General features: G+C 61.5%; 93 protein-coding genes, 2 tRNA genes, 1 pseudogene and 1 riboswitch (2 of these 97 only partly in view). Of the genes and pseudogenes, 40 read left to right on the plus strand and 56 right to left on the minus strand.

All coding sequences use genetic code 11. From position 1 onward, the window contains the following. The 3 genes from gyrB to dnaA form a co-directional block, all read right to left on the minus strand. On the minus strand, positions 1–2,417 hold the 5' portion of the coding sequence (gyrB, locus tag V5B59_RS16035; RefSeq protein WP_034919917.1) for a DNA topoisomerase (ATP-hydrolyzing) subunit B. 52 nt of this gene lie to the left of the window's left edge; the window shows 2,417 of its 2,469 coding nt (coding positions 1–2,417); its start codon is at positions 2,415–2,417; its stop codon lies off the left edge, out of view. 70 nt (positions 2,418–2,487) lie between these two features. Then, positions 2,488–3,618 (minus strand): DNA polymerase III subunit beta, encoded by a 1,131-nt coding sequence (dnaN, locus tag V5B59_RS16040; protein ID WP_034919919.1) that lies wholly within the window; start codon positions 3,616–3,618, stop codon positions 2,488–2,490. Positions 3,619–3,829: 211 nt separating this feature from the next. Beyond that, the gene (gene dnaA / locus V5B59_RS16045) at positions 3,830–5,224 is read right to left on the minus strand and encodes a chromosomal replication initiator protein DnaA (RefSeq protein ID WP_034919920.1); all 1,395 of its coding nucleotides are present in this window, start codon (positions 5,222–5,224) and stop codon (positions 3,830–3,832) included. A gap of 308 nt (positions 5,225–5,532) precedes the next feature. Between dnaA and rpmH the strand changes: the two genes are divergently transcribed. The 10 genes from rpmH to V5B59_RS16095 all read left to right on the plus strand — a co-directional run bounded on the left by rpmH (position 5,533) and on the right by V5B59_RS16095 (position 14,867). After that, a complete protein-coding gene (rpmH, locus tag V5B59_RS16050; RefSeq protein ID WP_169070315.1) occupies positions 5,533–5,667 on the plus strand; it encodes a 50S ribosomal protein L34 in 135 nt (44 codons plus the stop codon). Beyond that, positions 5,664–6,062, plus strand: a complete 399-nt coding sequence (gene rnpA, locus V5B59_RS16055) for a ribonuclease P protein component (RefSeq protein WP_034919922.1) — start codon at positions 5,664–5,666, stop codon at positions 6,060–6,062. Before rpmH ends, rnpA begins: the two co-directional genes overlap by 4 nt. A 4-nt stretch (positions 6,063–6,066) precedes the next feature. After that, positions 6,067–6,276: a membrane protein insertion efficiency factor YidD gene (yidD, locus tag V5B59_RS16060; RefSeq protein ID WP_169070314.1), complete on the plus strand. Its 210-nt coding sequence runs from the start codon at positions 6,067–6,069 to the stop codon at positions 6,274–6,276. Between the two features lie 27 nt (positions 6,277–6,303). Continuing rightward, positions 6,304–7,980, plus strand: a complete 1,677-nt coding sequence (gene yidC, locus V5B59_RS16065; RefSeq protein WP_034919925.1) for a membrane protein insertase YidC — start codon at positions 6,304–6,306, stop codon at positions 7,978–7,980. Then, positions 7,946–9,316, plus strand: coding sequence for a tRNA uridine-5-carboxymethylaminomethyl(34) synthesis GTPase MnmE (gene mnmE / locus V5B59_RS16070; RefSeq protein ID WP_169070313.1), 1,371 nt, complete (start codon positions 7,946–7,948; stop codon positions 9,314–9,316). Before yidC ends, mnmE begins: the two co-directional genes overlap by 35 nt. Before the next feature lie 171 nt (positions 9,317–9,487). Beyond that, the gene (locus tag V5B59_RS16075; RefSeq protein WP_169070312.1) at positions 9,488–10,786 is read left to right on the plus strand and encodes a tyrosine-type recombinase/integrase; all 1,299 of its coding nucleotides are present in this window, start codon (positions 9,488–9,490) and stop codon (positions 10,784–10,786) included. A gap of 190 nt (positions 10,787–10,976) precedes the next feature. Continuing rightward, positions 10,977–11,870, plus strand: coding sequence for a DUF4338 domain-containing protein (locus V5B59_RS16080; protein WP_169070311.1), 894 nt, complete (start codon positions 10,977–10,979; stop codon positions 11,868–11,870). Further along, entirely contained in the window at positions 11,867–13,060 is a 1,194-nt protein-coding gene (locus tag V5B59_RS16085; RefSeq protein WP_169070310.1) for a transposase family protein, read from the plus strand. Before V5B59_RS16080 ends, V5B59_RS16085 begins: the two co-directional genes overlap by 4 nt. A 456-nt stretch (positions 13,061–13,516) precedes the next feature. Further along, positions 13,517–14,581, plus strand: coding sequence for a hypothetical protein (locus V5B59_RS16090; protein WP_034917929.1), 1,065 nt, complete (start codon positions 13,517–13,519; stop codon positions 14,579–14,581). Then, a complete protein-coding gene (locus V5B59_RS16095) occupies positions 14,571–14,867 on the plus strand; it encodes a type II toxin-antitoxin system HicA family toxin (protein WP_034917925.1) in 297 nt (98 codons plus the stop codon). The genes V5B59_RS16090 and V5B59_RS16095 overlap by 11 nt, the downstream gene beginning before the upstream one ends. Positions 14,868–14,990: 123 nt before the next feature. Here V5B59_RS16095 and V5B59_RS16100 read toward each other — a convergent pair whose 3' ends face one another. Beyond that, the gene (locus V5B59_RS16100; protein ID WP_332351692.1) at positions 14,991–16,607 is read right to left on the minus strand and encodes an IS1634 family transposase; all 1,617 of its coding nucleotides are present in this window, start codon (positions 16,605–16,607) and stop codon (positions 14,991–14,993) included. Here V5B59_RS16100 and V5B59_RS16105 point away from each other — a divergent pair. From V5B59_RS16105 to V5B59_RS16120, 4 genes are all read left to right on the plus strand, one after another. Beyond that, a complete protein-coding gene (locus tag V5B59_RS16105) occupies positions 16,600–17,475 on the plus strand; it encodes an HAF repeat-containing PEP-CTERM protein (protein WP_169070742.1) in 876 nt (291 codons plus the stop codon). The genes V5B59_RS16100 and V5B59_RS16105 overlap by 8 nt on opposite strands. A 24-nt stretch (positions 17,476–17,499) precedes the next feature. Further along, positions 17,500–17,667 carry a hypothetical protein gene (locus V5B59_RS16110; protein WP_288129359.1) on the plus strand — a complete coding sequence of 56 codons (168 nt, stop codon included), beginning with the start codon at positions 17,500–17,502 and terminating at the stop codon, positions 17,665–17,667. 393 nt (positions 17,668–18,060) lie between these two features. Further along, the gene (locus V5B59_RS16115) at positions 18,061–18,648 is read left to right on the plus strand and encodes a TRAP transporter small permease subunit (RefSeq protein WP_288129357.1); all 588 of its coding nucleotides are present in this window, start codon (positions 18,061–18,063) and stop codon (positions 18,646–18,648) included. After that, entirely contained in the window at positions 18,648–20,150 is a 1,503-nt protein-coding gene (locus V5B59_RS16120) for a TRAP transporter large permease (RefSeq protein ID WP_169070744.1), read from the plus strand. The genes V5B59_RS16115 and V5B59_RS16120 overlap by 1 nt, the downstream gene beginning before the upstream one ends. A gap of 156 nt (positions 20,151–20,306) precedes the next feature. Here V5B59_RS16120 and V5B59_RS16125 read toward each other — a convergent pair whose 3' ends face one another. After that, positions 20,307–21,386, minus strand: coding sequence for a TRAP transporter substrate-binding protein (locus V5B59_RS16125; protein ID WP_034920187.1), 1,080 nt, complete (start codon positions 21,384–21,386; stop codon positions 20,307–20,309). A 223-nt stretch (positions 21,387–21,609) separates the two neighbouring features. Beyond that, positions 21,610–22,983: a metalloprotease PmbA gene (gene pmbA, locus V5B59_RS16130; RefSeq protein ID WP_169070745.1), complete on the minus strand. Its 1,374-nt coding sequence runs from the start codon at positions 22,981–22,983 to the stop codon at positions 21,610–21,612. A gap of 119 nt (positions 22,984–23,102) precedes the next feature. Between pmbA and yjgA the strand changes: the two genes are divergently transcribed. From yjgA to V5B59_RS16150, 4 genes are all read left to right on the plus strand, one after another. Next, positions 23,103–23,642 carry a ribosome biogenesis factor YjgA gene (yjgA, locus tag V5B59_RS16135; protein ID WP_169070746.1) on the plus strand — a complete coding sequence of 180 codons (540 nt, stop codon included), beginning with the start codon at positions 23,103–23,105 and terminating at the stop codon, positions 23,640–23,642. Continuing rightward, positions 23,629–24,228, plus strand: a complete 600-nt coding sequence (gene mog / locus V5B59_RS16140; protein WP_372703686.1) for a molybdopterin adenylyltransferase — start codon at positions 23,629–23,631, stop codon at positions 24,226–24,228. The genes yjgA and mog overlap by 14 nt, the downstream gene beginning before the upstream one ends. Before the next feature lie 142 nt (positions 24,229–24,370). Beyond that, on the plus strand, positions 24,371–24,880 hold the full coding sequence (locus V5B59_RS16145) for a glutaredoxin family protein (RefSeq protein WP_169070748.1): 510 nt from the start codon (positions 24,371–24,373) through the stop codon (positions 24,878–24,880). 72 nt (positions 24,881–24,952) lie between these two features. Continuing rightward, a complete protein-coding gene (locus V5B59_RS16150; RefSeq protein WP_169070749.1) occupies positions 24,953–26,071 on the plus strand; it encodes a VanZ family protein in 1,119 nt (372 codons plus the stop codon). A 6-nt stretch (positions 26,072–26,077) separates the two neighbouring features. On the opposite strand, the gene V5B59_RS16155 is transcribed toward V5B59_RS16150, so the two are convergent. Next, positions 26,078–27,100, minus strand: coding sequence for a DnaJ C-terminal domain-containing protein (locus V5B59_RS16155; protein WP_169070750.1), 1,023 nt, complete (start codon positions 27,098–27,100; stop codon positions 26,078–26,080). Positions 27,101–27,375: 275 nt separating this feature from the next. Between V5B59_RS16155 and V5B59_RS16160 the strand changes: the two genes are divergently transcribed. Together V5B59_RS16160 and V5B59_RS16165 are read left to right on the plus strand one after the other, a co-directional pair. After that, the gene (locus V5B59_RS16160; RefSeq protein WP_169070751.1) at positions 27,376–27,684 is read left to right on the plus strand and encodes a (2Fe-2S) ferredoxin domain-containing protein; all 309 of its coding nucleotides are present in this window, start codon (positions 27,376–27,378) and stop codon (positions 27,682–27,684) included. 34 nt (positions 27,685–27,718) lie between these two features. Beyond that, entirely contained in the window at positions 27,719–28,357 is a 639-nt protein-coding gene (locus V5B59_RS16165; RefSeq protein WP_034910539.1) for an alpha/beta hydrolase, read from the plus strand. Between the two features lie 26 nt (positions 28,358–28,383). Here V5B59_RS16165 and V5B59_RS16170 read toward each other — a convergent pair whose 3' ends face one another. The 12 genes from V5B59_RS16170 to rsmB form a co-directional block, all read right to left on the minus strand. Beyond that, entirely contained in the window at positions 28,384–29,148 is a 765-nt protein-coding gene (locus V5B59_RS16170) for an energy-coupling factor ABC transporter ATP-binding protein (protein ID WP_169070752.1), read from the minus strand. Further along, entirely contained in the window at positions 29,145–29,954 is an 810-nt protein-coding gene (gene cbiQ / locus V5B59_RS16175; protein WP_169070753.1) for a cobalt ECF transporter T component CbiQ, read from the minus strand. Before cbiQ ends, V5B59_RS16170 begins: the two co-directional genes overlap by 4 nt. Before the next feature lie 50 nt (positions 29,955–30,004). Next, the gene (locus V5B59_RS16180) at positions 30,005–31,075 is read right to left on the minus strand and encodes an energy-coupling factor ABC transporter permease (RefSeq protein ID WP_169070754.1); all 1,071 of its coding nucleotides are present in this window, start codon (positions 31,073–31,075) and stop codon (positions 30,005–30,007) included. A gap of 100 nt (positions 31,076–31,175) precedes the next feature. Next, the gene (gene rlmD, locus V5B59_RS16185; RefSeq protein WP_169070755.1) at positions 31,176–32,483 is read right to left on the minus strand and encodes a 23S rRNA (uracil(1939)-C(5))-methyltransferase RlmD; all 1,308 of its coding nucleotides are present in this window, start codon (positions 32,481–32,483) and stop codon (positions 31,176–31,178) included. A 74-nt stretch (positions 32,484–32,557) separates the two neighbouring features. Continuing rightward, complete coding sequence (locus V5B59_RS16190; protein ID WP_169070756.1) at positions 32,558–34,561, minus strand: primosomal protein N'; 2,004 nt, start codon at positions 34,559–34,561, stop codon at positions 32,558–32,560. Positions 34,562–34,845: 284 nt separating this feature from the next. Continuing rightward, complete coding sequence (gene hemE / locus V5B59_RS16195) at positions 34,846–35,922, minus strand: uroporphyrinogen decarboxylase (RefSeq protein ID WP_034915004.1); 1,077 nt, start codon at positions 35,920–35,922, stop codon at positions 34,846–34,848. Between the two features lie 59 nt (positions 35,923–35,981). Next, a complete protein-coding gene (locus V5B59_RS16200; RefSeq protein ID WP_169070757.1) occupies positions 35,982–37,436 on the minus strand; it encodes a TrkH family potassium uptake protein in 1,455 nt (484 codons plus the stop codon). Positions 37,437–37,447: 11 nt separating this feature from the next. Then, the gene (gene trkA / locus V5B59_RS16205) at positions 37,448–38,878 is read right to left on the minus strand and encodes a Trk system potassium transporter TrkA (RefSeq protein ID WP_169070758.1); all 1,431 of its coding nucleotides are present in this window, start codon (positions 38,876–38,878) and stop codon (positions 37,448–37,450) included. Between the two features lie 37 nt (positions 38,879–38,915). Continuing rightward, entirely contained in the window at positions 38,916–40,178 is a 1,263-nt protein-coding gene (locus V5B59_RS16210; protein ID WP_169070759.1) for a sigma-54-dependent transcriptional regulator, read from the minus strand. A gap of 2 nt (positions 40,179–40,180) precedes the next feature. Further along, positions 40,181–42,334: a sensor histidine kinase gene (locus V5B59_RS16215; protein WP_169070760.1), complete on the minus strand. Its 2,154-nt coding sequence runs from the start codon at positions 42,332–42,334 to the stop codon at positions 40,181–40,183. Beyond that, the gene (locus V5B59_RS16220; protein ID WP_169070761.1) at positions 42,331–42,957 is read right to left on the minus strand and encodes a DUF4390 domain-containing protein; all 627 of its coding nucleotides are present in this window, start codon (positions 42,955–42,957) and stop codon (positions 42,331–42,333) included. Before V5B59_RS16220 ends, V5B59_RS16215 begins: the two co-directional genes overlap by 4 nt. Further along, the gene (gene rsmB / locus V5B59_RS16225; protein WP_332352034.1) at positions 42,932–44,296 is read right to left on the minus strand and encodes a 16S rRNA (cytosine(967)-C(5))-methyltransferase RsmB; all 1,365 of its coding nucleotides are present in this window, start codon (positions 44,294–44,296) and stop codon (positions 42,932–42,934) included. The genes V5B59_RS16220 and rsmB overlap by 26 nt, the downstream gene beginning before the upstream one ends. Positions 44,297–44,385: 89 nt before the next feature. On the opposite strand from rsmB, the gene V5B59_RS16230 reads away from it, so the two are divergent. Together V5B59_RS16230 and V5B59_RS16235 are read left to right on the plus strand one after the other, a co-directional pair. Continuing rightward, positions 44,386–45,288 (plus strand): cation diffusion facilitator family transporter, encoded by a 903-nt coding sequence (locus tag V5B59_RS16230; RefSeq protein WP_034915016.1) that lies wholly within the window; start codon positions 44,386–44,388, stop codon positions 45,286–45,288. Next, positions 45,278–46,213, plus strand: a complete 936-nt coding sequence (locus V5B59_RS16235) for a S1/P1 nuclease (RefSeq protein WP_169070762.1) — start codon at positions 45,278–45,280, stop codon at positions 46,211–46,213. Before V5B59_RS16230 ends, V5B59_RS16235 begins: the two co-directional genes overlap by 11 nt. A 58-nt stretch (positions 46,214–46,271) precedes the next feature. Here V5B59_RS16235 and htpX read toward each other — a convergent pair whose 3' ends face one another. The 3 genes from htpX to def all read right to left on the minus strand — a co-directional run bounded on the left by htpX (position 46,272) and on the right by def (position 48,616). Next, the gene (gene htpX, locus V5B59_RS16240) at positions 46,272–47,120 is read right to left on the minus strand and encodes a zinc metalloprotease HtpX (protein ID WP_034915021.1); all 849 of its coding nucleotides are present in this window, start codon (positions 47,118–47,120) and stop codon (positions 46,272–46,274) included. A 69-nt stretch (positions 47,121–47,189) separates the two neighbouring features. Next, positions 47,190–48,116, minus strand: a complete 927-nt coding sequence (gene fmt / locus V5B59_RS16245; protein ID WP_034915023.1) for a methionyl-tRNA formyltransferase — start codon at positions 48,114–48,116, stop codon at positions 47,190–47,192. Next, positions 48,113–48,616 (minus strand): peptide deformylase, encoded by a 504-nt coding sequence (gene def, locus V5B59_RS16250; protein WP_034915026.1) that lies wholly within the window; start codon positions 48,614–48,616, stop codon positions 48,113–48,115. Before def ends, fmt begins: the two co-directional genes overlap by 4 nt. Positions 48,617–48,788: 172 nt before the next feature. On the opposite strand from def, the gene V5B59_RS16255 reads away from it, so the two are divergent. The 3 genes from V5B59_RS16255 (at position 48,789) to V5B59_RS16265 (ending at position 53,588) form a co-directional block, all read left to right on the plus strand. Beyond that, positions 48,789–49,805 (plus strand): LysM peptidoglycan-binding domain-containing protein, encoded by a 1,017-nt coding sequence (locus V5B59_RS16255; RefSeq protein ID WP_034915027.1) that lies wholly within the window; start codon positions 48,789–48,791, stop codon positions 49,803–49,805. Between the two features lie 2 nt (positions 49,806–49,807). Next, positions 49,808–50,923 carry a DNA-processing protein DprA gene (gene dprA, locus V5B59_RS16260; protein ID WP_034915029.1) on the plus strand — a complete coding sequence of 372 codons (1,116 nt, stop codon included), beginning with the start codon at positions 49,808–49,810 and terminating at the stop codon, positions 50,921–50,923. A gap of 67 nt (positions 50,924–50,990) precedes the next feature. Continuing rightward, entirely contained in the window at positions 50,991–53,588 is a 2,598-nt protein-coding gene (locus tag V5B59_RS16265) for a DNA topoisomerase III (protein WP_169070763.1), read from the plus strand. Between the two features lie 87 nt (positions 53,589–53,675). On the opposite strand, the gene V5B59_RS16270 is transcribed toward V5B59_RS16265, so the two are convergent. The 3 genes from V5B59_RS16270 to V5B59_RS16280 form a co-directional block, all read right to left on the minus strand. Beyond that, complete coding sequence (locus V5B59_RS16270) at positions 53,676–54,587, minus strand: LysR substrate-binding domain-containing protein (RefSeq protein ID WP_288131848.1); 912 nt, start codon at positions 54,585–54,587, stop codon at positions 53,676–53,678. A gap of 110 nt (positions 54,588–54,697) precedes the next feature. After that, on the minus strand, positions 54,698–55,669 hold the full coding sequence (locus V5B59_RS16275) for a transposase (protein WP_332351565.1): 972 nt from the start codon (positions 55,667–55,669) through the stop codon (positions 54,698–54,700). A gap of 542 nt (positions 55,670–56,211) precedes the next feature. After that, entirely contained in the window at positions 56,212–56,919 is a 708-nt protein-coding gene (locus tag V5B59_RS16280) for a pseudouridine synthase (RefSeq protein ID WP_332352035.1), read from the minus strand. A 92-nt stretch (positions 56,920–57,011) separates the two neighbouring features. Here V5B59_RS16280 and V5B59_RS16285 point away from each other — a divergent pair, with 92 nt between their 5' ends. Next, positions 57,012–57,341, plus strand: coding sequence for a DUF1840 domain-containing protein (locus V5B59_RS16285; protein ID WP_332352036.1), 330 nt, complete (start codon positions 57,012–57,014; stop codon positions 57,339–57,341). A 94-nt stretch (positions 57,342–57,435) separates the two neighbouring features. Here the strand turns inward: V5B59_RS16285 and thiC are convergent, their stop codons facing one another. The 6 genes from thiC to V5B59_RS16315 form a co-directional block, all read right to left on the minus strand. After that, positions 57,436–59,352, minus strand: a complete 1,917-nt coding sequence (gene thiC / locus V5B59_RS16290) for a phosphomethylpyrimidine synthase ThiC (protein WP_332352037.1) — start codon at positions 59,350–59,352, stop codon at positions 57,436–57,438. A gap of 94 nt (positions 59,353–59,446) precedes the next feature. Further along, positions 59,447–59,546: riboswitch (TPP riboswitch) on the minus strand. A gap of 15 nt (positions 59,547–59,561) precedes the next feature. Continuing rightward, positions 59,562–59,699 carry a hypothetical protein gene (locus V5B59_RS16295; RefSeq protein ID WP_332352038.1) on the minus strand — a complete coding sequence of 46 codons (138 nt, stop codon included), beginning with the start codon at positions 59,697–59,699 and terminating at the stop codon, positions 59,562–59,564. Positions 59,700–59,701: 2 nt separating this feature from the next. Beyond that, positions 59,702–59,777 (minus strand) — tRNA-Glu (locus V5B59_RS16300). 25 nt (positions 59,778–59,802) lie between these two features. Next, positions 59,803–59,878, minus strand: a tRNA-Ala gene (locus tag V5B59_RS16305). Positions 59,879–59,975: 97 nt separating this feature from the next. Continuing rightward, a complete protein-coding gene (locus tag V5B59_RS16310; RefSeq protein WP_332351391.1) occupies positions 59,976–60,899 on the minus strand; it encodes a hypothetical protein in 924 nt (307 codons plus the stop codon). Continuing rightward, on the minus strand, positions 60,896–61,318 hold the full coding sequence (locus V5B59_RS16315) for a hypothetical protein (RefSeq protein WP_034931510.1): 423 nt from the start codon (positions 61,316–61,318) through the stop codon (positions 60,896–60,898). The genes V5B59_RS16310 and V5B59_RS16315 overlap by 4 nt, the downstream gene beginning before the upstream one ends. Positions 61,319–61,550: 232 nt before the next feature. Here V5B59_RS16315 and V5B59_RS16320 point away from each other — a divergent pair, with 232 nt between their 5' ends. Next, entirely contained in the window at positions 61,551–61,994 is a 444-nt protein-coding gene (locus V5B59_RS16320; protein ID WP_332352039.1) for a cache domain-containing protein, read from the plus strand. Between the two features lie 152 nt (positions 61,995–62,146). Here V5B59_RS16320 and urtE read toward each other — a convergent pair whose 3' ends face one another. The 9 genes from urtE to V5B59_RS16365 form a co-directional block, all read right to left on the minus strand. Further along, positions 62,147–62,839: an urea ABC transporter ATP-binding subunit UrtE gene (urtE, locus tag V5B59_RS16325; protein WP_034916614.1), complete on the minus strand. Its 693-nt coding sequence runs from the start codon at positions 62,837–62,839 to the stop codon at positions 62,147–62,149. A 2-nt stretch (positions 62,840–62,841) separates the two neighbouring features. Next, entirely contained in the window at positions 62,842–63,687 is an 846-nt protein-coding gene (gene urtD, locus V5B59_RS16330) for an urea ABC transporter ATP-binding protein UrtD (protein ID WP_332352041.1), read from the minus strand. Further along, on the minus strand, positions 63,684–64,847 hold the full coding sequence (urtC, locus tag V5B59_RS16335) for an urea ABC transporter permease subunit UrtC (RefSeq protein WP_408612937.1): 1,164 nt from the start codon (positions 64,845–64,847) through the stop codon (positions 63,684–63,686). The genes urtD and urtC overlap by 4 nt, the downstream gene beginning before the upstream one ends. Positions 64,848–64,861: 14 nt before the next feature. After that, positions 64,862–66,457 (minus strand): urea ABC transporter permease subunit UrtB, encoded by a 1,596-nt coding sequence (gene urtB, locus V5B59_RS16340; RefSeq protein ID WP_332352042.1) that lies wholly within the window; start codon positions 66,455–66,457, stop codon positions 64,862–64,864. Between the two features lie 51 nt (positions 66,458–66,508). Further along, positions 66,509–67,777: an urea ABC transporter substrate-binding protein gene (urtA, locus tag V5B59_RS16345; RefSeq protein WP_332352043.1), complete on the minus strand. Its 1,269-nt coding sequence runs from the start codon at positions 67,775–67,777 to the stop codon at positions 66,509–66,511. Positions 67,778–68,430: 653 nt separating this feature from the next. After that, positions 68,431–70,350 carry a sensor domain-containing diguanylate cyclase gene (locus V5B59_RS16350; protein WP_288129052.1) on the minus strand — a complete coding sequence of 640 codons (1,920 nt, stop codon included), beginning with the start codon at positions 70,348–70,350 and terminating at the stop codon, positions 68,431–68,433. Positions 70,351–70,544: 194 nt separating this feature from the next. Next, positions 70,545–72,443, minus strand: a complete 1,899-nt coding sequence (locus V5B59_RS16355; protein ID WP_169071562.1) for a propionate--CoA ligase — start codon at positions 72,441–72,443, stop codon at positions 70,545–70,547. Between the two features lie 44 nt (positions 72,444–72,487). Continuing rightward, entirely contained in the window at positions 72,488–73,621 is a 1,134-nt protein-coding gene (locus V5B59_RS16360; protein WP_288129049.1) for a GGDEF domain-containing response regulator, read from the minus strand. A gap of 41 nt (positions 73,622–73,662) precedes the next feature. Next, positions 73,663–74,658, minus strand: coding sequence for an oxidoreductase (locus V5B59_RS16365; RefSeq protein WP_034916083.1), 996 nt, complete (start codon positions 74,656–74,658; stop codon positions 73,663–73,665). Between the two features lie 349 nt (positions 74,659–75,007). On the opposite strand from V5B59_RS16365, the gene V5B59_RS16370 reads away from it, so the two are divergent. Beyond that, positions 75,008–75,517 (plus strand): C40 family peptidase, encoded by a 510-nt coding sequence (locus V5B59_RS16370; protein ID WP_034916086.1) that lies wholly within the window; start codon positions 75,008–75,010, stop codon positions 75,515–75,517. A gap of 102 nt (positions 75,518–75,619) precedes the next feature. On the opposite strand, the gene V5B59_RS16375 is transcribed toward V5B59_RS16370, so the two are convergent. Together V5B59_RS16375 and V5B59_RS16380 are read right to left on the minus strand one after the other, a co-directional pair. Then, complete coding sequence (locus V5B59_RS16375; protein ID WP_169071560.1) at positions 75,620–77,038, minus strand: FkbM family methyltransferase; 1,419 nt, start codon at positions 77,036–77,038, stop codon at positions 75,620–75,622. A 104-nt stretch (positions 77,039–77,142) separates the two neighbouring features. Then, on the minus strand, positions 77,143–77,934 hold the full coding sequence (locus V5B59_RS16380; protein ID WP_169071559.1) for an esterase/lipase family protein: 792 nt from the start codon (positions 77,932–77,934) through the stop codon (positions 77,143–77,145). Between the two features lie 500 nt (positions 77,935–78,434). Between V5B59_RS16380 and V5B59_RS16385 the strand changes: the two genes are divergently transcribed. Next, the gene (locus tag V5B59_RS16385) at positions 78,435–79,877 is read left to right on the plus strand and encodes an SPOR domain-containing protein (RefSeq protein WP_034909081.1); all 1,443 of its coding nucleotides are present in this window, start codon (positions 78,435–78,437) and stop codon (positions 79,875–79,877) included. Between the two features lie 212 nt (positions 79,878–80,089). Here the strand turns inward: V5B59_RS16385 and V5B59_RS16390 are convergent, their stop codons facing one another. Beyond that, positions 80,090–81,115 (minus strand): Fe(3+) ABC transporter substrate-binding protein, encoded by a 1,026-nt coding sequence (locus tag V5B59_RS16390; protein WP_169071558.1) that lies wholly within the window; start codon positions 81,113–81,115, stop codon positions 80,090–80,092. 277 nt (positions 81,116–81,392) lie between these two features. On the opposite strand from V5B59_RS16390, the gene V5B59_RS16395 reads away from it, so the two are divergent. Next, on the plus strand, positions 81,393–82,664 hold the full coding sequence (locus V5B59_RS16395; RefSeq protein WP_169071557.1) for a glycoside hydrolase family protein: 1,272 nt from the start codon (positions 81,393–81,395) through the stop codon (positions 82,662–82,664). 105 nt (positions 82,665–82,769) lie between these two features. On the opposite strand, the gene V5B59_RS16400 is transcribed toward V5B59_RS16395, so the two are convergent. Beyond that, the gene (locus V5B59_RS16400; protein ID WP_169071556.1) at positions 82,770–84,188 is read right to left on the minus strand and encodes a PLP-dependent aminotransferase family protein; all 1,419 of its coding nucleotides are present in this window, start codon (positions 84,186–84,188) and stop codon (positions 82,770–82,772) included. Positions 84,189–84,336: 148 nt separating this feature from the next. Between V5B59_RS16400 and V5B59_RS16405 the strand changes: the two genes are divergently transcribed. Then, positions 84,337–84,696, plus strand: a complete 360-nt coding sequence (locus V5B59_RS16405) for a DUF2917 domain-containing protein (RefSeq protein ID WP_169071555.1) — start codon at positions 84,337–84,339, stop codon at positions 84,694–84,696. 50 nt (positions 84,697–84,746) lie between these two features. Here the strand turns inward: V5B59_RS16405 and V5B59_RS16410 are convergent, their stop codons facing one another. After that, entirely contained in the window at positions 84,747–86,159 is a 1,413-nt protein-coding gene (locus tag V5B59_RS16410; RefSeq protein WP_169071554.1) for a caspase family protein, read from the minus strand. A 267-nt stretch (positions 86,160–86,426) separates the two neighbouring features. Here V5B59_RS16410 and V5B59_RS16415 point away from each other — a divergent pair, with 267 nt between their 5' ends. The 4 genes from V5B59_RS16415 (at position 86,427) to V5B59_RS16430 (ending at position 94,455) form a co-directional block, all read left to right on the plus strand. After that, a complete protein-coding gene (locus V5B59_RS16415; protein WP_034911315.1) occupies positions 86,427–87,596 on the plus strand; it encodes a DUF2934 domain-containing protein in 1,170 nt (389 codons plus the stop codon). Positions 87,597–87,683: 87 nt separating this feature from the next. Next, positions 87,684–90,053 (plus strand): toll/interleukin-1 receptor domain-containing protein, encoded by a 2,370-nt coding sequence (locus V5B59_RS16420; RefSeq protein WP_169071553.1) that lies wholly within the window; start codon positions 87,684–87,686, stop codon positions 90,051–90,053. Further along, positions 90,043–91,038, plus strand: coding sequence for an AAA family ATPase (locus V5B59_RS16425; RefSeq protein WP_169071552.1), 996 nt, complete (start codon positions 90,043–90,045; stop codon positions 91,036–91,038). The genes V5B59_RS16420 and V5B59_RS16425 overlap by 11 nt, the downstream gene beginning before the upstream one ends. Positions 91,039–91,041: 3 nt before the next feature. After that, positions 91,042–94,455 (plus strand): SUMF1/EgtB/PvdO family nonheme iron enzyme, encoded by a 3,414-nt coding sequence (locus V5B59_RS16430; RefSeq protein WP_169071551.1) that lies wholly within the window; start codon positions 91,042–91,044, stop codon positions 94,453–94,455. A 317-nt stretch (positions 94,456–94,772) separates the two neighbouring features. On the opposite strand, the gene V5B59_RS16435 is transcribed toward V5B59_RS16430, so the two are convergent. From V5B59_RS16435 to V5B59_RS16470, 8 genes are all read right to left on the minus strand, one after another. Then, positions 94,773–95,861, minus strand: coding sequence for a formylglycine-generating enzyme family protein (locus tag V5B59_RS16435; protein WP_308240181.1), 1,089 nt, complete (start codon positions 95,859–95,861; stop codon positions 94,773–94,775). Between the two features lie 213 nt (positions 95,862–96,074). Then, a complete protein-coding gene (locus V5B59_RS16440; protein WP_169071550.1) occupies positions 96,075–98,183 on the minus strand; it encodes a TIR domain-containing protein in 2,109 nt (702 codons plus the stop codon). Between the two features lie 19 nt (positions 98,184–98,202). After that, positions 98,203–99,171: a CBASS cGAMP-activated phospholipase gene (locus V5B59_RS16445; protein ID WP_169071549.1), complete on the minus strand. Its 969-nt coding sequence runs from the start codon at positions 99,169–99,171 to the stop codon at positions 98,203–98,205. Between the two features lie 93 nt (positions 99,172–99,264). After that, positions 99,265–101,409 carry a toll/interleukin-1 receptor domain-containing protein gene (locus V5B59_RS16450; RefSeq protein WP_169071548.1) on the minus strand — a complete coding sequence of 715 codons (2,145 nt, stop codon included), beginning with the start codon at positions 101,407–101,409 and terminating at the stop codon, positions 99,265–99,267. Then, the gene (locus V5B59_RS16455) at positions 101,406–102,407 is read right to left on the minus strand and encodes a hypothetical protein (protein WP_169071547.1); all 1,002 of its coding nucleotides are present in this window, start codon (positions 102,405–102,407) and stop codon (positions 101,406–101,408) included. Before V5B59_RS16455 ends, V5B59_RS16450 begins: the two co-directional genes overlap by 4 nt. Then, complete coding sequence (locus V5B59_RS16460; protein WP_169071546.1) at positions 102,373–103,356, minus strand: AAA family ATPase; 984 nt, start codon at positions 103,354–103,356, stop codon at positions 102,373–102,375. Before V5B59_RS16460 ends, V5B59_RS16455 begins: the two co-directional genes overlap by 35 nt. Continuing rightward, complete coding sequence (locus tag V5B59_RS16465) at positions 103,349–104,629, minus strand: toll/interleukin-1 receptor domain-containing protein (protein WP_169071545.1); 1,281 nt, start codon at positions 104,627–104,629, stop codon at positions 103,349–103,351. Before V5B59_RS16465 ends, V5B59_RS16460 begins: the two co-directional genes overlap by 8 nt. A 150-nt stretch (positions 104,630–104,779) precedes the next feature. After that, a complete protein-coding gene (locus tag V5B59_RS16470) occupies positions 104,780–105,307 on the minus strand; it encodes a GNAT family N-acetyltransferase (RefSeq protein ID WP_034911296.1) in 528 nt (175 codons plus the stop codon). A 588-nt stretch (positions 105,308–105,895) separates the two neighbouring features. On the opposite strand from V5B59_RS16470, the gene V5B59_RS16475 reads away from it, so the two are divergent. Beyond that, the gene (locus V5B59_RS16475) at positions 105,896–108,289 is read left to right on the plus strand and encodes a penicillin-binding protein 1A (RefSeq protein ID WP_169071544.1); all 2,394 of its coding nucleotides are present in this window, start codon (positions 105,896–105,898) and stop codon (positions 108,287–108,289) included. A 1,013-nt stretch (positions 108,290–109,302) separates the two neighbouring features. Here the strand turns inward: V5B59_RS16475 and V5B59_RS16485 are convergent. Further along, positions 109,303–110,238 carry a LysR family transcriptional regulator gene (locus V5B59_RS16485; protein ID WP_169071543.1) on the minus strand — a complete coding sequence of 312 codons (936 nt, stop codon included), beginning with the start codon at positions 110,236–110,238 and terminating at the stop codon, positions 109,303–109,305. 143 nt (positions 110,239–110,381) lie between these two features. Here V5B59_RS16485 and V5B59_RS16490 point away from each other — a divergent pair, with 143 nt between their 5' ends. Next, complete coding sequence (locus V5B59_RS16490; RefSeq protein WP_372703804.1) at positions 110,382–111,842, plus strand: MFS transporter; 1,461 nt, start codon at positions 110,382–110,384, stop codon at positions 111,840–111,842. Positions 111,843–112,035: 193 nt separating this feature from the next. Here V5B59_RS16490 and V5B59_RS16495 read toward each other — a convergent pair. Further along, positions 112,036–112,828 (minus strand): annotated as a pseudogene (locus V5B59_RS16495) (NAD(P)H-dependent flavin oxidoreductase); the annotation flags it as partial. 129 nt (positions 112,829–112,957) lie between these two features. Here V5B59_RS16495 and V5B59_RS16500 point away from each other — a divergent pair. From V5B59_RS16500 to V5B59_RS16510, 3 genes are all read left to right on the plus strand, one after another. Next, positions 112,958–113,215: a type II toxin-antitoxin system Phd/YefM family antitoxin gene (locus tag V5B59_RS16500; protein ID WP_169071542.1), complete on the plus strand. Its 258-nt coding sequence runs from the start codon at positions 112,958–112,960 to the stop codon at positions 113,213–113,215. A gap of 4 nt (positions 113,216–113,219) precedes the next feature. Next, positions 113,220–113,624 carry a type II toxin-antitoxin system VapC family toxin gene (locus V5B59_RS16505; protein WP_169071564.1) on the plus strand — a complete coding sequence of 135 codons (405 nt, stop codon included), beginning with the start codon at positions 113,220–113,222 and terminating at the stop codon, positions 113,622–113,624. A gap of 171 nt (positions 113,625–113,795) precedes the next feature. After that, the gene (locus tag V5B59_RS16510; RefSeq protein ID WP_332351424.1) at positions 113,796–115,010 is read left to right on the plus strand and encodes an ISAzo13 family transposase; all 1,215 of its coding nucleotides are present in this window, start codon (positions 113,796–113,798) and stop codon (positions 115,008–115,010) included. 289 nt (positions 115,011–115,299) lie between these two features. Here V5B59_RS16510 and V5B59_RS26275 read toward each other — a convergent pair whose 3' ends face one another. Beyond that, a protein-coding gene (locus V5B59_RS26275; RefSeq protein WP_434735630.1) for a transposase crosses the window boundary here: on the minus strand, positions 115,300–115,343 show its end. The gene runs 517 nt beyond the window's last position; only the last 44 of its 561 coding nucleotides appear in the window; its start codon lies beyond the right edge, outside the window; the stop codon is at positions 115,300–115,302.

Below are 115,343 nucleotides of genomic sequence, written 5' to 3' on the forward strand. Positions count from 1 at the left end.
CGCGGCTCCACCAGCTCGCCCATCAAGGTACTGAAGATCTCATCGGCGCCGATCGCATCTTCAATCTGAACCTTGAGCAGACGGCGTACCTTCGGGTCCATGGTCGTCTCCCAGAGCTGCGCGGGATTCATTTCACCGAGACCCTTGTAACGCTGCTTGGTCACACTGCGTTCGACCTCGTTGAGCAACCACTGCATCGTTTCAGCGAAACTGCTGACCGTCTTCCGCTTTTCACCGCGGGCCACAAAACCACCGGCAGCAAAGAGCCCAGCGAGAATCTCTGCGGTTTTGCGAAGTTGTGCATAGTCACCGCTGACCAGCAGATCCTCGTCAATGACTCCGAGCTTGAGATTGCCGTGCAGTATTTTCTCGAGTCGTAGCTGCCAGCGTTCGTGGACAGTATCGTAACGCGCCACGATATTGATCCCCAACTTGCTGCCGACAGCTTTCATCAAGGCATTGGCGCTGGCCACAGCAGCGCTCTCGTCAGTCAGTTCGATCTTGAGATTGCCGTCGATCAGCGCATGCAGCACTTCCGGGTTGATCAGATGCGAGAGACGGTTGATGACGGCTTCGGCCAAGAGATATTCTCTTGCCAGCAGTTCCAGCGCGGCCCCGGAAATTTCCGGAGCACCCGCCTGTGGCGTCAGCACCGAACCCTCAAGGGCCAGGGTCAGCAGAAACTGCTTCAAGGCCTGATCGTCCTTGATATAGCGCTCGGTCTTGCCGTGCTTGACCTTGTATAGCGGTGGCTGGGCGATATAAATGTGACCACCTTCAACCAGTTCACGCATCTGTCGGTAGAAAAAGGTGAGCAGCAGCGTACGAATGTGCGCACCGTCGACGTCGGCATCGGTCATGATGATCAATCGGTGGTAACGCAATTTCTCCGGTTTGTATTCATCCTTGCCGATACCCGTACCAAGGGCGGTGATCAGGGTAACAATTTCCTGCGAGGAAATCAGCTTGTCGAAACGCGCTTTCTCGACATTCAGAATTTTTCCCTTGAGCGGTAGAATCGCCTGAAACTTGCGGTCCCGACCCTGTTTTGCGGAACCTCCGGCGGAATCCCCCTCGACCAGGTATAGCTCGCAAAGCGCCGGGTCTTTTTCCTGGCAATCCGCAAGCTTGCCAGGCAATCCAACGCCATCGAGCAGGCCCTTGCGGCGAGTCATCTCCCTGGCCCTGCGCGCCGCGTCGCGGGCGCGTGCCGCTTCAACGATCTTGCTGGTGATGACCTTCGCGTCGACCGGCCGCTCCTGCAGAAACTCGGCGAGTTTCGCCGTGACGACCTCTTCAACGGCTGGACGCGCTTCCGAGGAGACCAGCTTCATTTTTGTCTGCGAAGCAAACTTCGGGTCAGGCATTTTCACCGAAAGGACGCAGGCCAGCCCCTCGCGCATGTCATCCCCGCTGATGTCCACCTTGGCTTTCTTGGCGATTTCGTGCTCTTCGATATAACGGTTGATGACCCGCGTCATGGCGGCGCGCAGACCAGTCAAATGAGCGCCACCATCGGCCTGGGGAATGTTGTTGGTAAAGCAAAGCACCTGTTCAACATAGCTGTCGTTCCACTGCATGGCCACTTCGACGCTGATCAGGCCGTTGACGCTGAGCGAGTCGCCGCCAGCATGAAAAATATTCGGGTGCAGAACCGATTTCGTGCGATTGATGTACTCTACGAAGCCTTTGACGCCGCCCAGGAAGGCAAAATTCTCTTCCTTGCCGGTGCGCTGGTCGTTCAGACGAATCTTCACGCCATTATTCAGAAACGAAAGCTCGCGCAAGCGTTTGGCAATGATCTCGTAATGAAATTCGACCTGTCCAAAAATCTCCTCGTCGGCCATGAAGTGCAATTCCGTGCCGCGCTTCTCGGTATTGCCGACCACCTTGAGCGGCGATACCTCGACTCCCTTCTGGACTTCGATCAGACGATCGACGAGCGCTCCCCGATTGAATTCCAAAAAGTACTTCTTGTGCTCACGGCGGATAGTCAGGCGGAGCCATCGGGAAAGCGCGTTGACGCAGGAAACACCGACCCCATGCAGACCGCCGGACACCTTGTAAGAATTCTGGTTGAACTTGCCGCCGGCGTGCAGCACGCACATCACGATTTCGGCTGCTGACCGTTTCGGCTCATGCTTGTCGTCGAACTTGATGCCGGTCGGAATACCGCGGCCATTGTCGCTGACGGATATCGAATTGTCGGCGTGAATGGTGATCACAATATCGTCACAATGACCTGCCAAGGCCTCGTCGATGGCGTTATCGACCACTTCAAACACCATATGGTGCAAACCGGTGCCGTCGGAAGTATCACCGATATACATCCCGGGGCGCTTGCGAACCGCCTCCAGACCTTCGAGTTGCTGAATGCTCGATTCGTCGTAGGCAAACTGCTCGTTCTCTTCAATCATTCTGAATCCAGTATCTCTTTCCTGTTAAACCTTTTAACCCGCGGTGGCTGCCAAGGTGCTCGAATTGCACTCAGATTCGCATGGGCATGACCACATACTTGAAGGACTCGTTGCCGGGGATGGTCAGTAAGGCACTTGAATTGGCGTCGTTGAAACCCCACTCGATGGTCTCGTCCGAACTGTTGTTCAGGACATCGAGGAGATAGGAAACATTGAAACCGACATCGAGCGGCTCACCGTTGTAATCGACTTCGATCTCTTCCTGCGCTTCTTCCTGCTCGGCATTGGCAGCCATGATCTTCAGGCTGCCCTCCGACAGGATGAGGCGAACACCGCGAAATTTTTCGTTGGTCAGAATGGCTGCCCTGATCATCGACTGCAACAGCGCCATGCGATTCACCGCCACGACGTTGCGCTGGGTCGCTGGAATGACCCGCTGATAGTCCGGGAATTTGCCATCAATCAGTTTCGACACCAGATTGATCTGGCCGAACTGGAAGCGAATCTGCGTCGCCATGATATCGATCGATACCGGCTCGTCGGAATCCGCCAGCAGACGACTGAGTTCAATCACCGTCTTGCGTGGCAGGATCAGTTCCTGCCGCGTTGCACCCTCCTCGACCAGAGCGCCCGCCGTGTCTTCGAGAGGCATGCTGGCGTAGGCAAGCCGATGGCCATCGGTAGCCACCGCACGCATTTCACTGGCTTCAACGAGCAGCAGTAGCCCGTTCAGATAGTAGCGGACATCCTGGCTTGCCATCGAATACTGGGTCTGCGCGAGCAAATGGCGAAACTGCTTCTGACTCACGGAAAATTTCTTGATCTCCCCCGCCGACAGAGCCATGCAGGGAAAATCCTCGGCAGGCAGGGTCTGCAGATTGAAACGGCTCTTTCCCGCTCTCACCTGCATCCGCCGGCCCTCAAGAATGAGGCTGACTTCCGCGCTTTCCGGCAAGGAGCGCAGGATCTCCTGCAACTTTCTCGCCGCAACGGTGACTGCCCCATCACCGTCACCACTGAGGTCAGCAGTGGAAGTGGTGATCTGGATCTCGATGTCCGTCGCCAGAAGTGTCAACACCCCTCCCTTTTTTTCGAGCAGTACGTTCGAAAGAATCGGCAACGTGTGACGTCTTTCCACAATCCCGGAAACAGCCTGCAGGGGTGCCAGCAGGACGTCTCGCCGTGTTTTGGTAAGAAGCATATATATAGATCCTATAAAGACTATGGTCCGGACAAGTCTGTTGATACGTACTTATTTTTTATGTAATTCAATATATTAGCTACTAATTAACGGCTGTAGAAAGTCGGTATGTGCTTGTGGGTACAATGGGGTAACTTATCCACAGGCCCGTTTCGGGCATCTTGTCCACTCTTTGTCAGCCACTTTTCCACGGACTTTTCCTGGCGGCCCATCAGCCCTTCAGCACCTGCAGGAGAACATGCACATCATGGTTGAGCTCGTTGTCCTTGGTGCGCAGATCATCGATGGTCCGTACGGCATGCAGGACGGTCGTGTGATCACGGCCACCGAAGGCATCCCCGATGGACGGATAGCTCTGAGAAGTCAGATTCTTGGCCAGCCACATGGCGATCTGACGTGGACGAACGATCACCCGCGTCCTCTTCTTCGAGAACAGGTCGGCCACTTTCAACTTGAAATACTCTGCTACCGTCTTCTGGATGCTGTCGACAGTGATCTGGCGGTTCACCGAACCAATCACATCCTTCAGCGCCTCCTTGGCCAGATCCAGAGTAATTCCCTGCCCGTGAAACGCGGAGTAAGCGAGCACCTTCTTCAGGGCACCCTCAAGTTCCCGAACATTGGAGCGCAAGTGTTTGGCCACATAGAAGGCCACCTCGTCATCCAGCACCACTCCTTCCGCTTCCGCTTTCTTCTTCAGAATGGCCACCCGCATTTCCGTTTCCGGGGGTTCTATCTGGACCGTCAGGCCCCAGTCGAAACGGGTGATCAGCCGATCCTCGAGCCCGGAAATATTCTTCGGGTAGGTATCGGAACTGATCACGATCTGCTTTCTGGCTTCACTCAGGGCATTGAATACGTAGAAAAATTCTTCCTGTGTCCGGTTTTTGCCATTGAAGAAATGGACATCATCGAGCAGCAGGACGTCCAGCGAACGATAGTAGCGTTTGAATACATCGAAGGACTTCTGCTGGTAGGCGCGAACGACATCTGAATAGTAATCCTCGGCATGGACATAACGCACCACCTTTTCCGGATCGAGTTCCACAATCCGATTGCCGATTGCGTGGATGAGGTGTGTCTTGCCCAGACCGGCACCGCCATAGATGAACAGCGGGTTATATGTGGCTTCCCCAGGACTGATGGAGACTTGTCGGGCAGCCGCCCGAGCGAGGTCGTTGGCCTTGCCGACGACCAGGTTGTCAAAGGTGAAGGTGGCGATCAGCCGGGTTTTCTCGTAACCCGATCGGTCCTTTTCCACCGGCGAGGTTTTCCTGGACGTTGTCGTTACCGCAGCCGCAGTTCCCGCCGGCGGTGTCTTGCCTGTCGGTCCGGAACTGTCATTCCCTGTGACTGCAGTACGTTCTCCCAGGTTCAGGGTGATGTTCACTGGCGTGGAATAGTACTCACTTGCCAGTGCTTCGATGCGCGCCAGATAACGCTCCTTGACCCACTTGAGGATGAAACCATTCGGTGCCAGCAGACGCAAGCCACGTGCGATGTCGTCGTCACCTTCAAGACGAAGGGGGCGGATCCAGGTATTGAATTGCTGAGGAGGAAGTTCCTGTTCGAACTGGCTCAGACAGGAAGACCAGAAACTACTCATTGAGGCTCATGCAGCGTAATCCTGAAGTGATGCGGTAGCAGCAACCGCTCCCGATGATTGGCGTCTTTTTAGAATCAACAAGATGGATGGTGTCTCTGCCGGGAAGTTGCGGCAGGGGCGGGCCTGACTGGTGAGACCTGATGCTGCCCGGCCAGACGTGGCAGTTCTTGCCCAACTCGCTGAAGGCTAAATTCTAACCGGTTGGATGGAAGTTATCCACAGCTCCAGTAAAAATATGGTCTTGACAATCCTCTATGGGAAGCTGTCTAATGTTATGTTTTTCTTGCTTTGACTTCAAAGGTTTAACCATGAAACGTACCTATCAACCGTCGGTCGTTCGCCGCAAGCGTACACACGGCTTCCTCGTTCGTATGTCTACCCGTGGTGGTCGTGCCGTAATCAAGGCTCGTCGTGCCAAAGGTCGCCACCGCCTGGCAGTTTGAGCGGCAGGCCCTCTACCGCTGGTAATCCTGCAGTATCCGCCGCCGCTTTTCCGAAGCACTATCGCTTGATCAAAACGGATGAGTATTCATCCGTTTTTGGTTTCAGAAAGGCGCTGAAGAGCCGGCATTTCCTGCTACATTACCGCCCGCGTAGCGCTGAAGAATCCCCCGGAGCGCGGCTTGGCCTGGTCGTCGCCAAGCGCTTCCTGCGCCGCTCGGTGGATCGAAACCTTGTCCGAAGACTGGCCAGAGAGCAGTTCCGCCTGATGCGTTCCCGGCTTCGCTCAAACGATTTCGTGCTTCGCCTGGCGGCCAAACCATCAGCTCTTGACCGGCAAGCCATGGCGCAGGAAATCCAGGGTTTGTTGAGCAAGGCCACTTCATCTCGACCATGATCCGATGAAACCAATGCTGCTTGCGCTGATACGCTTCTACCGATATGCGGTCAGCCCGATGCTCGGCCGCCGTTGCCGCTTTTTTCCAAGCTGTTCCGAGTACGCAACCGAAGCTGTGGAAAGATACGGCGCCAGCCAGGGGGGGCGCCTCGCCCTGCACCGACTCTGCCGCTGTCATCCGTGGAATCCTGGTGGATTTGACCCCGTACCCTGAACAACATTCGAATCGTATAGGGCCTTCATGGATAACCGACGCCTGCTCCTCCTCATCATCTTCTCGTTTTCCTTGGTCATGCTCTGGGATGCCTGGCAGAAGTACAGCCAGCCGAAGGCTGTATCTCCAGCCGCTGTCAGTTCAGCCGAAGCGCCCGCGCCACAGCCTTCGGTGAACCTGCATGCGCCCCTTCCGGCGGCACCCGCCGCCGTGGCAAGCGCTGACAAGTCGGAAACCGTCATGGTCCGAACCGACCTGTTTGTCGCCGAGGTTGCCAAGCAGGGGGGCGATCTCGTTCGCCTCGAGTTCAACGCCTACAAGGACAGCCAGAACAAGACCAAGGACTTCGCCCTTCTTGAGGCCAAGCACCAGTATCTTGCCCAGAGTGGTTTGATCGGCGAGAGCCTGCCGAACCACAAAACGCTCTTCTCGACTGCTTCCGGCAACAGGGAACTCGCCGGTGACGCAAAGACCGTCGAGCTGCGCCTCGAAGCACCGGTGAGCAACGGTGTCAAGGTCACAAAAATCTATACGTTTACACGCGGCAGCTATCTGATCAACGTCACCCATGAGATCGAGAATGGTGGCGAGAAGGAAATCGCCGCGCACGCGTATTACCAGTTGCAGCGTGACATCAATGCACCCGAAGGCGAGAGTTCGATGGTCTCGACTTTTACCGGTCCGGCGGTGTATACCGAGCAGGAAAAATACCAGAAGGTCGCTTTTGCCGACATCGAAAAAGGCAAGGCCAAGTTCATCAGCAAGGCCGACAATGGCTGGATTGCGATGGTTCAGCACTATTTTGTCGCCGCCTGGATTCCTGAAGCAGGTCTGCCGCGCGAATTCTACATGCGCAAGCTCGAAAACAGCATCCATCCGGCGGTGTCGGCAGGGGTCATCGTACCGGCACCGGTCGCTGCGCCTGGCGCCAAGGTCGCCATTTCAGTGCCCATCTATGCCGGACCGCAGATTCAGGTCATACTTGATCAGTTGGCCAAGCCCAAGGACGAAGGCGGCATCGGAGCGCAGGGTCTGCCACTGGTGGTCGATTACGGTTGGTTGACCGTCATTGCTGCACCGATCTTCTGGTGTCTGGAAGCCATCCACAAAGTGGTTGGCAACTGGGGTTGGGCGATCGTCCTGCTGACCGTCGCCATCAAACTCCTGTTTTTTCCGCTCTCGGCGGCCAGTTACAAGTCAATGGCCAAAATGCGAACGGTCACACCGCGCCTGACCGCCCTCAAGGAACGTTATGGGGACGATCGGCAGAAGCTCAACCAGGAGATGATGGCACTCTACAAGCGTGAAAAAATCAATCCTCTGGGAGGATGCCTGCCGATCGCGGTGCAGATTCCCGTGTTCATCGCGCTGTACTGGGCCTTGCTTGGTGCCGTTGAAATCCGGGACGCGCCGTGGATCCTGTGGATCAGTGATTTGTCCGCGGCCGACCCCTACTATGTGCTGCCAGTGATCATGGTGGTCACGATGCTGATCCAGACCAAGCTCAATCCTACACCGCCCGATCCCATCCAGGCCAAGGTGATGATGATGATGCCGTTCATCTTTGGTGCGATGTTCTTCTTCTTTCCGGCAGGTCTGGTGCTTTACTGGGTGGTCAATAACCTCCTGTCTATCGCCCAGCAATGGCAGATCACAAGGATGATCGAGAGTGGCGGAAAAGCCGCCAACGACAGCAAGGTCTGAGTCGGGCAAGGCTCCGATAGCCGCCATCGCGACTGCTGCCGGTCGTGGTGGTATCGGTATCATCCGCGTCTCGGGCGCAAGCCTCATCGATTTCGCCGAAGCATTGAGCGGCAAACGACCAGCCGCCCGGTTTGCCACTCTCGGCGACTTCAAGGCTGCTGATGGCTGCGTCATCGACAGCGGGCTGCTTCTGTATTTTCCTGCACCGCATTCGTTTACCGGCGAGGATGTTCTCGAAGTGCATGCTCATGGTGGTCCGGTGGTCATGCAGATGTTGCTCATGCGCTGCCTGGAACTCGGAGCACGTCTGGCGGAACCAGGCGAGTTCACCCGCCTTGCCTACCTCAACGGCAAACTCGATCTGGCACAGGCCGAGGCGGTCATCGACCTGATCGACGCCGCGACAAGCGCTGCCGCACGCAGCGCCGTACGTTCGCTGCAGGGCGAGTTTTCGAAGGAAGTGAATCAGCTCCTCGGGCAGTTGATCGAACTGCGCTCACTGGTTGAAGCCACCCTCGATTTCCCTGATGAAGAAGTCGACTTTCTCGAAGCAGCCGATGCCTTTGGGCGCCTTGATCGCTTGCAACAGTGCCTCGGCAAGATCTTCGACCGCGCACGACAAGGCTGTCTGTTGCAGGGGGGGTTGCACGTAGTACTCGTTGGCCAGCCGAATGTAGGCAAGTCCAGCCTCCTGAATCGCCTTGTCGGCGACGAGCTGGCGATCGTCACCCCACTTCCCGGTACCACCCGTGACCTGGTCCGCAGCACCCTGCAGCTTGAAGGGATTCCGCTGCATGTGATCGACACAGCAGGCCTGCGCGAGACCGAAGACCAGATCGAGAAGATCGGCATTGAACGTACCTGGCGCGAGATCGAGCGTGCCGATGTCGTCGTCTTGCTGGTGGATGCCCGTACCGGTGCTGGCGAAGCCGAACGATCGATTGTCGCGCAACTCCCTGTTCACCTTGCCCGACTGACCGTGTACAACAAGATCGATCTCGCGTCGCGTGCGGCTGCACGTCATGAAGAAGCCGATGCCGTGGCGATCGCGCTGTGCGCCAAAACCGGCGAGGGCGTCGAGCTGTTACGCCAGGAGTTGTTGCGCATCGTCGGCTGGCACCCTGCCGAAGATGTCTTCATCGCCCGCGAACGCCATTTGCATGCACTCTCCGAAACTTGCTGCCATATGGACGCGGCACGCGAGCAATTGCCAAGGCTGGAACTTTTCGCCGAAGAACTCAGGCTGGCGCAGTTGGCGCTGAGCACGATCACTGGCGAGTTCAGCACCGATGATCTGCTGGGGGAGATCTTCGGGCGCTTCTGTATTGGAAAATAGCGAGACTGCCGGAGCGTTCCGCAACATACCACTAACCAATTGAAAGACCGTGTAAAATCGGGTTTTTTGTTCTGCTATTGGCTTGCCTGTTCCGCACCAATCCGCTTAAAATTGTTCCCATATTTGTGCCCATGGTGGCGCTGCTTCATGGGCACAAAAAGGGGGTGAGACATGGCGCTGACCGATACCAGGCTGAAGAATCTCAAGCCGGGCGACAAGGCGTATCAGGAATCGGACGGCGGCGGGCTGTTCGTCGAAGTCATGCCCGGCGGTTCAAAAGTTTGGCGTATCCGCTACCGCCTTGCCGGGAAGCAGGAGAAGCTGACCCTTGGCGAGTACCCCGCCTATTCGCTGGCCAATACCCGGCAATGGCGCGAGGCTTGTACGACGCTGGCGCAACGTGGGCTATCGTCGATGGCTTTGAAGCGTGGCGATCAGATCCCCGACGACACGCTGCCGGAAGTCACAGCACTGGCAAGCGCCTTCCTCGAGAAATGGTGTTCGCAAACGGTGGCGAGGGTGAAGGCCCAAGAGATCGAAGCCAAGGAAGCCAACACGGTGGAAGCCTTCGCCTGGCGATGGTTCGCCGAAGTTGCCGAACCTGCCAACAGCACCCCACGCAACATCAAGCGCGTCCTGGAAAAGGATGTGCTGCCGGCGATTGGCACGAAGCAGATCGTCGACGTGACCGTCGATGACGTGCTGAAGATTACCGACGCCATCAAGGCGCGCGGCGCTGATCAGATGGCGCTGCAAACCCGCAACGTGCTGAAGCGCCTGTTTGCCTATGCCATCGCAAGGCAGAAGGTGACGTTCAACCCGGCGGCGGTGGAAGCGAAATTCATCGCCAGTGCCAGAAGCCGAGATGTGGCGCTGTCGTCGGATGAAATCGGCCGGCTGCTGCGGTCGATCTACCAATCGTCCATGAAGCGGGCGCTGCACCTTCTCATTCTGTGCATGGTCAGGAAGGGCGAACTGATTGAAGCGCGGTGGGAAGAAATCGACTTCGCCAAGGCGGAATGGTCGATCCCTGGCGAACGGATGAAAAAGGACAAGCCGCACTTGGTGTCGTTGTCTCGCCAAGCCATGGCGATGTTCGAGGAACTGAAGGCGCTGGCAAGCGGTTCAGAGTGGATTTTTCCGAGTCGCGGCGACCTGCATCAACCAATTGCCCACAGTACGCTGAATGTGGCCGTGCGGGCATTGGAAATCGACGTGCGGGACTTCGTGATTCATGACTTCCGCCGGACTGCCTCAACGCACTTGCACGAGGCCGGCTTCAATTCGGACTGGATAGAGAAGGCCCTGGCCCACGAAACCAAGGGCATCCGAGGCGTCTACAACCGGGCGCAGTACGCCGACCAACGGCGGGAAATGCTGCAATGGTGGGCTGACTTCGTGGACAGCCAGATCGAGGAAGGGCGGAAAGTGATCATTGGCCGCTTCGGGAAGGCATACCGGGCGGCATGAAAGCCGGGTGCCGTGCGTGGCGGAATGCAGCCCTGACGCATGACCAGCAAAGCCCAGCCGTAGCAAGGCTTGGCGGCGAGAGGTAAAAATAACTTTCGCAAAGGGGGGCTAGACAGGCACGCGGGTTTCTGGCAGGATAAGTGGAGGACAACAGGTCTGAGCTTGAGCCGGAGGATCCGTGATGGAGGTCATGAGTACGAGGAGTTGGGTGCACTGTGGTCGCGAGTTCAGCGCCGCGGAGATTGCTGATCTGTGTGCGACAGTGGCATGGCTGCCGGGATTGCCGCGGCAGGAGTTGGCGGCAACGCTGTGCGAACATCTGGCTTGGTTCACCCTATCGGGAACACCGAAGATCCACGCCTGCCTGGAGTTCCTGGAGCGCTTGCAGACGGCCGGGTTGCTGGTACTGCCGCCCTTGCGGGCGGCGCGGCCCGTCCGTCCGGCCGCCCTCGCGCCAGCGGTGGAGGCGATTGACGAAGCACCGATTGACGGTCCGTTGCTGGCGCTCGGCCCGGTGCGCCTGGAGATCGTACGCGAGACGACCGGGGTGGCGCAGTGGGATGCGCTGGTGGCGCGCTGGCACCCGCTGGGTTTCCAGGGGGCGTTCGGTTACCGGCTGCGCTACTTCATCACGGCGGGCGACCGGCGGCTGGGCTGCGTCCTGCTGTCGGGCGCTGCCCGGGCGGTGGCCGTGCGCGACCGCTGGATCGGCTGGACGGCGCCGGCCCGCCGCGAGAACGTGGCGCGGGTGGTGAACAACAGCCGCTTCCTGATCTTTCCGCACGTCCGCGTACCGCATCTGGCCAGCCATGTGCTCGGGCAACTCGCGCGCCGCACACGCGCGGACTGGCTCGATCACTGGGGCTTCGAGCCTTGGTTGCTGGAGACCTTCGTCGATCCGCGTCACCATGCCGGCACCTGCTACCGTGCCGCCGGCTGGCAGTGGCTTGGGGAGACCAGCGGGCGCGGGCTGGCCCGCCCCGGCCAGTCGTATCACAGCACACCCCGCCAGGTGTGGGTCAAACCGCTGACCTCGGATTATTGCGACCGACTGTGCGCCGTGCCGGGGAGCACAAGGTCATGAGCAAACCCTGCCGTCGCCCGGCACGCGCCGCCATCCAGGAGCTGCGCTCAGAAAAGAAACGGCAGGAGAAAGCGCTGAACGCGAAACTGCGCGCGACGGGACAAGTTCCCCACTCCGCCGCTTCTTTGCCCAACCGAGGCTCGGCCTTGGCGACCGTCGACGAGGAACAGGAGGCCCGCGAGGACGCCGTGAGCAAACAGATGCGTCTTCTGCGCAAAGAGCTGCCCACCTTGCTCGCCCGACGGGAACCAATTCCCGACCCGAGAGACCCCAGGAAGCGCCGGCACAAGCTGACCTCGCTGCTGCTTTACGGCTTGCTGATGTTCGTCTTTCCGTTCTCCTCCCGGCGCGAGACCCACCGCGAACTATCCCGTCCGCAGTTCATGGCCAACCTCCAACTGCTATTCCCGGAGATTGATACCCTGCCACACACCGACACCCTGTTTCGGCTGCTGCGCGACATCGACCTGGAGCACCTCGAACAGGCCCACATCGATCTGGTCAAGCCGATCCGGCTACTGCTCGACGGACTCTACGCCAACGGGCCGGTGATGCAGTGCTGCCGTGACTACCACTGGCCGTTCATGATCGTGCTCCAGGACCAGGATTTGTCCACCGTCTGGCAGGAGTTCAACGCCCTGCATGCCCTGAAGCCGCAGATCCGCCAGCAACCCTGGGGAAAACGCCGACAGCACTTCACCTGGGTCAACGACATCGACTATGCCTTCGGTTCGAACGGACGTCCGCATCTCAAGCTGCACGTCGTGGTCTGTGAGGAAAGCTGGGCGCGGATCGACGAACAGGCCAGGACAGTCACCGAGACATCGCGCCACGCCTGGCTCTCCCGCCAGCCGCTCAGCCAAGACCATGTCCATGAGCGCTGCAACCTCGGTGCCCGCCATCGCTGGGGCATCGAAGCGGGCTTCCTTGTCGAGAAGCACCAGGGCTACCACTACGAGCATGCTTTTGCCCTCGACTGGAATGCCATGCAGGGCGATCACCTCCTCATGCGCCTGGCGCATGGGTTCAATACCCTGGCACGGTTCACCCGGCAGTTACGCCGCCTGTATCAAGAACTCGGTGTGCGCGGCGCCATTGCCTTCATCCGCAACTCCTGCGCCGCCCCCTGGCTCGATCCTGTGCGGATGCGTGTGCTCCTCGCCGAGCCGTTCCTGCTGCAACTCGAATAACCTTGTCCGGGCCTGCCCAAGACCGCTTCCCAAGCGCGGCGCACACCGCGCCGGGGAAGGCTCGCCTGGTGATCCTACCGGAGATCCCACACCCTCTTGCATCCCACTGACTAAGGTGATTTCCGCAAATTGCCGTACCAAGAGTCATGGTGTTAGGCCGGGCTCATGGCCAGAAAAACAAGCCGCTGCGGTAGTTGTTCGGGATCTTGATTCCCGGAAATAACCTAAACCCCCACCCACTGCGCCGCAAGCGCTCCCTGACCGCTAGCCAACCGCCATCTGACCGCCTCAGCGGCGAAAGCGGGCGTTACCGGCAAACGGGCTCGATTCGGCCGGGTCATGCATCAGGGCTGTTGTTCGGGCGTGATGGTATCGCCAATGTGACATTGTCCCTATAATTTCCCCATACGCGATCCGTTGCTTCAGCGGGTTTCTGCTTCTCGGAACAACTGACCCATGACCAACCCTGATGGAAAAGCCTCGTTTAGCCTGCATATCGAGGGCGGCATCCAGAATGGTGATGCTGTCCCGGCCGCCGTGTTGGCGCAGATTCTCAGTGGTTCTCAGCGCGCGTTCGAGCTTATCGGAACGTACGTCGAGGGGCGAACGATCCGTGAGCGTGCAAGGATTTCTGCTGCGACCCGGAGCCGTTTTCAATTGGTATGCCGCCTACCGGAGCCAGGTTGCTACGCCGTTCCGGTCGAATTAGGCGGCAAAGACCTTCTGGCCGAGCATATCGCGGCGGCCCTTGATGCTTTCCGCAAGATGATCGAGGGGATTACACGACGCGATACGGCGCGAATCAGCGCCGCATTGCCAGACCAAGGGCTACGTCACCGCGTACTGGAAGCGATAAGAGGTATGACCCCCCGCGCTGATGACAAGTGGAGCCTCACGCTATGGGATGCAGCGGGTGTCGAGTTCGGGGATCTGAACATTGAAAGCGAAGCAGTCATTCGAGAGGCGATTGTGCCGATCGAGGAACGAGAAGCTTCGCAGGTCGTAACCGGTCAGCTCACCAATATCAATTTCACCCATCGGATCGTCACGATCATTTACCCCCCGACCAAGCGCGAGATGGAGTGCGTCTACGACGATGCAGTTGAGGAGTTGTTGATCGAAAACCGGCGCGGACTGATTCAGGTCACGGGCCGAGTCGTCTTGGATGATGCAGGCGCACCGAAAAAAATCATCGACGTCAACGATATCCGGGACTTGGACTTGTCGCCGCTGGGAGTCGATACGGTCAGAGTGGGCGATCTGATGCTCAAAGCAACACGGGGCATTACGCTGGAGCCGGCGACCGACGAGACGCAGCAACTCATTTGCGTGTCTAATCGCGAATTGGGTATCGACGCCTTTGCGCGCACCCGCGAGGTGCTGGTCGGCGAACTGAATGAGCAGATCGGCATGCTATGGCAGGAATACGCGCTGGCTGCCGACGATACGCTCGACGGCGAGGCAATCAAGATGAAACAAGCGTTGCTCGCCGCGTTCAGCGAGGTGGCCCATGGCGCGTAAGCCAAACGATGTGGAAAGAAGCCTGGAGAAAAAAGGCTTTCAACGCAAAGAAGGTGATCACCATTATTTCAACTACTACACCAAGGCGGGCAAGAAAACGCAGGTGTTCACCAAGACCAGCCACGGTGTCAAGGAACTCGACGACAGCTTGCTGGGCATGATGTCCCGCCAATGCAAGCTCAGCCGGCAAGACTTTGACCGGCTCATCGACTGCCCGCTGGATCGCGATAGCTACGAGCGCAAGCTGATCGAGGTCGGAGTCGTGGAGGCTCCTCCGGTCGCCTGAGTTGCTCCGCAACCCCCTGATCGTTCTTCCCCGACGGATCTTCCCCCAGCCAGCAAGCGCAGTTATGCTGTAACTATCGGTTTTTGTTAAAAAAATAGCCGATGCCGCAAAAGCGGCGCCTGCCTACGCGGCGAGCTTGTCGGCTTTGGCCTTGAGCGGGAAGGACAGACCGATGGCGCTGAGGATTTTGGCCTGTTGATCGTCCGGGCGTGGCAGATGCGTGTGACGCTGACCGTTGCGGTCGGTGGTGTAGAGATAGGTCAATCGTCCGAGGGCCACCAGGGCGTCGTCCGGGGTGATGGCGGCGGGGTCGTCTTCGGTGCTGCCGAAGGTCTGCCGCAGAGCCGCTTCAAACCGCCGCGTGATTTTTAAGGCCAGCATCGCCACGAAGACATGCGCCTTGGTCCGCTCGGCCTTGCGCAGGAAGATCGGGCGAATTTCCAGAAAGGTGGTTTTCACGGTGCGGAAGTTGCGCTCGACTTTTTGCAGATCGCGATAACGCGCATCGACCGTCTTCGCGTCCATCAAGGTGAGCGGCACATTGGTTTCCAGCAGATAGCAGCCGTCGAGCAGAGCGTCTTGCTCTTTGGCCTCCTCGTCGATGGTACAGACAATGACGCGTTCTTTCAGCGTCAGGGTGACAAACGCGCTGAGCTTGTGGCTCTTGGTCCAGCGCTGCAAGGCGGCCAGGCCTGCTGCCGCGCTGGCGCGCTTGGAGTCCTTGACGAAGGCATTACGTTCGGCGACCTTCGCTTGCAACTGCGCCAGCTTGTCCTCCCGCCGACGCTCCTCGCGCACCCGCACAGTCTCGTTGCGGCGCACGATCAGGCGTTTATCGTTGTGCTCCACCTCGCACAGATGCGCATCGAAGAGATCCGTCTGCAGCACCCCCTCCTTGAGGAAGGTGCGTATCTGCGCGTCCGTCAACGCCGTGATATAACGGAAGCCCTGTACCGACAGCGCGGCTTTCCCCTTGGCCTTGATCATTCCCCGATCGCCGACCATCACCACCTCGGCAATGCCGAATTGTTCCTTCAGGATCGTGATCTGGCTGGCCACCGTCGTCGGGTCCGCGGTATTCCCTTCGAAGACCCGCACGGCCAGAGGCTCCCCGTCCTCCGCGGTCAACAAACCGATGACGATTTGCGGCTTGCCGCGCTTGCCGTCGCGGTTGTAACCATATTGCCCCAGCTCGTTGCATTCCCCTTCAAAGTAGCTCGAAGTGACGTCGTAAAGCACCAGCACGGGCGGTTGGCCCTGCGCCTTGACATAGGCCTGGTAAAGCTCCCGCTCGATGCGTTCCTGCTGGCTCGCCAGCCAGTCCAGCGCGGCATAGAGGTCGTCCTCATCGAACGCCTCCACCGCCAACACATCGGCCACCGTGTGCTGTTTCGCCCAGCGTACCGCCGACAACCGCGAGCCACCATGCGCGATACGCGCGAGAATCAGGAACAGGTTGAGCTTGCTTTCCGCAGCGCTGCCCAGCACCCGCGTGAGGCCCACCTGGTCGGCCAACTGCTTGAGGGCAAACAGCACCCCAAAAATCTCGCCGCTGGTCATCTCTCCCGACCAGTCGTCGAATTCGCCCTTCACCAGACGTTCCATGGCGACGATTCGTTCCGGTGCCCAGTTCGTCAGATTGGCGATGGTTCGTGTGCAGACTTTGCCTCCCTCGCGATAGGACTCGCGAAGCAGGATGGCCGGCCTGGACTTTCGGTTGGGGACGCGGGCGATGTACATGCCGACAATAATAGCCAATAGCACATTGTTTGTAAATAGCTATTATTATATTTACATGCCTACATTTTTGCCGATTTTCTGGTTTCTTGCCATGAATCAACGACTTACCTCAAGGGCTCCGGGAAGGTCCGCCCGATTGTTCAATTCGCTGAACTGTCGTAAAAAGCCAATGTACAAACGCAGATTTCTTCACTGCGCCATCATTGTCGTTGCCTGCGTGCCGGCCCTAGCGGCCGCGGTGCCCACCTACACGGCCATCGATTTGGGCACACTTGGTGGCGCGCACGCTGGCGCCAGCGCCATCAACGATAGCGGGCAAATCGCAGGAGGCTCGACCACGAATAGCGGCAACTATCACGCCTATATATATTCCGGAGGTGTAATGACCGACCTAGGTGCCTTGGGAGGCAATGAGAGCATAGCTCTTGGCATTAACAATGCCGGGGAAGTTACAGGAGGGTCGTTCTACAACACTTCTCGCGGCGACAACCACGACTTCTTGTATTCGATCGGCATAATGACTGACCTGGGTACTTTAGGTGGGACGAATAGTGTCGCGTACGACATCAACGACCTCGGACAAATAACAGGCATGGCAAGTACCCCTGACGATGCCCGGATGAACACCTTCCTGTATTCTGATGGCATCATGACGAGTCTAGGCGACCTCATGTGCTGCAGCGGTAGGCCTAATTTTGGCATAGGCATAAATAACAGCAGCCAGATTGTAGCGGAAACGCACAGCCTCTACCGATCCTATCTCCTTACTCCAGTACCTGATGCGGCTGTTCCTGAGCCTGGCAGCCTACTTCTCCTTGCCACGGCGCTCGGCGGTGTCTTCGGGCTTCGGCGGAAGGAGAATTGCTGACACCAAGATGGAGGGCCGCTGTTGTTGTGTCTTGGCGCATTGCGAGATGTGCCGCGCATCGTCAATCTTGCCGCTGCCGGCGCTTACCTCGCTGACGACCTGAAGAGCTATTGCGGCAGCGAGCACGAAAGCATGTTGCGGAAGCTGCAGGAGATCGAGATTCTTCCGCCAGATCGAAGGCCGATTGATTGAGGCCAGAACCAGACCCGGACGTGCGCCGGGTTTTTCCTTGTTGCAGACCGTCGCCAATCGCAGGGGCCAATCTGGCGCGAGCGCTCAGGATCGGGCTGAATTCCAGCCGTCTGGTGTCGCGCAGGGGGACAACCTCAAAGTTTGTTGGCGATCAAGGCCTGGCGGTGATCTCCGGGCCTTGTTGCTTTTGGGCAAGCATAAAGCTGGCGACTTGCCACTACCTCGTAGACTCAAACAAAGATGTGCCATAATCATGACTTCCGCATGCGGATCAAGCGGATGCGATCTTGCATTCTGCAAAGCGGCCTGATGAATTGCCCGGCAATGAGGCAAAGCGCAAGCGATCAGGTCTTGGAGGAGTGAATAGTTTGCTTGTCAATGGAGGGATATCCCGTGAACAGTCTACTAAAGCTTTCCAGCCTGATCGATGGACTCACCGAACGGATCGGCAAGAGCATCATCTGGCTGGTCCTGGTCGTTACCCTGATCGGCGCCGGCAATGCGGTCATGCGTTACTCCATCAACTACAGTTCGAACGCCTTTCTCGAGATCCAGTGGTACCTGTTTTCGGCGATTTTTCTCTTTGGCGCGGGCTACACGCTGAAGCGCAACGAGCATGTGCGCATTGACCTCATTGCCGGCCGCCTGTCGAGAAGAGGCCAGGCGTGGATCGACATTTTCGGCATCATTTTTTTCCTGCTGCCGATGGCGATTGCCGTCATGTATCTGTCCTGGCCGATCTTTCTGCTCGCGCTGCACAACAACGAACAGTCGAGCAATGCCGGTGGTCTGGCGGTCTGGCCGGTGCGCCTGCTGGTGCCGATCGGCTTCTTCCTGCTGGTGATTCAGGGCCTCTCCGAGTTGATCAAAAGAATCGGCTTTCTGCTGGGAAAGTGCTCCGACCCGACCGCCAAGACGCACCAACCAACGCCTGAAGAAGAACTGGCGCTGGCCATCAAGGCCCAGAAGGGAGAACTGTGATGACCGAGTTCCTGATCGCCAACATGGCGCCGATCATTTTCGCTTCGATGGTCCTTTTCCTGCTCGTCGGTTTTCCGGTGTCCTTCGCGCTGGCGGCCAACGGCATTTTCTTTGGCTTGGTCGGCATCGAACTCGGTCTGCTCGGGCCGCAGCTGTTCCAGGCATTGCCGGATCGCATCTTCGGCATCATGAACAACGATACCTTGCTGGCGATCCCATTCTTCACCTTCATGGGCCTGATCCTCGAGAGATCGGGAATGGCCGAGGATCTTCTCGACACCATCGGCCAGCTTTTTGGACCGCTGCGTGGCGGCCTGGCTCTCGCGGTGATCTTCGTCGGCGCGCTGCTCGCGGCGACGACCGGCGTCGTCGCCGCCTCGGTGATCTCGATGGGTCTGATCTCGCTGCCGATCATGCTGCGCTACGGCTATGACAAGAAACTCGCCTCCGGCGTCATTGCCGCTTCCGGAACGCTGGCGCAGATCATTCCCCCCTCGCTGGTGCTGATCATCATGGCCGACCAGTTGGGCAAGTCGGTGGGCGACATGTACAAGGGCGCTTTCCTGCCGGGCATGACGCTGACCGCCTTCTACGTCGGCTATGTCGTGCTGGTGGCGATCTTCAGACCGCGCTGGATGCCGGCCCTGCCGCTCGAAGCGCGGACCTTGCGCGGCGGCAAGCTGCTGCTGCGCGTGCTGACGACGCTGGTACCGCCGCTGCTGCTGATCTTCCTGGTGCTCGGCACGATCTTTCTGGGTATCGCGACGCCGACCGAGGGCGGTGCGATGGGTGCGACCGGCGCCCTGATCATGGCGCTGGCACGCCGGCGCCTGTCGTGGAAGCTGCTCAGGCAGGCGATGGATACAACCGCCAAACTGACCACCTTCGTGGTCTTCATCCTGGTCGGCGCACGCGTCTTCTCGCTGACCTTCTACGGGGTCGATGGCCACAAATGGGTCGAGCACCTGCTCACCGGCCTGCCAGGTGGCGAAGTCGGTTTCCTGATCATTGTCAACATACTGGTTTTCCTGCTCGCCTTCTTCCTCGACTTCTTTGAACTTTCGTTCATCGTCGTGCCGCTGCTGGGTCCGGTTGCGCAGGCGCTCGGCATCGATCTGATCTGGTTTGGCGTTCTGCTGGCGGTCAACATGCAGACTTCGTTCATGCACCCGCCATTCGGCTTTGCGCTCTTCTACCTGCGCTCGGTGGCGCCGGCGTCGGTCAAGACCACCGATATCTACTGGGGAGCGATACCCTTCGTCTGCATCCAGATCATCATGGTCGGAATCCTCATCTTCTTTCCGCAACTCGTCACTTTCGGTCTCGATCAGGAGGAGAAGGTCGATCTCGATTCGGTACAGATCGAGATGCCAACGTCCGATTACGGCGCGCCCTCTACGCCACCGGGTTTCGAGAGCCCGAAAGAGGCTTCCCCTGCCGCTTCGGAAGATGCCGCCAGCAAGGCCGTGCGCGATGCGATGAAGCAGGATCAGACGAAGTAACTGTTGTCGCCTCTCGGCGAATGCTCGACGGCCGGAGATCGTCGAGCGGCCTCGCGGGTGATGGGCCCATGAAAAAGGAACGGCGGCGTCGGCCTCCGTTCCTTTTACTGCGCAGTAGCGGCAGCAACCGACTGCCGCAGGCTTCGCTCGATACGTCTAGCGCTTGCTGTACATGTAGCTGGAGTATGCACCTTCGGCGATGCGATGCCAGAGGTTCTGGTCGTCCATGAACTTCTTGTAGTCGTCATAGACCTTCTTGAACTGGGCGTTCGTCGCCGAGGTCTCGGCGTACAGTTCCATCGCAGCCTTGTAGCAGGCGTCCATGACTTCTTTCGGGAACTGCTTCAACTGTGTTCCCGAACCCACGAGCTGCTTGAGCGCAGTTGGGTTCTTCGAGTCGTACTTGGCGACCATGTCGACGTGCGCGTCGGCACAGGCGAGTTGTAGAATGGTCTGGTATTCCTTGGGCAGTTCAGCCCACTTCTTGAGGCTGACATAGGCGGACACTTGCGGGCCGCCTTCCCACCAGCCGGGGTAATAATAGAACTTGGCCACCTTGTTGAATCCGAGCTTCTGGTCATCATAGGGGCCGATCCATTCGGCCGCGTCGATGGTGCCCTTTTCGAGTGCCGGATAGATGTCGCCACCGGGGATCTGCTGCGGAACGGCACCCAGCTTGCTGAGCACGGCACCGGCGAAGCCACCGATGCGGATCTTCAGGCCCTTGAGGTCGGCCGCCGTCTTGATCTCCTTGCGATACCAGCCACCCATCTGTGTGGTGGTGTTGCCACAGGGGATGGTCATGATGTTCGACTTGGCAAACACTTCGCCGAGCAGTTTGCTGCCATTACCGTAACGCATCCAGGCGTCCATCTGGCGGTTGGTCATCCCGAAGGGAACGGCCGTCTCCAGGGCGTAGGTCGGATCCTTGCCGAAAAAATAATAGGAAACCGTGTGTCCCATTTCGACGGTACCGTCCTTGACGGCATCGAACACCGCCGGCCCGGGAACGATTTCGCCGCCGGCAAAAACCTGAATCTGGAACTTGCCGCCAGTCGCTTCGGCAACCCGCTTGGCCATGTGCTCGGCACCTCCGTAAATGGTATCGAGGCTCTTCGGGAAGCTTGAAGCCAGGCGCCACTTGACCGTCGGGGCGTTCTGGGCAATCGCCGGCATGGCCATCGTACCGACCGCAAGGCCAGCACCCGCATTCTTCAAAAAGGAACGTCTTTCCACAATTTGTCTCCTATAGGTTCTTGTGTTCTTGTAAACGAGTCGCCCAACGATTATAGCGAAAGCAGTCGTGCATGGAACAAACCTTGCCTGACGGCCAGGACTTTTCCAGGCACATCCGATTCATGAAAGTCAAGACCGTCTCCCTCCCTTGCCGGAATCCCTCGATGGGCACGGAGCATGCTCCGCGAAACCCCGCCTTCGCCTCCGCGAGAGGGGAGATTCGTCAGTCGCCAGCCACCTTCATCTTCTCGATCAGCAGCGAACCCACCTGCTTCGAACCGCGCACCAGAACGTCGTTGCCGACCGCCGCGACGTTTCGGAACATGTCGCGAAGATTGCCGGCAATGGTGATTCCTTCCACTGGATGTACGATCTCGCCACCTTCGATCCAGTAACCGGCTGCGCCGCGCGAATAATCACCGGTCACATAGTTGACACCCTGACCGAGCAACTCGGTGACCAGCAATCCGCGCCCCATTTTCCTGAGCAGGCCCTGCAGACCACGTTTCCCCGGATGGACGATCAGGTTGTGGCAGCCGCCGGCATTGCCGGTGCTCTGCATTCCCAGCTTGCGCGCGCTGTAGGCGCTCAGGAAGTAGCCCTGCAGCCGGCCATCAACCAGCACTTCGCGGTCATGCGTTGCGACCCCGTCGCTATCGAAATAGCTGCTCGCCAGGCCGCGTGGCAGATGCGGTCGCTCGCTGATCTGCATTTTCCTCGAAAAGATGCGCTTGCCGAGACTGTCGACCAGGAAGGAGGTCTTCCGGTACAGGCTGCCACCGCTGACCGCATGCACGAAGCTGCCGATCAGCGAAGATGCGAGGGGCGCTTCGAAAACGACCGGTACCCGGCAGGTTTTGACCTTGCGCGCAGCGAGTCGTGACACGGCTCGCTGCGCGGCGATCTCGCCAATCGACTCGGGAGAGCCAATTGCCGAGGGGTCGCGGGCAGTCGAATACCAGTCGTCACGCTGCATGTTTTCGTTCTTGCCGGCGATCACCGAGCACGAAAGATAATGCCGCGAACTCGGGTAGCCGCCCATGAAACCCAGGCTGTTGGCCGAAATGAACTGCCCTTCCTGGATCGACACGGTAGCACCTTCCGAGTTGCTGATCTGCGGGCTGACCGCAAATGCCGCCTGTTCGCAACGCCGGGCAAGTTCGACGGCAGCCTCGACCGAGAGCAGCCAGGGATGGTAGAGATCGAGATCCGGTAGGCTGCCGGTGTCGATGGCCAGCAACTCCAGGTCGGGCAGGCCTGCACAGGGGTCGGCGGCAGTAAAGCGGGCGATGTTCAGCGCCGCGTCGACAGTCTCGCGCCAGGCCGTTGGAGAAAAGTCGGAAGTGCTCGCCTGCCCTTTCCGCTGACCCAGGTAGACCGAGACTGCAATTCCCTTGTCACGGTTGTATTCGATGGTCTCGACCTCACCGCAGCGCACCGTCACCGACTGACCAAAACCAACCGAGACGTCGACCTCGCAGGCGCTGGCTCCCTGCTTGCCGGCATAAACCAGGACATCTTGTGCCAATTGCTGGAGAACTTCGAGACGGTGACTGAAGCGTGATTCGCTAGGAGCAATGGAACTTGAACGGGGCATGGGGGCGATCGCCAGAGGCAAAAACCGTTATCATAGCAGTTCCCCGAAAGGCGCCGCTTGCCGCATTGCAAGCCTTCCCGGTTTTCCCCCTGCCACAGCGAAAGGCACGTCGTAAGCCGATGAGCACCCCTGAAGAAGTGCCAGCACCGCCATCGAAAACGCAGCGCAAACGGGCCATGGAAGAACTCCAGGCGCTCGGCGAGGAACTCGTCGAACTGGCTGCTGATCGGCTCAAGAAAATCGCGCTCCCGGAGGGTCTGCTCGCCGCCGTCCGTGAAGCCCGGCGCATGTCCCGACACGACGATGCGCGGCGCCGCCAACTGCAGTATATTGGCCGCCTGATGCGCGATGTGGATCCTGCGCCGATCCGCCATGCCTTGGCGGTAGTGCGTGGCGAATCAGCCGAAGAAACCGGCAAACTGCACCGCCTCGAACGTCTGCGCGCCGAGTTGCTGGCGGATGAGAAGGTTATCTACAGCATCGCCAGCACGTCGCCGTCGATCGACCTGCAGCGTCTGCGTTCGCTGCGCCGCGCCGCACTGCTTGAGCAGGCACAGGGCAAGCCACCGCGCAGCTACCGCGCCATCTTTCAACTCCTCAAAGAACTCCAGGAAGGCGATACTACTGTCGACGACAACGATGAACATGAACCCCGATGAAGAACTGCGGATCGGCCTGTTGTCGATCAGTGACCGCGCCTCGCAAGGTGTCTATGAGGACCAGGGCATCCCGGCGTTGCGCGAATGGTTTGCCAACGCCTTGCGCAGCCCCTGGCGAATGGAAACCCGCCTGATTGCCGATGACCAGGCGATGATCGAAAAGACGCTGATCGAACTGGTCGATACGGTCGGCTGCCAGCTGGTGCTGACCACCGGTGGCACCGGCCCGGCTGCGCGCGACGTTACGCCGGAAGCCACCCTGGCCGTCGCCGACAAGGTGATGCCGGGCTTCGGTGAAGAAATGCGGCGCATCAGCCTCAACTTCGTGCCGACCGCCATCCTCTCGCGTCAAGTCGGGGTGATCCGTGGCCAGGCACTGATCCTCAACCTACCGGGGCAGCCGAAATCGATCCGGGAAACCCTGGAAGGGGTCAAGGCTGCCGACGGTACGGTGCTGGCGAACGGCATCTTCGCTGCGGTCCCCTACTGCATCGACCTGATCGGCGGTCCTTATATCGAGACGTTCGACGCGGTGATCAAGGCCTTCCGGCCAAAATCCGCACGCCGGCCGGGACCGGCGGTCTGAGGCTTGGCCCGTTTGCCGTGGCAAGCCCTTTCATTCCTTTGAATCTTGCTGACCGGCTGTGCCGGATCATCCAGGCAGTTCGGTCGTGCATCAAGCGAGTCGTCTGACCCCTGCCCCAACCCCCTCCGCTGTCGCAACCCATATGTACATCACACCCAAGCGCTGTGCGCGCTGCCGATACGAGCGCCTGGCAAGCGATACTGCGCCCGACTGGCAATGCCCTGCCTGTGGCGTTGCCTACAACAAGGCCGAAGACGCCCTCAACGTTCGGCCGGTCGGCGTTCGGGTCGTACCGCCGTCGCGACGCAGCAAGCGCTTCGTGTGCTTCGCGATCGCCCTGATCGTCATCGGCGGTCTCTATGCCGTGCAGCACCGGCAGCATGCCCCTGCCGCCCGCATTGCGACCGCCCAGCCGGAAGTCCTCATGTATGCAACCAGCTGGTGCGGATACTGTGCCAAGGCGCGAGCATTCTTTGCCCAGCACGGTATCTCCTACGTCGAAATCGATGTCGAGCGCGATGCGCGTGCGGAACACCTCAACAGGCTGCTTGGCGGCGGCGGTATCCCGACGATCCTGGTCGGCAAGGACGAGTTGGTGCATGGCTTCGACGAGCAGGCGCTCTCCCGATTGCTCGGTCCCTGGATGCGCTAGCCGCGATTGGCGGACGCGACTTTCACATTAAGGCGCTAGAATTGCCGTTTTGCAACGCTTGGCGGTGATCTCATGGAGCAAACCCCGCTACCGCCACCCCAGCCCTTTCCCGAGGCTGACGAAACCCTAGCGCCACCGCCGCTCGCACGCTCCTTGCGGCTGCCGCTGTATCTGGCGCTGGCCTACCTCGTGCTGATCATCTACGCGAGCCTCTATCCCTTCACCAACTGGCGCGACCTCGGTGTATCGCCGCTGGAGTTTCTTTCCTCAACCTGGCCGCGTTACTGGACGGTATTCGACCTGCTGGTCAATCTCGTCGCCTACCTGCCGCTCGGCTTTTTGCTGGCGCTGGCAATGCGCCGGCTGCCAGGCGGGCGCTGGACCGCAAGCATCGTCGCACTGCTGCTCGGCAGCCTATTGAGCCTGGCCATGGAATGCCTGCAGAACTGGTTGCCGTCGCGCGTGCCGTCGAACCTTGATCTGGGGTGCAACGCCAGCGGCACCGCCATTGGCGCGCTCATTGCGTTCTCCAGGGGTCAGCAAATCTTCCGGCGCATCGGCCAGGTTCAGCAGGCCCTGCTGGCACCGATAGATCACCTCGACCTCGGTCTGGTGCTGCTCGGCACCTGGCTGTTGACGCAACTCTCGCCGGAAACCTTGCTGTTCGCCACCGGTGACCTGCGCAGTGTGTTCGAACTGACGCCGGCGGTTCCCTACGCGGCGCACTCGTTCTTCGTTCTCGAAGCCGGCGTCATCGCTCTCAACAGCATCGTCATCGGCCTATTTGCGCGCACGCTGCTGGCCGATCAGGCAGCACCGCATCTCGCCCTGCTCGCCTTTTTCGTACTTGCCCTGGCGATCAGGACACTCGCCGCCGCGGTCCTGGTCGCTCCGCAGGACGCTTTCGCCTGGCTGACACCAGGCGCCGAACTCGGACTGCTGATCGGGGGCGTGCTGCTCTCGCTGCTGCTGCTGCTGCCAGCGCCAATCCGCATCGTGCTGGCTGGCGTGGCGCTGATGGCCGGCACCGCGCTGGTCAATCTGACGCCGGCCAACCCCTACTCGGAAGCAGCGCTGGCAACCTGGCGACAAGGGCACTTCCTCAACTTCAACGGTCTTACCCGCTGGGTTGCCAGTTTCTGGCCCTTCGTCGCCCTGCCCTATCTGACGATGGTCGTCCGCGACCTGTAGCACCGCTCAGTCGTCGCCCGAATGGCGGCGCGCACGCAACTGCCGTTCCCAGGCAGCGAGTTCCGGAGCGCGTCGATCCAGGTCGGCCGTCAGGCGCGTTTCGAGCTGCTCGAGCAGCGCCAGATCCTCGGAGCTAGCGGCTTGCGGGCAGATGCACTGCAGATGCAGCACCAGATCGCCGACCGCGGCACCCTGCCGGTGCGGAAAACCCAGGCCGGGCAGACGCTGTTCAATCGAGCGCTGCGGCGGCAGTTCGAAGCTGGTCGTGCCGCGCAGGGTCGGCACCTCGACATGGCCACCGCAGAGCAGCCGGAAGATGCTCACCGGTAACTGACAATGCAGGTCATGGCCATCGAGAACGAACAGCGGATGTGCGGCCAGGCTGATCTCGAGGTAGAGGTCGCCGGCAATGGTCTGGCCGGGGGCCAGTGGCGCCTGCCGGGCCAGGCGCAGACGCTCGCCGTCGCGCAGACCCGCCGGCACGCGCACCGCCAGCGTTCGCCATTCCTGGCGCCAGCCACTGCCCGAGCAGTCCGTGCAGACCGTCTCGCGCAGGTAACCGCGCCCGCCGCATCCTTCGCACACACTCGTTCCGCCGCCTTTGCGTGCAACCCGACCGCAGCCGCTGCAACGGGGACAAGGCAGCGAATGCTTGTGCTGCAGCCGGCCACTGCCACGGCAGCTCGCGCAGCGAACGCGGTGCAGCAGTTCGATGTTCTTCTGGCAACCCTCTGCCGCCTCCTCGAGCGTCAGCGTCAGGTATTGCGTCTGATCTTCGGCGACCGGCCCGGCGGCGGTTGTGCTGCGCTCCCTGCTCGTTGCCGCCAGCCGCCACTCGGCCAGGCTTTGCGGGTCGAGCAGCAGTTCGTATGCGGCCTGCACACGCATGAACTCGCTCACCGCAGCTGCCGAGGGGTTGCGATCCGGGTGCCACTGCATGACCAGCCGACGATACGCGCGCTTGACTTCGTCAAGCGATGCGTCACGGCGTACGCCAAGGATGGCGAAAGGGTCCTCGCTGATACTCATCAATGATCAAAGTAAGGCTGGCGCGCCGCGCGCCAGGGAAGGATGTTGGCGACCGCAGGCACCAGGGCTGTGAGCATTCTACGCGATCAGGGATCAAAGCCCGCAGATCTGTGGGCTGTGTGGTATGCGCGTCCGGCAGCGGCAATAGCAGATTCGGGGTTAATATGAAGGTCGCGTCAGCAACTCCCGACTTTCATGATCGGGGGTGTCTGGAAAAGTCATGACCGTTAGAATCGAGCACCGCAGCCAGCAATCCACCCGAAGGAGCCAGTCTTATGAGCTATTTCAAGCATCATGTATTTTTCTGCTGCAACCAGCGCGCCGAGGGCGAGACCTGCTGCAACAATGCCGGCGCCACCACCGCTCAGACCTACGCCAAGGACCGCATCGGCGAACTGCGCCTCAAGGGCGCCGGCAAGATCCGCATCAACAAGGCCGGCTGCATGGACCGCTGCGACCAGGGACCGGTACTGGTCGTCTATCCGGAAGAGGTGTGGTACAGCTACGTCGACTGCGAAGACATCGAGGAGATCATCCAGGAGCATCTGGTACACGGGCGGGTCGTCGACCGTCTGCGCATCTGAACGGAAGCAGCGCGACATCTGTGAAGGAAAAACGATGAGACCGCAGGCAGAACAACTGCTGATCGACGGACCGGTCGGCAAGATCGACATCACCGTCGAGAATCCCGGCGCGCCGCGCGGCATCGCGCTGATCGCCCACCCGCACCCGCTGTTCGGCGGTGGCAATACCAACAAGGTGGTGCAGACGCTGGCGCGCACCTTCATCCACCTCGACTACGTGGCGCTGCGTCCCAATTTCCGTGGCATCGGCCTGAGCGAGGGAAAACACGACGAAGGCAACGGCGAAAGCCAGGATCTGCTGGCCGTGCTCGCGGAAGCCAAATGTCGCTACGGCAATCTGCCGATCGCGCTCGCCGGTTTCTCCTTCGGCGCCTATGTCGCGACCCGCGTCGCCGAAGCGCTGCTCGCCGCCGGCCATCCGGCACAGCGGCTGGTGCTCGTCGGCACCGCCTCGGGTTTCGTCGAAGGCGCTCGCACTTACCACACCAAGGCCGTCCCGAGAGACACCATAGTCATTCATGGTTCCGAAGACACCACCGTGCCGCTGGCCAACGTCATCGCCTGGGCCAAGCCACTCGACCTGCCGGTAATCGTCGTTCCCGGTGCCGACCACTTCTTTCACCGCCGCCTGCACCTGATCCGCGAAATCGTCAGCCACGCATGGCGGCACTGAGCGGCAAGGGTACCCGCCAGGCACCGTCAGGCGATCCGCCGAACGACCCCACAAACCGGACACCCCTGCATCGAAAACGGCTTCTCCAGCCGGCACTGCGCGAGCAGCGCGTCGTCCCGGAAAAGTTCACGCGTTTCCCCGTCCGCGGCGACTCGCCCGTCGTGGAGAACGACGGTGCGCTCGCAGAGATCCATCACCAGGTCGAGGTCGTGGCTGGCAATGATCCGGGTGTGGCGAAAGTCCTTGAGCAGCGCCATCAGTTGCCGGCGCGCAAAGGGATCGAGGCCGCTGGTCGGTTCGTCCAGGACGAGAATGTCCGGCGACATGGCCAGCACCGTGGCGATGGCGACGCGCTTTTTCTCGCCACCGGAAAGCAGGTACGGTGGCTTGTCGCGCAAGTGCCAGGCGCCGACCAGAGCGAGGGCATCGCGGCTGCGCTCTTCGGCTTCGGCCGGTGGCAAGCCGAGATTGAGCGGTCCGAAGGCGACGTCGTCCAAGACCGTCGGCATGAACAACTGGTCGTCTGGATCCTGGAAGACCATGCCGACGGTGCGTCGTATCTGCGGCAGGGTTGCTCGGGTCAGCGGGAAGTCGCCCACCCGTACCTCGCCCGAGCTGGCGACCAGGCAGCCGTTCAGGTGCAGCAGCAGCGTCGACTTGCCGGCGCCATTGGCACCGATGACGGCAACGCACTCGCCGTGCGTGATGCGGAGCGAAACCTCGCTCAGCGCGGCGGTACCATCCGGATAGACATGGCCAAGGCGCTTCAGCTCGACGAGATGGTGACTCACGGCAGCGCCCGCCCGACCAGCGCGCCAAGAAGCTGCGACGCGTCGTACACACGCAACAGACCGAAGAGGACCAGCCAGCCAGCGACAAAGGCGACTTCGCCGCTACCGAAATTCCCGACCTTCCGGCTGTGGAAATCACCGCGGTAGGCCCTGGCGAGCATCGCCATGTGGATGCGATCTGCGCGCTGCCAGGTTCGCAGCAGGAGAAATCCGATCAGCGAGGCGACGGTCGGCAGGCGCGGCGACCGGCCACACGAGCGCAGTTCCAGCGCGCGGGCGCTGCGCCTGGTGTCCTCGATCAGGACAAAGAGGTAGCGGTAGAGGAACTGCATCTGCATCGCCAGGACCTTCGGCATGCCGAGGCGCTCAAGCGCTTCACAGACCGCAGGGAATCCGGTCACGCCGATGAGAATCAGCGCTGCACTGAGGGTGAGCACGGCACGCACGACGATCGACAGGCAGGAAATCCAGCCGGCGCTGATCGGGATCGACCCCAGCTTGAAAAGCACCTGCTGGTCGAAAAGCGGGTTGAAGAGGCCAATCGCCAGAGCAAAGGGGATGGCCACGGCAACGTTCCTGGCGACATAAGCCGTCGGCAGCTTGCCGAGTGCGGCCAGAACGATCGGAAAAATGAAAAAAGGCAGCAGGGCCGCCACCGTATATCGGTCGAAAGACGCCACGACGACGATGAAGGCTAGCGTCGCCATCACCTTGGCACGTGCATCGAGACGGTGCATGGCGGTATCCGCGCGGGCAAACTGGTCGAGGCGCCGAAAGTTTGCGGCCATGCTCTCGATCGATGCCATGCTGCGCGCTCAGGGGGAAAGCAAAGCGACTGGCGCCTGGCGGTACGCCATCAAGACAAGCCGCCGGCACGCGGCATGCGGTGGACGCGTCTCTTGAGCAGGAAGCCGATCAGGAATGCCAGCAGCAGCGCCAGCAGACCGCCGACGATCCCCGAGACGCTGCTGCCGAGCCGGCTTTCCGGATTGGCATCGCCGTTGCCATCGCTGCCTCCGTTGCCCTGCCCTCCGGCATCGGTCTTCCGGAAAGCGTAATCCGGCAGGATCGCCATCCTCTCCTGAAGCGCGGCCAGTGTCGCGTGCATTCCCTGCTCGGGCCCCTTGAGCTCGGCCTCGCCGCTCACCTGGGCAATCGCCCATTCGAGTCCGTCCGGGTCTTTCGACGCAAACCAGGAAAACAATCCACCGGTCAGCACGGCCCCGGCGAGGAAAGCCAGCAGCAGCTTGCGCAGCGATTGCTGGCCAGGCGTGACCGTTGGCCGGGCTGCTGCACCGATCAATTCTGGCCGCGCACGATGGACAAACGAGACAATCGCGGCCGTCACCACGCCTTCGACGATTCCGATGGCCAGATGAATGGGCTGCATGAACAGCACGAAAGTGGCAAAAGGCAGCGACGAAATCCCCGAGCTGGCCGTCTCGACGACGACCCCGAACGCTCCCAGTTGCAGCCCGACGGTCGCTGCGACGATGGCCGCCACGCTCAGGCGCAACTGGCCTGGCCGCGCACCTGCGATTTTCCGGTAGATCAGGGGGTAGGCAATGAATGCCGGAAAATATCCCAGGTTGAAGAGGTTGCAGCCGAGAGCCAGCAGACCACCGTCGGCAAAGAACAGCGCCTGCACCACCAGTACCGAGGCAATGGTCAGGAAAGCTGCATGCGGCCCGAGCAGAATCGCCAGCAGCAGCCCGCCGCCGAGATGGCCACTCGAACCGGTGCCGGGGATGCTGAAGTTGATCATCTGGGCAGCAAAAAGGAAGGCGCCGAGAACGCCCATCAACGGCACCTTGCGCTCGTCGAGTTCGTCCGTGACCTTTTTCGAACAATAGACAATGATGCCCGCTGATACTGCCCACATCGTGCCGCCGACAGCCGGCGACAACAGTGCATCCGCCATGTGCATTACTTTCTCCCGCTCAATGATCGCGCCTACACAGGAGGATTCTGTCACAAAGCGAAGCGCTGCTGTGGCCGTGGACCTGCGCGGCGCTGCAGAGCGAAGCTCAGCTCGCTGGCGTGCGCTCGAAGAGGGCGATCGATTCGACGTGCGAAGTCTGCGGAAACATATTGACCACGCCGGCGCCGCGCAACCGGTAATGCTTCTGGGCGACGAGAATGCCCGCATCGCGTGCCAGCGTGGCGGGACTGCAGGAAATGTAGACGATTCGCCGCGGGCCGTCCGCATCGAGCGATTTGATCAGTTCGAGAGCACCTTCGCGCGGCGGGTCGATCAGCATCCTGTCAAAGCGGCCGAGCGCCGCCAGGCTGTCCGGAGTGGTCTCGAAGAGGTTGGCGAGGCGATACTCGGCGAGCCTGTCCAGGCCATTCGCCGCAGCGTTCTCGGTGGCGCGGCGAACCAGCTCGGCGCTACCCTCGACTCCCAGAACGCGCGCGCCGGAGCGGGCAATCGGCAGCGTGAAGTTGCCCAGCCCACAGAACATGTCCGCAACGCGCTCGCCCGCTTGCGGGGCCAGGAGGGCCAGCGCACGCCGCACCAGCACGCGGTTGATCGCGTGATTGACCTGGGTGAACTCGGTTGGCGAGAAAGCGTGCTCGACCGCAAAATCGGGGAGCTGGTAGGAGAGTTGCGGCCCGTCGAGCGGATAGAAGCGATAAGCCGTCGCCGGCCCCTGCGGCTGCAGGTAGAAGACCACGGCATGGCGGTCGGCGAAGTCGCGCAGCAGAGACTCGTCCGCCGGATCGAGGCCTTCGAGAATGCGCAGCACCAGCGCAGTCATCCGTTCACCAACAGCCACCTCGATCTGCGGCAGGCGATCCCGGATCGACAGCTCGCCGATCAGTTCGCGCAGCGGCAAGAGCATCGCCGACAGGCGTGGTGGTAGAATTTCGCATTGTTTCATGTCGGCGACGTAGCTGCTTTTCTTCTCGTGGAAGCCGACGAGAACGCCACCCTTCTTCAGCACCAGGCGAACGGAAAGGCGCGCTCGATAGCGGTAGCCCCATGGCTGGCCGTAAATCGGCGTGTAGAGCTGGTCTGCCTTGATGCGGCCGAGGTGCCAGAGATTGTCCTCGAGCAGGCGCTGCTTGGCCGCGACCTGCGCCTGTGGATCGAGATGCTGCATGCTGCAACCGCCGCAGACGCCAAAATGCGGGCAGCGTGGCGTCACCCGCTGCGACGACGATGCCAGCACATGCAGCGTGCGTGCCAGCTCATAGCTGGGTTTCCGGCGATAGCTGGCGTACTCGACGCACTCGCCCGGCAAGGCGCCCTCGACGAAAACCGTTTTGCCGTCAAGACGCGTCACTCCCCGCGCCTCGTGGTCCAGCGACTCAATGATTCCAGTAGGCATGCGACGCTTCCGCAGAGAAAACGAGCGATTCTATCGCGAATGTCTGCTCGGCTCACAGGCCGATAATTGGCGGGTCAGAACTCCAAGGGGTCGACTTCCAGGTGCCAGCGTAGCCGGGATGGCGCCCTGATGGCTTCGAGCTGGGTCACCCAGTGGGCGAGGAAGCGCTGCAAGGCTCGCCGTGATGGCGACTCGACCAGCAACTGTGCACGTTCGAGACTGGCGCGACGGGACAGGCGCATCGGCACCGGATCGTAAAAGATCACTTGTAGATCTTCGTCGGACACCGGCTGGGCACGAGCGCTGGCGAGGAAGCCCAGTGCGTCAGCCATCCGTGGAGATTCCGCACGCAGCATGGCCTGATGGGCATAGGGCGGGAAGCCGGCCTGCTGTCGCTCCTTGAGCTGCATGGCGGCGAAAGCCGGATAGTCATGCCGGATCAGCGCGGCGTAGAGCGGATGTTCGGGAAACTGTGTCTGCAGCAGCACTTCGCCTGGCCGGTCGGCACGGCCGGCGCGCCCGGCCACCTGCATCAACTGTGCGAACAGACGCTCCGGGGCGCGCCAGTCTGCGGCGAACAGGGCGGCATCCGGGGCGATCGCACCGACCAGCGTGAGCTTCGGGAAGTCATGGCCCTTGGCCAGCATCTGCGTGCCAACCAGGATGTCAGCCTCGCCCCCATGGATTCTCGCCAGCAGGACTTCCCATTGTTTGCGGCTGCGCGCCGAATCACGATCGACACGCAGGATGCGTGCCTGTGGGAAGCGCTCTGCAAGGACTGCCTCGATCCGTTGCGTACCGCGACCGAAGGCGCTGAGATCCTGGTTGCCACAGGTCGGGCAAAGCTTTGGGACGCGTGCCTCGAAGCCGCAATGGTGGCAGCGCAGACAGCGGTCGGCGAGATGCAGAACCAGGTTGGCGGCGCAGCGATGGCAATGTGAAGTCCAGCCGCAGGCCGCGCAGGCCAGGACCGGTGCGTAGCCGCGCCGGTTGAGGAAAACCAGACTCTGTTCGGCACGCACCAGACGTTGCTCGATGGCCAGCAGCAGGGCTCCGGAGAGTCCATCCTGCAACTTGTCGAAGCGCGTATCGATACACCGCAGCAGGGGCAGGCAGGCACCCGCGAAGGCCCGCTCCCGCAGCGAAAGAAGCCGATAGCGCCCGCTCCCGTCAACGCCCTGGGCATTGGCCCAACTCTCGAGTGAAGGAGTCGCCGAACCAAGGACAATCAGGATGCCACTATCGTGAGCGCGGAAGACGGCCAGGTCACGCGCCGAATAGCGAATGCCGTCCTGTTGTTTGAACGACGAGTCATGCTCTTCATCGACGATGATCAGGCCAAGCTCGGGCAAGGGTGTGAATACCGCCAGGCGGGTGCCGAGGACGATACGTGCCTCGCCAGTCAGTGCGGCACGCCAGTTGCGGCTACGCGCAGCCTCACCCAACTCGCTGTGCAGGCTGACCAGCCCGGCATTTGGAAAACGAGCCGTGACCCGGGCTTCGAGTTGTGGCGTCAGGTTGATTTCCGGTACCAGCAGGAGCGACTGTTGCCCCACCGCCAGGCAGCGTTCGATCAGGCGGAGATAGACTTCGGTCTTGCCGCTGCCGGTGACGCCGTGCAATAGGTAGGCGCGGGCGTTACCTGCAGCTATCGACGTCAGCACAGCTTCCTGTTCGCAGGTCAGCAGCGGCGCTGGCTGCGCCGGCACGTCCACGATGCGCTGCCGAAGCGGCCGAGGTTTCGGTGGTGCCAGCGCGCGTAGTCCGGCCGGCAGGGTAGACAGCATCACCTGCCCAAGCGGCGCGTGATAATAGGCCGCGCAAAACTTGGTCAGGCGAAACCAGGCGGCGGGCAATGGCGGCAGCTCGCGAAGAATGCTTTCGATCGGTTTGAGCTGTGCAAGCGGAATGTCCGTATCGGTAGCCAACTCAACGAGGATACCGATCTTGTGGCGTTGACCGAAGGGTACACGAACCCGACAGCCGATGTCCGCCACCGACATCCGCTCTCCCTCGGGAACCCGGTAGTCGAAGAATCGGCGAAGCGGCACGTCTAGGGCGACGCGGGCAATCTGCATGCGGAAGATCCGATCCGGGAAACGCGTTTGCGAGCTAAGGCATTCAGTTATCTCGGCTTTCCAGCCTATACACAGATCTGTGGATAACTCTGTGGATCAGCTTGCCGAAAAGTGGCGCAAAGGCCCTGTTCACAAGGGTTTCCGGAGATCGCCGGAAAAATAGGCAATTTTTAAAACCTTTTAAATCAATAGGATGGAAATATAGCCATGAGAAGCCACTGGTTTTCAGCAGACGGCGAAAGTTGTGGCCATTTCTGTGAATAAGTCAACTGGTAGAAGACGATTTATTCGATTTTTCTACGCAGGAGGCGGCTATGGGTGTGTACCGCATCAACCAGTGCCGTTACGTTTTCGGGTGGCGTAAACTGGGAAATCCCGTGGCCCAGATTAAACACATGACCGGTGTTGTGCAAACCGTAGCTGTCCAGCACCTGTCTGGCTTCGGCGGCTACCCTCTCGGGTGAGGCGAAGAGCACTCCAGGATCGAGATTGCCCTGCAAGGCAACCTGGTGACCCACGCGTCGGCGCGCTTCGCCGATGTCGATTGTCCAGTCGAGGCCGATCGCATCGCAGCCGATATCGGCGATCGATTCCAGCCACAGGCCCCCCCCCTTGGTGAACACGATCGACGGAACCCGTGTACCTGCCCGCTCGCGGATGAGACTAGCAACGATGCGTTGCAGGTAGGATAACGAGAATTCCTGGTACGCGGCAGCCGAAAGCGAGCCGCCCCAGGAATCGAATATCATCACTGCCTGTGCTCCGGACTCGATCTGGGCGTTGAGGTAAGCGCTTACCGCATCGGCAGTGACCGACAGAATGCGATGTAGCAGATCCGGTCGGTCGTAAAGCATGCCCTTGATGCAGCGGTAATCGCTGCTCGCACCGCCTTCGACCATGTAGCATGCCAGGGTGTAAGGACTTCCGGAAAAGCCGATCAGCGGCACGGTGTTGTTCAGCGCCCGCCTGATTTCGCTGACGGCATCCATCACATAACGCAGGTGATCCCAGGGGTCTGGTGCAGTCAGGTCGCGGATCGCCCATTCCTCGCGCAGCGGACGTTCGAAGCGGGGTCCTTCCCCATCGGTGAAATACAGCCCGAGGCCCATCGCATCGGGCACCGTCAGAATGTCCGAGAAAAGGATCGCCGCATCGAGATTGTAACGCGCGAGTGGCTGCAGGGTCACCTCGCAAGCCATGGCAGGGTTCTTGCACAACTGCAGAAAGCTGCCGGCACGCCGACGCGTTTCGCAGTACTCTGGCAGATAGCGGCCCGCCTGTCGCATCAGCCAGACCGGCGTATGTTCGGTCGGTTCCTTGAGCAGGGCGCGCAGGAAAGTATCGTTGCAGGGTCGGGTCACGTTGGGCTCCGCCGCAGCGGGGAATGCGCCGCGAAAGCTCGATTATCCGCCTTTCGCCCTTACTTGCGCCAGAAAGCCGGGGTCATGACCACCAGCAGGGTAAAGATTTCGAGGCGACCGAGGAGCATGGCAAAGGTGCACACCCAGGTCTGGAAGTCTGACAGACCACCGAAATTGGTCGCCGGACCGACCTCGCCGAGACCCGGACCGGTATTGTTGATGCTTGCGACGACTGCCGAGAAGGCGGTGATGATCTCGAGTCCGGAGAAGGAAAGCGCTAGCGTCATCGACACGATGCACACCATGTACATGAAGCCGAAGGCCAATACCGCGAAGAGAATGTTGGGGGGCATCACCTCACTGCCAATCTTGATCGGATGTACGGCGTTGGGGTGCATGGCGCGTGTCAGTTCGCGGTAGACCTGTTTGTAGAGCACGATGGCGCGGATCATCTTGATGCCGCCACCCGTCGAACCCGCACTGGTCGCAAAGCTCGACAGGAACAACATCCACAAAGGAGCAAAGAAAGGCCACAGCGCATAATCGGTATTGGCATAACCGGTGGTCGTTGCGATCGAGACGACATTGAAGGCCGAAAACCTGAGCGCCTCGGAGAAGTTCGGATACACCTCATGCACATCGAGAAAGACGGCGATTGCGATGACACTGCCGATGCTTACCAGGAGAAAGGCTCCAGCTTCCGGATCGGTTACATAAGGACGCAGCGAACGACCCGAAAGAACGACATAGTGGGTTGCAAAATTGCAGCCCGCAATCAGCATGAATAGGATACTGACGGCTTCGATCGCCGGTGAATCAAAGAATCCGAAGCTCGCGTCGTGACTGGAAAAGCCGCCAAGTCCCATGGTGCTGAACATGTGCATGAGCGCGTCGAGCCAGGTCATGCCGGCCCAATGGTAGCCCAGCGTGCAGCAAATCGAGATCAGCGTATAGACCACCCACAGGCCTTTGGCCGTTTCTGCCATGCGCGGGGTCATCTTCGAATCCTTCATCGGCCCCGGTGTTTCGGCCTTGAACATCTGGCGGCCGCCGATTCCGAGCAAAGGCAGGATGGCTACCGCCAGAACGATCAAGCCCATGCCGCCGAGCCAGACCAGTTGGCAACGCCAGAAATTGATCGACACCGGCAGCGTGTCCAGTCCCTCGAAGACTGTCGCGCCGGTCGTGGTCAGTCCGGAGACCGCTTCAAAATAGGCATCCGTAAAACTCGCATTGAGCTGGATCATTAGAGGCAGTCCGGCATAGACCGGCAAGACCGTCCACACCAGTGCGACCATCAGAAACCCGTCGCGAATCGTCAGATCACGCTTCTCTTTGCGGGTTACATACCACAGTCCCAGGCCAGTACCGACGGTCAGCAGGACCGCCTCGTCGAAAGCACTCTCGGCTCCGTCATGCGTCGCCCAGGACAAGGCCCAGGGAACCAGCATGGTCAGCCCGAACATGCAGATCACCAGCGAGAGAACCCGAATGACCGGGTAATAGCGTTGCATGGCAATGCCTCTCAGAAGAAATGGAAACCGACCGCAAACAGCTTCTCCACCTGCTTGACCACCTTCTTGTCGAGGCAGAAGACGATCACGTGGTCTCCGGACTCGATCACCACATCCTTGTGGGCGATCAGTACCCGGCCCATCTGCTTCTGTTTGGCCAGGCCGAGAAAACCGATATCCTGGCTCTTGTCGAGATCGCGCACGATCGCCGCGATGAATGCGCCAGCAATTTCCGGCAACTCACCGATGCGCCGGCCAACCACTTTCGAATTCTTCTGTTCACCGTGCGCGACGATCTCGAGCGCTTCGGCAGCGCCACGGCGCAGACTATGGACCTGTGCCACATCACCGTGACGGACATAGGTCAGCAGCGTGCCGATCGATACCTGCGCTGGTGAAATCGCGATGTCGATCGGCCCACCCTGAACCAGTTCGGCGTAGGCGCGCCGGTTGATCAGTGCCACCACCCGCTTGCTGCCCATCCTTTTGGCCAGCGACCCGGCCATGATGTTGTCTTCATCATCGCTGGTCAGCGCCAGGAAGAGATCCATTTCGTCGATCGCTTCCTGTTGCAACAACTCTTCGTCAGTGGCGTCACCGTTGAGTACCAGCACCGACTTGAGGGAGGTGGCCACGAACTCGGCGCGGCGCCGGTCTAGCTCGATGACCTTGACCTGGCACTTGTTCTCGAGCGCCTGGGCGACGCGCAGCCCGATATTACCACCACCGGCAATCATCACCCGCCGGACGGGCTCCACCGAGCGTCGCAGTTCGCGCATCACGGTTCGAATGTGTTCCTCGGCGGCCAACAGGAATACCTCGTCGCCATCTTCGATGATCGTATCGCCAGTCGGAGTGATCGCCCCGTCACGGCGATAGATCGCAGCGATCCTTCCCTCGATTCCCGGTGGCAGATGATTGGGCATTTCCTTGATCGGGCTACCAACTAGCAGGCCGCCGGAGTAGGCACGCACGGCGACGAGCGCCAGACGGCCGCTGCCAAAACTCAGGACCTGCAGTGCTTCCGGGAAATCGACCAGGCGCGCAATGTACTCGGTGATCACATGTTCCGGACACAAGGCGTAATCGACGGCAAAATTTTCCGGGGACAGGAGCTTTTCGCTGTCCAGGAAATCGCGTGCCCGCAGACGAGCGATCCGCGCCGGGACGTTGAAAATGCTGTGTGCCACTTTGCAGGCGACGAGATTGGTCTGATCGCTCTGGGTCACGGCAATCAGCAGGTCGGCGTCGTCCAGACCGGCATTGGCTAGTACCGACGGATGCGCTGCGTTGCCGACGACCGTTTGCAGGTCAAGGCGATCCTGCAAATGCGCCAGCCTCTCATGGTCGCTATCGACCACCGTGATATCGTTGTTTTCAGAGACGAGGCTTTCGGCGACGCTGGCACCCACCTGGCCAGCGCCGAGTATGACGATACGCATGGTTGTTGATCTCCCTGACAGCCTTGACGGTTAGACTCTACTCGCGCTCGTCGCCGCGTCGGCCAACATTGAGTCCGAGCTGCTTCAACTTGCGGTAAAGGTGAGTGCGCTCCAAGCCTGTCTTCTCCGCCAAACGCGTCATGCTACCGCGTTCGCCGGTCAGGTGGTATTCGAAATACATCCTTTCGAAGGCTTCCCGGGCCTCGCGCAATGGTTGATCGAAAAACATTGCCGGTAGTGGGAAAGGAGCACCAATCTGCCTGACCTCGATCTGCAGAATGCGGGCGACGTCATCGGCACTGATTTCTTCGTCGAGTGCCGAGAGCGCGAGATTCTTGACGGTGGTCAGCAGTTCTGCCCACTCCCCGTGCCAACGGTGCAAACGGAGTGCGTTCTGGGCGCCGCTGGAAAAATGCCGCAACGGAACCTCGCCGCGCTCGGCCAGATGGGCCAGCAGCAAGGAGGCAATCTCGGGAACATCGTCGGCATGGCCGGAGATCTGCGGCAGCGCCACCCAGACTTCACCCAGGCGGTTGACCAACACCGGATCCCAGCCGGCATCGACGAGGTTTGTCAGCGGGCGGGTCGAAGCGGCGACCAACTGCAGATTGTGTCTTTCGAGTCGTTCAAGCGCGAAGACCAGATTCATCTGTTGCAGCTTTCCGAGCTGCGCGAGGTCGGAGATGAAGACGATGCCGCCGCTGGCATTCTGCAGCATTTCCTGCGTCAGCGGCGCACTCGAAGTCGACAGATCCAGCCACGGCGCCCGGTGTGTCTGCAAGGTACGCGCGCAAATTTCGGCGATGCTGCCGGATGCGCTCTTGAGGAGCAGCACCGAGGTTTTCGCCGCGGCCTGCTCAAGGCGCCTCTTGAGGTCCTTGAGCAATGGGGAGTGGGCAAAAGCATCAAGCGTCAAGGGCTTCTTGAGCAGTACCGTTTCGTGCTTGAGCGCCTTCTTGACCGTGAGCAACAGTTTTTGCAGAGCGATCGGCTTCTCGAGGAAATCGGTGGCGCCGATGCGTGTCGCTTCGACGGCCGAGTCGATCGTACCGTGACCGGACATCATGACCACCGGCATCGTCAGGAGACCGCTCGCGGACCATTCCTTGAGCAGTGAAATTCCGTCGGTATCGGGCATCCAGATGTCCAGCAGAACCAGGTCAGGCCGCCGGTCTGTGCGCAGCTTGCGCGCCGCTGCAGCGTTCTCGGCCAGCCACACCGAGTGACCTTCGTCGGCCAGAATCTCGGAGAGCAATTCGCGAATTCCCATTTCGTCATCAACGATCAGTATTTGCGCCATGGTCAGGCCTCGGAAGGAAGTTGGCTTGCGCGTCGCCTGGGTGTCGGTAGAGCAGCCAGCGGCAACAGGATGCTGACCTCGGCGCCGATCGGCTGACGATTGTTGATTCGGATGCGGCCGTGATGTTCATCGACGATCTTCTTGACGATCGCCAGGCCCAGGCCGGTACCGCGGGCCTTGGTGGTGACATAGGGTTCAAAGACCCGCGCGATGATTTCGGGTGGAAAACCAGGCCCCTGATCGCTGACCAGCAGTTCAACCATACTGTCGGTACGGCGCGTGCCAATCACGATGGATGGTGAATCCACCGCCTCCTGCGCCTCTTCAGCGTTGCGCAGCAGGTTGTGGATGATCTGTCGCAACTGGGTGGTGTCGCCCCATACCGGAGGTAACCTGGCCGCGAGATTTGGCTCGATCGTGGCCCGCGAGGTCTCGTAGAGGCCAAGCACCTCGACGACCAGCGCGTTGAGGTCGACGACGGCCAGCTCGGGCGCAGGCATGCGCGCGTAGTCGCTGAAGTCATTGACCATCCTTTTCATCGCCTGTACCTGCATGATGATGGTCTGGGTCGAGCGAGCGAGCATCTCGGCATCGGTACCGCTGAGACGATCGGCAAGCTTCATCTGCAGGCGTTCGGCGGATAACTGGATCGGTGTCAGAGGGTTCTTGATCTCGTGCGCCAGCCGCCGTGCCACTTCGCCCCATGCGGCACTGCGCTGGGCGGCGACGAGTCGCGTCACGTCGTCAAATACAACGACGTAGCCACCGTGTGATTCATCCGGAAGCTGCGACCCGCGCAGGAGCAGGATCTGTGGCGGGCCGTCAGGATGATCAAGTTCGATCTGCTCCTGCCATTCCGTACCTTGGATCTCGGCAAAGGCGTCGATGATGGCCTGACCGAGAACCTGCTGGCGTGGCCAGACTGTGGCAGACTCTCCGAGAAGGCTGGTGAAGTCGTCGGCAAGGATGGTCAGTGCGCCCTCGTTCACCGTCCGCAGCACGAAGCGTCGGTCGAAAACGAGGACACCGGCAGACAGGTTGGCCAGAATCGATTCCAGATAAGCTCGTGCCGCTTCCAGCTCGGCGCGGTGACGCTCGTTGTCGCGTCGTGCCTCGTCCAGCTGGCTGGTCATCTGTTTGAACGAGCGCGTCAGGATGCCCAGTTCATCACGGCTATAGATCGCCTGGCGAGGAGTGTAGTCGCCAGCCGCCACGGCCTGGGTACCTTCTGCAAGGATCGACAGGGGTGCCGACAAACGACGGGCCAGCACGAAAGCCAGCGCGATGGCGGTGAACAGGGCCAGCAGTACGGTCAGCGTGAGAGTCATCGCGTAGATGCGGGTAAGCCCTTCGCGACCCAAAGAGAGTTCCTGATAGTCAGCATACACGGTCTGGACGCTGTCGGCGTTCAGCGCGAGCGCTCCCGGTACCGGCTCGGTGAGTTGCAGGATGCGCGTCTCGACCCCGAGGCCCGGTGGTGCGACGGCCACCAGGACGCGCAAGCTGAGGTCCTTGTCGCCGTTGCTTTCAATGACCGCGTACCTGCGCTCGCTGCGCGCGCGGCGCAACTGTTCGGGTGCTGGCTGTGCTGGCAGTCGGTTGGCCAGTTCGTCGGTGGCCGTCGCCAGCAGTTCGCCAGTGGTCGAAAACAAGGCAACGGATTGCACGCCATGCTGCTCGCGCAAGCGATTGAGTTCGAGTCGCCGCTGCACTTCCGAACGTTCGCCGAGTTCCAGCGCCATGGCCTGCCCCTTGACCGCAAGATCCTCGAGCAAGGAGTCTAGCGCACTGCGACCGAGGTTCAATCCCGCTTCGAGGGCTTTTTCCACGCGGACGTCGAACCAGGTCTCGATGCTCTTGGTGACAAACTGTACCGATACCGCGTAGATCAACAGCCCGGGAAGGACGGCCATGAGGCCAAACATCAGCATCAGGCGAAACTTGAGGCGAGAGCCGAATACCTGCGCCCGATGCTCTCGCCAAAGTGCGTGCAATTGCCATGCGATCAGCGCCAAGAGCGACAGGGCGACGATTGCGTTCAGCCCGAGCAGCCACGGATAGTGACTGGCAAAAAGCGCCGTATTGGCGCTTGCCGAAGCCAGCAGAAACAACAGAATGCCGCCAAACGACGCGGCGGCGACGATCAGTGCTTTCATTTGGCGTCAGTGGAAGGAACCAGCAAGGTCGGGGTGCCTGTCACGGTTGACGGAGCCGTTTCGACAGGCGTGAAGTTCCAGCGCGCCCAATCGGAGGAGAGGTTCCAGTCCCGGTTGGCCAGGGCGTTGACCTGAAAGGTCTTGGGCATTTGCGACAGGTCGAGACGCATGCGCACCGCAGCGAGATAAGTCTGATCGGCCTTGACCGAGCCCTTGTCGAGTACCTGCCAGTTGCGCAAACGCGACAAAATCCGCTGCGCATCGTCGAGCGTGCTGAAACTCTGGTGCAAGGCACCACTGGACAAACGATACTGACGTGTCAGCGCGTGGTAGGAAAGCTGATAGGTTTGACTGCGGCTGATCACCTGTTCGTCCAGCCAATACCAGCGAGAACGGCTCAGTTCGAAATCGACGACAAAGTACAGGGTGATGCCCTTGGCTATTGCTTCGTCGAGTCGGGCATTGAGATTGATGTTGAAGTCTGCAGCCAGCGTATAGCCGTCGTCGCCTGCGGAAAGGTTCGGGTTGCGGACGCTGATTTCGGCGGCCCGCGTGCCAGAGGAAACCAATAGCAGCAGTAGTCCCAGGAACAGGGAGCTAGAGAGCTTTCCGTAACAAGGCATAAAAGAATCCGTCATGTTCTTCCTGGGGCAGGAGTCTTTTTTCGGCCAGCCGCATGGCGGTTGGTTGGCGATAAAGGAAGGCGTCGATCTGCGCTTTATTCTCTTCAGGGAAAACCGAACAGGTCGCGTAGAGCAGCTTTCCGCCCGGTTTTAGCAGTGGCCAAAGCTTGTCAAGAATTTCGGTCTGGATGTGAGCGAAGCGTCTGATATCGCTCTCCCGGCGCAGGTACTTGATATCCGGGTGCCGACGCACCACTCCCGATGCCGAGCAGGGTACATCGGCAAGAATGGCGTCGAAAAACCGGCCATCCCACCACTGCTCGGTGGATCGGCAATCGGCCACCTGCACCGTTGCCTGCAGGCCAAGGCGCCGCAGGTTGTCCTCGATGAGGCGCGTGCGACTGCCGTCGATGTCGAGCGCCAGCAAGTCAATGTCTGCCACTTCGAGCAGATGCCCGGTTTTTCCGCCTGGCGCCGCACACGCGTCGAGCAGGCGCTGACCAGCGAGTGGTTCAAGGATCTGCACCGCACCCTGGGCGCCGACATCCTGGATCGAAACCAGTCCGTCGGCGAAGCCCGGCAAGGCATCGACCGGGACAGGCTTGTCGAGGATCAGTGCATCGCCTCCCAGCGGCCGGGCCGACAAACCTGCCTCTTGCAGGCGAGTCGAATAATCGCTCAGGGTGGCACGCCGACGATTGACGCGCAGGGTCATCGGTGGCTGGCTATTGCCGACCGTGACGATATTCTGCCAATGATCCGGATAGGAACGCCGCAAGCGTGCCAGCCACCAGCCGGGGTGCTGTTGTGCAGCTTCGTCCTCTTCGAGCATGGCCGCATGCAGGGCCTCACGTTGACGCAGATAATTGCGCAACACGCCATTCACCAGGCCCTTGAAAGCGCCGCCCGCCAGTTCGCCGGCCGCAGCCACGGCCTGATCGACCACCATGTATCCGGATTCGGGCCGAGTCTGCAAACGGTAAAGCGCTCCCAGCAGAAGTGCCTGCGCTTGCGGATGCGGCAGTGATCTTGCCAGCAGGCGCCGCAGAATGAACTCGCCACATCCGTACCAGCGCAAGCTGCCGTAAGCCACGTCCTGGGCCGCCGCACGGGCTGCTGGTGCCGTTTCGCCGAGGATGGTCAGCGCTTGCGTCAGGCTCTGTCCGGTGTGCACCAGAGCAATCACCCGCGCCGCCAGTGAAAGGCTCAGGGCCAGCGAATCCGGTGCGAGCGTGGATGGCGTCCGTCCGGCGAAGCGCGACGATGTGCCCTGGTCTGGAAGTGTCGGTTTGCGCACGCGCTGCGCGCGTGCCGTGGGCGAAGTAGATGAAGAAGGCAAGGCCGGGATTCATGGCGATTGAGGATCCATTGAGTGTAGCACGATGCCTGAGGATGGCGAGATGGTCGCTGGCAGACGATAATGCACATATGAAGAATGCGCACTCACTCAAATCTTATGCGTGGCTGTCAATCGCTGCCGCTCTCGCCACACTTGCGCTGAAGGGAGTGGCTTGGCTGCTTACCGGTTCCGTCGGGCTGCTCTCGGATGCCCTCGAATCGGTCGTGAATCTGGCCGGAGCGGCGATGGCGCTGGCAATGCTTACGGTCGCGGAACGGCCGGCAGATGAAGGACATGCTTTTGGCCACGGCAAAGCCGAGTACTTCTCGAGTGGATTCGAAGGACTGCTGATCCTGATTGCTGCAGCGGCAATCGCCATTGCCGCGATTGAGCGCCTTCTGCATCCGCAGGAACTCGAGCAGATCGGGGTTGGGCTGATGGTATCGGTGCTGGCCTCTCTAATCAATCTTGTCGTCGGCCGCATTCTGCTGCTTGCCGGCCGGCGACAGCGATCAATCACCCTCGAGGCCGATGCGCACCACCTGCTGACCGATGTCTGGACATCCGCAGGAGTGATCCTTGGCGTTGCCGGAGTGGCAGCCACGGGATGGTTATGGCTCGACCCCGCACTGGCGCTGCTGGTCGCCAGCAATATCGTGTGGACTGCCTGGCGCCTGCTGCAACGTACGACCACGGGGCTGATGGATGGCAGTCTTCCGCCGGAGCAGCACGCACTCGTACTCAACATCCTGGAGCGCTATCGTTCGCTGGGTATCGACTACCATGCCTTGCGGACCCGCGAGTCGGGTGCACGCCGCTTCGTCTCGCTGCATGTCCTCGTGCCGGGTGTGTGGACCATCGACCATGGTCATCAACTGCTTGAAGATATCGAACGCGAGATACGTCAAGCGCTGCCGCATACGTCGGTATTTACCCATCTCGAACCACTGGATGATCCAGCCTCACAGGACGATATCGGCCTTGACCGCTAGACAAACGATGTCTGCGAGATTCTTCCGGCGGCTGTTGCTGCTGAGCTTGCTGTTGCTTCTGGCTGCTCCGACCTTGGCCTGGAATGCTGCCGGGCATCGGCTCAGTGCCCTGATTGCCTGGGAACGCCTGGAAGCGCCGACAAGAGATGCGGTGGCGGCACTGCTGCGGCAACACCCGGACTACGAGCGCTGGCAGTTGCGCGCCAATGGTGCTGATCCCGACTTGACAGCCTTTCTCGAGGCCTCGACCTGGCCTGACGACATACGCCACGACAAGCGCTTCTATACCGCCGACAGAGAGGAGCCAACATCGACCCAGCCAGGTTTCCCCGATATGGAACGGCGATTGAGCTGGCATTACGTCGATCGTCCCTTGGGTCCATCCGAAAATCTTCTGCCGTCGCCAGGCCTGATCGATCGCCAACTGGTGGCATTGGCCCAGACGGTCGGCGACCGGAAGGCGAAGCTCAGTGCGCGAGCCTACGCACTACCCTGGTTGATTCACCTGGTTGGTGATGCCCATCAGCCGCTGCATGCTGCCAGCCGCTATGGCCCGGACGGACAAAGCGATCATGGCGGAAACAAGGTGACGATCAGCAATCCCTTGCATTTGCCTTCCTCGTCGACGAATCTGCACCGGTATTGGGACGACCTGCCGGGGCCACCCTGGCTGAACGGCCAAGGATTGCAGAGTGCCGCCATTGCATTGGTTGGCCACTTCGCGCCCGCTGCGGTAACGGCAACGTCAGAGCAATGGATTGATGAAAGCTGGCGGATTGCCAGCGAATACGCCTATCCACCGGTAATCGATGGCGTGCCAACGATTACCGCCGAATTTCACGAAAGTTCGCTGGCCATCGCAAAGCGCCGGGTCACCGAGGCCGGCTATCGTCTTGCCGAACTGCTGCGGCAGTTGTTGCGATAGTGCGCATGCATGACGACGCCAGCCAATGTTTCACGTGAAACACGGCTGTCCTTGGACCTTAGCTGCGGGCCATGGCCCGCAGCCGTGCCACTCTTTCTTCGGTCGGCGGATGGGTGCTGAACAGACCAGCAATCGCACCGCCCGACAAGGGATTCATGATCATCATTTGAGCAGTTTCCGGGTGTGCCTCGGCCGCTGCCATCGGGATGCCGCGAGCGTAGGCGTCGATCTTGGCCAGGGCATCGGCGAGTGCCCTCGGATCACCACTGATTTCTGCGCCACCGCGATCGGCCTCAAACTCGCGCGCCCGGGAAATGGCCATCTGAATCAGCGAGGCAGCCAGTGGTGCGAGCAAGGCGACAAGAATGCCGGCCAGGGGATTGCTTGGACGCCCTTCCGAATCACGACCGCCAAAAAATACCGCGAAATTGGCCAGGGCAGAAATGGCACCAGCCATGGTCGCTGAAATCGTCGAGATCAGAATGTCGCGGTGCCGAACATGCGCCAACTCATGCGCCATGACCCCACGGATCTCGCGTGCCGACAATAACTGGAGAATTCCCGTCGTTGCCGCGACCGCCGCGTTATCCGGGTTGCGACCGGTAGCAAAGGCGTTCGGCTGCGCCTCATCGATCAGGTAGACTTTCGGCATCGGCAGTGCTGCGCGCTGCGCAAGTTCCCTGACCATACCGTAGAACTGCGGCGCCGAGCTTTCGTCGACCGCGCGCGCGTTGTACATCTTGAGCACCATCTGATCCGAGAACCAGTAGGCGAAGAAGTTCATCGCGCCGCCAAAGAGCAGCGCCAGCAGCATCCCTGTCTTGCCACCCATGAGCGCTCCGACAGAGCCGAACAGTGCCACAATCGCGGCCATCAGGATAGTCGTTTTCAGCCAGTTGCCGAGCATCGCAGAGTCCTCCTTCCAGACAAGCTTGGTTCTCGTGTGAGCAGCTAGATGGGGAGTCGATGCCGCATTTCAAGCCGTGCTCACCGCGCACCGGGAACCCTCCACAACCGGAGTGCCGGCCAGGAACTGTGCAGCGGAGAGCCGCCTGCCACCAGCCTTCTGCAATTCGGCGAGAAGCAGCGCCCCGTCAGCACAGGCCACGACGATGCCACTTCGCTGTGCAGCGAGAATCACCCCTGGCAGTCCGACGCCGGCAACCACTTCGGCACGCCAGACCTTGAGCACACTGCCGTCGATTACACAGGTTGCGCCTGGAAAGGGGTTGAAGGCCCGCACCTGCCGTTCCAGTTGGGCTGCCGGTAGACGCCAGTCCAGAGCGGCTTCCGTCTTGCTGATCTTGGCGGCGTAGGTGATCCCTGTCTCCGGTTGTGGACGCGCCAGCAGTGGCAAGCGCGCCAACACCTCGACGATCAGCCTGGCGCCCTGCTCTGCCAGACGGTCATGCAGCGAAGATGCCGTATCGTCCTTGTTGATCGGCTGCCTTGCCGACAGCAGCAGCGGGCCGCTATCGAGCCCGGCGTCCATCTGCATGATGCACACACCGGTTTCCCGGTCACCAGCAAGCAGCGCACGCTGCACCGGTGCGGCACCGCGCCAGCGTGGCAGCAACGAGGCATGAATATTGATGCAACCGAAGGGGGGCATATCGAGTAATGCCTGCGGGAGAATCAGGCCATAAGCTGCGACGATGATCACTTCGGCAGTTACTGCGCGTATCCGCTCCTGCGCGATCGGGTCCCGCAGGGTCGGAGGCTGAAAGACCTCGATTCCCATCGCCTCTGCCAGTTGCTTGACTGGCGAAGCACGCAGTGCGAGACCACGCCCGGAAGCGCGATCCGGTTGGGTCAGCACCATCGCTACCTGATGTCCCGCTGCGATGATCGCCCGCAAGGCAAGTGCAGCGAACTCTGGCGTTCCGGCGAAGACGAGTTTCACGCGGTGATTCTCGCCTGCTTGGCGAGCTTGTTCTTGATGCGCACCTGTTTCAGTTGCGACAGATGCTCGACAAAGACTCGTCCCCGTAGATGATCGATCTCGTGCTGCAGGCATATGGACAGCAACCCCACTGCATCGACAGTCTGTTCGTGTCCTTGCAGATCGAGATAGCGAACGACGACATGTTCAGCCCTCTCGACCTTGTCGTAAATTCCGGGCACCGACAGGCACCCTTCCTCACAGATCTGCAAGCCATCCTGCAGAATGATTTCCGGATTGACCAGGGTCAGCAACTGATCCCGGGTTTCTGAAGCATCAATGATAATGACGCGCTGGTGCACATCCACCTGTGTGGCAGCAAGGCCTATGCCTGGCGCCTCGTACATGGTCTCGGCCATGTCACGTGCCAAACGGCGAATACTGTCGTCCACCTGCTCAACGCGTGCAGCAAGTTTCTTCAGGCGTGGGTCGGGAAAACGAAGGATTGGTAGTAGAGACATAAAATGCTTGATCGAAGAAGTAACTACGTGCAAAATCCGGCGCAGTGTCTTGACAATGCCGACGTCGTTGGCGCGACGCCAGCGATGATTACGGCAGCAGACCGGGTAAACAACGGCGTGAGACAGAAATCTCGACCGGGAGTTCCCCAACCGCTCCTACGAGGATAACACGATGATCCGCATTATGTCCGCGTTCATTCTGGCCATGCTCAGTGCGCTCTGTTGCGCCGCCGGGCAGGAAATCCAGTTGGCTGATGGTGCCCCAAGCCGCCATATCGTCGTGCCAGGTGACACCTTGTGGGACCTTGCCGGAAAATTCCTGAAAGATCCCTGGAGATGGCCGGAAGTCTGGCGGATGAACGATGAAGAGATCAAGAACCCGCACCGCATCTTCCCTGGCGATGTAATCGTTCTCGAACGCGATGCACAGGGCTCGCCACGCTTGAGTTTGCGGAGCACCCGCCTGGTACCGCAGATTTATTCGACGATGATCAGGGAAGGAATCCCGGCGATCCCACCGAACGTCATCAGGCCATTTCTTTCTGACCCGCTGATTGTCGAAGTCGCCAGCCTCGACCGGGCTGCGCGCATTATCGCGACGCAGCAGGATCGGGTCTACATCGGCAATGGTGATCTTGCCTATGTTGCCGACGCCGATCCGTCCAGGCTGGACTGGCAGATCTATCGCAACGGCAAGCCGCTACAGGATCCCGTCAGTAAGGAGATCCTCGGTTACGAGGCTTTCTATCTCGGCACCGCAAGGCAGATCGAACCCGGCAAGTACGCGACCTTTGAAGTGGTGACAATGAAGCAGGAGATCGGTCGCGGCGATCGCCTGCTGCCGACGATACGTCCTCCGCTGGTTGCTTACGTGCCACACAAACCCGACTTTCAGGTCAATGGTCGAGTGATCTCCGTGTATGGCGGCGTCGACACAGCAGGCCGCGGCTCCATTGTCACGATCAACCGTGGCGTCAGGGACGGCATCGAGATTGGGCATGTTCTGGCACTGGAGCGCAATCGTACGGTGGTCGAGCGCGATGAGAACGATACCAAGGTGATGATACCGATTCCCCCGGAACGGATTGGCTTGCTGTTCGTCTTCAGGACATTCGAACGTCTATCGTACGGCCTGGTGGTGCAATCGCAAAGTACCGTAGACGTCAACGACTTCGCCCGTACTCCCTAGGAATGAATGCGGCCGAGTCGTTGGCATACTGGCTACGACTGACGCTGATTCCTGGTATTGGCGGTGAGACCCAGCGCAAGCTGTTAACCGCATTCGGGCCTCCGGAAGCCGTCTTCAGTGCCGATCGCAGCGCCTTGCGACATGTCGTTGGTGAAAAAGCGGCAAACCTCTTGATCAACACGGATAATCAGGCCGGCGTCGAGGAAGCGCTTTGCTGGTCAGAGAAGCCCGGTCATCACCTGCTGTGCCTGGCCGACCCGGAATATCCCCAAGCTCTTCTGCAAATCCCCGACCCACCGACACTGGTCTACGTTCGCGGCCGTCTCGATCTGCTCAACACGGCGGCCTTGGCCATGATCGGTAGCCGCAACCCTACACCACAAGGGATCACGAACGCCGAGCGCTTTGCCGCCGCTCTTGCCGAGGCTCGCCTGACCATCACCAGCGGTCTTGCCTTGGGGATAGACGCTGCTGCTCATCGTGGCGCGCTGAAGGCTTCGGGCAATACCGTGGCATTCATCGGCACCGGAATTGATCGGCTCTACCCGGCCGCCAACCGGGATCTGGCATGTGAGATCGCGGCGAAAGGGACGATCATTTCGGAGTTTCGGCTGGGGACTCCCCCCCTCGCGACCAACTTCCCTCGCCGCAATCGCCTGATCGCGGGCTTTTCGCGCGGCGCCCTGGTGGTCGAGGCAACGATCGAAAGTGGCTCCCTGATCACCGCTCACCGAGCCGCCGAGCAGGGTCGTGAGGTCTTTGCCATTCCCGGATCGATTCACTCCCCGCAATCGCGCGGCTGCCATCAATTGATCAAACAGGGCGCAAAACTCGTCGAAACCGTTCAGGACGTACTCGACGAACTGCAGTGGGTGAGTGCTCCAGCCCAGCTCATGACTCCGCCAGCGAACCATGACAAAGCCGACGGGCTGTTGCTGAACATGGGTTTCGATCCCTGTGCTCTGGACGATCTCGTAGAGCGCAGCGGCTTGACGGCTGAAGTCGTTTCGGTGATGCTGCTGCACTTGGAAATGAATGGCGAGGTCGGCAGTTTGCCTGGCGGTCGCTATCAACGCATTTCCCAAAACCGAGAGCCCCCCCTGACAGATTATTCCTGACCAGCGGACTGTACGGACAGTCCGCTGATTACTCCTTTCGCCACTCTCCCCGGCTGATGAAAACCACATGAGCAAGAAACTGATCATCACTGAGAAGCCGTCTGTCGCCGCCGACCTTGCGCGCGCCCTTGGCGGATTCGTTCGGCACGAAGACTACTTCGAGAATGACGACTACGTACTCTCCTCGGCAATTGGCCACCTGCTGGAACTGGCCTGTCCCGAAGAGTATGAGGTAAAGCGTGGCAAGTGGTCATTCGTCCATCTGCCGGTAATTCCACCGCACTTTACGCTGCAGCCGATTGCCAAGACCGAGTCGCGCCTCAAGTTGCTGGTCCGTCTGATCAAGCGCAAGGATGTGGTCAGTCTGGTAAACGCCTGCGACGCTGGCCGCGAAGGGGAGTTGATCTTCAACTACATCACCCAGCACGCGGCCAATGGCAAGCCGGTAGAGCGCTTGTGGCTGCAGTCGATGACTCCGCAAGCCATCAAGGAAGGCTTCACGCGCCTGCGCAGTGGCGCCGAGATGCGCGGCCTGGGGGACGCGGCGGTGTGTCGCTCGGAATCCGACTGGCTGGTCGGCATCAATGGCACGCGTGCGATGACCGCATTCAATTCCAAGACGGGCGGTTTCCACCTGACTACCGTCGGTCGCGTTCAGACGCCGACACTCGCGCTGATCGTCGAACGTGAGGATCGCATACGCAAGTTCAAGCCTCGTCCCTACTGGGAGCTTGAGGGGATCTTCCTCTGTGGCGCCGGAGAATACCGTGGCAAGTGGTTCGACGAGAAATTCAAGGGAAAGGATGAGGACGAGCATGCGCGCGCCGATCGCCTGTGGGATGAGGCCCGAGGGATGCTGCTGCAGCAGAAATGCGCGGGCAGAATGGGTGAAGTCCGAGAGGAGTCGAAGTCTTCGACACAACTCTCCCCTCTGCTCTTTGATCTGACCAGCCTGCAACGCGAGGCCAATGGGCGCTTCGGTTTTTCTGCCAAGGCGACGCTTGGCCTGGCACAGGCGCTCTACGAAAAACACAAGGTCCTCACCTATCCTCGTACCGATTCGCGCGCACTCCCTGAAGACTATCTTCCGACGGTCAACAGCACGCTCGCGATGCTTACCGGCGAGGGTGTCGGCAAAGGCCACGACGAAGCAGCGCTGGCTCGCTACGCGCCTTTTGCCCGGCAGATCCTGGCCAGCAACTGGGTCGTGCCGAACAAACGCATTTTCAACAATGCCAAGATCTCCGATCACTTTGCGATCATTCCAACGCTGCAGGCACCCAAGCACCTGTCCGAACCCGAGTCGAAGCTGTACGACATGGTGGTCAAGCGCTTTCTTGCCGTGTTCTATCCTGCTGCAGAATCTTTGATCACCACCCGGATTACGCGTGTCGAAAGCGAACCCTTCAAGACCGAGGGCAAGGTCCTGGTCAACCCGGGTTGGCTGGCGGTCTATGGCCGCGATGCGCAGGGGGCAGATGAGGGCAACCTGGTTGCCGTTGCGCCGAATGAGCAGGTCAAGACAGAAGAACTGGTGCTCAGCGCACACCAGACCAAACCACCGGCCCGCTACTCCGAAGCCAGCCTGTTGACGGCCATGGAAGGTGCCGGCAAGGCCATGGACGACGAGGAGTTGCGGGCGGCAATGGCGGGACGAGGTCTCGGTACCCCGGCTACGCGCGCACAGATCATTGAAAATCTGCTCACCGAGCAATATCTGTTCCGCGAGGGCCGCGAACTGCTGCCGACGGCCAAGGCCTTTTCGCTGATGACTCTCTTGAACGGACTTGGAATCCGCGAGTTGACCGCACCCGAACTTACCGGAGAATGGGAATGGAAGCTGGCGCGCATGGAAAGAGGCGAGATGTCGCGCAGCGAATTCATGAAAGAGATCGCGGCGATGACGCAGCACATCGTCGACCGAGCCAAGAGTTACGACAGCGACAGCATTCCTGGTGACTTCGGTGAACTTTCGACGCCTTGCCCGAAATGCGGTGGATTGATCAAGGAGACCTACAAGAAATTCCAGTGTCAGGCCTGCGAATTTGCGCTATGGAAAATTGTCGCCGGCAGGCAGTTTGAATCATCGGAAATCGAAAAGTTGCTCACCGAGCGCAGAGTCGGCCCCTTGAGCGGCTTCAGGAACAAGATGGGCCGTACTTTCAACGCCATCGTCCAGTTGAACGCTGAAAACGCTCCGGAGTTTGACTTCGGGCAAAGCACAGCCGGTGATGACGGCACCGTCGACGAGGTGGATTTTTCGCAAAGCGAATCTCTGGGTGCCTGCCCGAAATGCGCGGCACGCGTATTTGCTCATGGCATGGCGTATGTCTGTGAAAAATCTGTCGGCCCCGGCAGGAGCTGTGACTTTCGCTCGGGGACGATCATTCTGCAACAAACGGTTGAACCCGAACAAATGCAGAAACTGCTCGAAACCGGGCGTACCGATCTGCTCAGGAATTTCATCTCGGCCCGCACACGGCGCAAGTTTTCGGCTTACCTGGTGCGCGGCGCCGATGGAAAAGTCGGCTTCGAGTTCGAGAAGCGCGAGCCTAAGACCGCCGCAAAAACATCCAGAAGCGCACCCGCGAAATCAAACACGACGACACTGCCCGATGCCGCTGCGGTTCCGACACGGCGCAGGAAGGCGGACCCGGCCACGTGAAACAGGCTGCCGGGAGGCAGCCTGTTTCACGTGGAACATATCGAACGATCACTCCTGACATTTGCCCAATCAGACTGGCCTGCGAGATCACTCCGCCACAACCCCTGGCGGTGGTGCATCCAGGATCGCCGCCCGCAAGACATCGATTGCCTGTGGCCTGGGGAAAGTTGCCCGCCAGGCGATGACCACTCGCCGCACTGGAGCAGGCTCGCAGAAATAGCGAAACAAGAGTAGTGGGTCTTCCTGTGGCCACGATGCCGCGGCCGATGCGGGGACGACCGATATACCCGCGCCACTTGCAACCATGTAGCGAACCGTTTCAAGAGAACTTCCTTCGATCGCACCCACGGTTCCGCCAGGCACTGAAAGCTGCGGGCAGGCCTGCACGACCTGATCCCGAAAACAGTTGCCCATCCCCAGGAGCAGCAGATTTTCCACGGCGATCTGCTCGGGATCGATCAAGGATTCCTTCGCCAAGGGATGGCCACTCGGCATCACGACACAAAAGGGCTCCTCGTAGACGACTCTCGAGACGATCCCCGGCTCGACGAAAGGCAAGGCTACGACAATCACGTCAAGATCACCCCGACGCAACTGCGACGCCAGGTTTACGGTGAAGTTCTCATGCAGGTACAGCGGCATCCGGGGGGCGCGGGAATGCAGGGCAGGAATCAGGCGCGGCAGCAGGTAGGGTGCAATGGTATAGATGACGCCAAGGCGCAATGGCCCATGCAAGGGATCCTTTCCTTGCTCGACGATCTCCCTGAGTCTTCCAGCCTCCTCAAGCACCCGTTCGGCCTGCATCGCGATCTGTTCGCCAATCGTCGTCAGACGTACATCAGCGGATGATCGCTCGAACAGAGTCACGCCGTAGCGCTGTTCGACCTTCTTCAGCGCCACCGAAAGCGTTGGCTGGCTGACGTGGCATTTCTCGGCCGCGTGCCCGAAATGCCTCTCACGTGCAAGCGCCACGATATAGCGCAGTTCAGTCAGCGTCATTGCGATGGATCCCGGTTAGAGCACTCACGGTTACTATGAAAGTCGCGAGCGACTCTCGAATCTCCCCTCCCCCCTTGCGGGGGAGCAACTGTGTTCCCAGTCAAGCTTTTTTAGGCGCATTTTGCATGCTCTGGATTCCACGGAATACCCGATTTGACTATGGCGTTCATGATCGTCAGCATCTTGTGCATGCAAGCGACCAGCGCGACTTTTTTGAGTTTTCCGTTAGCAAGCAAACGTTCATAAAAGGTCTTGATGACGGGGTTGTAACGTATGGCACTTAAGGCCGCCATGTATAAAGCGGTACGGACCGTCGCTCGACCACCCCAGGTGATGCGCTTACCCTTGTGGCGACCACTGTCCGCGTTTAATGGAGCGACTCCGACCAACTTGCCAATCTGCGCATGGGTGAGTTGGCCCAACTCAGGCAATGCCCCCATCAGACTCGCTTGCGTACACGGTCCTACCCCTTTGAAGCCTTTGAACAAAGCGAGCTTCTCGGCAAAATGCTCTTTCAGCATGCCAGCCATGCTTTTATCAACCGCCACGATCTGTCGATCCAGTATTTTGAGGACTGCCTTGATGCTCTTGTGTTGCGAACCATGGCTCAGGGCCAATCGGTTTCCTTCCGCCACGCGCATGCCAATGAGCTGGTTGTGGCGTACAAGCAAGGCTTCCAACGCCTCCTGGTTGGCATCGGGCAGTTTCATCAACAGCCGTTCCCGCTGCGCCGATTGGTGCAGTGTCCGCGCAAAGTGCGACAGGACTCGCGCATCAATGGCGTCCGTCTTGGAAAGGTATCCCATGGATTTGGCAAAGTCTCGCGCCTGCCTCGGATTGACCACCATCACCGGCAGCCCGGCCGCACAGAGTGCCGCCGCCACCTGGCGCTCGAAGCCTCCCGTGGCCTCCAATACGATCGCCCCAATCTCCTCAGAACGTGGAACGAGCTCTTTGACCAACGCCGCTATATCAGCGTCAGCATTGGCAATGCATTGGGTTTTTGATTGGTCGTCTAAAGCGATCTCCAGCGTGTCTTTGGAAACGTCAATACCCACAAACGTTGATTCAGAAGCGTTCATCTATAGCCATCCTTGCAAATACGTGGTCACGGCTTTCCGGCACGTGCCAACCAGCAACTGTTCGGTATTCAGACAAACGGCTGACAATGCACGCCAAGTGCTCTCCCACGGGCTTGATGTCCCAGAGGGGCGTCGGGCTGTGCGTCGCCTTCCGAACTCGTTTCCACCACACCTCCGTGGCACTCTACGACCTAAACCTTGGGGCTCTGCCCCAAACTCCGCACTCGCCGTGAGGCAGCGGCCGGGGATGATCAACCCCTCCCCAGCCCCTGCCTCAAGTGTACTTGGCTTACAGGATGTCAAGAGGCTTTCGCGGCATAAACGCAAGAGAAAAATACCTCTCTCGCATTTATTCCACGGTCCTCTTGACACCCTTCCAGCCATGACTTCATCTCCTCTCTTGAACGAACGAAAAACCACAAAACGAAGCATACAAGGGGTCGGGGGAGAGGGGAAACGGTCATGACTTTCATCATCGGGAGTGTCGTGCAAAGTCTTGACCGTTTGGATCAACTTCGGCGTCAAGAGGCTTGGCCATCGCCTCACACGCGACGCGCCAGAAGCTCCAGTTCGGACGACTCCAGCCACATCCACTGGCCAGGTGCCAGTGCTGGCGGTAACGCAAAACCACCCACCGCAATCCGATGCAAGGCCTCCACACGATTGCCGGTGGCGGCAATCATCCGCTTGACCAAATGATACTTCCCTTCGGTCACAGTCAAACGCAATCGCCGTTCGCCCAGCCCAATGCAGGCCACCGCAGCAACTGCTTTGTCTTCGCCATGTAAATTCACCCCTCTGAGTAGAGCCAGTACTTGCGCATCATCCACCGCATGCCTCGTTGTCACCTCATAGATCTTGGGAATCTCCTTGCGGGGTGATGTGAAGGTATGAATGAACTGACCATCGTCGGTCAGCAGCAGCAGACCGGTGCTGTCCTGGTCAAGGCGACCAACCGCCTGTACGCCACGTGTCGTCAATGGATGTGGAAGCAGCGAATATACGCTGGGATGATGTTGCGGCCGCCGCGAGCATTCATAACCCGCTGGCTTGTTCAATGCCAGGTATGCAAACTTGCGATAATTCCACAGCACGCCGTCGACCGTAAAGCTCAGCCCTGCCGGTTCAAAGTGCACGAACGGATCTTCGCAGATCGCCCCGGCAACGCTGACGCGACCTTCGTCGACCAGCGCGCGGCACTCCGCCCGGCTTCCAAAGCCCTGTGATCTGAGCAAGCGTTCAAGTTCCATGGCAGACAAATTATGCACGTCAGGCTATTGTTGTTGCATGCGTCAACTGCGACAATGGATACCGTTACCATGAATTTCACGGAGCATACCGCATGCTGGTCACGTTTACTTCAAGCACTTCCGGCCAGATCATGATGTTTGCTCAGGTCGCACGCCAATTGCTCGAACTTGTCGGGAAGGACTGCAGCGCCCGCGGCGTCATCACCACCGAGCAATTGCCCGAGGCGATCCAGCGTCTGCGTGCCGCCACTGCTGACCACAAGAGCCATGCCAGTGCCGAGGCGGTCGACAATGACGGCGGCGAAGAGCATGACGCCACGCCGATCGGCCTTGGCCAGCGCGCCTATCCCTTGCTCGAACTGCTCGAGTGGACCCGCAAAGAGGATGGCTTCGTCCTTTGGGAGGCTGCCAAGGACTTCTGAACCCGCCAGACAAGGATGGCCTGCGCGATTGCCATTGGCAGCGATTCCTGTTTGTACAATCCTTGATTCCCTAGCCCACATCGTTGCTGTCGGTTCAGACCTTACGGTATACCTCAGCCCCGGCCTTGACGAACTCGATGGCCTTGCTTGCCATCCCCTGCGCCAGTGCTTCGGCCTCGCTCACCCCCTGTGCAACAGCGAACTCCCGCACTTCCTGGGTGATCTTCATTGAGCAGAAATGCGGACCGCACATCGAGCAGAAATGCGCCACTTTCGCCGAATCCTTGGGCAGTGTTTCGTCGTGAAACTCGCGCGCCTTGTCCGGGTCGAGGCCCAGGTTGAATTGATCCTCCCAACGGAATTCGAAACGTGCTTTCGATAAGGCGTTGTCACGGATCTGCGCGCCTGGATGCCCCTTGGCCAGGTCGGCGGCATGTGCGGCCAGCTTGTAGGTGATGATTCCGGTCTTGACGTCGTCCTTGTCGGGTAGGCCAAGGTGTTCCTTGGGCGTCACGTAGCAAAGCATGGCCGTTCCGAACCAACCGATCATCGCCGCACCGATACCACTGGTGATATGGTCGTAACCGGGTGCAATGTCGGTCGTCAGCGGTCCCAGGGTGTAGAACGGGGCTTCCTTGCAGTAGGCAAGCTGCAGATCCATGTTCTCCTTGATCATGTGCATCGGCACATGGCCCGGACCTTCGATCATCACCTGCACATCGTGTTTCCAGGCGATATCGGTGAGTTCACCGAGAGTCCTCAACTCACCGAGTTGCGCCTCGTCGTTCGCATCGTAAATCGACCCTGGACGCAGCCCATCACCGAGGCTGAAAGCCACATCATAGGCCTTCATGATTTCGCAGATTTCCTCGAAGTGAGTGTAGAGAAAGCTTTCCCGATGATGGGCAAGACACCACTTGGCCATGATGGAGCCTCCACGTGAGACGATTCCAGTAAGACGCCCGGCGGTCAGAGGCACGTAACGCAAGAGCACGCCCGCATGAATCGTGAAGTAGTCGACCCCCTGCTCCGCCTGCTCGATGAGCGTGTCGCGGAAGATCTCCCAGGTCAGTTCTTCGGCCTTGCCATTGACTTTTTCGAGAGCCTGGTAGATCGGTACCGTCCCGATCGGTACCGGGCTGTTGCGAATGATCCACTCGCGCGTTTCATGGATGTTCTTCCCGGTAGACAGATCCATCACCGTGTCGCCACCCCAGCGGATGGACCAAGTCATCTTTTCGACTTCTTCCTGAATGCTCGAACCAAGCGCCGAGTTACCGATGTTGGCGTTGATCTTGGTAAGGAAGTTGCGGCCGATGATCATCGGCTCGCTTTCCGGATGATTGATATTGCACGGAATGATCGCCCTGCCCCGTGCAACTTCGGAGCGCACGAACTCCGGGCTGATTTCGTCCGGAATGCTGGCACCATAGCTGTTGCCGGCGTGCTGGCGACAGAGAATTTCGGAAAGACGTACCCCTTGCGGACCGGAAGCTTTGAGCTGCTCGATGTAGCTGCGGCGGTTATTGTTTTCCCGGATCGCGACATACTCCATCTCCGGGGTGATGATGCCGCGCCGTGCATAGTGCATCTGGCTGACATTGGCACTTGCCCTGGCACGCCGGGGGCTACGCTGCAGGCCTGGAAAGCGCAATTCATCAAGAGTTCCATCGGCCGCGCGGAGGCGACCGAAGGCCGAACTCAAGCCGGAAAGCGGCTCGCTATCCGCTCTCTCGGCAATCCACTGCGCACGCAGTGCCGGCAGCCCCTGGCGGATGTCGATGCTTGCCTGTGGATCGGAATAGGGTCCGGAGCAGTCATAGACATAGATTGGCGGGTTTTTCTCGCCACCGAAAGCCGTATCGGTATCCGCCTGCATAACCTCGCGCATCGGCACGCGAATGTCCGGCCGACTTCCGACAACGTAGATCTTTCGGGAATTGGGCAGCGGCTTGATCGCGGCCTCGTCCACATGAGCGTCGGCGGCAATGAATTTTTCGTTAGCGTTCATGGTATGTCCTTGCAAAGGGGTACGGCAAAAGCGCTGCTGGAAGGTTGGGCATGCAGGGGTTTGGCGAAGCGACCGAGGTGAAATACCCTGCGCAAGCAGATGCGCTCCGCTTCCCTACGACGGCATGACCCGTACAGGTTCGAAGGGACTCTCTCAGCCACGCCAAAATCGACCTGGCACCCCCAAGGTGTCCACGCAACTTACTGGAATTACCCGTCTTTAGCAAGAATGTTGACGGCTTGGAGAAGCGCCTGGGTGCCTCGCAGCAAAGAAATCAGTGCGAGCGAAATAAACAGGGGGAAAGGTCGCTGCGTGAGGCCGATCGGCAGCAGCGGCGAGCGCGCCATCCTGGCGTCCCCACGGGGATTCGAACCCCGGTACCTACCGTGAAAGGGTAGTGTCCTGGGCCTCTAGACGATGGGGACCCGGAAAAAATCTCTTTCGAATTGCTGGTGGAGGTACGCGGGATCGAACCGCGGACCTCTTGCATGCCATGCAAGCGCTCTCCCAGCTGAGCTATACCCCCTCGAAAGAAGCGAGGAGTATAGGGTTCCAGGCCGCTCTTGTAAAGCGGAACAAACAAGCGGGGTGCGAACGAAAGTGTTGGACGGGGAGTCTCGGTTTTAAGCCGCTCTGCGTAGAGGCTCCGCCCAGCGCTTTTCCCAATAGGTTTCCCACAGCTGGTTATGTCGCATGACACGCAGGTTGATCATGGCTTGAGCCATGTCCGCACGCCACCAAGCCCCTGGGCGCTTGAGGCGGGCCTGCACGAGGTAGCGATGAGAACTCTCGACCTCGCCAGAGCCGACGGGCAGATTCAGCGCAAGTGCGCGGGGGTAGTCCAACTGGTCGAGTCGGTTGGAGAAATAGCGCCAGGCGACGCGCACCGGAGCCTGCGGGTCATCGACCGATGCAGGTTCGAGGTGCAGTTTCATCTCTGCAACCACCTCGCGGGCCTGTCCCAGCAGGAATCGCGCCTTCTGGGAGGCCACCCAATCCTGGGCAGAATCCGGCGCGCAGACCTTGCTGGCTGGGGTCAGATATTCGCAGACGTGGAACAAGTCGACCAGGAAGGTCCCCTGAGTACCGAACAGTTCCTCGATTTGGCTGCTTATCCAAGCCGCCCCGTCGCCAACACAGTGAACCTGGGTCTTGGGGCCAAATCCCAGCGCATCGACCAGCCGCTTCAGGATGGCCCCCGCTTCCCGGGGACCCTCCATCGTCACGCCGGCCTTGGGAACGGCCTCGCCCTGCCGCTGTGCGATACAGACCTTCGCTTCTCGCCAGTGCGTGCGCTTCCCCTTGCGGGCGTCCGCAGCGCCCTCCACGGTCTCGACAAGGGGCACCATTCCGCCGTCCGTCTCCACAATCAGCCTCTTCGCGGTGTTCGATGGGCCCGCCACCGGCAGGCAATCTGCCTCCGTTAATTCACAGGCCACCCGTTCGGTGAGCGTCCGGGGCGCACTGACCGCCAAGTCAACACCGTAGTGCTCCTTGATTTTTGCCGCAACCTGTCCAAAGGGAAGGTCGGCGCCCAAGTCCGTCACGGCGCGCTCCAGTGGCAGAGAATGGCTCCGGCAACGGACACCGGCAGCTTCTGAAAAAGGACGAAGCAGCCGGTTTGTTTCTTTGTGGAGAAAGCATTCCTCCTCCACCATGACCGAGCCGTATGTCGTATACCAGAGAACTTTTTTTTCGCGTGTACCACGACCGGCTCAGCGGCCCGCACCTCGGCTGTCACCGCCTCAGCAACCTGCTCGGCCCATCCCGTCAGAATCTCCTGGCCCGTCCCGCGGAGAATTTCTATCACGCGGCGCTCGGCTTCATCGGCCCGACGCAGATCCCCTTCGGCGTTCTCCACCAACTCCAGCATCTCTAGCACTTTCGCCAGTATCTTTGGATTAGCCTCCAAACGGGCCACCAAGTCTCTGGAATCGCAAGGTTCGATGTGGGAAATCTTAGGCATGGCTTCTCTCCGTGGATGGGTTCCCTACTCTATCGCAACTCTCCGCTAATTTCCTTACGTTTGCTCACGTCGCTGACAATTATCAGAGCGGGACTCGCCCAACACTTTCGTTCGCACCCAAACAAGCGACGCGGGTTTTGCGCTACTATGCTGCGCGCTGGCGTCTTGCTCCCTGCTGGCGAAACGCCAGCAATTTGCTTACCAGGTAGATCAATTGACATGGAGACTTACTATGCTACGTAAATTGGCTGCGCTATCAGCAATCGTCTTTGTCGCATCAGTCGGTGCCGCCAGCGCGGCAGAATGGGGAACATCTGCCGAGGCAAAAGCCATGCTCGAGAAGGTGATCCTTGCCGTCAAGGCGGACAAGGAAAAAGCCCTGGTGATGTTCACCAAGGGGGAAGGCGGCTTCAAAGACCGTGACCTCTACCCGTACTGCGGTGGCCCGGACGGGAACTTCACCGCCCATCCGACATTGCTCGGGAGAAGCCTCAAGGATCTCAGGGACAAGTACGGCAAGCCGCTGGGCGCGGACTTGTACGCTGCAGCCAGAGAGGGGGAGATCTCCGAGATCACCTATATGTGGCCGCGTCCGAACCAGACCGACCCGGTGGCCAAGGTTGCCTTCGTCACCAGGATTGGCGACCAGGTCTGTGCAGTCGGCTATTACAGATAGTGATTGGGTCGCGGTGCTCGACAACGACGGATGAATGGAACCACCATTGCCGTCGCGTCCCGCTGTCTGGCCGGTCACGAATGGCAAAGCGCTTGCGGGAGGCCAGCCGGGGCGCGCCACTTTTTCTGCTTCGCAGGAAGCTTCTGCCGCCGTCAAACCGCCAGTGCCGCCAGAACCCCGTCCTTTTCCATGTCTTCGCCGCGGCCGCGCATGATGATCTCGCCACGTTCCATCACCAGATACTGATCCGCCAGCGAGCGGGCAAAATCATAGTACTGTTCGACCAGCAGGATCGCCATTTCGCCGCTGGCGGCGAGCGAGCGCACGGCGCGCTCGATGTCCTTGATGATCGACGGCTGGATGCCTTCGGTCGGCTCGTCGAGGATCAGCAGTTTTGGACCCATCGCCAGCGCCCGTCCGATCGCGAGCTGTTGCTGCTGCCCGCCCGAGAGGTCGCCACCGCGTCGACGCAGCATCTGTCGCAGCACCGGGAACATCTCGAAGATGCGCTCGGGAACCGGCGTGCGACCGGGACAGGTGGCAAGCCCCATCAACAGATTCTCCTGCACCGTCAGGCGCGGAAAGATCTCGCGTCCCTGCGGCACGTAGCCGATGCCGGCCTTGACGCGCTGGTGTGAGGCAGCGCAGGTGAGGTCGTGACCAGCGAACCCGATGTGACCGCTCTTCGCCGGCAGCAGCCCCATCAGCGACTTCAGCAGGGTCGATTTACCGACGCCGTTGCGCCCGAGAATTGCCGTTACCTTGCCGGCTTCGGCGGTGAAGCTGAGGTTGCGCAGAATGTGGCTGCCGCCGTAGTACTGGTTGAGGTTATCTACAGTCAACATGCTCAGCGCCCCAGGTAAACTTCGATCACGCGTGCATCGGCCTGGACTTCCTCGAGGGTTCCCTCGGCGAGGACGCTGCCTTCGTGCAGGACGGTCACCTTGCTGTCGAGCTGCTTGACGAAAGCCATGTCGTGCTCGACGACGACCAGCGAATGTTTGCCGGCCAGCGACAGGAAGAGCTCGCCGGTACGTTCGGTTTCCTCGTCGGTCATCCCGGCGACGGGTTCGTCGAGCAGCAGGAGCTTTGGTTCCTGCATCAGCAACATGCCGATCTCCAGCCACTGCTTCTGGCCGTGCGACAGCAGACCGGCCAGCCGGTCGGCGTGGGTGTCGAGACGAATCAACTGCAGCGTCTCGGCGATCCGATCAGCGGCCGCCGAATCGAGCAGCGCAAATAGGCTGCGCCAGACGCGCTTGTCGGTCTTCATCGCCAGTTCTAGATTCTCGAAGACCGTGTGGTTTTCGAAAATCGTCGGCTTCTGGAATTTGCGGCCGATCCCCATGTGCGCAATCTCGGGTTCGGAGAGGCGTGTCAGGTCGATCGTCTGACCGAAGAAGACGGTGCCTTCGTCAGGCCGTGTCTTGCCGGTGATGACGTCCATCATCGTCGTCTTGCCGGCGCCGTTGGGACCGATGATGCAGCGCAGTTCGCCGGCGTCGATCGCCAGCGACAGCTTGTTCAGCGCTCGAAAACCGTCGAAGCTGACCGTGATGTCTTCGAGATAGAGGATGACCTTGTGCGACAGGTCGAGCTCGCCCGGTTTGAGCAGATGCCCGAGTTCGGCAGTGCCGCTGTCCCAGTCGGGGTTGTTGTCTTGATTGTTCAGCAGGAGATCGACGGCGTTCATGCCTGGACTCCTTTCGCTGCTGGTGCCAGTTCATCGCGATCGCGCTTCATCCCGGCGCGTAGTTTCAAGAACAGGCCGACGACGCCCTGCGGCAGATACAGCGTCGCGACGATGAACAGGGTGCCGAGAAAGAACAGCCAGTATTCGGGAAAGCTCACCGTAAACCAGCTCTTCGCGAGATTGACGATGAACGCGCCGATCACTGGGCCGATCAGTGTCCCGCGCCCGCCGACGGCGACCCATATGGCGATTTCGATCGAATTGGCGACCGACATTTCGGACGGGTTGATGATTCCCACCTGCGGCACATACAGTGCGCCGGCAACGGCGCACAACACTGCCGACAAGGTCCACACGAAAAGCTTGTACCACAGCGGGTTGTAGCCGATGAACATCACCCGCGATTCGGCGTCGCGAATCGCCGTCAGGATGCGGCCGTATTTCGAAGTCACCAGAGTGCGCGCGAGCAGCAGCGTGCCGAGCAACGCCAGCGCCGAAAGGGCGAAGAGGACGACGCGCGTCTCGGGAGCGGTGATCGAGTAGCCCAGGATGCGCTTGAAGTCGGTGAAACCGTTGTTGCCGCCGAAACCGGTTTCGTTGCGAAAGAAGAGCAGCATCGCTGCATAGGTCAGCGCCTGCGTGATGATCGAGAAATAGACGCCCTTGATGCGTGAGCGGAAGGCGAAGTAGCCGAAAACGAAAGCGATCAGTGCCGGCACGACGAGCACCAGCAACGCCACCCACAGAAAGCTGTCGCTACCGACCCAGAACCAGGGCAATTCCTTCCAGTCGAGAAAGACCATGAAATCCGGCAGGTCGCTCTGGTAACTGCCGTCACGACCGATCTGGCGCATCAGGTACATCCCGAAGGCGTAGCCACCGAGCGCGAAGAACAGGCCATGCCCGAGCGAGAGGATGCCGCCGTACCCCCAGATCAGATCCATCGCCACGGCGACGATCGCGTAGCAGAGAATCTTGCCAATCAGGGTGATGAAGTAGGTCGACAGGTGCAGCGGATTCTCGGGCGGCAGCGCGAGGTGCATGATTGGCACGGCAAGCAGCGCGAAAGCGGCGAACAACCCCGCCATCTGCCAGCTGCGCCTGTCGAAGCTCCGCCCGATACGGACGATCAAAGGGGTTCGTGCAGGCAAGGGGCGCATGGAATCTCCCGTACTCAGGATTCGACAAAGCGGCCCTTGAGGGCGAACAGCCCCTGCGGACGCTTCTGGATGAAAATGATGATGAACACCAGCACGACGATCTTGGCGACCACCGCCCCCGTCCAGCCTTCGAGAAACTTGGTGAATACGCCCAGACCCAATGCCGCCCAGACCGCGCCGGCAAGCTGCCCGACACCGCCGAGAACGACGACCATGAACGAATCGACGATGTAGCCCTGCCCCATGTCCGGGCCGACGTTGGCGATCTGCGACAGAGCCACGCCGCCGAGCCCGGCAATTCCTGCACCAAGACCGAAAGCCAGGGTGTCGACGCGTCCGGTCGGCACGCCGACGCAGCCGGCCATGGCACGGTTCTGCGTCACCGCGCGGACGAACATCCCCAGGCGCGAGAGATTGAGAATCGCCCACATCGCGGCCAGTACGGCAATCGAGAAGCCGACGATGATGATTCGGTTCCACGGCAGCATCAGATTGGGCAAGACCTCGATGCCGCCGGCCATCCACACCGGGTTGGCGACCTCGACGTTCTGCGCGCCGAACAGCGTGCGTGCCACCTGCATCAGAAACAGCGAGATTCCCCAGGTGGCAAGCAGTGTTTCCAGTGGCCGACCGTAGAGATGGCGAATGACGATGCGCTCCATGAGCACGCCGACCAGCGCCGCAGCGAGAAAACCGACCGGGATCGCGGCCAGCAGATACCAGTCGACGGCGCCTGGCAGGTAGGCCCGGAAGACGCTCTGCATCGCCCATGCCGAATAGGCCCCGACCATCAGCAGTTCGCCGTGCGCCATGTTGATCACGCCCATCACGCCGTAGGTGATCGCCAGGCCCAGTGCGGCGAGCAGCAGGATCGACCCGAGCGACAGGCCGGTGAAGGCGCGGCCAAGATTGTCAGCCCATGCCAGTCGCTGCTCGATGGCCCGGATCGAAGTTCCCGCCGCGGCGCGCACCGCGCTGTCGGACTCGATCCAGGTGTCGCCGGACTTCTCGGTCAGCGGCAGCAGCATTTGCCGGACGTTGGGGTCGCTGCTTTCGCCGAGAACGCGGACAGCGGCAAGGCGGACAGCGGCGTCGGTCGAACCGAGACTGGCCTGCGCATGCGCCAGTTGCAGGCGCATCCTGATCTCGGCATCGGTTTCGACGGTCAGCGCCTTGTCGAGCAGCGGCAGCATCCTGGCGTCGGCGCTCAGTGTCAGCTCCTGGGCAGCCTGCCAGCGCACCGTGCGCTCGTTCGAGAACAGCCGTAGCGCGGCGAGGGCACCCGACAGCTCACGGCGAACACGGTTGTTGATACCAATCGTCTCTCTCGCCACCGGTACCGGTTTGATTTCGCTGAGACTGGCGGCGTCGAGAACGCGCACACCGTCGACGATCACCACCCGCTCGCCAGCCAGCGCCAGCGAGTCGTCGGCCAGCGCCTTGAGAACTGGCAGTGCTTCGTCGGGCGCCGCTTGCGCCAGCGCGGCAATCGCAGCAATCTTGGTATCTGAGTCTTCGGATGCGAGTGGTTTGAGCAGGGCCGGGTCAATCGCCGCCAGGCAGGCCGTGCTCAGCAACCATCCGCAAAGGAGTAATCCAGTGGTGCGCATGCTTTCTCCCTGACGCTGCGTGAGCCGCTGACGCGGCCCACGCACTGCCTGCTACTTGCCTTCCGGCTCGTCCTTCTTCTTGTCGTTACCCGGGATGTACGGGCTCCACGGCTGTGCCTTGACCGGCCCAGGCGTCTTCCAGACGACGTTGAATTGTCCGTCGGCCTTGATCTCGCCGATGAAGACCGGCTTGTGCAGGTGGTGGTTCTTTTCGTCCATCTTGATCGTGAAACCCGACGGCGCCTTGAAGGTCTGCCCGCCCATCGCAGCGATCACCTTGTCGACATCGGTCGACTTGGCCTTCTCGACCGCCTGCTTCCACATATAGACGCCGATGTAAGTCGCTTCCATCGGGTCGTTGGTCACCGCCTTGTCGGCATTCGGCAATTTCTGCTTGACCGCCCAGGCACGGTACAGCTTGGTAAACTTTTCGTTCTCGACATTCTTCAGCGACATGAAGTAATTCCATGATGCCAGATGCCCGACCAGCGGCTTGGTATCGACGCCGCGCAATTCCTCCTCACCAACCGAGAAGGCGACCACCGGCACTTCGGTCGCCTTCAGGCCGGCGTTACCGAGTTCCTTGTAGAACGGCACGTTGGAGTCGCCATTGATGGTCGAGACCACCGCCGTCTTCTTGCCTTCGCTGGAGAATTTCTTGATCTTGGCGATGATCGTCTGATAGTCGCTATGACCGAAAGGCGTGTACTCTTCCATGATGTCGGCGTCGGCGACGCCCTTCGACTTGAGGAAGGCGCGCAGAATCTTGTTGGTCGTGCGCGGATAGACGTAGTCAGTGCCGAGCAGGACAAAACGTTTGGCTTCACCGCCATCCTTGCTCATCAGGTACTCCACCGCGGGAATCGCCTGCTGGTTTGGTGCCGCACCGGTGTAGAAGACGTTCCGTTCAAGCTCCTCGCCTTCGTACTGTACCGGGTAGAACAACAGACCGTTGAGTTCCTTGTAGACCGGCAGCACCGACTTGCGCGATACCGATGTCCAGCAACCAAAGGTGACCGCAACCTTGTCCTTGCTCAGCAACTGCCGCGCCTTCTCGGCGAACAGCGGCCAGTTCGACGCCGGGTCGACGACCACCGGCTCAAGCTTCTTGCCGAGTACGCCGCCCTTGCTGTTGATCTCGTCGATGGCCATCAGGACGGTCTCCTTGAGCGCCGTCTCGGAAATGGCCATGGTCCCCGACAGGGAATGCAGAACACCGACCTTGATCGTCTCGGCGGCCAGAGCGCTGAACGACGTCAGACCGAAGGCAGCAGTGACGGCGGCGGCTGAAAGCGTCTTCATGAAATTGCGACGTATCATCTATTTTTGCTCCTCAAGGGTTAAGAACCGGGAAGAAATCTTCCTGCCAGGACGATAAAGCAACCACCGTGCCAGGCTTTGACAGAGTCGAATCGACGCCATTAGAGGCATGGCTGGGCGCGCTTGCCCGGCCTGGCTGTCGATTCTTGCCCCAGGATGGTGCAGCAACCCGAAACAGGCACCAGGATGAAACAATCCGACGCAGGGCAGAGAACTTACGCGTTGCCTGGCTGACCAAAGACCAGCAATTCCCGGCCTGATTTAACATGTTGATTTATATTGACAATTAACGCACCAAACCTGTGCATGCAATTTGGGAACTATTTGTAATCAATGGCTTGGGCAACTTATGCCGGGAATTGCTGACCAAAGACGGAGACCGGCACTCGCTTGCCGCCTTCAACATCTTCACCGTCTCGTTTTTCGCTGGTCAATGCCGGGAGGCAACAAGCTCATCGCAATCGTTGCCGAGCACGATCGCCTTCTCGAACTAACGGTCATGACTTTTCCAGGCACCCCCGATCATGAAAGTCATGACCGTTTCCCTCTCCCCCGACCCCTCCCCCGCGAGGGGGAGGGGAGATTTGTGAGTCGCATACGCGAATTTCACATTAAGTGGGTAGCCGTTTGCTGCTGTGCTGATCGACCATTCGTCAACTAGCTGCGACGACGCGGTTGCGACCGCTCTTCTTGGCCTGGTAGAGCGCGGCGTCGGCGGTCTCGATCAACGCCTGACTGTCTTTTTCCCCGCCATTGAGGTGGGCGACGCCGATGCTCAGGGTGACCGGAATCGTTTGATTCTCCCAGAGAAAGCTGTACTTTTCGACGACGCTGCGGATCCGTTCGGCGATCTGGACCGCTGCGCGGATACTGGCATTGGGGAGAACGGCGGCAAATTCCTCGCCGCCATAACGAAAGACCAGATCCTCGACGCGTGAGGTGCGTTTGAGCAGGTCGGCGAGCTGGCGCAGGACGGCATCGCCCGCGGCATGACCGTGCGTGTCGTTGATGCGTTTGAAGTGGTCGATGTCGAGCAGCAGGCAGGCCATCGGCAGGCTGTTGGATTGGGCAAAAGCCCACTCCGAGGCGAGAAAATCAAGGCCGTGGCGGCGGTTGGGAAGCTGCGTCAGGGGGTCGGTGAGGGCTTCCTGCAGCAGGCGCTTGTGGGTGACTGCAAACTCGTCGGTCGAGCGCATGATGCCGCGGCGTTCGCGCTGGATTTCTTCGCGCAGCAGCAGCATCCGCGTTGCGGTATTGAGGCGGACGCGCAGGGTCTGGATACTCAGTGGTTTGACGAGCACGTCGTCGGCACCAGCATCGATGGCTTCGAGAATCAGCCTCTCACTTCCCGGCGACGCCAGCAGCAGCGCATAGCTCTCCTTGCCAGCCGAGGTCTGACGCAGCAGGCGGCAGAAAGCTGCCGGTTTCAGACCGGGCATGGCCATGTCGGCAATCACGATCTGGGCCGGCTGGCGCAGGGCTTGCTTCAGTCCTTCAGGGCTATGGTCGACCGGCGTTGGCTGATGACCCAGACTTTCGATCTGTTCGGTCAGATTAGGCAGTTCCGTCTGCGGAATGCCGACTAGCTGCACCTGCAGGCGCGGCGAAGCGAGCTTGCCGTTCTGTTCGGGGCTGGAGGAGCTGACACGCAGGCTTGGCGGACTGGCAGCAAGAATCTCGGCGAAAGGCGGGATCTCCTGGGTGCGAACCTGCAGCATCGCACCCCACTCACGCCAGCGGCGGACCATCCGATCGACCACATCGTTGAGTGCATCACCGCTGATACCCAGGCGTGCGGCGCGCGTCAGCAGGCCGGGCAGGAGACTCCAGCGCGCCTCTTCGTTGGCCATGCAGACTTCCGAGAGCGAACGCGCAAAGTTCAGCGAGTGGGTGAGCGTCAGCACCCGTGAGCCATCGCGAAAGCCGGCGAGATCCGGTTGCTCATGATGGTAGGCGGCCTGAATCAGCATGTCGGGCAGGCCCCACTCGGCGAGCATCGTGGCGCCTAGCTGATGATAGTCCATGTTGAAAGATTCGCGCTCAAGGTCCGCTAGCTGGCCATTCCTTTCCCTGGCCTTGAGCAGCACGATGGCGTACTCGCCGGGGTACAGCGAAGCCATGGCGAGCTCGCCGACCCGCGCCAGGAGTCCGATGGTGAACAGCTCCTCGCTCGAAATCTGTGCATAATGCGCGAGTTCCTGGCAGGCAATGGCGGTGGCCAGGGAACGTCCCCAGAAACCCGCGTAATCAAACTCAGCGCATTGACCGCTGGTATGGCTATGCATCACCGACAGGCCGATCACCAGGTCACGCACCCGGAAAGCGCCGAGGGCGACGATGGCGCGCTGCAGCGAGACAATCGGTCGCGTACGGCCGAATGCGGCGGCATTGGCAAACTTGAGCAGACGCCCGGCGATGGCGGGGTCGGACTGAACCAGTCGCACCAGGTCGGAGACCCGGAAATCATCCCGCTGCAAGAGCTTGATGATCGAAAAGGCAACACCTTTCGGTGATGGCAACTTGCCCGTTGCCTTCATCGAGCGATAGCGGTCGGGGTCGACAAATTTGATCAAGAAGGCCTCAGGTTCAAAGTTTCCAGGCGATTATGCTACAAAAAGCCCGGCCATTGGCGGAGCGGGTTTTGCCTCTTGCCCGAGTTCCCGTACCGACTGCCGTTGCACAGCATCTGCACAAAAAAAAAGCCTGCCGCCCGTGCAGGCGGCAGGCAAATCCTGGCAACTGGTCGCCAGTTCTTACAGGGTTTCGATCAGGTCTTGCTGCCCAGCGCAAGCTGCAACTGCTCGAGGGCCTTGGGATCCTCGATGGTCGTCAGATCACCCGGATCGCGGCCTTCGGCGAGCGCCTGGATCGAGCGGCGCAGCAGCTTGCCGGAACGGGTTTTGGGCAGTACCGTCACGAAGTGTACGCGGCTCGGGCGAGCGATTGCGCCGAGGCTCTCGTCCACCTGCTTCATGACCGCCTTTTCGAGCGCTGCCGCCAGTTCCGGTGTGGCGATGCTGTCGGCGTTCTTCACCACCGCAAAAGCCATTGGCATTTGACCCTTGAGCTGGTCGGCAACGCCGACCACGGCCACTTCGGCAATCGCCGAATGTCCCTGGATGGCCTCCTCGATTTCACGAGTCCCGAGACGGTGGCCGGCAACGTTGATCACGTCGTCGGTGCGGCCGAGGATGTAGTGATAGCCGTCCTTGTCCTTGATACCCCAGTCGAACGAGGAGTAGACCTGCGGTTCGCGGAACAGCGTGAAGTAGGTCGAGACAAAGCGCGCATCGTCGCCCCAGACGGTGGACAGGCAACCCGGTGGCAGCGGCGGCAGGATGCCGACGATCCCTTTTTCGTCCGGGTCACAGATCGTGCCGTCCTCGCGGAAGATCTTGAGGTTGTAACCATAGACCGGGAAGCTCGGCGTGCCGAAGCGGATCTCGGTCTTTTCGACCCCCGGCATTGCCGACAGGATCGGCCAGCCGGTTTCGGTCTGCCAATAGTTGTCGATCACCGGCAGGCCGAGTTCGCCCATGATCCACTCGTGCGTCGGCTGGTCGAGTGGTTCACCGGCGAGGAACAGGTGCTTGAGACTCGACAGATCATACTTGTGCATGTACGAGTTGTCGTGTTTCTTGAGGACGCGCGCCGCGGTCGGGGCCGAGAACATGACGTTGACTTTGTACTTCTCGACGATCTGCCACCAGATGCCCGGATCGGGGCGCAGCGGCGTGCCTTCGTACATGATCGTGCACATGCCGCCGATCAGCGGGCCATAAATGATGTACGAGTGGCCGACGACCCAGCCGATGTCGGAGGTGGCGAAATAGGTCTCGCCCTCGTTGCCGCAAAAGATGTACTTCAGTGTCGAGGCCAGCGCCACTGCGTAGCCACCGGTGTCCCGCTGCACCCCCTTGGGTTTGCCTGTGGTGCCGGAGGTATAGAGGATGTACGACGGTTCCGAGGACTCCAGCCAGGTAACCGGTACTTCGGCGTCCATGAACTGGGCACGCAGCGTTGCGTAGTCGACGTCGCGGCCTTCGACCTTGTTGAAACCCTTATCCAGACCCCGGTCGACCATCAGCACTTTGCCTGGCTTGTGTTCCGCCAGGGAGATCGCTTCGTCGAGCAGGTCCTTGTAGGGTACGGCCCTGCCACCGCGCATGCCGGCGTCCGACGAGACCACCAGTTTCGGTGTTGCATCGTCGATACGCGTGGCCAGCGATCCGGAAGCGAAACCGCCGAAGACCACCGAGTGGATGGCGCCGATGCGTGCGCAGGCAAGCATGGCGAACATCGCTTCGGCGATCATCGGCATGTAGACCAGGACGCGGTCGCCCTTGCCGACACCGAGGCTCTGCATGACCGCCGCCATGCGCATGACTTCCTGCTTGAGTTCGATAAAGGAATAAACGACTTCCTGGTCGGTTTCAGTCGAGATGAAGACCAGCGCGCGGTCATTCGGGCGCTTGGCGGCGTGACGATCGACCGCGTTGTAGCAAAGATTGGTCTCGCCGCCCACAAACCACTTGGCGAACGGCGGGCGGGAAAAGTCGAGAACCTGAGTAAACGGCTTGTGCCAGTCGATGCTTTTGGCCTCTTCACCCCAGAAGGCGTCCGGTTGTTCGATTGATTTTTTGTGAAACTCTTGGATTGTCGTCATGAGACTCCCTCTTCAAAAATGTGATCCACCTGCACTGGTGGAAACTACGCTTGCCGAGTGTCTTGGACCTCGTGCTCCCGGTCAAGGATCTTTTTTCGAATATCTGCCATAGGCAGGCCCAACTTCAACTCCCCTTCCAGCAGTTCCAGAAAGGGTAGTACCTCTTTGCCGAGATGGACGAGATGCGGGATCACCGCCCTCGCACGGCCCGTCCTGATCAGGTCGATGGCATGGCCAAGCCTGGGTACCGGGATCTCGGTCAATGGTTTCTCGACACAGGCGACGACGCGGTTGCCGCCGGCCTGTTGTGCAATCTTGAGGCGCTCACCTGCGAGGCTGAGCAGCGACGCTGCGGAGGCTACCCGATCGACCGGAGTATTGGCGACGCCAATGCTGATCGATAGCTCGAGGCGATGCCCGTGCACGGCAATCTTGGCGACCGCAAAGGCTTCGCGCAGGCGATTGGCGAAGGCCTTGCAGGCAGGATAGGGTGTACCCAGCGAGACTACCGCCAGCTCGCTATCGGAATAGTGGCCCAGGCAGTCTTCCGTCCGCACCTTTTGCGCCAGCATGCTCACGAAACGTTTCTGCAGTTCTTTGACCAGTTCGTCACCATGTGCCTCGCGCAGCACGTCGAAGCGATCGAAGGCCATCACCAGCAGGCTTGCCGGTACTCCGTGCCGCTGCGTATATGACAGGGCATGCATCGCCTGCATGTCGACGTGCTGGCGAGTCGGCAGTCCGGTATCCGGATGGAGTCCGGGGCTATCCCGGAGGTTGTTCTGCGCATGTACCAACTGCAGTAGCGAAGCGATACGAGCGAGTAGTTCGGTGGCGCCAATTTCCCTGCGGATGAAGTCGGAGGCCCCCAGTTCCCTGGCACGCTGATGTACCTCTTCATTGTCGCCAGCGATCATCAACACCGGCATCTGACGCAGGCGGGCAAGCCGGGATGCGCGAATTCTCGCCAGCAGACCGTCGCCATCGAGCATCGGCATCGACAAGGCGCAGATCACCAACTGGATGGAATGGTCGAGAACCAGCGCCTGCCAACCAGCTTCGCCGTTGACTTCCTCGCGGAAATCGTAGCACTCGCGGACCTGCTTGATGAGGGTCGCACGCGCCATCCGCGATTCATCGACAATCAGGATGCGAGGCCGCTGCTTCGGGTTGTCCATCGATTCTCGGGATTCGTTTCAGGCTTCGTGCTCGGCGCCATTCAGGCGCCGGCAATTTCGACCACAACACGACCGCGAACACGACCCTTGAGGTAATCGTCGAAGACTCCTGGTAAATCATCGAAAGGGATGGTACGCGCCATATCCTGTAGATGTTGTGGCCGCAGATCGCCGGCCAGGCGTTGCCAGACGCCGTTGCGATACGGCTCGCCGATGTAGCCCGAGTCAATCCCGAGCAGGCAGGCGCCGCGCAGGATGAAGGGCATGACCGTGGTGTTGAGTGTGTGACTGGCAGCAAGACCGATGCTGGCGATCGTTCCTCCCTGTTTCATGGTGCTGACGATCCACGCCAGGACCTCTCCACCGAGGTTGTCAACGGCTCCTGCCCAGAGTGCCTTGTCGAGTGGCCGAATGCGCGTCAGATCGAGTGCCGAGCGGAACATCACCGCCTTCGCGCCGAGGCCCTTCAGATAATCGGCTTCATTTTCCTTGCCGGTCAGGGCGGTGACCTGATAGCCCCGCGTGGCCAGCATGTCCACTGCCAGGCTACCGACGCCACCGGTCGCACCGGTGACGATAAGCGGGCCCTTGCTCGGGTTGAGGCCATTTTCTTCCATGCGCACGACCCCCAGAGCGGCGGTAAACCCGGCCGTTCCCAGGGCCATGGCCGCATGCAGCGACAGTCCGGAAGGGAGCGGGACCACCCAGTCTGCGGGCACCCTGGCGTACTCGGCATAGCCACCATGGTGGGCGACGCCAATATCGAAGCTCGTCGCAATCACGGCATCACCCGTCCGGAAGCGAAGGTCGCTGCTGTTTGTGACGGTACCCGAGAGGTCGATGCCGCCGACGCAGGGGTAACGGCGGATGATTCGGCCGGCACCGGTGGCCGCCAGCGCATCCTTGTAATTCACGCTGGAGTAGGCAACCTTGATGGTGACCTCGCCCGGGTCCAGTTGCGACTCGTCCATGGCGACAAAGCCTGCTCGCGTCAGACCTTCCTGTTCCTCGATCAGATAAGCCTTGAAAGGACTCATGCACACTCCATGTGGTGGATCGTATGGCACAACGACAGCGGCGGACAAGCTCCCGTGTCAGCAACGGCCGCCGATTATAAACACAAACCCCGGTACTTTTGAGTATCAGAACGGTCCTCCCCCACCCTGCCGAAGCGGGTTGCTGAAGGGAAAAACGCCGCGCCCGCAGACTATACCGTGTTCCGTCAGGCAATCCCATGTGCAGTGCAGCATCGGGTTGATGCGCAATTTTTTGCAGTTTTTAAATTTAAATTAACGTGTTACATGGATTGCTTCAACTGTTTTCTGCTGCAACAGCAGTTCAACTGAGGGTTTACATTGTGACATTTTTCACATAAATTTCGTTCCCATGCCTAGAAAAAACACTCTTACCTCGCTTTTGAGCGCCGCCCTGATTGCTCTTTCAGGGGTTGGCCTGGCCCAAGCAAGCGAACAGCAACAGTCTGTAGAAGAGCCTTCGCTGCTTGAACGTTATACCAGCAGCGCGCAGGATCTGATCCTCAAGGGCTTCGAACTGATCGGGATCAACTATCGCTTCGGCGGCACCAATCCGGATACCGGTCTCGACTGCAGCGGTTTCGTGCAGCTCGTTTTCAAGGAGGCAATCGGCATTCTGCTGCCGCGCAGCGCTCGCGAGCAAAGCGAGGTGGGTGCGGTCATCGCTCCGCATGAGCTGAAGCCCGGCGACCTCGTCTTCTTCAACACCATGCGACATGCATTCTCGCATGTCGGTATCTATCTTGGCGATAACCGCTTCATGCATGCGCCGCGCACGGGCGCTGAAGTTCGCGTCGAAGACATGCGTCAGAGCTACTGGATCCAGCGTTATAACGGGGCGCGTCGCCTGCTGACGCGTTAAGAAGAACCTCTTTCGTTGGCCCAGGAAACGACGCGTTGCTTAGTCGTGCACCAGAATCACCGTGTCCTGCATGTCCCGATACAGCAAAAGTGCGCTGCGATACTACGCAGGCAGCCCCAGTCGCTCCTGTAACAAGCGCAAACGGCGCTCCATCTCGCTGCTGCCAAACCCCAGCTCTCGGATGATTTGCAGGCGCTGCAGCGCTGAGGCGCCAGTGTAGAAAGAAGAAAAAGAGCCGATCCGCTCCAGTTCTTCCAGAGCGGCTGCCAGTACCCAGTTGCCGATGGCCTCACCAGGGACGACGGAATCGAAGTGTTCGCCCGGTGCGAGAAATGGTTCGCTGGTGTCCACCTGCTGCTGCTGAAGGATCGTCGTGCACAGTTGTGTCAGTGCGTTTACGGCAATGGATCTGGCGCCGTACTCCCTGGCTGCTCGCGCCAGGCTGGCCAGTCGCAAGTGCGAAGACTGATGCTCGCAGAGCTTCTCGAAGCAGCGAAAACAGGCTTCGAGCGCAAGGAAACGCGTCGTCGCCGACAAGGACGGATCCCGGCTGAGGGCATGGAGGGACAAGGCATGCGCCACCTCTGCACTGCCCCCGGAATTCATCGTCACTTCCCATTCATCCGCGAGTTGTGCGCCATAAGGTAATCCGACAATGGCTTGCTGCCAGCCATGGACATGTCGACCGTCATCCGTATCGAGAAGACGTCTGATCTCCTCCTCCGCGCTTCCCAGTTCGGCTGAATCCAGCAGAACACCGCGTGCAGCAAGTCGTGCGGCGCGATCAGGCTTGCAGCAGAACAAATTGAGCAGGAACCCATCCACCTGTGCCTCAGGGTTGAAGGGTACCAGCAGGTCGAGTCCGGGAACCAGCCGATAGGATGCGTAGCCAAGTGCTGCGAAGGCTTCTACCAGGTGCATGTGCAGCTCGGCGCCCGCCTTGATTTCGTACTGGACCAGCGGTGACAGCCGCGAGAAAAAGTGTTCGCCGCCCTTCAGGATATTGGCCTCTTCACCCTCGGCGTCGATCTTGACAAACTCGATATCCTGCCAGCCATAGGTCTCCAGGCATTCGTCAAGCGTCACCAGAGAGACTGTCTCGGTCGCGCTCGTTGCAGCGGCGGGGCCATGCACCAGTGCGTTCAACTCCGAGTGTTCGCTCAGCGATAGTTGGGCAGTGCCACTTGCGGACGAAAGCGCGCATTGTGCAAGGGTGATCTGCGCGAAACCGTTGGCGGCAATCCCTTCCGCAAGAAGATGTGCCGTGTCGGATGCTGGCTCGAAGGCCCAGACGTGCCCTGTCGGCCCCACCGTGTTTGCCATGCACAGGGCGTAAACACCGTAGTTGGCGCCGATGTCGATGACCTGCTGGCCCGCTTGCAGCAAACGGCGAAGAAACTTGATTTCGTCCTCGAACCAGTCCTGCTGCTCGCGCAAGACATACGGGGTAATCAGTTCCAACGAGTCAGGCGTGACGATCCTGACCCCGTCAAACAAAGTGAGCGTAGTGGTGTAAGTCATCGATATTGGACCATTCAAGAAAAGTTAATAACCATACCGCTTCGCACCGACAGAAGCGAAGTGGCGAATCAGTCATGCGCCCTGTGCGCGCAGCGTCACACGGATCAATAGCTGGCGCGACGGCGCGGGTCGGGATAGAGATAGCTTCGAAACCCCGATCGATCGAATGGGCGCCACTCGCCTTCAGCCTGCGCGAGGCGATCGGCAATTGCATACAGTGTGGTCGGATTGAGGCCCATGCCGAGGTGACTGGCCTGCACCTCGATGTTGTCGGTATGCGGACTCTCGCGTTCGAGGCTGCACTGCCAGGCGACGACGCCGTCACTGCGGCTGAAGATCGAGGTCGTCGGCACCGGTGGCGGCGTGCGCAGCGGTTCGTGGAGGTCGGGAGCGCCGATCTTGTGGCCGGTTGCCCACTCGTAGATGCGCCAGGCGTTGGTCGCTTTCGGATGACCGGTAAACGGAGTTCCCATGGTGATCACCTGGCGAACGACATCGGGCCGCATCTTGGCCAGTTCGCGCGCATAGATGCCGCCCAAACTCCAGCCGATCAGACTGAGCGAGCGGCCGTGCTCGCGGGAGAGCCGGTCAAGGAGATCGAGGCATGCATTGATGACGCCCTCGCGTGGCCCGCGATTGATTCCCTGCCCCCAGGGGTAGACTGCGTAGCCGCGACTCTCCAGGTAATTGCGCAGCGGCAGTGTCGACAGGTCGCCGGTGATCAGACCGGGAAAAACCAGTACCGGATGCCCGTCGCCGCGCGGCGCCAGGCTCAGCAACGGCGTCGCTGCGATGCTTGCACCATATTCCCAGCCAACGCGCATCTCCAGCGCCAGCCGCACCCAGCCGGGCGAGCGCAGGAGGCCGAGGTCATACCACTGGTGGGGTTCGTACATACTTGTCCTCCTCCATTCCTGCCAGGCCTTGGCGGACAGTTGATCGGTTTGGCAATAACGGCTGTCGAGCAGGAACAGCCACGTCTCCTCAGGAAGATCCTGGACGGAAGTCAAGAGGTCGGCGCATTCCGATGGGACCGGTTGCCAGCATGCTCGCAGGTCACGACGACGTCTCGTACGGCACACAAACGCTCTTGCTCGCATTTTCCGGTCATCTTGCATGATTCCTTCGCTACAGGTCAAATAGGATTCGAACTGTTCGGCTGCCGCATCCCTAAAGGCATCCGTGCTTCTTGCCGCCCACTGCCCTGCACCACGCGTACGCTGTCCACGATTGACCACGGTTGATGGAGGAACATATACTGCCCTGTGGTGTCGGATTTTGTATCCTTCCAGGCATTCAGGAAAGGACGAGAATCGGTCAACTGCCGATACGATGCGCGCGAGTATGGCTTACATACGCAGACGCAAACCTGTAAATCCATTAAAGAGGCCCGACCATGACCCAAACCGCAGAACTGGCGCTTCCAAACGATGTGCAGCCTGAGACCGTACCCACCGAGCCACTGGACGCGTCGACGACCGAGATTCCTGGCATTGAACCCAGGATGGCCCAGTTGCTGGAACTTACGCAGGCCAGCGGTTCCAGCCTGATGCCGAAGGAAATCAATGCGCAACTTGACCGTCTGCTGCGCGACTACGACGAACTGACCGCGCTCTACGCCGAAAACAATCGCCGTATCGACAGCGAGTTGGCCGAAATCCGCCAGTCCGGCGGTGCAGTATCAAGCCTGGTGCATCAGCTCGGCGCCGATTTGCAGCAACAGAGCCGGTCCTTGGCCGGACATGCCGCAGCCACGGGACAACGCATCGATACGGTACGCGAAGAAGCTCGCGCCTGGCTGGCCGACTCGGAGCAGCGCTGGGACACCCGGCTTGCGGGTAACAACGCGCGCATCAGTTCGGATCTGGCGCAACTCGATGCCGGGCTGGGTTCGCTGCAAGCGCTGTTCACGGCGCAGGAGCAAATCATCGCCGAGCAACGCGTGCGCCTGGATCAGTTTGATCTCACCTATCAATTGCTGGATACCGCGACGCGCGGCAACAAGAGTCGCATCGAAGCGGTGCGGGAACAAGCCGAAAAGCAGCACGCGATCGTCGAAGCGCGGATCGAGGGTTTGAGCGCCTTGCAGCGCGAGCACCATGCCGAGTTTCAGACCTTGCAGGGGCTGGTCGGCGTCCTGCAGTCGGAGACTCGGCGCCTGGACGAGGAAATCGGCAAGGTCGCTACCGTACTGGCAGACCATCAGGGTGACACTCGCGACCAGTTCAAGTGGACCCATCTGGCGATCGCCGGCCTGCTGTTGCTGACCGTAGCGGGCTTCGCCCTGGTCAAGTGGGTGCCAGCCTTCGCCCCCGCAAGCTCCGAGTTGGCGATGGCGCAAAACCGGGCCCAGATCAGCGAAGTCAGCGGCCAGGTGGCTATCCTCTCCGCGCGAGAAACGGCCCGCCAGGAGACCGATGCGCGCCAGCAGGCGAGCATTGACCAGGTCTCGGGACAGGTTTCGGGTCTCGAGAAAAGCCTCAGCGATCTCCGTGCCGTGGTGCGGAATCTACAAGTGCAAAGTGCGGGCGCCGGGGTGGTGCATGACAGTCAGTGGATACTCCAGCAATACCCCAAGGCCTACACCGTGCAGTTGGTGACATCTCCCAGCCAGGCCGACATGGCGCGCTTCATCGACCGCAACGTGAAGCAGCTTGCCCTGGATTCACTGGCCTTTTCCATTACCGAGCGCGACCAGCGCACGAACTACAACCTGTTCTTCGGTGTATTCAGAACAGTCACGCAGGCGCGCGCCGCCATCGCAGCTCTGCCGCCTGAATTGCGTGCCAACGGACCCTGGGTGCGCCAGTTCCAGTCAGTGCAGGATTCCTTGCGCTGACCAAACGGTCATGACTTTGCAAGACACCCCCGATGATGAAAGTCATGACCGTTTCCCCTCTCCCCCAACCCCTCCCCCGCGAGGGGGGAGGGGAGATTCGAGAGTCGCTCGCGACTTTCATAGTAACGCACGGTGCGGAGCGGGCCGATTCCGCACGCGCGCTGAACATGGCCAGCGGCCAGGAGGTTCGCAGGATCCGCTGACCGGATCGGTCAGCGGTAGCCGGCGCGGTCGAAAATCATTTGTGCCTTGGCGCGATACATCGCCAGCGATCCGACCGGCAAGGTATCGGCCTTGAACTTTCCGAGGGCTTCCAGTGCCGGGTTGCTCACCTTGACGCCTGCTACCACCGGCCATTCATTGTTGCCGTCGGCAAAATAGCGTTGTGCTCCGTCACTGGCCAGGTACTCCAGGAACTTGACCGCTGCCTCCCGGTGTGGGGCGTTTTTCAGGACGCCACCACCGGAAACATTGATATGGGCACCGCTGTCCTTCTGGTCAGGCCAGACGATAACGATCCTCTCCATCGTCTGGCGATCCTCGGGCTTGTCCGAACGCATCAGGCGCGCCAGATAGTAGGTGTTGGAGAGGGCTACAGCGCACTCGCCGGCAGCCACCGCCCGGATTTGATCGGTATCGCCACCTTTGGGCGGGCGGGCGAAGTTGGCAACCACCCCTCTTGCCCACTCCTCGGCTTTCGCCTCCCCCTGATGGGCAATGATCGAGGCCATCAGCGACAGGTTGTAGGGGTGGGAACCCGAGCGGGAGCAGACCTTGCCCTTCAGTCGAGGATTGGCAAGATCGCTGTAAGTCTGCAACTCCTCGGGCTTCACGGCACCTTTGGCGTAGATGATGACGCGCGCGCGGATGGAAAACGAGAACCAGTCACCCGTGCGCAAATGCGCGGGAATGCGGGCCTCCAGCAGCGGCGACCGCAACGGTGCAAACAATCCCATCTCGTGTGCTGCCGCCAGACGCGCGGCATCGACCGTCAACAGGACATCCGCTGGACTGTTGGCGCCCTCGTTGCGGATCCGTTCGAGCAACTCGTCTTCCTTGCCCTCGATACGCTTGATGGTGATTCCGGTCTGCTGTGTGAAGCCGTTGTACAGGGCTTCATCGGTCTGGTAATGGCGGGCCGAGTACAGGTTCAGCACCTTCTCCTGAGCCTGCGCACTCACAAGGGGTGCAGCGGCGAGCAGCAGGCTGATCAGCGTACGGGAAAGGGAAAAGTTCATGGCTATGGCTCCAGGCAGATCAATGCGGTTTGGTTTCGTCGGCCGCATGATAGCCGCTGTCTTGCTGTTTGTAAATGCGAATCGTTGTCGATAATAGGCAACAATCACTGGCCATTGGCTGGGATTGCGCTCGCCCGCCCGTGTGCGCCGCCCGCCTCCACGCCGCCCGGAACGAGGTGGTACAGGCTGAAATCGCGCCGGATGCGTTGCACACTGATACCATAGCCATTTGCGCCGGAGTGTCCGAACGGCTTGCGGCTTGGAAGGGGAGAGCATCATGAGAAGCAGTGTCACTGACCGGGCGATGGTCTGGTCGATCCTCGGGTCACTGACTCTGGGCATCGGGGCGGCGTTCGGGCAGAACGTTCCGCCGCCACAGAGCACCGCCGCCGCTGCGCTGGCGCCTGCAGCCAGCCGCCAGTCTTTCCGGAGAGTCACCGAGGATGCCGCCACACTTGCCGGCGGCCTGTCGGTGCAACTGAACAAGACCTTTCATCGCGAGGGCGAACCGCTGGTGTTTACCGTCGATATTCCGCGCGAGGGTTACCTCAATGTGCTCAGCGTCGGCCCCGATGACCTGCCGACCGTGCTCTTTCCCAACCAGCATCACCCCGACAACCGCGTTGCCGCCGGGCCATTCACGATTCCGACCGCGCAGATGAAGTTCGATCTGAAGGCCACCCCGCCTTACGGCGTAACGCTGGTGACGGCTTTCCTCAGCAAGGAGCCACTGGACTTCTACCAGAACGGGACCGGCGAACGTGACGAGCAGGGCGCGATGCAGGAACCGTTCGCGCGCCTTTCCGCTGCCAGCCGCAGCCAGCTCAGGCAACTGGCGGCGAAGAGTTTCGCAGCGCTACCGCGTGCCGCGCCGCTGCTCGGCGGCATGGCGTACGGAATGGTGTGCGCGAGCAGTGGTCCCTGCGACGCGGCGAGCACACCTGGCGCGCCCACTGAGTTCGAAGACAAGCTCACGCCGGGGATCCTGCTGGAAGACGAAGTGAGCCTGCCCAAGGGCATTCGGCCGCGCGCGGTTTACGACAAGGGCATCCGCCTGACCAAGGTGTCGGAGGGCTTCGTGCCGCGCCTGTATAACGATGCCGCACGCTACTGCAGCATCGCTTACGGCCACCTGGTCAAGAAGGCCCCCTGCGATGGCAAAGAACCTCCCGAGTTCCGGCGTGGCCTCGGCGAGCCGCGAGGTGAATCGCTGCTGGTCCAGGATCTGCGGCGGGCACAACTGGCGGTGATGGGCATGGTTACGACGGCGCTCAGCGACGGGCAGTACGCAGCGCTTTGTGATTTCACCTACAACGTCGGCGCGAGCAAGTTGCAGAAATCGACCTTGCTGAAAGCGGTCAATGCTGGCGAGCATGAGCGTGTGCCGTTCCAGTTGCGGCGCTGGATCAAAGCCAACGGCATGGAGCATGCTGGTCTGAAGACGCGCCGCGAACGCGAGATTCAGTTGTACTTCGAAGGCCTGCCGATTCCCAGGGTCCAGCCTGCCGACGAGGATTTGAGCGTCATCGACATCCGTACCGGGGAATAGCTGGTCCGGATCGATCTGCCAGCTCCTGGAGAGCATCCCGCCGAGTGGAGGCAGGAACACAGGAAACGCCGCAGGGCTTGAATAGCCGTGTGTCGCTGCCGAAAGTCAGCCCGCCATCAAGCCGCCGAGTCGCCGCACGGCGTCCTCGACCTCGGGCGTGTGCGGGTTGCCGCAGTTGAGCCGCAGACAGTTTCGGTACATGCCGCTGGCCGAAAAGAGTTCGCCCGGGACATAAGCAACGCCGGCTGCGATGGCGCGGTCGTAGAGCGCTGTGGTGTCCACCCCTTCGGGCAGTTCGACCCATAATACGAAGCCGCCCTGTGGTTCGGTGATGCGCGTGGCGGCGGGGAAGTGCCGGGCCACCGACGCGCGCATGGCGTCGACCTGGCGCTCGTAGGTGCGCCGCAGCCCGCGCATGTGGCGCGCGTAGGCACCCGATTCGAGGTACTCCGCGAGGACCTGCTGGGTGACCGGATTGGTGCCGCCGCTGGTGATCGTCTTGTGCAGGGCGACTTGCGCCCGGTAGCGGCCGGCGGCCACGAAACCGATCCGCAAGGCGGGCGACAGGCACTTGGAAAAAGACGAACAGAGCATCACATTGCCGGCCTTGTCGAAAGCCTTGAGCGGCCACGGGCGCTCGCTGCTGAAATGCAGATCGCCGTAGATGTCGTCTTCAATCACCGCCACGCCGCGTTCGGCCGTCAGCTTGGCCAGCCGGCGCTTGTGCTCGTCGGGCATGATGCTGCCGAGCGGGTTGCTGGCATTGGGCACCAGCAGGCAGGCTGCCACCCGGCTTTCGCGGGTGGCCAGATCAAGCGCTTCGATCGACAGGCCGGTGCGCGGATCGGTGGGAATTTCCAGCGCCTTGAGTCCCAGAATTTCGAGTAGTTGCAACATCAGGTGATAAGCCGGTGATTCGACCGCCACCGTGTCGCCGGGCCGGGTCACCGCGCGCAGGCAGAGTCCCAGGGCCTCGGTGCAGGAATTGGTGATCACGAATTCGCTGGCTGCCAGTGGTCCGGCCCAGCCCACCGAACACAGTACCAGTTGGCGAACCAGCGCCGGTTCGTCCATATTGATGTGGCTGCCGCCCTCGAGCAGCCGCGGATGGCGCCGCAAGACGCCGCCGTAGAGTCGCTGCAGCGCTGCCAGTGGCAGCAGCGTGCACGCCGGCAGTGCGGCCCCGAGCGGCACGACGCCTGGCTGCATGCCGGTTTGCAGCACGCGCATCAGACGCTGACTGACATCGACCGGCACCGGCGCCTCAGGGGTCGAGCGGGCGTTTGGTTGGGCGCGCGGCGCTGCCGCATGGCGCACGAAGTACCCGGACTGCGGCCTGGCTTCGACGAGCCCACGGTCCTCCAGCTGGTGCAGCGCCTGCAGTACCGTTGAAACCGAAAGCCGCCGCTCGCGCGACAGGCGCCGCACCGATGGCAGGCGTTCGCCCGGCCGCAAGTTGCCAGCGACGATGATTCCCCCCAGATCCTCCGCCAGCCGTTCGTAACGCAAAAGCTCGTTTTCCATTGGCATTACCAGTACAGTTGTCCCACACAATGACCAGCACAATTCGACAAGTTGCCAATTGTGCTGGTTACAATTTTGCTTCCTTGTAACTGTATCATGAATGCCGAACGTTCTACACTGCTCTTCGTCAACACAAGGAGAGACTGCCATGGACATCGACCTCTACAACAGCGAGCTTTGCCTTACCCACAACGCACCGATCCGGTTGCTGTCTGCCCGGGGTGTGCGCATCCACTGCACGGCTGGCGTGGTCTGGCTGACGGTCGCTGGCGAAGCCGGCGACATTCTGCTGCGGCCAGGGGAAAGTCACCTCGTTAGCGGCCACGGCCTGGCCTTGCTGGAAGCCATCGGCAGTGGTCAGGTCCGCTTCGAGAAAGCCGCCCAGCCCTTGCCGGCCTTCCTGCGCGCTCAGGTGCAGCGGCTGCTAGGGCGCGTTCCGGTCTGGCCGCTGCCTGCCCGGCGGTCGCCGCTCCCCTTGTCCGTGGCTGCCCGTCAGGTCAGTGCGTAGCCCTGTCCGCATGCGCGCCCCCGTCTTCTGCTCGCCACTTCCCTGCGCGGTCAGTTCGACTGAAAGCGGAAGATGCCTTGCTGGATCTGACCCGTTGCTTCAGCCTGATACTGGCCTGAGAAACCAGTGGGCGAACAGGCTCCGGCCATTTTCAGGATGAAACCTTCGTTCATCCGCCCCTGCAGCAGGCATTGTCCGCCCCGATATTGGCCCTGCAGGACACCGGTGGCGAACAAGGGCGGAAAGACGCGGATCGCTGCAGTCAGGCCTTCGCCGTTACGCCGCAACTGGAATTGCGCCTGCGCGCTGGTGCCGACGGTGAGGTTGGTGGCGGTGCCCTGCATCATCACCTCGAACGCCGCGAGTTGCTCGGGGGGCGGCCTCGTGATTGCCGGCGGTGCGGTCAGCGGCGCCGCCTTGCCCGGCGGCCGCTCACTCTCCGGCGCCGGCGTGGCGACCGGCTCGCGTTCCTTGAGTGATGCTGTTTTCAGCGCTGCCAGACGACGCCGGGCGATGGCGGCGAATTTACCGTCGGGGTACTGTTTGAGGTAGTCCTCGAAATCTGCCGGGTCCTGGCTGGTGCGCACCGATTCCCAGAGAGAAAGCTGCACCGCCATCGGGTCGACAGCGGCCGCTTTCGGTTCGGTCGCCGGCGCCGCCTGCGGCTGCACGATCACCGTCGTCGGCCCCATGAAAAAGTAGTCCTGTGTCAGCGAGGAATGGTCCCAGGGAATCTGCTTGCCATTGGTCTTTTCCTTCACCTGCAGGCGCACGCGGGTCAGCATCTGCCGCACTTCGAGTCCAGGCGCTTCGAGGTTCTTGAGCAGCGCTTCGGTGAAGGGACTATGGCCGGTCTGTCCGTCTTCGGCGACATTGCCCGGCTGTGTGGCAAAAACGATCAGCGAGCCCTCGCCAGCGGCGATTTGCGCCAGGCCACGTCCGACCGCGGCCGAACGGGTACCCATGCTGCGCGCCAGCGAACGTGAAAAAGGGTTGTCACGGCAAGCGTCAAGAAAGATCAGACTGACCGGAGTCGAGGTCTCCATCTGCGTCAGCACCAGATCAGCGTCGACGGCAGCAAAAGGCAAGGAACGTTCATTGTCGATCTTGGCATCCGCCGGCACCAGGTAGTTGCGGCCGCTGACCTGCAGGCCATGCCCGGCGTAGAAGAACAGACCGGCCCTGGCGCCCTGCAATTGATCGCCGAAGCGCTTGATCGCCTGTTCGAGACGCGTCTTGTCGGGATCGACGGCGAGTTCGACCTGGAAACCGAGCTTTTTCAGTGAATCAGCCACCGCGCGGGCGTCGTTGGGCGGATTCGGTAATGGTGGCGCATTCTGATACGCGCCGATGCCGACCACCAGAGCGACCTGCGCCTTGCTCGGCGCTGCGGCCGCAAGACTACAGACGAGCAGACCCAGCACGGCCGTCAGCAGACGCAGAAATGGCAGGACGGCAGGCATGACGGACTCCCCGGCAGCAATCAGGAGCAAAATCATACACCGCGCAGGGCTGGATACGCAGGACGGTCTCGATTCTTCACCGCCAGAAAGATCCACACCCGGATTGATGGACATCGTAAGATCCGGGCTACAGGCGGAACCTCAGCCCAATCCGAATTGGGAGACCAGTGCTGCAGCAGCGTCTTCCACGATTAAACTCTCCTGTTCACAGCATCGCTTTGCTTCGTTGCGGACTCCTTTCGCAGTACCTGATTTCCTGATCTTCACATGTTCTTCTCACTCCTGACCTTTGCCTCGGCTTTCTTGATCGAGGGACTCGGAACCTGGATTTCGATCATTGGCCTCTCCAGCCTCTTCAGTTCCAATCCGGTGATCATTGCCCTGGCCGCAGCTCTCGACGTCGGCAAGGTGGTCACCGTTTCCTTCCTGTACAAGCAGTGGACCACGGCACCCGTGATGCTCCGGATCTACATGATCCTGGCGACCGCGGTATTGATGCTGATCACCTCGGCTGGCGCGTTTGGGTACCTCTCTGCGGCGTTTCAGGGGGCCATCAAGGATACGAAGCAACAACAGATCCTGGTGGCCGCAGCCAAGGAGGAGAAGGCAAATCTGGAAGCGCGCAAGAAGGAGATCGATGCCCAGATCGGCAATCTTCCGGCGAACAACGTCCGCGGGCGTCAGAAGCTGATCAGCGCATTCCGGGCAGAATCCGACCGGGTCAACAGGCGCCTGGAGCAACTCAACGCGCAGTTGCCGAAAATGCAGGTGGAGCAGATCACGATCAACACGCACGCCGGGCCCATCGTATTCGTTTCGCAGGCGTTCCATGTTTCCATGGAGCAGGCCGTCAAGTACGTGATCCTGACCATCATCTTCGTGTTTGACCCGCTCGCGATCGCGCTTCTCATTGCCGGCAATTTCCTCTGGGGAGTGCATCTGCAATCGCTGCGTGCGTCGTCGCCGGCGACGCCACCCTCCGAGAAGGTACGGCGCCAGGAAAGCGTGGATAAGGGTGTCGAGGCATTGCCAGCGGCTCCGTCCACTGCCTGGGCAGACGCCGTCAGCGAGCCGATACCCCGTGCGGAAGCCCGCGAGGACAGTGGTGCACTCCAGGCTGCTGGCGTGGTTCAGTCGCCGGCGCAGACGAGCGAATCCGAGCCACCAGACCGGCAGGCCAGGGCTCACCCCGTAGAGCCAGCAGGTCCGGCCCAAGAGGTCGAAGGCTTGGCAGACGTCAAGATGGCTGAGATCGCAGCCACGGTGGATCAGCCCAGGCCGCAGACCCCGCCTGAGCAAGCCATTCGTGAGGCGGCCTATTATTTTGCCGAGAAGCGTCAATTCAAGGACGGCACCCCTGCCGACGATTGGGTTCTGGCAGAGCAGGCGCTCAAATCAGGTGCGCCGCTCCAAGCGGCGGATCGCGCCCCAGCCTGACCCCGCTGCTCTGTCCGAAGTGCGGCGATTCCCTGCTATGCTCACGCCGAAAAGGCATACCAGCGGTCGTTCGTGGAGAATCCGTCGATGGACAGCAAGATATTCATCAGTTACAGCAGCCAGGACAAGCCGTACTGCGACGAGCTGCTGCCAGCGCTGAAAGCGGTCGCCGGCATCCGCGAGCGAGTCTGGCGCGACCGCGAAGAAATCGACATTGGCGACCCGTTCCATCCGACGATACAGCAGGCGCTGGCGGATTCACGACTGGCGATCCTGCTCGTCAGCGCAAATGTCCTGACCTCCGATTACGTCATTCGCCACGAGCTGCCGTTCCTGCTGCGCCAGTACGAAGGCGGGGCCCTGAAGCTGGGAATCATTTACGTCAGCTCCGTCGCCAAGGCCGCTTTGTCGGTCGCGGTCGACGGCAGCATGCACCCGGTCGATCTGACCGCAATACACAACTTCAACAGCCCGCAGCAGCCGCTGGACCTGATCAGCGGCCCGCAGCCGCCGCTGGACCTGATCAGCGAGCGGGGTAAGCGCAACCTGCTGTATGCCCGCGTCGCCGACTGGGCCGCCCGCCACATGACCCCGCTGTCGCCGCCGGCTCGTCAGCCAAGCGCCGCGCGCCACGACCTGGCGATTTTCATCGAAGACCGGCGGGACCACTGGCAACACCAGTTTTTCCCGGGTCCGCAAGCCGGCGCGATCAAACCCCGCATCGACTGCCCTGCCCCCGCGCTGACCGTCGGCTACGGTCTCGACGGCGAGATGCTCTTCCAGTTGCTCTTCGGCAGCGAGCCGGCGACCTTCACCAACCTGTTCGCGCTGGCCTTCGGCAGCGACCGGCCGGTCGATCCGACCTACGCGCCGCTGCGCGTCCGGCTGCTCACCCGCGCCGGGCAACTGCAGCGGCTGCCCTGGAGCACGATCGCTTACCAGGGCCGTCGGCTCAGCCAGGCCGGCTGGACGGTTGAATTCCAGAACAGCGGCGAACCGGGTTTCCCCGAGTATCCCCGCCATCTCTGCTACTTTCCCGGCCGGGTGCTGCTCGCCGCTTCGGCGCAGAGCGGCCAGGCGGCGCATTTCGACGACTTGCGGCGCTTCTTTCAGCGCTACTGGCCGGACAACCCCGGGCCCGCACGGGCAGCGCCCGCCGCGGATTCGTTGCGCCACGAGCTGCAAGCCGGTTCGACGCGCCTGCTGTATTACTACGGGCCGGCCTCGCGCGACGGCTTGCTGCTGCAGGATCGCGCCGACGGCGAAATCCTGCCGTGGCCGGACCTGGCCAGCAGCCTGCGGCAGTCGCGCTCGGTCTCGCTGCTGTTTCTCAACCTGGTGGGTGACGGGGGCGAAGAAGTGTTGCCGCAGGGATCGCTCCTGGTCGAAAGCGTCAAGGGAGCGGTGCTCTTTCAGTGCAACCCGCGCAGTACCGCGCACGCCGCCGCCAGGGCCGGCCTCGCCTGGCTCGAAGCGGTCTTCGTGCGCAAGATCGACCCGGTGGTCGCCTTGCACCAGCACGCCAGCGGACAGATCAGCGCCTGGACGCGCTACTCGACCTGGCAGATCGACGCGCCGAAGCGGCTGCAGAACCCCGACCTGGTCAACCTGCTGCTCGATCGTACCCATCAGCGCCACGCCTTGTCGGGCGCGCGCGACGAGTTTTACTCGTATCCCCGGCGCAGGATCCATCACGTCGTCGCGCTCGGCAAACCTGGCTGCCGCACCAGCGAGTTCCCGGCAATGATCCGCCAGCACCTGGTCGGCAATGCGCGCGAGCGCGAAGTCTATTACTACCAGCCGCTCGAACTGCCCCCAGGCACCCGGCACGCGCAGGACGTCGACGAACTCGCGCGCCGTCGTTACCGCCGCACGCCGCACCAGCCGCTGCTCGACGCACTGCTCGACCCGGCCGCGCTCGCCGGGATGACGTTCTGCTTCCTGATCCTTGGCTGGCAGGCCAGCGCAGCACAAGGCGACGCGGCCGACGTTCTGAATGCCGTGGCCGACTGGTGCCGCACGCGCCTGGCAGCGGAACTCGGCGCCGACGGATGGCAGGCCAAGGTCCGCGTCGTCTCGATCGTCGCGCTGGAAAGCGAACACACCGACGAACTGGCCGGCACGGTCGAACGGCTGATCGAAGAATGCGACTCCGACGTGGGCTTTCACTTCGCCGAACTCGAAGCCCTGGCCGCCGTTCGCCGCCAGGACCTGCGCGCTTACTTCCGCAACGAGACGATCTGCGGCTGCGACGACCGCTACCGGGAGACCTTTCCCGATCTCCTGCTCGGCAGCCGCAAGGAGATGCCTTTCGACGAAGCGGTCAGCACCATCCGCCGCGGAGAACCCGACAATTGGGGTACCCTGTTCGAGGAACTGCGCGAACTCACCCGCAGCGGCGCCTGGCCACCGCCGCATTACGACCCGAGTTTCTGGAGACTGCGCGATGCCCGCTGACGATTTGCCGTTCCCGCCGTTCGAACTGATTGCCCAGCCGCCGGCGACCCCGGCGGCACACGACCCCGCGGGCAGGAAGAAACTGCTGGCACGCAGGCAAGCGCCGCGCTTCCTCGGCAGCCACCCGACGGCAGCCTTGCGTTACCGGCCCTCCGACGAATTGCTGCTGGCGCTGAACATGGCGCTGCATACCGGCAGCCCGCTGCTATTGACCGGCGAACCCGGCACCGGCAAGACGCAGGCAGCGGATTTCGTGAGTGCCTATTTCGGCATCCCGATCTTCAAGTTCCTGGTCAAATCGACCTCGACCGCGCAAGACCTGATGTACGAATTCGATGCCGTCGGCTATCTGCACTGGGCCCAGTCGGCTCGCCGCGAAGCCCATAAAGAACCGGGAATCGGCGAAGAAGCCGCCGGCGTACGGCAGGGTTTCCTGCACAAACGGGCACTCTGGCAGGCGTACGAGACGGACGGCGACGCGGTCGTCCTGATCGACGAAATCGACAAGGCCGCGCGCGACTTCCCGAACGATCTCTTGCACGAACTCGACCAGCACAGCTTCCCGCACCCCTTCGACCCCGAGCAATGGATCAAGCCGAAAAGCGGGCGGCGGCCCATCGTGATCGTCACCAGCAACGACGAACGCCGCCTGCCCGATGCCTTTCTGCGGCGCTGCATCTTCCACCGCATCGAACTGAACGAAAAGCTCGTCGAAGCCGCTGTCGAGAGCATGGCCGGCATCGACAGCAGCGGTTTCCCGAATCTCGACGCCGACACCCGCGCCGCCGCCCGCCGGCGTTTCTGGCAACTGCGCGAAGTGCAGGGGCTGGACAAGAAACCGTCGACCGCCGAACTGCTGACCTGGCTCTGCATCCTCAGCGCGCAGCGGATCGATGCGCAGACCCTGGATGGCTGCCCGCTCGCCAGTTTGCCCGCCCTCGGCGCGCTGATCAAGGACGCTGGCGACCTCGCCCGGCTGCGTTGAACGATGCCGCCCGACGCGAGCGACCGCCTCGCCGGACTCGGCGACTTCCTGGCGGCCTTGCGCCTGAACGGCGTGCCGGTGGGTCCGTGCGAGATCGAGCGCCTTCGCCACCTCTTCGCTTGTTCGCCCTGCCTCGACCGTGCCGGACTCCGGTCGCTGCTCGCCGCGCTGCTGGTCAAGACCCCAGCGCAGCGCCAGACTTTCGACGGCCTGTTCGCCGCCTGGTGCCCCGACCACGACGCCGACTGGCCGACCGATGAACCCGCGAACGCGCGATCGCCGGCAGCGACCGCGCCGGACGCGCGCCAGCGCGAGCGCGACCGATCACCCTTCGCGCCGCCTCGTTCCCCGCCGCCGCCGGACTTGTGGAAGCGTTTGCTGGCCATCGGCGCCGCGTTGCTGCTGCTCGTCGCCTTGGCCTGGTCGCTGTGGCCGCCAGACCCACCGGCGGATGTAAGAATCAGGGAGCTGTCTGTACGACCGGAACCGCCAGCGGGCCAGCCAAACCTGGACCCGGAACTGCCCGATCAACCGGTCGAACGATTCTGGACCTGGCGCATCGACGACTTGCCGCCAGCGGCGATCCGCGTACCGAACCGGCTCGGCCCGCTACCGCTGGCGCTGCTCGGCGTACTCGCGCTCGCCCTGGCGCTGGCTTTGCGCTGGCGCTACCGCCGGGAATTTCCGCTCATCACCGCCACGCCTCAGGCATACCGCGGCTTCGGCTGGCAACCGCTGCCGCCACCGCCGCGCGACGACGGCGCGCTGATCGACGCGCGCGCCCGCCGCCAGCTCGTCTGGAACATCGAACGCTTCGTCGCCGACGATCCGACGCGCCGCCTCGATCTGCCGAGGACCGTCGAGCAGAGCGCCCGCGCCGGCGGCTTCATGCGTTTCTGCTTCCAGCCCGCGGTCTACGAGCGCGCCATCTGGTTCTGGATCGACCGCCATCTCGCGTCGCCGACGGCCAAGGAAATCGCCGCGCAACTGGGCGCCACGCTGCGCGCCGCCGGCCTCGAATCCCGGCTGGGTTTCTTTACTGACGCGCCGCAGCGTATCGACTGGCCCGAGCAGCCCGACTATCGGCCGCTCGCCGAGGAAGGGCCGGGCCGCCAGGCGCTGGTGGCGATCTTCCCGGACGGTGCGAGCTTGCGCCGCCGGCTCGAACATCCACTGCATCGCGAAGAGACCCGGCGGCTGCTCGGCGCCTTGCAGCACTGGCCGCGACTGGCATTCGTCGACTGCTCGCCGGGCGGCGATCAACTCGCGGCGCTGTTCGCCGCGAATGACTTGCGGCTCGAAGTCGTCGCCTTGCCGCAACTGCCGGACTGGCTCGGCGCCGTCGACAAGCCCGCAGTCCCCGCCGCGACGGCCGAAGATGGTCCGCCGGCAGCGCTTCGTCAGTGGGCGGCGGTCGTCGCGCTCGGCGGCGGCGAGGCCGACGCGGCGACGGCGCAGACCTTGCGCGCCGCGCTCGCTCTGCCGGCCAGCGCCTGGGGAGTCGACGCGGTCCTCGCCGCGGCGGCCCAGCCCGAAGACCGCCGCCGGCGGATCAACTGGCTGTTGCGCAGCGAGCCGTGCGACGGGGAAACGCTGCGCGTACACAGTCTGGCGCGGCAGGCACTGACCTGGTGGCAGGCGCGCTACCTCGCGGCCGACGACGAAAAGCGGACGCAGGAGAACCCCCTGCTACCCTGGCGCGACTCGCTCGCCAGCCGGCGCTGGCAGGTCGAGCACGCGCTGCTGCAGTTGTACACCGACCCCGACGCCGCCGCCGACCGGCTGACCGAACTCGCCGACGAAGCATTACGGCCGGAAATCGAGCACCGTCTGCGCGAGTTCGCGGCCGCCGATCACCGCCCGGCCGATCGCGACGACGACGGCGCGCACATCTATCTGACCTGGTCCTTCGCCGATCTGAAGGTGACGAAACGCCATCGCCTGCGCCAACTCGGGTTTGCCGCGGATCTCTACCTGAGCACACCGCAGCCGCTGCCAGAAGCGCCGCGGCTGGTGCTGGCGAAGGCGCTGCTCGGCAGCCTGGCGCTGGCCGCCTGCGCGGTCGCCACGCATCGCCTGCTCGCCGAGCATCCGCCGTGCCTGCTGGTCAGCGACCCGATCCACGATCACCCGACGCTCGCGGCGCAGACGCTGCGCATCGCCGAAGCCAGCGGCACGAACGCCTACCAGCTCACGCTCGGCAGCGCGCGCGCCAGCGTCACGCTGCCGCAGATCCCGGCCGGCGCGGAAGTGGCGCTTGACTGGCGCTGGGCGGAAAGCGAAAACGCGGTACTTGTGGCCGGCGGCGGCGTTCTGTTGCGCGCCGGTTCGCTGGCGCAGCCGATCCGCGCCTGCGCCAACGGATGGCCGCTGCGCTCGCTGGCCGTCATCGCAACGCCGTACACCGACCCGTCCGCGCGGCAACTGGCGATCCGCTTGCTCGACAAAGGCAGCGCCGATCAGGTGCTCGTCGCCACCGACTGGGAAGAACTCCTCGACGAGTGGCGGGAACCCAGTCCCGAGCTGAACCGCAATACGCAGGTGCTGCTGATCCTGCCGCCCGGACGCGAGCACGCCGCCGCCGGGCGCCGGCTGGCCGATCATCCCGGCCCATGGGGAATCGTCAGCGCCGGCGATCTGGCTGCCCTCGCCCGTGCCGTCGATTTTCCCGGTGCGAAGCCGGTCGCGCAGGCTCCGTTGCCGTGGCGCGTTCTCGCGACGCGCGGTGAAGCGCGAGTTTACGGCGGGCCGGAAACCACGACGGAGAACGGCATCGAGTGGGTCTCGATCTGTCCCGGCAGCTTCACGATGGGTTCGCGTAAAGGCGATGCGATGACCGCCCAGGACGAGATCGTCGAACCGGCGCGCGTCGTCACCTTGTCGCGGTTCGAGATCGCCGCCAGCGAAACGACCAACTGGCAGTATGCGCAATCGTTCGCCGAACACCCGCAGCGCGACGAGCGACCGGTCGCAACCGTGACCTGGGAGCAGGCGCGCTCTTCTTGCCGGAGCGTCGGCGGAGATCTGCCGAGTGAAGCGCAGTGGGAGTACGCCGCGCGTGGCGGCAGCCGCGGCGCCTGGTCGTTCGGCGACGATGAGAGCCAGCTTGGCCGCCGTGCCTGGTTTGACGGGAACTCCAATGGCCAAATGAAGCCAGTCAAGCAGAAACTGCCGAACCCGCTGGGACTGTACGACATGCATGGCAATGTCTGGGAGTGGACCCGGGACAGGTATGGCGAATACCAGTCGGGAAGCTTTGTTGATCCAGAAGGAGCAGGCCGGGGGCGGGTTTTGCGCGGCGGCTCGTTCTACGACCCGCCCGCGTTCCTGCGCTCCGCGCCCCGGTTCGACGTCGACCCCGGGGACTGGGTCAGGGGCGTCGGGTTTCGGTGCGTGCGCGTCCCGCCCCAGCCTTGAGTCATCTTTCGCGAGTCAGTGGCGGCCAATGGCGCATGCGAACGGGACACGCACGCGCACCGATCTTCGCCGCCACGTGGGATTTCAGCGTCCGGTTGGTCAGGAAAGCTCGCGCCGCGCCCGAAGATCCGCTGGCTCGCTCAATGGGCAACCGCGCGATCCGCTTGCTCGATGCGATCACTCCCCACAACATCGCTCGATGCGCAGGCTGATGGCCGGCAGCTTCCAGCGCATCGCCAATCGGAGTCGGTTGTGGTGGGCCTGGCTCGACTGCCGGCGAGGCAAGCGGCGCAGCCCGAATGCTGAGGCGAACGGGTTCAAAAGGCTCTATGGGTTGATCGGTCGACATGCTGGTGTGGGACGCGCACGCACCGAAACCCGAGGCTCCCGGGGCCAACCCAGACCTCGATCTCGTCACCAAAACGCGGCGCGGAGCGATAGTACTCGGGCGGAAGGTAGCCCCGGGCCGCGGAACCGAAATCGTCACGCCAGAGGCCGTTCTGGAACGAGCCGCCGCGCAAAACCCGCCTCCCGGTCTTCGACCTCATAGGTCCCCGTGGATTGTTCTCGGGTCTCGATGCGTGGCTTCCATACCAATCCCAGCACCACTCCCAGACATTGCCGTGCATGTCGTACAAGCCCCACGCATTCGCCCGCCGGGTCGCCACGGGCTGCGCCGCGCCCTTTGCGTTGCCTTCGTACCACGCGTAGGCGTCAAGCTCCGCCGGATCGTCGCCGAAACAAAAGCGGCTCGTGCTGCCCGCGCGGCAGGCGTATTCCCACTCGGCTTCGGTCGGCAAGCGATAGCCATCGGCGCGCCAGTTGCAGCGCCAGCCGCCGAAAAGTCCGCGCGAATAGCACGGCCGATAGCCGGCGCGCACCGACAGCCGATTGCAGAATTCGACGGCATCCAGCCAGGAAACGACGGTTGCCGGCAGTCGCGCCACACGCGGTTCATCGCCGGTCGACGGCTGCCCCATGAGCTCGCAATAGAGTTCGGCGGTGACCGGCGTGATTGCCATCCGGAAAGGCGCCAGCGTCACCTGGTGCTGCGGCTTCTCGTCGTCGCGGGCCAGGTCGTCCGAAGCCGGCGAACCCATCCGGAAATCGCCGCCCGGCAGGTCCACCATCAGCAGATCTCCGTCGCACACCCGGCGCGGGCGCGGCGGAGCAACGTCCGGCCGGCGCTCGTCGAAGACCGGAGCCGCCGTGTAACCGAGCCAGCCAATGCCGGCGAAGAGCGCCAGCCAGAAGATCACCCAGCCGGGCGCTTCGCCGAAGAAGAACCCTGCCCCGCCGGCGCCGCCACCGAGCGCGACGCCGATCGCAACGACGGCCGGCCACTGCAGGTGATCGAGCCGCGCGAGCGACCTCGCGGCGAAGGATGTCGGTCGATCAGGGTTCACGAGGCGGATCGGTGGGTCAATGGCAGTGCTTTCAGGGCGTCTGGCGAGTAGCCGGTGCCGCGCTGCCCAGAGTGACCAGCGAGCCGGTCGCCTGGCGTGCGAGACGACGACCGGCGAATAGTAGGACGGCTTCTCGAGGCAGGCAAGCGGGAAACAGCGACCACGAGCAACCCGGAGCGGGGCGCGGTTTCCGAGCGCGCTCAACCCCTCAGGTCAAAGTCGCGCGAGCCCCGTAAGCACTAGCCAGGCAATTCGCTGCGGATCCGTGGAAGCCATCAGTTCCCGGTTTTCCACCTCGTCGAGTCCGTTGTTCAGCGCAGACGCCAGGCCGGCTGTGCCACATGCGCCGATGTCCTTGCCCATCTGTGCCAGGGAGCGGAATTCGCCGCCGCCCTGTGCGTAGAACCCCCGTGCTGCATCGAAATCAGGGATGTGCTGCCGCGACCACATATCCGCGAACTCAAGCCGCTCGATGCCGAGCAGCGCATCGCTCACGGCCCGCGCTGCACCGCCGAAGCCGCCGGCCACGTACAACGGTTTCTGCTGCGTCAGCGACAAGCAGGCTTCTTCCACCACGCCGGGCACCAGACCGGCGAATCCCGCCAGTCTGCCGCCGGTCAGCAGCCGTGCCTGCGAGAGCGCCATGATGCGCGATCGCATCGCGGTCAGGCCACGCGCCCATGCATAGCGGCGCTGCGGCGTATCCGAAGCGAGCACGCGAGCACCCGCCGACGGTGGAAACACCTCGTCGTCACCCCAAGGCAGATCGGGTCGTGGACCTTCCTCGTAGTTTGCGACCTTCCCGGCGAACAACTTCCATTCGGCGTCGCCATAGTCCAAGCGCAGCGGCCACGGAGCGACATTGAGTACGGCACCCTCCAGGGGCGACGCCTCGGCCCCCTGGGCAAGTTTCGAATAGGCGCGCACCAGTTCGAACAGGCGCACCGTAAAGTTGGGCGCGCCGGAGAAGCTGCCCTTGAGCGCGCCGCCGTAGGCGATCTTCAGCCCCGCCAGCAGCAGGTACAGATGGATCTCGTCGGTCAGCGTGGCGAAATGCTCGGTCGACAGGCCGTACTTGCGCGCGTCATCGCTGTCGGATATGGAGACCGCAATGGTGTCGATAGACGCAGGCCGCTGCCAGCGCGCGACCTTGCTCAGCGGCGTCAGGAAGCGGGCCTTGGGGCGAAGCTGCTGCAACACCTGCAGCTCCTCCCGGCCCAGCGGCGGATCCGGGTAGAGGAAGGTTTTGTCGTGGTCCAGGTCGGCGCATGCGATCGCCAAGGTCAGGGCCTCGGGCGCGGCCGGCAGCACCCACTCGTCCGGCGCGGCGGTGCTGTCCAGCACTGCCCGGTTGTGCTTGAAGCGCAGCGCTTCCAGCACGGCCCGGTCGATCACCCGCTGGGCATCGACCCGCGCATCCTTACGGAATTGCCAGCGCACCGTCGGCACATTGCCAGCATAGGGAAAGCTGCGCGGCTCGCCCGACTGAAGCGCTTCGACCATCAACACGTGCGCCCCGAAGCGCTTGGCCTCCAGCACCTCGCGCCGGCACCACGGACGCGAGCTATAGTGATCGGTCTGGAAAGCGAGCATGATCGAGCTATCGCGGATGCCGGCGGAGATGGCGTCGGCGAAATCCTGGCCGGTGGCGATCTGCTGCGCGTCGAACCACTGCTCGACCGGCAGTTCGTTCAACAAGTTGCGGACCTGGCGTACCGGGTCGTCGTGGTGTTGTTTGTCCAGGTCGGCCTTGGCGTGGCTGAGAAAGATCCGCACCGGGGCCTGCATGCGATCCGGCGCGATCGCCGGAACCTTGCCGTGCCCCAGCAACTGAATCGACCGCGCCGCGATGTGGAACGACACCTCCGCCAGGCGACGCTCCTTGGCGTCGCTCGCGCTGACGCCAGGCGCCAGCGTCGCGGGCAGAATGTGGATCGCGTCGCCGAGGCGGAATCCTTCCTGATCCAATGCCACCGGCAGGACATGGTGCGGGCTCGAATCGAGCGGCGCCCGTGCGATCGCGCCTTTCACGAACTTGATCCAGGCATCGCCCGTCCCGTTCGGTAGCGTGCGTAGCATGCGCTCGTCCCCCAGCACGACGACGATGGTATGTTGGGCTGCCGCAAGCCGGATGTCGCCGGTGCTGCTCAAGGTCGGCGGGAGATCGTCGCCCCGGTCGGGTGTGAAAAACACCGGAATGCGCAAACCGCCGCTCGCCGGCGGCTCGACGAAGCGGTGCATCAGTGCCGTGGCCATTTCGTTGGCCGCCACCGACTTTGGGTGAGCCAATAGATGAAGAATGAGCGGGGGACGTGTATCCATGCTTCGGACTCCTGTGTATTCAGCCGGCCGGCTGATGAAACGGTTTAAAGGGTGTGGCGGCCACGCCGTTCAGGAAGCGTGCCTTGACGGCCTCGAGGTTCTTCTTCTTGACGGCCTCAGCTCGTCCGAGGTTGATCAGGCGCTGGATCTTCTCGGGGCGCGCGTCATCGAGGGAGAATTCGCCCTCCCGGGCCGTGACGTCGATGCGGTGCAGGCGCCCGTTGAGCAGCAGCTTCGCCTGGGCGAGATCAGCTTCCATCTGGCCTTCGAACATCAGTTCGACCAGACCGGCATTCCACTGCGCGATGCCGGATTGGACGTGCGCAGCGATGTTGAAGGGGGTGGTTGTCGTGCCGACGCTGAGCACATCGATATCGTCCAGCGGAATGCCGAGGAAGGCCACCGCCTCGGTCACCGCCACCATGACCGGGCTGTTCGCCCACACGCCGCCATCCACGTAACTGGCATCGGCATGGGTGGGAAAGGGCGCCGCGGCGAAGTAGGTCGGCGCTGCCGAGGTCGCCAGCGCGACATCGACCGCCGGCGCATCGATGTCGTAGCGGAAGCGTTCGTGATGCGCCGTCTTGATCACGAAGATGCGCCCGCCGATGGCGTCGTAGGCGGGAATCGCCAGGCGGCATTTCGACTCGCCAAACTTGCGCTCGCCAAAAACTTCCACCAAGGCATCCCGCAGCACTGCCTGCGAGTGCTTGGGGCCGAAAAGCTGTCGCAACCGCCCCCCGGTTCGCTGCACCAGGCTGGTCCCGGGAAAGATCGTCGAGCCTTTCCCGGCGTAGAAGTCGCAGACCTTCCTCGCCGGCAGCCCGAGTCCGAGTCCGATGGCGATGATGCCGCCGGTGGACGTGCCGGCGATCAGATCGAAGTGATCGGCTGCCGCGCAGCCCGTATCTTCTTCGAGCGTGGCGAGTACCGATGCGGCGAACGCGCCCTTGATGCCGCCGCCGTCAAGACTCAGGATTCGAAACATGGCCTATCTCCCGCGCGTAAAACCGGCTGCGAGTGCGTCCGGCATTGACTGACAAGCCGCTTCCATCCACGGGGAAATCTTCCCATAATTTTGTCAGTATGTTGTCAGTACCGCGATGGAGTCCCTGAGTTCCATCAGAAACCGCTCGAAGGCAGCTTCGGCTTCCTTCTGCCGCGGCCAACCCCGTAGGTCGGCGACTTGGTACCGCGTAAACATCGGCGGGAGGCTCGCGAAAGGCGGGGGGCTCGGGAAATCGTCCAGCACGGCCGGGAAATACTTGTTCCGCTCGATGGCCCAAGCGGCCTCCGCCTTAACATGATCGCTTTCGCGCGCCGCGCTGGTCCACAGGACCACGACACAACGGGCCTCCTCGACCTTCTGATGCCAGTTATCCCCTGCTCGCACACTGGCGACGTCGAGGAAGACGCGCAAGCCCGCTCCGGTGAGCCGCTTGGCCAGCTCACGGGCGACCGACTGGTCGGCGCGGGCGTGGCTCAGGTAGATGTCGGTCGCGGCGGTCTTCTTCGCCTCGGCCAGGGGCTCCCGCTCGGGTTCGGAGGGCGTTTGGGCCGGGTCTCTGCCACGGTCGCTGCTCAGGCCGCGCAGCCCACGTTCCGCGTAAGCGCGGGCGGCTTCGTGCTCGCCGGCGCGGACGAGAGCCCGTTCGACTTCGCCGCCGATCTCGACGGTATCGACGATGCCACCACGTGGACGGCGCCGCCGCAGGCTGGCTTCGATCTGCTGTGCCAGGGCGCTCGCCCGTTCCTGCCGGCCTGGGGTGGCCGGCAAGACTTCGGCAACGTCGGCGGCCAGGCGCGCCGGCCTGAATTCCTCGAGCGTGTGGTCCGACCGCAGGACTTGCAGCACCACCGGACGTTCGGACGACAAGGCGGACAGCACGGCTTGCGCTTCGTCCCTGCCCCAATCAGCCGACCTTTCGGAGAAATCGAGTCGTGCCGCCGGGGCTCCGCCGGCGCCGATGCCCTCGGGAAGCGGCGTCCTGTCGAGTCCGATGAGCAAACGGTAAGCCGCGCCGGACGCTGCCGGCGAGAAGACGTTGCGTACCCGCTCGGGATCGTTCTCCATTGCGCTGGCGGCATGCCGGGACCACAGCACCACCAGTTGCTCGTCGGGGTCTGCCGCGGCAGCGGAGTCAGGCATTTTCCGCATCGACGCCGCGAGTGGCTCGACGCGAACGGAAACGCCCTGCCGTTTCAGCAAGTCGGCGAGGCGAAACGCGTGTTTCTCGTCTCCCGACGCGCACACGAAAACCACACTCCTTGACGGTGAATGATCGGCACGGATCGCTTCGCTGCCCTCGCGGCTCGCCACCCGGAAGCGTCGACCGTCAAGGGTCTGCAGGATCAGGGCGTGGCAAGACCGACCAACCGGGATGCGGCAGCCGACGAACAGCGACACCCAGCCCGGCGAGCCTTGCGCGCGATTTTCGCACTCGATATGCACCGGTGCCGGTGCCGGCGTGAACAGGTCCAGACGCGGCAGGCCGGGCTCCGGTTCCAGACATTCGAGAATCAGGCGCTCGTCGCTGCGACCCAGGCGAAGGCCGAGCGTCAGGCCAGCGCTCGCCGGCAGGAGCGTGGCGAGCCAGCCGGGCATCGGCTCCCGCGGCGTGCCGTGGCCGCGCAGGACGATGCCGGTGTCGCCGAGGGCGGCACCGGCGAACTGCGCCAGCCAGCCGCTTTCGCGATGGGCCTCGGTCACGGCCTGCAAGGGCGGCAGTGCGCCCTTGATCCAGCGGGCCAGATCGGCGCGGCTGCGCTCCTCGCTGCTGGTAGCGATCCGGCGGAGCAACTCGCGCAGGAGTTCGCCGACCCGCGCCTGGTCGTCGTCCCTGACCGCCCAGCGCAGGGATTGCTCGATCCGGTCCAGCGGGTCCCAGTCGCGGGTCTGCTCGGCGATGAAGTCACAGATTCTCGCCAGCCGTTCGCGGCCATGCGGGCCGCCCTGGACCGCGAGTTGATCGACCAGCCGTCGCGCCAGGCCGGGCCGCAGGTTCACCGAACGTGTGCTACGGGTCTCGATCACGCGACTGAACCACAGCCGATTCTCCAGGCTGGCGTCGCTACGGGGCAGATAGCGCTGGCGGGCGTTGCGCAGCAGGCGTGGCTCGATCCGCAGCGCCGGTGCCAGGATCAGGCACAGGCGGCCGAAGGGCGATCCGAGATCGATCTGGTCGAACAGCCGGTGGTCATAAGGCTGCGGCTGCACCCAGCTCATGGCGCGACCAGATGTCCGGCGCCAACCAGGGCACGCACGTTCTCCGCGCGCGTGCGCGGGTCCCAATGGATGGCGATGAAGTGACGCTCGACCCACACCGGCCAGGCGGCGGGCGGGAAAGGAACGATGGCGATCAGCGGGCAGCCGCGCCGCTTGAGCGCGGTGGCGAAACGCCGCCAGGCCTGTGGCGGGAGCCGAGGGGCGGACCCCGAGGATTCGCCGAGGCCGAAATCGCTGACGACGACCACCGGCCGGCCTGGCTGTGGGCGCCAGGCCGTTGGCTGGTCAGCCAAGGAGTACGCGCATGCGGCGGCCGGGTCGTCGACGAATTCGCATACCTCGCAGCGCGACTGGCCGACGACCGCGGCGAAGGAACGTACCAGATCGCCCTGGTCGGCGTAGAACGGGGTCATCGGCGCGTTGCGGTCGAGTAGCAGCTGCACGCCGCGCGACTGACTGGGAACCGGCAGCCTGGGTACCTCGCGAAACGGCCGGTTGGCAATGATGTGCTCCACCAGCCGGTCGATGTCGGGCCACCGGCCGGGGCGGAGCGTGGCGACCGCGGCACTCAGGAGGCCGGGTGCCGTGTGTTGGGGAAACAGCGCGGCCCGGGGCGCGCCACGCTCTCTCGGGATAACCGCGGCGGGCTGTGCGAACCATTCAGGGCGAAGGATTTCGCTGGACACCGCCGCCGGCAATGGCTCCATGACGGTGTCCAGACGCTCCGCCGGCGGACCGGGCGGTGCTGCAGGCAAGGGCGGTAGCTGCCGCTGCGGTTTCGGTTCCTGGGGCCTGGGCGGCGGACGCCGGTGCTTGAGGCGTGCGTCCGCCGCAGTTTGCAGCGTGCCGACCGATCCGAACGACAGTCCGCCGAGCCCGAGGCAACGGCCCACGACGCGCAGTTGTGCCTCGGAGACGATCTCCAGCCTGGCGAGGGCGGTGGCGAGATCGCCCAGCCCGATTTCACCACGCCGTGCCGACATCCTGTTCCCGCTCATCCTCGAAGCTCCTTTTGGCCAGCGTGGCCTTGGCGATCTGCTGCCATACCCGATCCTGCGGGTCGGGCTGGATGCCGAGTTGCGCACAGGCCCGGATGGCGTCGAGGAACTCGCTGGTGCTCGGCGGGCGCAGATCCATCGATTTGGCGCTACGGCGATGCTCCAGAAGCCGCTCCGCGACGCCCCGGTGCAGGTCTTCGTTCCCCTTCGGGAAATGCTGGGCCGCAATGGCGAGCAGCCGGTCCTTGTCGGGGTCCTTGATCGACAGGCAGACGCAGCGGCGCAGGAAGGCCGGCGGCAGCTCGCGCTCGCCGTTGGTGGTGATGAGCACCAGATACTTCAGTCTGCCACCTGCCTTCACCTCGGGCCCCTGGGGCACCTGGAATCGTCGGCGATCGAGCGGCTCCAGCAGGTCGTTCGGCAAATCGGGCTCGGCCTTGTCGATCTCGTCCAGCAAAACCACTACATTGCCTTGCGTCCGCCCGCTTTCCGGATGTCGCGGGGCTTCGAAGTGCTGTGCATGGTTTCGCCGCTCGCTTTCGCTGGCGCCCAGCGTGCCCGCCCCTGCCGGATCGAAGGTCCACCAGAGCACACCGGGCTGCAGATAGGTCCAGCGGGGCGGCAGGCTCTGCCCGGGCGTCGCGGCCTGCGCGTCGTTGAGCCGGCGCAGGTGATCGAGATCGCCGGTCAGATCCTCCAGCCGGCTGCGCGAGGTAAACGTGTATTGCAGATAACGCCATCTCTTGAGCGACGCCAGTGCCGGCGCGAGCATGCTCTTGCCGCTGCCTGGCGGGCCCGATACCAGCAGCGGCCGGCCCGTGGCGAACGCCACGTCGGCGGCGATCGTGATCTCCTCGTTGAAGACATAAGGCGGGAAGTCGGCGCCCCCCGGCCAGACGTTGCTTGCCGGAAGACGGAAATGCTTTGGCTGATAGATCTCGTCACCCATTTCTGACACTTCCGTAGAGTTGATGGTCGATGAAGTCCCTGGCGTCGTCGAACAGGTCCAATTGGGACTGCTCGGTGCCAATGTCGAGGGCGGGTTCCAGCAAGCTCACATCATCGGGCAACCACGCCGGCACGACCGGACCTGCATCGATGAGAAAGATCACCCGCTTGAAGGTGTCGCGCAGCCGATCGAGCAGGCGATGAGGCGAATGTCCCTCGATACATAGCGTCGGCAACAGGACGACGATCGGCGTTGTCGGCTTGTTGACCCGATCGGTTCTGGCCTCCGGGGTGAGGACGCGGCCGCGCGCGAAATGGTCCTCGATGTCACGGCGGATGGCCTCGTAGGTACGGCTGCCCGGAGCCACCGGGACGACTTCCCGGCGGCGCGTCAGGGGCCAGGCTCGCTCGACATAACGCGACGCTGTGTAGCCGCCGAGGTGCTGGCCGTTGAGTGCTGCGAAGCGCCGCTCGACCGCTGTTGCCGGCAGCGTACGCGCGGCCTCCGTCGACACCCATCGCGCCTGCAGGTGCTGGAGAAGTTCGTCGGCGTATCGCTTGTCGAGCTTCTCGGCGTAGACCGCGAACTTGTCCAGCACTTCCTGCAGGCGCTCGATGCCTGTATTCGGCTCTTCGAGCAGATATCGCGCGAGGCCGAGTGCTGCTTGCCTGCCTGCGTCTGGCGGCCAGGCGGGAAGCTTCACCCCGATCCGTCCGGCCACCTCCGCCAGGTCGTCTGCGCCCGCCGCCCGATGCAGCAGGTGCGCGATCGAACCCTCGTTTGGCTCGAAGGTGGGCTCGGATGGGTCGATCGGTTCGCACCCGACCAGCGCACTCTGCGAGGCGATTGCAGCGAGGATCGCCTGAGCCAGAGTCTCGGTATCGTCTACCTCCCGGATGCACTGGTTGACGGTGATGTTGAGAATTCCGGTCAGTTCCGCTTCGAGATCCTTCGGCTCCAGTCCATCCAGAAGCACGGGGATGAGGAAGAAGTTGCTCTGGAGTTCCTTGCGCCAGGCGAGATTGTTGGCTTCCTTCTTGACCCAGTCCGAGTCATACAGGGCGGCCTTGGAGAACAGGATCACCGCTGCGTGACACTGGGCCATCCAGCGGCTTATCGTGTTGTACCAGTCAGCGCCGCCGACGATCATGCCGCCCTGATCGAAGACGACCTCGCAACCAGTTCCGGCCTGCCCCAACCTGGCGCAGAGGGCATGGAGCAGCTTGATGTTATCGGGAGTCTTGGAACTGTGACTGACAAAAAGCTTGCGCACCCGTATCTCCCTTCCTCCTCGGGCCGCCGCGTCGCGGCGGTTTCCCATTTTTTCCGAGGAGAGACGACATGATGACATACTGGTATCAGAAATCAATGAATGCCCTGCCCCGCCAGACCGGCCCATGCCGCTCGCGCAGGCCGCCCGTAGTCAGAGCTGTCGCTCGGCCGTGACCGTGCCCGGATCCTCCGCATCGCTGTGCACCGAGAAGCCGAGCCGCCGGACGAAGCCCAGCATCCGATGGTTGGTCGCCAGCACCGTACCTTGCATGTTCCGGAAGCCGCGCTCGCGGGCGGCATCCATCAGCGCCGTCATCAGTATCCGCGCGACGCCCGAACCTTGCCAGGCATCGTCGACCGCGATCGCGAACTCGCAGCGGTCGTGTTTCGGCAGGCCGACATAGCGCGCGACGCCGATTTCGATTTCCCGGTCGCCTTCGACGGCAACGGCAATCAGCGCCAGATGGCGGTCGTAGTCGATGTCGGTGAAGTACTTCAGCTTGCTTGCCGACAGCTCGTGCAACTGCGACATGAAACGGGAATACCGCGACTCTTCCGAAAGGTGCCGCACGAAATCCTGCTCGATCTCGGCGTCCTCGGGGCGGATGGGACGGATGGTCACCGCCCTGCCGTCGGACAGTTCACGCGTGCGAACCAGGCCCTGCGGATAGTCGGCCATCAGGGTCGGACCTGGAAAATGTCTCGATAACGGGCGACGATCCCCGGATGTCGTAGGGGCCAACTGTTGTGGTCTTCTTGCCCATGGCTTTGCCCGTGCCCGGTGCGGACCATGCGGGCACGATTTCCTGACCGCCTTCTCCTGCAAGGGGCGCGGCGGGTACCCCGCGTACCCCGCGTACCCCGCGTACAATTCCCGGCGCATGCTCGGACCGCTGCCATCTGGTCAAGCAGCAGGATCGCGGCAAGTGCCCGGAAGCAGGCGGCAAAAGACGGGGAGCGGAAGTTGAGCGGCATCGGCACGAGTATAGGTGGCCTTTCCGGGGAAGGTCAAACGCCGACCGCCTGCCGGTCGCTAGCCCGTGCGCACCGGCTGCCGAAGGAGACCGGCCGTTCACGACCCTCGCCCGCCGCGTGCTCATGGCAGAGCGCCGGCGCCAGCCTGGCGAACGCCAGCGACGTCGTGAAAAAATACCCGAAGCGGGAGAACATACCGATACACTGTCCTGTGGAAGTTGCGTCTCCCACCCGAAAAACCTTGGCAAGAACGCTTGCGCACCAGCCCGTTCGGGCCCGAAATGAACCTTTCATGGCATCAATACGCTCCTTGCTCGGCGAACTGAAACAGTCGGCGATCCGGATTGCCCCGTGCCCTTCCGCCCGCTTGGCCGGCACACTCGACTCCCTCCGCCACCCCACCCGGCGCGGGGTGATCCGGACACTCGTGGCAGTGCCGGCGCTGTTTCTGCTCTATGTGCTGATCCTGATCCCTTTCACGCCAAGCATCAGCAGCATCCGCAAGGCGTCATCGGAACAACCGGCGCAGATCCTCTCGGCGGATGGCAGGAAACTCGCCGAGTTCAAGCAATCCAACCGGGAATGGGTCGCACTCCCGGAGATTTCGCCACAGGTCATCGACGCCCTGATCGCCACCGAGGATCACCGCTTTTATGCGCATTTCGGTCTCGACTGGCGACGTACCGCCGCCGCCGCGCTCAACAGCTTGAGGGGCGATCGCCAGGGGGGTTCGACCCTGACGCAGCAGCTAGCCCGCAACCTGTATCCGGAGGCGATCGGCCGGGCGCCGACGCTGACGCGCAAGATCAAGGAAGCCATCACGGCATTGAAGATCGAGGCCATCCACAGCAAGGACGAAATCCTCGAGACCTACCTCAACACCGTGCCTTTCCTCTACAACGCCTACGGCATCGAGATGGCGGCGCGCACCTATTTCGATACCTCGGCCGACCAGCTCGACGTGCTGCAAAGCGCGACGCTGGTCGGCATGCTCAAGGGCAACAGTTACTACAACCCGGTGCTCAATCCCGAGAGAGCCCTGCAGCGGCGCAACACGGTGCTGAAACAGATGGTCAAGCGCGAGAAACTGACCGCGAAACAGTTCGACTCGCTCAGCAAGAAACCCTTGCGTATCGACTTCGAGCGACAGACGGAGCCCCCTGGGCCGGCACCGCATTTCGCCAGGCAACTGCGCAAGTGGCTGATTGCCTGGGCCGACCGCAACGACTACAGCATCTACGGCGATGGGCTGGTGGTACGCACGACCATCGATTCCCGACTCCAGGCAGCGGCCAACCAGGCCGTGACGCGCCAGGGCAACAGCTTGCAGAACCTCGCCAACGCGGCCTGGGGAAAGCGCTCGGCGTGGAGCAACGACTCCAGCCTGGTCCAGGCCTTCATCCGCGAATCGCCGGAGTACGCCGCCGCCATCGCCAAGGGCCGGACGTCTGCCCAGGCCATGCAGGAACTGCAGGCCGACAAGGACTTCATGCGCGCGCTGCGCCAGCAAAAGACGCAGATACAGATCGGTTTCCTGGCCATCGATCCGCGCAACGGCCACGTCAAGGCCTGGGTCGGCAGCCGCGACTTCGAGCAGGAGGCCTTCGACCATGTGCAGCAGGCGCGCCGCCAGCCCGGATCGACCTTCAAGCCCTTTGTTTACGGCGAAGCGTACCGCCAGGGCGCCAGCCCGAACGACCGATTGATCGACCAGGCGGTGGAAATCGACGTCGGCGGTACCGAGGTCTGGCGGCCCACCGATGGCGCGCCACCAAGCGGCGAGGCGATGAGCCTGGGCGACGGGCTCGCCTACTCGAAGAACACCATCACCGCGCAACTGATCCAGCAAGTCGGCCCCGCCAAGGTGGCGAGCCTCGCCCGCCAAATGGGCGTGCGCCAGAGCAAGCTCGAGGCCGTGCCATCGCTGGCCCTGGGCACCAGCCCCGTCACCCTCAAGGAAATGGTTGCCGCCTACGGGACGATCGCGAACGGTGGCGGCTACCTCGAGCCGCTGCTGGTCAGCCGCATCGAAGACCGCGACGGCCGGGTCATCGAAGAATTCAGCCCGCAGGATCCCGACATTGCGCTCGAACGCGACGTTGCCTACACGCTGCTCGACAACCTGCGCGGCGCAATCAACCGCGGCACCGGCAGAGACATCCGCAGCCGCTATGGCATCCGCGCCGACGTGGCCGGCAAGACCGGCACGACGCAGGACAACGCGGACGGCTGGTTCATCCTGATGCACCGGCAGTTGGTCGCCGGGGCGTGGGTCGGTTTCAACGACGGCCGCGTCACGCTGCGCAGCGACTACTGGGGTCAGGGGGCGCACAGCGCCCTGCCGGTGGTCGGTGAGTTTTTCCGGAACGCCTTGCGCGCTCGCCTCATCGATCCGCATGCGCGCTTCGTGGCGCCGGAAGATACCGGCCTCTGGGCGCGCATCAAGGGCTGGTTCCGAAGCCTCCTGTCGCAAGAACCGGTCGCCGAACCCAAGCCGCAACGGATCGTAAAGCCCGCTCGAAAACAGGAACCTCCCCAGGAACCGGCAGCGCCTGCGCCGGTCGTATCGCCCACTGAACCTTCGGGCGATCCGCTGCAGGAGAAGATCGATCAGATCATGAAAGAGAGCGACGAAGGCGAACGGCTGCCAACGGATCCATCACCAGCGGCGACGGCGGTGGAGTAGTCCCGGTGAAGCGGGGCGCGCAATGCTTGCCTTTCCATCGGAGCGGCCTTCCTGGAACCCGGCTGGCCCTTGTCAGAGTGTCGCAGGTTTGCCGGTGGTATGCGAGTGAGACGAGACGGCGACTGCGCCCTCGACGTTGAGATCCGGCAGATTGGAGGCGACCGGGGCGATTTCATTGGCACGGAACGCTTCATCGCCGAATCGTCGCGTGTTTGGCGAATGGCCGGCTGTCGCCTCTGGCGCTTGCAGTTCGCCTCGTTGACGCCAACGACCAGGAGCGACCTTCAACCCACCGTGGCGACGGTCGGCTTCTCGGCCGTTGCCGCCGCTGGCACCTCGTCAGACATCAGGCTGGAGTTGTCAGGAAAGCGGCCGCACAATGTGCAGCCACCGCCTGAGCCAGGATTTCACTGGCAAACCGCTTGCAACTGCAAGCTGTGCGGCAGCGGTAATTCGCCAATGGATGGGAAGAGCAACGGCAGCTCTTGGGATCCATTACGTGTGCGTGCTGTCGGCCAGGAACGGACCTTCACGGAAATTCCCATAAGCGGTCGTTTGCCTCCTGCCTTGTTGACCGATGTGCGCCAGGAACAAACATTCACTGGCGACTAGGGTCATTTTGACGAGAGGCCGAGAAAGGTAGTTAAATCTCGTAACGTCCTTTCACTCGGCGGCGGATTCTCTGCATATCGACGAATCCGTGAGTTTTTCCGCGCATACATTCCGAACGCACCCGCGCAGCCAACGATGCGCTTGATCTGAATCCATCCGCGGGTGCCAGTGCAATGAAATTGTAAAGCTGTGCGGCAGCGGTAATTCGCCAATGGATGGGAAGAGCAACGGCAGCTCTTGGGATCCATTACGTGTGCGTGCTGTCGGCCAGGAATCGGAAAATAAGCGGTCGTTTGCCTCCTGCCTTGTTGACCGATGTGCGCCAGGAACAAACATTCACTGGCGACTAGGGTCATTTTGACGAGAGGCCGAGAAAGGTAGTTAAATCTCGTAACGTCCTTTCACTCGGCGGCGGATTCTCTGCATATCGACGAATCCGTGAGTTTTTCCGCGCATACATTCCGAACGCACCCGCGCAGCCAACGATGCGCTTGATCTGAATCCATCCGCGGGTGCCAGTGCAATGAAATTGTAAACTCCGGCGTGGAGACCGGAATCGGAAAACTATGCATTCCGGCGCGAAGGTTTCCAGTATGTCGTTCAGGAACGCTGGCAACCAGATCGGAGGCCCTAGCCAGAGCGAGCGCGGTCGAAAAGCCACCGACGAGGACCACGGCGATTTTTCTTTCCAACCCGAATGGCTTGAGAGCCTCGTCAATTGGGTCCTTGTCCGGTCCCTGTCGCGAGACGCAGATGTGCCTGCCGACCGCATAACGGGTAGTCGTGATTTCGCCTTGGCACAGCGAATGGCCGATTCGCACAACACCGATGAGACGGTCTATGAATAGTGCTTGTACACGCAATTCCGGGGCCGTCTTTTCCTCAACAACTCCTGTTTCCAGATCGACAATTCCTTCGCGAAGTGACGTGCTATCTTTGTTTGGCTTCTGTACGAAGCACAGCCGCACGCCGGGCGCTTCCTCGGCGACGCGAGCAATAAGGACTGGCCCGAAGTTCTCCACAAAGCCTTCGCTGGTCCGCAGTGTAAATGTTCGGACTAGCTGTTTGAGGTTGAGCTTTTCTGCCGGGCGTAGAACCTCTTCAGCATCCTGCACAAGCTGACTGACACGTTCGCGCAGTTCGAGCGCCCTTGGCGTCGAGACGAGACCGCGTCCAGCTCTCACCAGCAGCGGATCACCCGTCGTTTCACGCAACCGCGCCAGCGCCCGGCTCATAGCTGACGGGCTAAGCCGTAACCGTCGGGCGGCGCGTGCAACACTACCTTCCGCGAGCAACACATCAAGAGTAACCAGCAGGTTGAAATCTGGTTTCGACATGCATCGACCATAGCACAGCCTGGTTATGATGTGGCGTCAAACGCACGAATAAAGTGCAAACAATGCGCCTTCCGCTATGTCCGACATAGGAATAGAGTCAGTTTCTGACCGCTCCATTTTGGAGTCGTCGGGAAAAGGAGTTCATGATGAATCCGACCATTGCGGAACAAGATGAGGTAGTAGTTGGAAGTGTGGAACAGGCACCGTCGATTCGCTGGGTGCTCGCCAGCCTTTCGTTATCGATGTTGTTGTCCTCGCTTGGCACCAGCGTCGCCAATGTGGCCTTGCCAACGCTAGCACAAGCGTTCGCTGCCTCTTTCCAGGAAGTCCAGTGGATCGTCCTCGCCTATCTTCTCGCCATCACCACCCTGATCGTCAGTGTCGGACGGCTCGGTGACATCACCGGTCGCCGGAGGCTGCTACTCGCCGGAATCTTCCTGTTCACCGTGGCCTCGGTCCTGTGCGGCGTTGCTCCCACGCTCTGGCTGCTGATAACGGCCCGGGCAGTGCAGGGCCTCGGCGCGGCCATCATGATGGCACTCACCATTGCGTTTGTCGGCGAGACGGTTCCAAAGGCAAAGACCGGTAGCGCCATGGGGCTGCTCGGAACGATGTCTGCGATTGGTACCGCGCTCGGTCCGTCGCTTGGTGGTGTTCTGATCGCCGGATTCGGTTGGCGGGCAATCTTTTTCGTCAAGGTACCGCTGGGTATCCTGGCTTTTCTTCTCGCGCGTCGCTACCTGCCCGTTGATCGCCAAGGGCCGAAGACCAACCGGGTCGGCTTCGATCATGTGGGCACGTTGCTTCTTGCCCTGGCGCTTTTGGCTTATGCGCTCGCCATGACAATTGGGCACGGTAGTTTCGGTTTTCTCAACCTGGCTCTGTTGTTGGCCGCTGCATTCGGAGTCGGCCTCTTCATGCGTGCCGAGACGAGAGTAGCATCACCTTTGATTCAATTGCAGATGTTCGGCAATTCAATGCTGAGTACGAATCTCGCCATGAGCGCGCTCGTATCGACGGTGATTATGGCGACGCTGGTGGTCGGCCCGTTCTATCTATCTCGTGCGCTCGGTCTCGATGCGACCCTTGTCGGACTCGTCATGTCGGTCGGTCCGCTTGCCGCCGCATTGAGCGGAGTTCCTTCTGGCCGCAGTGTGGATAGCTTTGGCTCTGATCGCATGACCATCGTCGGGCTCATCGGTGTAGCGACAGGCTCCTTCATTCTATCCATAGTGCCGGCGTGGCTCGGCATATCTGGCTACATCGCCCCCCTCGTCATTATCACCGCCAGCTATGCGCTGTTCCAGACCGCTAACAACACCACCGTCATGGCTGGTATCCGGCAAGACCAGCGCGGCGTCATTTCTGGCTTGCTCAGCCTATCGCGCAATATTGGACTCATCACCGGGGCATCCGTTATGGGTGCAGTGTTTGTGTTCGCATCCGCGACGACCGACATCACAACGGCGCGTCCCGAGGCTGTTGCCGCAGGTATGAGGATCACGTTCGCCGTCGCGGCCATTCTGGTCGTCGTCGCGCTCGCCATCGGGGTTGGAAGCCGTGCTCTCGCAAAACGCCAATCGCTCGCGAGAGACACGACATGATGCAAGCCACCGCAGTTCCAACGCAAGCAAGAAGCCTTCGGTGAGAAGCCAATGCATGTCGGCCCGTGCTCGGGCGAATGACGACCATCAAACAGAATGAGTTGTGACAAATCACGTATCGCCGCGCTGTTCCTAGTCAGCCTGTGTCTGCGGTGCGCAGCGCCGCTGGCACAGGTCCGTGTTGATTGGCGGGTTAGCGTGCATCTTCGAGTGCGCCCGCCAGTTCTATCGTAAGAAGATCTGCGGAAACCTCTTTGCATCCGCTCGCATTTTGCCCGGCCCACAAGGGCGAGAACTCACCGCTGCCCAGGCTTTCAGCCTTCACGCGCAAGGAAGCGATGGCTGCAGTCGCTAGAGGAAAAGCCGGGGCGGCGGGGCTCATGGGCCCAATTTCGCGCATCAGGCGGTTCACAATGCCGCGAGCGGGCCGTCCGGTGAACAGGTTGGTGAGCGCCGTGACGCGAGCCGCGTCGCTTTTCAGGGCCGCGCGATGCACCGCGCTCGTGGTGGCTTCGGCGCACAACATATAGGCTGTCCCGATCTGCACCCCGGCAGCGCCGAGCGCCATGGCTGCCGCGACACCCTTGGCGTCCGCGATGCCGCCGGCTGCGATGACCGGGATCTTCACCGCCCGAACGATCTGCGGCACCAATGCGAACGTGCCGACCTGCGTGTTGAGATCCTCCGACAGAAAGTTACCGCGATGCCCGCCCGCTTCGAGCCCTTGCGCAATGACGGCATCAACTCCACGCGCCTCCAGCCAGAGCGCTTCGTCGACAGTTGTTGCAGAAGAAAGAATTTTCGCACCCCACCTGCGTACCCGCTCCAGCAGTTCGGGTGCAGGCAGGCCGAAATGAAAACTCACGACGGCGGGCTTGAATTCCTCCAGCACGTCGGCGGCTGCGGTGGGTGCTGAAGGGCACGCGCCCCGGCCCCGCGGGAATGGCGCTCGCGTCGATTCCGAACTCGCGGAAGTAAGGAGAAAGGGGTCGGGGGAGAGGGAAACGGCCGTGACTTTCATGATCGGGGGGCCTGGAAAAGTCATGGCCGTTAGGCGGCGCCGTGCGTCGGATGATGCTAGACTAGTCAGCATACTAGTCATTGTGGAGCGAGCAATGCAAATATGGCCTATCCAGGACGCCAAGGCACGGTTCAGTGAGTTCCTCGAAACTTGCCTAGCCGAAGGACCACAGATGGTGACGAAGCGAGGAGCAGCGGCCGCTGTACTGGTGCCCATAGACGAATGGCGGCGACTCCAGGCTGCAGCGCGGCCTTCACTCAAGCAACTCCTGCTTTCTGATCAGGGACGAACCGAGCTTGTTGTTCCTGCGCGCGGTGCAGCTCGCAGGCGCACGCCGGCGGCAGCAAGGTGAACTGATGTACCTGCTTGACACCAACATTGTCTCAGAACTGCGCAAACCGAAGCCTCACGGAGCCGTGCTGGCATGGTTTGAAGGACTCGAAGATACGCAGCTTCATCTTTCTGCGGTGACCATAGGCGAGATTCAGTCTGGCATCGAGATCACGCGTGAGCAGGATGAGGCGAAGGCATCAGAGATCGAAGCTTGGCTTGAGATGGTGGCCGGCTCATACAACGTTCTCTCGATGGACGCGGCGACCTTCCGCGCGTGGGCTCAGTTGATGCACAGGCGGTCGGACACCGTGTACGAGGACGCCATGATTGCGGCGACGGCCAAAGTCCACGGCCTCACGGTTGTGACCAGAAACGTGGCTGACTTCAAGCCGTTCGGAGTGCCGCTGCTGAACCCGTTCGAGACTTGAGCCAGCGGGTCGCCGCGGACGTGGATTGCGCCGCAACGAATAGCGTTTATCTGCCGCGCCGAGCCGGTCGAGTTCAACTGCAGACGTATCCGCGGCAGATAAACCTCGTTGGACTAAGTATCTGTCCAGAAATAACTTGTACAACTTATACGAGTAGGCGACGATCTCGTCATGAGTAATGACGAGCTAGTTGAAACGATCCGTAAGAAGTTCGAGCGCGTGTCCACGGTTTTGGATGAGCGGGGGCGTCGTGTGTGGGCGTTGGCGGAAGCCGAGGCGCTCGGTTACGGCGGACAAAGCATCGTCGCTAAAGCCACGGGGCTATCGCGAATGACGCTGTATTCGGAAAAATGCGGTCATGCCCAGGACGACCCGGCGGGTTCTCGTAGACACGTCCGAAAAGCAGGGGGTGGACGCAAGAAGCTGATCGAGCACGAGCCGACATTGCTCTCGGCGCTGGAAAGATTGGTGGAACCGACCACCCGGGGAGACCCTGAGAATCCTTTACGGTGGACCTGTCTGAGTACCCGTCAACTGGCGGCGGCCCTTGAACAACAAGGCCACCGGATTGGTCGTCAGACCGTAGCGGTTTTGCTGGATAAGTTGGGCTATAGCCTTCAGGGAAATCAAAAGACCAAGGAAGGCACCGTCCATCCGGACCGGGATGCTCAATTCCGTTACATTCACGGTCGAGTCGAGGATTTCCAACGACGGGGACAGCCTGTGGTTTCAGTCGATACCAAGAAAAAGGAACTCGTCGGGGACTTCAAAAATGGAGGCCGAGAGTGGCGCCCCAAAGGAAACCCCGAACCGGTTCGCGTTCATGACTTTATCGACAAGACCCTAGGCAAAGTGAATCCCTATGGCGTCTATGATCCAACGGCAAACACCGGTTGGGTTAGCGTTGGGGTCGATCATGACACCGCCGAGTTTGCGGTGGAAACGTTACGACGGTGGTGGGAAAAGATGGGACGAATTCGTTATCCCGGGGCTACCGAACTGTTGGTGACTGCGGATGGTGGTGGCAGCAATGGGGCGAGAGTACGGTTATGGAAGGTCGCTTTACAGCGTCTGGCCGACCAAACCGGCCTATGCATCTCGATCTGCCATTTTCCACCGGGAACTAGCAAATGGAATAAGATCGAACATCGGATGTTCAGCTACATCAGTATGAATTGGCGAGGAAAGCCTCTGGTCAGCCATGAGGTCATCGTCAATTTGATTGCTGCCACCACCACACAAGCAGGCCTAAAAATTGAGGCGGAGATGGATACCAACACCTACGCGAAAGGCATACACGTGACTGATGATGAACTCGATAAAGTTCACATAGAACGCTCCGAGTTTCATGGTGAATGGAACTACACCATCCGGCCATCGGTTTGAACTTGTACAACTTATTTCTGGACAGATACTAAAGCGCCTTGGCGGCAGCAGTTATGGGAATTGTAAGCGTTCCGCGCCTTGGGTCGGGGAGGGGTCAGACGGGGTGGCAAGGGCTTCATCGGTGCCTTCCCGCGGGTTGTGGAGGTGGGGTAGGAGCGATAAGCACGCGCTGGTGAGCCCTGTCCCGCAGCGCCCTCGAGGTTTGGGCACGTTGCCGACGAGTTCTCTCCTGGCGGGTGGAGCTGCCATTGCGCGCACTTGGAAGCGTTTCGGTACCGCCGGAGCGCTCTCACGGTGGTCCCCGCACAGAGCGGTTGTGCGGCGTCGCCTGTC

The organism is Candidatus Accumulibacter contiguus (assembly GCF_036625285.1).
Taxonomy (GTDB): Bacteria; Pseudomonadota; Gammaproteobacteria; order Burkholderiales; family Rhodocyclaceae; genus Accumulibacter; species Accumulibacter contiguus.

Coding starts and splice junctions, on each gene's coding strand:
- V5B59_RS16145 (WP_169070748.1), top strand. CDS start 24,371: ATGTACATCACACCCAAGCGCTGTGCGCGCTGCCGATACGAGCGCCTG.
- V5B59_RS16255 (WP_034915027.1), top strand. CDS start 48,789: ATGATCCGCATTATGTCCGCGTTCATTCTGGCCATGCTCAGTGCGCTC.
- V5B59_RS16180 (WP_169070754.1), bottom strand. CDS start 31,075: ATGCACATGGCGGATGCACTGTTGTCGCCGGCTGTCGGCGGCACGATG.
- mog (WP_372703686.1), top strand. CDS start 23,629: ATGAACCCCGATGAAGAACTGCGGATCGGCCTGTTGTCGATCAGTGAC.
- V5B59_RS16160 (WP_169070751.1), top strand. CDS start 27,376: ATGAGCTATTTCAAGCATCATGTATTTTTCTGCTGCAACCAGCGCGCC.
- V5B59_RS16365 (WP_034916083.1), bottom strand. CDS start 74,658: ATGAGTCCTTTCAAGGCTTATCTGATCGAGGAACAGGAAGGTCTGACG.
- dnaN (WP_034919919.1), bottom strand. CDS start 3,618: ATGCTTCTTACCAAAACACGGCGAGACGTCCTGCTGGCACCCCTGCAG.
- urtC (WP_408612937.1), bottom strand. CDS start 64,847: ATGCGCCCCTTGCCTGCACGAACCCCTTTGATCGTCCGTATCGGGCGG.
- yidD (WP_169070314.1), top strand. CDS start 6,067: ATGAAACCAATGCTGCTTGCGCTGATACGCTTCTACCGATATGCGGTC.
- def (WP_034915026.1), bottom strand. CDS start 48,616: ATGTCTCTACTACCAATCCTTCGTTTTCCCGACCCACGCCTGAAGAAA.
- V5B59_RS16210 (WP_169070759.1), bottom strand. CDS start 40,178: ATGGCGCAAATACTGATCGTTGATGACGAAATGGGAATTCGCGAATTG.
- V5B59_RS16105 (WP_169070742.1), top strand. CDS start 16,600: ATGTACATGCCGACAATAATAGCCAATAGCACATTGTTTGTAAATAGC.
- V5B59_RS16385 (WP_034909081.1), top strand. CDS start 78,435: ATGACCCAAACCGCAGAACTGGCGCTTCCAAACGATGTGCAGCCTGAG.
- V5B59_RS16085 (WP_169070310.1), top strand. CDS start 11,867: ATGAGCAAACCCTGCCGTCGCCCGGCACGCGCCGCCATCCAGGAGCTG.
- urtD (WP_332352041.1), bottom strand. CDS start 63,687: ATGAACGCCGTCGATCTCCTGCTGAACAATCAAGACAACAACCCCGAC.
- V5B59_RS16405 (WP_169071555.1), top strand. CDS start 84,337: ATGGACATCGACCTCTACAACAGCGAGCTTTGCCTTACCCACAACGCA.
- trkA (WP_169070758.1), bottom strand. CDS start 38,878: ATGCGTATCGTCATACTCGGCGCTGGCCAGGTGGGTGCCAGCGTCGCC.
- V5B59_RS16100 (WP_332351692.1), bottom strand. CDS start 16,607: ATGTACATCGCCCGCGTCCCCAACCGAAAGTCCAGGCCGGCCATCCTG.
- V5B59_RS16450 (WP_169071548.1), bottom strand. CDS start 101,409: ATGAGCTGGGTGCAGCCGCAGCCTTATGACCACCGGCTGTTCGACCAG.
- V5B59_RS16265 (WP_169070763.1), top strand. CDS start 50,991: ATGAGCAAGAAACTGATCATCACTGAGAAGCCGTCTGTCGCCGCCGAC.
- V5B59_RS16190 (WP_169070756.1), bottom strand. CDS start 34,561: ATGCAGATTGCCCGCGTCGCCCTAGACGTGCCGCTTCGCCGATTCTTC.
- V5B59_RS16165 (WP_034910539.1), top strand. CDS start 27,719: ATGAGACCGCAGGCAGAACAACTGCTGATCGACGGACCGGTCGGCAAG.
- yidC (WP_034919925.1), top strand. CDS start 6,304: ATGGATAACCGACGCCTGCTCCTCCTCATCATCTTCTCGTTTTCCTTG.
- V5B59_RS16220 (WP_169070761.1), bottom strand. CDS start 42,957: ATGCCTTGTTACGGAAAGCTCTCTAGCTCCCTGTTCCTGGGACTACTG.
- V5B59_RS16415 (WP_034911315.1), top strand. CDS start 86,427: ATGTTCTTCTCACTCCTGACCTTTGCCTCGGCTTTCTTGATCGAGGGA.
- V5B59_RS16440 (WP_169071550.1), bottom strand. CDS start 98,183: ATGGATACACGTCCCCCGCTCATTCTTCATCTATTGGCTCACCCAAAG.
- V5B59_RS16215 (WP_169070760.1), bottom strand. CDS start 42,334: ATGAAAGCACTGATCGTCGCCGCCGCGTCGTTTGGCGGCATTCTGTTG.
- dnaA (WP_034919920.1), bottom strand. CDS start 5,224: ATGAGTAGTTTCTGGTCTTCCTGTCTGAGCCAGTTCGAACAGGAACTT.
- V5B59_RS16275 (WP_332351565.1), bottom strand. CDS start 55,669: ATGAACGCTTCTGAATCAACGTTTGTGGGTATTGACGTTTCCAAAGAC.
- V5B59_RS16475 (WP_169071544.1), top strand. CDS start 105,896: ATGGCATCAATACGCTCCTTGCTCGGCGAACTGAAACAGTCGGCGATC.
- V5B59_RS16510 (WP_332351424.1), top strand. CDS start 113,796: ATGAGTAATGACGAGCTAGTTGAAACGATCCGTAAGAAGTTCGAGCGC.
- V5B59_RS16075 (WP_169070312.1), top strand. CDS start 9,488: ATGGCGCTGACCGATACCAGGCTGAAGAATCTCAAGCCGGGCGACAAG.
- V5B59_RS16395 (WP_169071557.1), top strand. CDS start 81,393: ATGAGAAGCAGTGTCACTGACCGGGCGATGGTCTGGTCGATCCTCGGG.
- V5B59_RS16360 (WP_288129049.1), bottom strand. CDS start 73,621: ATGGACAACCCGAAGCAGCGGCCTCGCATCCTGATTGTCGATGAATCG.
- V5B59_RS16425 (WP_169071552.1), top strand. CDS start 90,043: ATGCCCGCTGACGATTTGCCGTTCCCGCCGTTCGAACTGATTGCCCAG.
- urtA (WP_332352043.1), bottom strand. CDS start 67,777: ATGATACGTCGCAATTTCATGAAGACGCTTTCAGCCGCCGCCGTCACT.
- V5B59_RS16230 (WP_034915016.1), top strand. CDS start 44,386: ATGAAGAATGCGCACTCACTCAAATCTTATGCGTGGCTGTCAATCGCT.
- urtB (WP_332352042.1), bottom strand. CDS start 66,457: ATGCGCACCACTGGATTACTCCTTTGCGGATGGTTGCTGAGCACGGCC.
- V5B59_RS16150 (WP_169070749.1), top strand. CDS start 24,953: ATGGAGCAAACCCCGCTACCGCCACCCCAGCCCTTTCCCGAGGCTGAC.
- V5B59_RS16505 (WP_169071564.1), top strand. CDS start 113,220: ATGTACCTGCTTGACACCAACATTGTCTCAGAACTGCGCAAACCGAAG.
- V5B59_RS16430 (WP_169071551.1), top strand. CDS start 91,042: ATGCCGCCCGACGCGAGCGACCGCCTCGCCGGACTCGGCGACTTCCTG.
- V5B59_RS16280 (WP_332352035.1), bottom strand. CDS start 56,919: ATGGAACTTGAACGCTTGCTCAGATCACAGGGCTTTGGAAGCCGGGCG.
- urtE (WP_034916614.1), bottom strand. CDS start 62,839: ATGTTGACTGTAGATAACCTCAACCAGTACTACGGCGGCAGCCACATT.
- rpmH (WP_169070315.1), top strand. CDS start 5,533: ATGAAACGTACCTATCAACCGTCGGTCGTTCGCCGCAAGCGTACACAC.
- V5B59_RS16370 (WP_034916086.1), top strand. CDS start 75,008: ATGCCTAGAAAAAACACTCTTACCTCGCTTTTGAGCGCCGCCCTGATT.
- V5B59_RS16375 (WP_169071560.1), bottom strand. CDS start 77,038: ATGACTTACACCACTACGCTCACTTTGTTTGACGGGGTCAGGATCGTC.
- V5B59_RS16500 (WP_169071542.1), top strand. CDS start 112,958: ATGCAAATATGGCCTATCCAGGACGCCAAGGCACGGTTCAGTGAGTTC.
- V5B59_RS16445 (WP_169071549.1), bottom strand. CDS start 99,171: ATGTTTCGAATCCTGAGTCTTGACGGCGGCGGCATCAAGGGCGCGTTC.
- V5B59_RS16485 (WP_169071543.1), bottom strand. CDS start 110,238: ATGTCGAAACCAGATTTCAACCTGCTGGTTACTCTTGATGTGTTGCTC.
- thiC (WP_332352037.1), bottom strand. CDS start 59,352: ATGAACGCTAACGAAAAATTCATTGCCGCCGACGCTCATGTGGACGAG.
- pmbA (WP_169070745.1), bottom strand. CDS start 22,983: ATGCCCCGTTCAAGTTCCATTGCTCCTAGCGAATCACGCTTCAGTCAC.
- V5B59_RS16490 (WP_372703804.1), top strand. CDS start 110,382: ATGATGAATCCGACCATTGCGGAACAAGATGAGGTAGTAGTTGGAAGT.
- V5B59_RS16090 (WP_034917929.1), top strand. CDS start 13,517: ATGACCAACCCTGATGGAAAAGCCTCGTTTAGCCTGCATATCGAGGGC.
- V5B59_RS16095 (WP_034917925.1), top strand. CDS start 14,571: ATGGCGCGTAAGCCAAACGATGTGGAAAGAAGCCTGGAGAAAAAAGGC.
- V5B59_RS16380 (WP_169071559.1), bottom strand. CDS start 77,934: ATGTACGAACCCCACCAGTGGTATGACCTCGGCCTCCTGCGCTCGCCC.
- V5B59_RS16120 (WP_169070744.1), top strand. CDS start 18,648: ATGACCGAGTTCCTGATCGCCAACATGGCGCCGATCATTTTCGCTTCG.
- V5B59_RS16390 (WP_169071558.1), bottom strand. CDS start 81,115: ATGAACTTTTCCCTTTCCCGTACGCTGATCAGCCTGCTGCTCGCCGCT.
- V5B59_RS16315 (WP_034931510.1), bottom strand. CDS start 61,318: ATGCCTAAGATTTCCCACATCGAACCTTGCGATTCCAGAGACTTGGTG.
- yjgA (WP_169070746.1), top strand. CDS start 23,103: ATGAGCACCCCTGAAGAAGTGCCAGCACCGCCATCGAAAACGCAGCGC.
- V5B59_RS16400 (WP_169071556.1), bottom strand. CDS start 84,188: ATGGAAAACGAGCTTTTGCGTTACGAACGGCTGGCGGAGGATCTGGGG.
- V5B59_RS16420 (WP_169071553.1), top strand. CDS start 87,684: ATGGACAGCAAGATATTCATCAGTTACAGCAGCCAGGACAAGCCGTAC.
- V5B59_RS16270 (WP_288131848.1), bottom strand. CDS start 54,587: ATGACGCTGACTGAACTGCGCTATATCGTGGCGCTTGCACGTGAGAGG.
- V5B59_RS16460 (WP_169071546.1), bottom strand. CDS start 103,356: ATGGGTGACGAGATCTATCAGCCAAAGCATTTCCGTCTTCCGGCAAGC.
- V5B59_RS16470 (WP_034911296.1), bottom strand. CDS start 105,307: ATGGCCGACTATCCGCAGGGCCTGGTTCGCACGCGTGAACTGTCCGAC.
- htpX (WP_034915021.1), bottom strand. CDS start 47,120: ATGCTCGGCAACTGGCTGAAAACGACTATCCTGATGGCCGCGATTGTG.
- V5B59_RS16455 (WP_169071547.1), bottom strand. CDS start 102,407: ATGAGCGGGAACAGGATGTCGGCACGGCGTGGTGAAATCGGGCTGGGC.
- V5B59_RS16410 (WP_169071554.1), bottom strand. CDS start 86,159: ATGCCTGCCGTCCTGCCATTTCTGCGTCTGCTGACGGCCGTGCTGGGT.
- V5B59_RS16295 (WP_332352038.1), bottom strand. CDS start 59,699: ATGGCGCGCTCGCCGCTGCTGCCGATCGGCCTCACGCAGCGACCTTTC.
- V5B59_RS16155 (WP_169070750.1), bottom strand. CDS start 27,100: ATGAGTATCAGCGAGGACCCTTTCGCCATCCTTGGCGTACGCCGTGAC.
- V5B59_RS16285 (WP_332352036.1), top strand. CDS start 57,012: ATGCTGGTCACGTTTACTTCAAGCACTTCCGGCCAGATCATGATGTTT.
- V5B59_RS16080 (WP_169070311.1), top strand. CDS start 10,977: ATGAGTACGAGGAGTTGGGTGCACTGTGGTCGCGAGTTCAGCGCCGCG.
- V5B59_RS16200 (WP_169070757.1), bottom strand. CDS start 37,436: ATGCAACGCTATTACCCGGTCATTCGGGTTCTCTCGCTGGTGATCTGC.
- V5B59_RS16355 (WP_169071562.1), bottom strand. CDS start 72,443: ATGACGACAATCCAAGAGTTTCACAAAAAATCAATCGAACAACCGGAC.
- dprA (WP_034915029.1), top strand. CDS start 49,808: ATGAATGCGGCCGAGTCGTTGGCATACTGGCTACGACTGACGCTGATT.
- rlmD (WP_169070755.1), bottom strand. CDS start 32,483: ATGCCTACTGGAATCATTGAGTCGCTGGACCACGAGGCGCGGGGAGTG.
- cbiQ (WP_169070753.1), bottom strand. CDS start 29,954: ATGGCATCGATCGAGAGCATGGCCGCAAACTTTCGGCGCCTCGACCAG.
- V5B59_RS16320 (WP_332352039.1), top strand. CDS start 61,551: ATGCTACGTAAATTGGCTGCGCTATCAGCAATCGTCTTTGTCGCATCA.